Below are 115343 nucleotides of genomic sequence, written 5' to 3'. Positions count from 1 at the left end.
TGCACTTGGATGGCGTGGCGGAATCTCTTCCGGGTCAATATCCCCGAAAGGAACCTTGTCAAAAGGATTTACAGAAATTAAAATATAATATTCTCCGTCTGCCTGCTCTTCATTCATGGATTTTGCCAAAGACTTCACGCTGATCCTTCTGTCTGTCAGTTCAATACGGTATCCTGCCATAGTCACAGCACTGCAACGCTTGATAACAAGCTGTACATCATTGGTTGCGGTATTATGAACGTCAAAAATCGTTCTGTCTGTAAATTCAGTAGAGATCGGCAGAAGCCCGTAGTTATATGTAGTAATCCCAAGTGAATTGGAATCTCTGATGGTATCAATTAAGAAATTATCCTGATCATTAAGGTGTCTTTGGGAAACTTTCATCCCATCCACCCAGTTGATTGCAAAATGTTTAATAGGTTGTATCATGTTAAAATACTTTTAAGTTTTTGTGATTATGCTTTTCTTGCGACTCCCTCCTCTTCATGCTGAATGACTCTTTTACAAATTACCACTTCATTTTCAGAAATGTTGTTTGTAGTGATGTCCTGGTCGAAATCTATATATTTTCTAAAACTGAAAAACGATTTTTTAGTATAAAAGATCCAGTAATATGGCTCATTTCCTTCATCTGAAAGGTGAATAACAGATCCCGGATTCTTATGGTTGTAATCATCCACTACCCTGTAAAACCAGTCTCCGAAAGTAACACCCGTTGGAAGGGTTTTTGCTTTAATTCTGAAACGGTTGGCATCTTCAAGCTTTTTGCTCAGCTCAACGTTCAGTACCATCAGTCTGTCAAAATCTGCTCCTTCAAAATCAGGAAGCTTCTGCTCAGGAGAATACCTCCATGTTTTATAAATATCAAAAGGAATACTGATAAACTGAATGTAGCAGTAATAAAATACCATAGGAACTACAAAAATCAGCATACTTGTGGCTGCCATTACCGCATTTCCCAGTCCATTACTCATCCATTTGAAAAGAAGGGTAAACAGGTAACCTCCCAAAACGATACACGTTAATGAAAGAATAGACTCGAACAAAATGCTCATCGCCAGAGAATCAAAATGCTTTTTGAAATATTTGTGTAATAAATTGACATGGATAATCCCGAAAATAAGGTAGATCACCTGTGCTACAAGATACCATTCCGGATTAAAAAGATTTCCGGCAAACCCGAAAACGCCAGGCAGAGCCAGACATAAACTGCACAGAAGAACGTATACAATAATTACTTTAATTTTTATCGCAGGTTTATTCCGCCTGATTATACCGAGTATAAACATCATAATAATTGCGATCAAAGGCATTAAGATATACCTTAAAAAAATACCTTTTACTGAAGAAATTTCCATTTGTTTCTTTTCGAATTTATATTGTGTTGGTCGTTGTAAATATAATAAAATAATTTAGAGGAATGTAGAGTATCCAAGGCGGCTTGCGTTTCTGTCATCATCCTCAAGACTGAATGAATATTCTACCTTTTCTGTGACAAAATTTTCTTCCACGTCTACAGTCACCGGAAGGAAATAGTCATACAAAGCCTGAAGCACTTTTCTGAACGGACTTCCCGGGATGTATTTTTTCATCTCCTCATAAGGGATAGGTCCTATATTCACAACCCAGTTCCGCTGCCCGTCCATATGCCTTCCGCTTGGGATGTAGGTAACGCCCAGCCTTGAATTCCCCAATAGCATAGAATCGTCATTCTTTTCAATTTCATCGATAACATTCGGAGAAAAAGTAACTTCTACCGGTACCTGCAGAAATGCAGTCATACATCTTTCAAACCATCTTTTATCTCCCCTGATCTGATGGAAAAACGGTAAGATATGCATAAAAATGTAAGCGCTCTGCTTATCGAGCATTCTGACCAGTGGCCATAGCTCACTCACCGTATCCAGCAACGCATCCGTATTGCTTGTAATATCAAACTCAGACTCTTTAAGTAAAGCACTGATCTCTGTAAAAAAAACTTCCAGCTCAAAAGGACGGAAAAACTTACGGGCATCTTCTTCTACCCTTTTCTGTTTCCGGATCTCCCTTACCACTGTATCTACATTCTTTCTTGAAGCGCCAAGAGAAGGCGGATGGAAAAGCCCCTCCGGAAGATAGTCGTAAATCCCCTCCCTGTAGCTTTCTATGGTAAATACTTCCTCGTCAAATCCTAAATAGCTGCTTGAAATACTCTTGATATCCTTCAGGTAAGCACGGTCGTTCACTCCAACCCTGTCAATAAAAATATTGCTTACCGTCCGGTGGTATTTCAAAAGATTAACAGCCACAGCTTCAGCCTTAAAGTCTGTCTGCAGCTTATTGTAATGCATATCTACAATATTATTCTCATACATAGTGTTTCCTCTGATTATGACTTGTAAAGATAATATATCTCGTAAGTTTGAAAAAATATTTTACTAATAATTTTATCCTAAAAATACTAATTTATTGACATTAAAAGGAATAATTTTAAGTAATTTCCGTAAAAATACGGTAATATATGATTTTGCTCAAGGTTTAAAATTTAAAGTTTCAGATTCAGTATCAGTATTTTATGAATTTAAGTTAAGAGTTAAGATTGGTGCGGAATCACTCCTTTTTATCTTAATTCTTGATTATATTATCTCTCTATCCGTAAGCCTTAGCCTGTATTTATCCCCCAAACCTAATACAATTCCTTTTTATCTGAATTAAATTTTATTAATATCATCTTTATGGAATAAATTCCGGATAATGTATGCTCATTCGGAAAGTGGGCCGTATCTTTGCAGACTGAAAATTGTTATTTAAAATGAAAAGTATTTATTCTAAAATTCTGATTTTAGCATTCATTTCCTCTTCACTTTATTCTTATGCGTGGGGACTGACGGGGCACAGAGTAATTGCAGATATTGCAGAAAACCACCTTTCCAGAAAGGCAAAGAGAGAAATCAAAAAAATAATGGGCAAGGAACGTCTTGCTTACTGGGCCAACTGGCCGGACTTCATCAAATCTGATACGACAGGAGTATGGAAGCAGGCATCATCATGGCATTATGTAAATATTGATCCACAGACGGATTTCAAGGCATTTGACCAAAACTTAAAAATGCAGGCAGGACCAAGTCTCTACACTCAGATCAATACGCTATCCAGCCAGATCAAGGACGAAAAAACCTCAGCAAAAGACAGAAAAATTGCACTCATCTTCCTGATCCACATTATGGGCGACCTTGCACAACCATTGCACGTGGGAAGAGCTGACGATTTAGGAGGAAACAAAATCAATGTTACTTATTTCGGGGAAAAAACCAATTTGCATTCGGTTTGGGATGGAAAACTTGTGGATTCTCAAAAATACAGCTATACGGAATATTCTCAACTTTTAGACATCAAATCTAAGGAAGAAGTTGCTCAGATTCAGTCCGGAACATTGGAAGACTGGTTGTATGATTCGCACAAAATCGCCAATAAGATCTATGCACAGACTCCTAACGATTCTAAATTATCTTACGATTACCAATATAAATTCAATGAAACGGTTGAAAGACAATTGTTGTACGGAGGATTAAGACTGGCTAAAGTATTGAATGAATTATTCTAATCACGGATTACAGCTTACAATATTACTTTAAATAAAAACGGAACTTCGGTTTCGTTTTTTTTTTGTTTGGAAAATAGGGATATGATTCATGCTAAACCACCCTGTCGAAAATTCTTTGAATTTTCGACACCCCTCCGAAGGAGGGGAATGATGGAAGTCATTGATACGAAAGTCTGTTCTTGGTACTGTTCTCCTTCTTTAGTGCTTCTTTTTTGGCCTTTCTTCTTATTCTAGCTTCTCCTGTTTACTTCCGGCAAATCATAAATTTCACAAAAAAATAAAATTGGTGTAACCTTTTTATGTTTTCAAACGTATATTATATAGTAACTCTTTTTTGAGGATAAAAATAAATGAGACAATTAAAAATCACTAAGCAGGTTACCAACAGGGAAACTGCTTCATTAGACAAGTATTTGCAGGAAATTGGTAAAGTAGAACTGATCACTGCGGACGAGGAAGTAGAATTGGCACAAAGAATACGTGCTGGCGACAGAGCCGCACTTGAGAAATTGATCAAGGCCAACCTTCGTTTCGTAGTTTCTGTATCTAAGCAATACCAAAATCAAGGTCTTTCTTTACCCGATTTGATCAATGAAGGTAACTTAGGCCTGATGAAAGCAGCAAAAAGGTACGATGAAACTAGAGGTTTCAAATTTATCTCTTATGCAGTATGGTGGATCCGTCAATCAATTTTACAGGCACTGGCTGAGCAATCAAGAATTGTAAGGCTTCCGTTGAACAAAATTGGTTCCATCAATAAAATCAATAAAGCATACGCTCACCTTGAGCAGGAAAATGAAAGACCACCTTCTCCGGAAGAATTGGCTGAAGTTCTTGATATGAGCGAGGAAGATATCAAGGAATCAATGAAAAACTCCGGAAGACACCTGTCTATGGATGCACCTTTAGTAGAAGGTGAAGATTCCAATCTTTATGATGTATTACGTTCAGGAGAATCACCTAGCCCGGATAAAGATCTGATGCTTGAATCTCTACAGATCGAGATCGAAAGAGCATTGAACACGCTTACTCCAAGAGAAGCTGACCTGGTAAGACTATACTTCGGACTGAACGGAAAACACCCAATGACTTTAGAAGAAATTGGTGAGACTTTCGATCTTACAAGAGAGAGAGTTCGTCAGATCAAAGAAAAAGCGATTAAGAGACTAAAACACAACACCAGAAGTAAGATCCTTAAATCTTATCTGGGTAAATAATTTTAGCGCAACAATTGTATAGGCGGGGTCTGTTTTCAGGCTCCGTTTTTTTATTTTTGTCTAATTTAAATTGACCACTTCAGCCCCTTACAACAAAACTGGTTTTAAATCAATTGTAACAAATTTTAAAATAATTTCAACTAATACCATTATAACAAATAAACATGACTACATTACCTACAGAAAATAAAATCTCAAAAGATAAAAACGTTCTTCTTGTTTTGCAGAATGCTCCGGATACCAATGCCGAACTTCAATATCTGACGGATCATTTTTGCGGATCAGTAATCAACAGTCCCGATGATCTTAGCACCAGCATCAATAAAAAAATTTATGTTTGCGGAGATCTGAACTTTCTTAAAGACAATACCCAAAAGGTACATATCATAAAAGAATTGTCCGTCAATTATGATCATCATCTGCAAAATTCAAAAGTTGTAAGCCTGGGAGAAGTTCCTGTGATCGTCAGTAATGCAGGAGTCTATTTCAGAAAACTGTTTACCGATGAACGCAACTTTGAGAAAATTAAATCTGAACATGATTTTCAGGAACTCACAGAATCCAATAAAGAAAGTAAAGCATTCAGAAAAGGAATTTATCTCAGTAAAATTACCAAAGAAACTACTGAAACTGGCTTAGAAGCTTTTCATTATCATCTTTTGAGATGTTCAAGTAATCTCACGGGTCCCACAGATAACTTCAGGGAGGTAGATACCCAGATCATCAATCTGCTGAACGAATGTGTGCAGGATACTTTTGAATACAACACAGATATGAACCATGCTCTGGTACAGATCTATGAAAACAAAAAGAAAACAGATGATTCTCCGAAGGAAGTAAAAGCCAAGATCAAAGCACATTCAGATAAAACCAAAGACATGCCTAAGGAAGCGCTCATAGCATTCTGTACATTCTATGATGATTCCAATGCAGATTTGCTGAAACCTTCAGATACAGACAGATTTGATGTATGCTATAAACAGACCAGTGCACTGACAAGGCTTCATTTTAAATTAAAGAAAACGGTTGAAGATGATGCTCTTGAAAAAGAGTTCAGTGTTACCCTGTATCCTGATTCTGCATTTCTGATTCCGCTTTCTACCAATAGGCTGTATACTCATGAAATCAGGCCGTCTGTTCTGGGAGTAGATCAGATTCCTGTTAGAATGGGTTATGTAGTCCGATGTTCTAACCTGGAAGCAATGCATACAGAAGGTCAGACCTACATCAAAGAAAACGGTCAGTATATCCAGCTTGAAGAAATGACTCCTGAGCTTCGTGAACAGTTGCGAAATTCTTATTATGAAGAAAACAGTACTGAACATATGATAGAATATGGAAAAGTTCATTTCAGCATGAATTCAGGGGATTACGAAAAACCAATTTTTTAATCATCTGAAAAACATGAGCCATACAGCATTTCACAAAATAGTTCTTCCTTTAGAAAGAAACCTTTTCGATGAACTGTTTCATTCCACTGAATTCGAATCTACCGGCAAAGGCAGACTTGGAAAACACCTCGTAAGATGGGATGGGCAGCATATTCCGGTGGTAAGAACCACTACCCGATATACAATTCCTGCAACTGCTTTTTCAGAAATTCATCAAAGCCTTATTGAGCTTATCAACGAAACTCTTTCCGTTGAAAAGAAAGATATATCTTTCCAGAATTTCAATAATGCACTGATTGAAGTTTATGATGCGGTGTATTCTAAAATGGGTTTTCACTCTGATCAGGCTTTAGATCTGGAAGACCATTCTTTTATAGCTCTTTTCAGCTGTTATGAAAAGCCGGATGAACTTAAAGATTTTCAGCTGAGAAAGCTTGTCATTAAAAATAAAACAACGGATGAAGAATCTGAAATAATATTGCATCACAATTCTGTTGTTTTGTTTTCGTTGGAAACCAATAAAAAATTTCAGCACAAAATAGTCCTGAACTCTATACCTGATCCGAAAATGAAGGCTGATGATAATAAATGGCTGGGTATCACTTTCAGAAAGTCCAAAACTTATATTCAGTTCAGGGATAATCTGCCCTGTTTTTCTACCGGAGAATTATTTAAATTAGCTGATAAGGAACAGGAATCAGAATTCTTTCAGCTCCGGGGCCAGGAAAACCGGTCGCTGGATTTTGTTTATCCGGATTTAAGTTATACGATAAGCCAGGCTGATCTGCTGATCCCAAAACACAAGCAATAATTTTCATCCACACTGATTTTACCAAATAAGGAAAATAAACTGATAGAAGAAATTAAAATTTTAAAATAACGCTTTACACCATACCTCATGAAATATACCACAAAATGGCTCACCGATAAAGCCCGGATCAAAGAACTCGTAGATTTCTTTATTACCCATAAAACGGACTCTTATATTTCCCATGGCGAAATGATGTCCGGCAGAGCACTGGATTCTCATCACTGGAATCCTGATCTGGAAGTGATTCTTACGGAGCAGCTGCTCACAGATTTCAATTCTGACGGGAGCTCAAAACTCAATATTTTAATTGCAGAAAATGAACATGGCGATATTGTGGGAATGATGGTTTTCAATGTGATCAACAGCCCTTTTAAAAAGTATGCTATTTTAGAGGATATGCTTCTGGACCAATCGGTAAGAGGTCAATCTCTGGGAAGTCAGCTTTTAGAAAAAGCCATTCAGGAATCTAAGAGCTGGAACATCAGTTTCATTCTACTGGAAAGTGGAGTCAATAATCATGGAGCTCATCATTTTTTCAGTAAATATGGTTTTAAAAAAGTATCGGAAAGTTATATTTTAACATTATAAAATGATTCTCATACTATAATTTCTCGCTGATTTTGCAGATTACGCAGATGTTTATGGAGAAAAATACCTGATTTGCGAGAAAATTTCATCACCACTTTTCATTCTTGTATTAGTGGCAATTATAAAAACATCAGTCAACTTTACCGGAGATAAATAAATTCTGGTACTTTTAAAATACAAACATAACAACCTCTGATGAACACCATTTCAATAATAGGAGCCGGAATTGGCGGTCTCACCCTTGGCAACATTCTGAAGCAACATGAATATGATTTCACGATCTACGAATCTGCCCCGGAAATAAAACCCGTGGGAGCCGGAATCATGATGGCCGTTAATGCTATGCAGGTTTTTGACCGGCTGGGCCTCAAAGAAAAAATTGAAAATGCAGGAAATAAAATTCACAGGATCAGTCTGGCCAATGAATCAATGCGGGTATTTTCAAAAACAGATCTGGATCTGGAAACCCAGTACAATTCCTGCAATGTTGCCATTCACCGGGCTGAACTTCAGAGAATTCTTGCTGAAAATCTGGATAAAAACTCCATTAAACTGGCGCATTCTTTACAAAAGATAGGAAAAAATGAAAATTATACTTTAGATTTTGAAAACGGGGCTCAAATTGAAAGTAATATCGTATTTGGTGCAGATGGTATAAAATCTGCCATCAGAAATCAGATCTTAAAAACAGGAATCATCAGGAGTTCAGGACAAAAATGCTGGCGTGGACTGGTAGATTTTGAACTTCCGGAACAGAATCATCATGAAGCTTTTGAAATGTGGGGAAAAGGAAAACGTTTCGGTTTTGTAAAGATTTCTGAGAGAAAAGTATACTGGTATGCCTGTATCAATGAAAAGAGCTTTGGCAGATACCTGAAACTTATTGATATTTTCAAAGATTTTGCCCCTCTGATCCTACAGCTGATTGAAGCTACAGCAGAAGAAAATATAATCTGTAATGACATTTCAGACCTCGCCCCTATTCCCAAATGGTATGCAGAAAATTTATGCCTGATTGGTGATGCAGCTCACGCCACTACTCCGAATATGGGCCAAGGCGCCTGTCAGGCTATTGAAGATGCCTATATTATCGGCAGATTGTTAGAAACAAACAGAGATTTTAATGCTGTATTTGAAGAATTTCAGAACATCAGACGAAAAAAAGTAGACTATATCGTCAATACAAGCCGTACCATCGGAAAAATATCACAATGGGAACATGGAAATGTATTCCGGAACTTCCTGATGGGCATGATTCCGGAAAGTATGAATCAGAAAATGGCAAAGAAGATTATAGAACTCGAAATGTAAAACACACTTTTATAAGATTTTAAGAATAATTATCTTTAAGTATAAAAAATATCCGAAATATTAATAACAACTAAAAATTAAAACATGAAAAAAATCTTTTATGCGCTGCTCCTGATGATAGGGATCAATACAGCGCAGGCACAGGAGGTCCCGTTACTGGACAGAGGATTGTTCTTCGGTAATCCTGAGATCTCAGGAGGACAGCTAAGTCCGGATGGAAAATGGATTTCTTTTACAAAAGAATACGGAGGAATTATGAATATATGGGTGAAAAAAATTGATGATCCTTTTGATAAAGCCCGTCCGTTAACTGATAGTAAACGTCCCCTGAATGGTTATTTCTGGTCAGAAGACGGAAAATATATCCTATATGTAAAAGATAATAACGGGGATGAAAACATGAATATTTTTGCTGTAGATCCTATGACCAAAGCAACAACCGGAGTTCCGGCATCAAGGAATATCACTCCTCTCAAAGAAGTTGCTGCCCAGATTTATATGGTGAGCAGAAAAGATCCCGATTTGCTGATGGTTGGTTTAAATAACAGAGATAAGGCCTGGCATGATCTCTATTCTTTGAAAATTTCAACAGGAGAAATGAAAAAGTTATATGAAAATACCGACCGTGTTACAGGATATGACTTCGACTGGGATGAAAAACTGAGAGTATTATCCAAAACCGATGATAAGGGAACTACCCAATTCCTTTACAAGGACGGAGATAAACTGACTCCTATCTACGAAACCCTGGTGACGGAAAATGCCTATATCTCAAACTGGAATGAAGATAATTCCAAATTTTATCTGGTTACCAATAAAGGAGACCTGGATAAGTCCGCTCTATTCCTGATGGATCCGAAAACAAAGCAAATCACAAAAGTTGAAGCAGACCCTAAAGGAAAAGTAGATTTCGGAGGACTGTCTATGGACAGAAATACCAGGAAGATCATTTCCACATCATATACGGGAGATAAAACAGAGTATTACTGGAAAGATAAAACCTGGGAAGATAACTATAAATTCCTTCAAAGTAAATTCCCGGGAAGAGAAGTTAATTTTGCCAGCTCTACAAAAGATTATTCTAAATTTCTGGTTTCGGTATGGGGTGATAAATATGCTTCTGAAGCGTATTTCTTTGATGCTAAAACCAGACAGCTGATCTTCCAGTACACACCAAGAGCAGAATTGAAAAAAGTGGAAAAGTATCTGGCAGCAATGACTCCTATTTCCTATAAAAGCAGTGACGGGCTTGAAATTCCGGCTTACCTGACTTTACCGGCAGGATCGAATGGAAAAAATGTTGCTGTAGTAGTTCTGGTGCATGGAGGTCCGAAAGGTCCCAGAGATTATTGGGGATACAATTCAACCGTACAGTTTTTAGCCAACAGAGGATATGCTGTACTACAGCCGAACTTCAGAGCCAGTGGCGGATATGGTAAAAAATTCCAGAATGGAGGAGATCTTCAATGGGGAAAACTGATGCAGGATGACATTACCTGGGGCGTAAAATACCTGATTGATCAGGGAATTGCAGATAAAAATAAAGTAGCCATTATGGGCGGAAGCTATGGCGGATATGCTACACTGGCAGGCTTGGCATTTACACCGGATGTATATGCTGCGGGAGTAGATATTGTAGGACCAAGTAATCTTTTTACGCTGCTGGATTCTGTACCTGCTTACTGGGAATCAGGCCGTGCTTTCCTCTATGGTATGGTAGGAGATCCTAGAACTGAAGAAGGTAAAAAAAGAATGCAGGAAGCAAGCCCGTTATTTAGTGTAGACAAAATCAACAAACCGTTATTGATTGTTCAGGGAGCCAATGACCCAAGGGTGAAACAGGCTGAAGCAGATCAGATTGTCATTGCATTACGTGACAAAGGTAAAAAGGTAAATTATATTCTGGCCGATGATGAAGGCCACGGATTCCGTAAACCTGTCAATAATATGGCCATGTATGCTGAAACAGAAAAATTCCTTTCTGAAGTTATTGGCGGAAGATACCAGAAAGACATGCCTGAGAACGTGGCAAAGCGTCTGAAGGAAATGACCGTAGACATCAAAAAAGTAACTTACAAACCCGCTGAAAAAGTAAAAACAGCGGAAGTTGCTAAATAAAATAGCTTATTAAACAAACAAAACCATCTCTACAATGAGATGGTTTTTGTTTTACTTATAGGTTTTCTGTACGAACTGATTCTACCCAGTCAACAATTTCTTTGATCTTTTCATCAGACAACTTTGCGCCCTGATGGAGATAAAGATATGAAGGAAGCGGCATTTTTCTCTGCATGATCTGATTCTCAACAGCGTCCAGTTTATGAGACCGTTTCCTTTTGCTGTAAAGCCCCCACACATTAAAATTCAGTTCTTTTTTCCCTTCTTTGATGTGATTTTCAAGAAAAAAACTGAATGGCTGAATGTATCCATAAACAGGGTAATCCGTTGAATTACTATGGCAATCGTAGCATGAGGTTCTTAAAATTGACTGTATATTTTCAGGGACCTTATACACTTTTGAAATATCAGAGGAAGGTACCTGTCCATAATCAATATTACGGACAGGCTGAATCACCTGAATGATTAAGAAGATAAGGATACCTCCTAAAAATATTCTTGTAAAAGAACGGTTCATTTTTCTACAAAACCTTTTTTACAGATCCGCAGTTGAGCATTTTTGTTCCTTCATAAGGATTTACAATTTCCTTTGTCTCACTGATCCAGGTTCCTCCTTTCCCATTATTGTACATAGGGCAGAAATCCTGATATAATTTTAAACCGCCGGTTCCCACTTCTCCAATCAGATCTGTAATATCATTATTCAACGAAAGTAAATGTTCTCTCTGGTGTGCTATATCTTCAGCATTGTCCCCAATATGTTCTGCATTTTCTGAAGCACTTTCCAGAATATCACGCAGTTCAGAATTGCTTTTGGCATCGGTCTTACTGATATCTATTTTCTTTAATACAGAAAACAGGTTTTTAGCAGCATCGGAAGCTTTTTTAGAATCATCCTGTGCCAGGGCATTTTTTAAAGGGAGATAGCCTTTAATAATCTGCTGAACCGGAAAAGCTGAAAGCTCAACTGTTTCTTTTTTATTTTCTTCCGGGCTTTCTTTTACCTCCTGGTTTGAAGTTTCAGCAGGTTCCGGGGCGTCTACAGTTTTGATTTCCTGCTCTGTTGCTTTATTTTCAGAGACTTTATTTTCGGGTTTATTACAGGAGTATAAAGTAGCTCCCGCCAATAATACGGTTATTATATTTTTCATTATTTTTTTTAATAATATGCTTAAAATTAATACGTTAAGGTAAGACCGGCTCCCCAGCCCATTTCATTATCATAATTTCCGGAAACGGATAACCATTTTTGCAGGATATATCTTACTCCCGTTGAAAACTCTCCATCGGAATTCACACTGAAATTCCCTCTCAGCCTTCTGGAAAGCGGGATATCTTCCCTGCTCAGTTCCAGTAAAACTTTACCATTCTGATCAATACTTGCATCAGCAGTAATAAGCATGGGCAGAACGTATTGCATACCCACCATGAAAGCCAGTTTGTTTTTGGAAGCTTTCTGCTGCCCAAACCAGGTTTTCTTGCCATGGAAATCCATGCCCATATCTTCTGCCATCTGTCTTTCCATGATCTCATGATTCTTCTGAACCCTTACTCCTGCATAAGGCAATGCCCATTGGAATTTTCCTAAAAATCGTCCTACTTTTGCACTTCCTTCAAAATGATCGAAGTTCCAGTTGGTATGAAATTCGTTCAGGTTCGCCCATCTTGGTCCGAACATTGTCATGGTTTCTGCATGTATTTTGTTGCTTGCTACATCCAGCATAGCCATAGAGCTTACCATTTTATTGTCTTTCAGGAAGTTTTTCCAGGCCAGTTTTCTGTTGGGAAGCTGTGGATTCGGTTTAGAGTTTTCATAACTGAAGATTCTGCCCATTCCCGCCATCATATGATACAGGATATGACAGTGGAAAAACCAGTCTCCGTCCTGATTGGCTGCAAATTCAATCGTAACCGTTTCCATCGGCATGATATCCACTACATTTTTCAGTGGTGAGTATTCTCCTTTTGAATTGATCAGTCTGAAATCATGCCCGTGAAGGTGCATCGGGTGACGCATCATGGAGTTGTTGTACAGTTTAATCCTAAGGATTTCTCCTTTTTTTACCAGGATTTTATCTGTCTCGGTCACCGTCTTGTTGTCAAGGGTCCACAGATAATGGTTCATATTTCCTTCCAGTGTAAATTTCATTTCACGAATGCTGTCTGTAGGAAGAATCGTTTTTTCAGGAGACTTTAAAATATTGTAAGATAATCTTTTGATGGTTTTCTCCTCCTTCATATCCATTCCGGCATGTTGAGAATGATCTTCAGTCTTTTTCTCCTCCTTCGTTTTTACTCCCATCATTTCGTTCATATGCTTCATGGTCTGCTTTCTCTGGCTTTCCGGAAGTTCAGGATACATCACTTCGTTCATATCCATCATCTGATTCCCCATCGTCATATTCATTGGCTTCATATTTCCGCTCATTTCCATCATCCCGTTCATCATTTTCATGCCTTCAAAAAGCATCAGTCTTGGCAGATTGGGAGCTTCTACTTTATCACCGGAACCCAGCCAGAGGGACGCATGCCCTATTCTGTCTTCCGAGGTAGCCCTGAATTCAAAGCTTTTATTTTCAGGAATCATAACTTCAATATCATAGGTTTCAGAAACCCCTACAATCAATCGGTCTACTTCTACAGGAACCACATCATTTCCGTCATTACCGACTACTTTTATTTTTCCGCCACCATAATTCAGCCAGAAATAAGTGGATGAACCTCCGTTGGCAACTCGCAGTCTTACTTTATCCCCTGCCTTCAGATTTGAATAATCCGAACTGGGCACTCCATTGATCAGGAATTTATCGTAATATACATCACTTACATCCATGGCTTCCATTCTTTTCCATTCATTCAGTGCCTTGGTACCGAAGTTTCCGGATTTAATCGCTTCCCAGTAACTCTGTACTGCATTTTTTTTCACAGCATACCAATCTGTATTGGCCATGTGAAGTCTGCGGGCAATCTGCATAGGATCATCATCACTCCAATCTCCTAATAAGACAGGAATTTCTGCATTATATCCGGTTTTTGACTCGCCTTCTCTCTTTTTAAATACCAGAATTCCGTTCATCCCGATCTGTTCCTGCAGCGCTTCATGAGAATGGTACCAGTAGGTTCCGTTTTGAGAGATTTTAAATTTATATAGGTGCGTTTCGCCCGGTTTTACAGGTTTTGTGGTAAGGTACGGAACACCGTCATGTTCATTGGGAAGAATCACCCCATGCCAGTGAAGGCCTGTATTTTCCTTAAGCATATTGTGCAGATAAATTTCAGCTGTATCTCCTTCTGTAAAATACAGTGTAGGAGCCTGAAGTTTACCGTTGATCGCAAGGGCTCTCCTGTTTTTTCCTGTAAAATTGACAATCGTATCCTTTACATACAGATCATAACGAACTGTTTTCCCGCCAAAAGTAACTTTCCCGTTTTCTGAATTTCTTTTTAAAACAGGCTTTTCTACTTTTGAATCTTCAACTGCATTATGCTGATGGCTTTCTTTTTCTACCAGCTCCATTCCGCATTTAGGACATTTTCCGGGTTTATCCGAAATTACTTCAGGGTGCATTGGACAAGTATAAGCTGATTCCGATTGAGCTGCTGTATTTACTTTCTTAGTTTCTTCAGCTTTTTTAATATCTGTTTTTGACTTATTTATTTTTGCTTCTACCGGTTTTGTTTTTGTCTCTGCTTTAGGTGTTGGTTTTACCACAGGCTTTGTTGCAACCGTTTTCTTTACCAATGTCATCTTGCACTTCGGGCATTCTCCAGGTTTTGAAGAAACTACTTCAGGGTGCATGGGACAGGTATAATAGGTCTTTGTAGCTTGTGCGAAGGTAAAAACAGAAAACAAAAGTACCAGAAACATCATTATTTTTTTCATAACATTCCGAACTTTTAGAAGTTGCAGAGCTTAAAGTTTAAAATGAATTAAACTCCACAACTCATTGTTTAAAAGATTAATGCAATACTTATTTAATTTCTGACTTTACACTTCCGCATGAAAGCATAGATTTTCCGTAGTACGGGTTCATGATCTGTTTTTCATCACTTAACCAATTCCCGTCGGCCATCGGACAATATTGTACATAAACCGGTTTTTCAGATAATTTGAATTCCTTTGTAAGGGCAATCATATTATCTGAAAGATTGAAGAAATTTTCTCTTTGAGCGGCCACATTTCTCGCTTCTGAAATGGCGGAAGCATCTTTTCTCAGAATATTAAGATTTCCTTCTGAAACCAATTTATAATCGATTGTAGAAGCAGTTTTAATGAATTCCGTAGCAGCTTTCGATGTCTTGTCTGCATCATCTGAAGCTAAAGCCGATTTGATGGCAATATAGTTCTGATACAGTTTTGAAACCTGAGCGTCTTTTTTAGACTGTGCTGAAAGTGAAATAATTGAAAATAAAGACAGGGCTGCTGTAATGATATACTTTTTCATTGTTTTAAATTTTAGAATTAATTTTTTATAAAGAATAAAGGTAACGCACAGGTAATGCGTTGAGACATGTCATTGGTAACGATGTTATCACAACACCGAAAACGACTGACGGATTCTAAATTCTAAAATTACAATGATTAATGTAGATAGGCACAGGCCTGTACTCCGGCGGTGCATTGATCTGAATTTGTGTAAACTTTGTGGCTGAAAACGATTTGTCGATAACGGCGAACTGATGCTTCACCGGAATTTCTGATACAGCGCTTAAAAAATCAATTTTAAGAAGATCAGATTTCTGGGAATCATCTACCTTTACGACTTTGATCTCTGTTTTGCAGCAGCTTTTTTTATCTTTAACCCCACATTTCCCACAGATATCATCTGTTTTCTGGCTTACGGAAACAAATTCCTGCATACAATAATGAACGCTGAAAGCTGCTCCGGAAGAAAATCCGAAGTAGAAAACAGAGAACAATATGGCAAGAATCTTTTTCATTGATAGCACAAAGATAGAAATATCCGGAAAACCATTGTTATAAAATTCGGTACTATTGTTATAAAATTAAGGTAAATAAAAACCTCTGAATTATTTTTCAGAGGTTTTTTTATTTTAATTGCTTCCGCAGATTATGCTCATTAAGCAGATTTTACAATTTAAATTCCAGTTTCACATTAAAGAAACGCCCTGTAAGACGTACCGGAACCGGATAAAGATTGGTGTTGGAAGAGTTATAATCTGTGATCCATTGGTTTGCAACCGTATTATTGATATTAAATGCATTGAAAACCTGAACACCCAACGTCAGTTCCTGGAAATTACCCCAGAATCCCGATCTGCTCTTTTTATCTTTAGGATCAATAAATACTTTGGTTAATCCGATATCTACCCTTTTATAAGCCGGAAGTGTTTTCTGGAACTTGTAAGCAGAATTAAAATCAGGCTGCCCGTTGCTGTCAAACATTACAGGAGCCCCTGTTGGCAGACCCATCGCATACACCAAAGTAAGGTTTACCCTCATAGACGGAAACTGCGGCATATAATCCTGATAGAACATGGCAAATCTGAATCTTTGGTCCGTAGGTCTCGGAATATCTCCTCTTCCGCCAATATTTTCATACACTCTCGCATAACTTGCAGAAAGCCATGAATCTACTCCAGGAACAAATTCACCGAACAATCTGGTATCAATACCATATGAATATCCTTTAGCATTATTGGCTCCGGAATAACGGATTCTTACATTATCCATATAATACGGGATCAGGTTATCCATTTTCTTATAATAAAGTTCCGTAGTCAGCTTAAACGGTCTGTCATACATCTGAAACTCATAGTCATTGGCAAGAATGACCTGAATGGAACGCTGTGATTTTATATTGGAGTTGAAATTTCCGTCAAGGTCTTTAATCTCTTTATAGAAAGGAGACTGATAATAGATTCCTGCCGAAAGTTTGAACAACATATCATTATCCCAATCCGGTTTGATAGCAAACTGGGCTCTTGGGGAGAATATGGTTTCTTTGTTGAAACTCCAGTTGGCCACTCTTACTCCTGCATTCACAAATACTTTACTGGCTCCCCAATAGAATTTCTGTGAATATTGAGCATATGCAGACAGTCTTGAAGGTTCAATATTATTTTGTCCCGCAATATAATAGGCCAGTTTAAGATCTCCGGTCGCTCCTGTTCTCGGATCGATATCAGGCCTTGGAATACTGTACCCTGCAGAATCTACCAATCTCCATTCGTTGGTATTATCTTTCAGGTTTTCTTTTTCATATTTAAAACCTACTTCAAAATCCGTATTTACGTTAGGAGAAAATTTTGCTCTGAACTGGGTTCCATAAGTTCTTACAAATAAATCATTTCTTGCATGATCTATCTGCCCACCGAGATCATAGGATGCAACAGGTTCCTGGGTTTTAGGATCAAAGGTCTGCAGCTCATATTGCGATTGTATGCTATAATATTCTTTTTCTCTGTTTTGGTAGGCAAAAGCATCCAGGGTAAACTTCCAGTTATCCGCCGGTTTATAATTCACAGAAAATGTCCCCATCATATTTTTATACTGGTCATTTTCTTTACCTCCATATCCTATATTTACAGTAATAGGCTGCTGAAGACTTCCGAATGTTACACTTTTCTGCCTTGGAATCATTTCATAATCATTCTTGGAATAATAACCGATGAATGACATAGAAAGCTTCTCATTAACATGATAGTTAAGGTAAGACTGGAAATCCCAATAGGTAGGGTTAAAATCTGTATCTTCCTTTAAGGTATTAAGAACAAGGTTCGTATTCCTGTATCTTCCTGAAAATAAAGCGGTAAACTTTTTATTTTTTGAAGCCAGACCTGTGGTAAGCCTTCCTCCTATCAGGCTCGCTTCTCCTGAAACTTCAAATTTTTCAGGTTCACGGTAATAGATATTTAAAGCGGAAGACATTTTATCACCATATTTGGCTTCAAATCCTCCTGCTGAGAAATTCACCGTAGAAACCATATCCGGATTGATGATACTCATACCTTCCTGCTGAGAATTTCTGATGAGGAAAGGTCTGTAGATTTCAATATCATTGATGTAGATAAGGTTTTCATCATAGTTTCCGCCACGAACCATATATTGGGAAGACAGCTCGGTATTGGAGTTTACGGAAGGAAGTGTTTTGAGCAATCCTTCAATTCCTCCACTTATGGTAGCAGCAGCTTTCGCATCTTTTGCTGAAATACGGACATTGGTAATGTCTTTTGTGCTTCCTACTGCTTTTTTCTGGAAGACTACTTCCTCTATATCGGTCACTTTAATGGTCGCTGTATCCTTTTTTCTGTGTTGCGAGAAAATCAGTACAGGGACCATAAGGCTTAGCGGTAAAACTAGTTTTTTCAAAAGAAATATTTTAGAATTTCTAAAATTAATGTTTTTTTAACAATTACAAAATCGATTCTCTAATTCTTGTTAATTTTTGTAACAAATCTTCTAATAAATCCAGTCTTAACATATTGGCTCCATCAGATAATGCTGTTTCCGGTGTAGGGTGTGTTTCAATGAAAATTCCATCTGCTCCTACTGCAATTCCTGCTTTAGCTATGGTTTCAATAAGATCCGGTCTCCCTCCTGTCACTCCTGAGCTTTGATTGGGCTGCTGCAGAGAATGGGTAACATCTAAAATTACCGGAGCATATTCTCTCATCGTAGGAATTCCTCTGTAATCCACAATCAGATCTGTGTATCCGAAAGAATTTCCTCTTTCAATGATCGCTACCTTCTGGTTATCGGAATCTGTAATTTTCTGAACAGCAAACTTCATTGATTCCGGTGAAAGGAACTGCCCTTTTTTCAAAGAAACGCATTTTCCTGTTTTTGCTGCAGCGACTAAAAGGTCAGTCTGACGTACCAAAAATGCAGGAATCTGTAATACATCCACATATTGTGCTGCTAATGCTGCGTGCTCGTTCTCATGAATATCCGTTGTTGTCGGAATATTGAAAGTCTCTCCTACTTTTTTAAGGATTTCAAGAGATTTCTCTTCTCCAATCGTCGTAAAAGAGTCTACACGGCTTCTGTTCGCCTTCTTGAAACTTCCTTTAAAAATATAAGGAATATTATATTTGTCTGTAATGTTGATTACTTTTTCAGCAATCCTAAGTGCCATATCTTCCCCTTCAATAATACATGGGCCTGCAATAAGGAAAAAGTTCTTTGAATCTTTGTGCTGAATGTTATCTAAATACTGAATCATTTTGTTGGTATTAAAAGTTCAGTAAAAATACTGAGAAAGTTTCAGACTTGGAAATTATTTGGGGAGAGAGTGAGATTTTAGAGTACTAGAGAAGATAATTGTCATATTTTGATTTGGATACCTTTTTATTGATTATGTTTTGATCAAATTTTTGAGGAAAATTCAATGATACAATGTTTTTGTGTCTCAACACCCGGTTTATCATTTTGAAAGATCTTTAACATCACATATAACTGAAGCTGGATTACTAATTGAATGACAAAGATTAAGGATGGTTTTAATAGAATCTGCGTGATCAGCAAGATCTGCGAGAGCAAAATACTTAATAAGAACAAAAGTTGAAATCATTTCTCCTCATACTTTTCATCATCCGGTTTGTTATTGTACAAGAACCTAAACATAATATAAATATAGAAGACAGCTCAGGTTTTGGCTGAAGCCAATGGCATTTTGTTTTATAAAAAAACGGGCTAAAGCCCGCTCCTATTAAATTTTGTATTGCAGACAAGAACTACTCCATCTTTCTCAACACCTTCTCAAACGTATTGACATTCCTGCTGGTCATTTGATCCTTAAGGCTTTTTTTTCCTAAAACCTTCCCGAAAGTAGAATCTAAGGTATTACCTTTCGGAACCTGCCAGTAAAATATATCATTAATAATTTCGGCCTTTTCATCTTCTGCCTGGGTTGCTTTTTGAAATTCTTCCATCAAAACCTTTTCCACTCCCGGCATTCCTACAAAACCATAGATATGAAGCCCGTCATTTTTTTCAAAGGGAATACTTTTCCAAAGAACCTCCGTTTCTTCCTGGGATCTGATGAACAAAAATGCTTCGTAAGAAAAATGTTCTGACATTGCTTTTTCCAGCAATACTTTCAAATCTTCAGCATTCTTATCTGAAGAAAAAACAATATTTCCGGAAGCAAGAACAGAACTTACCTCTGTCATTCCGGCATCTTTGAAGACCTGGCAGACATCGGCCATTTTCATATTGGTTCCTTTTACGTTGACGCCACGGAGAAAAGCACAGTATTTCATAGTTAGGTATAGATTTTAGTTATCAGGCTGCAGCGAATAATAAGGAAGTGCTGAATTCGCTGTTTCTGGTTCCAGGTTCTCTTTATTTAATCTTTTAATCAATCCTGATGTACAAATTATAATCTGTTCCCGAGGGCTTCAGATGATAGATTCTTTCAAGGATCTTATTATTGCTGTTCAGGTGATCTTTTACCCTGAATTCTTTCAAAAGTCTGTAATGGGTTTTATAGTAGTCCGCATTTTTTCCTTCTTCTAAATTCTGATAAGAAAGCAGGTATTTTGGTTTTCTGTTCTTTACCGTATTGATCCAGTAATTGGCTTTATCTTTTTTGATTTCTTCCTGAATTTGTTTGTCCACCAGCCCTACTTCATCTATCGTTTTCAACCCTGAAAAATAAGGCACATATCCGGCCGGTTCTAGTAAAATCCACTGTTTTTTATCTTTTTCATACTGATGTAAAAATAAGCCGATGGTTCTCCGGTAATTCCACTCCCCGTTTCCTGTAGCAATAGAATGAACGGTCTGAAATGCCAGCATCGGAAGGATATAAAATACAACCAGCAGAGACAGCCACAAATTTCTTTTCTCTTTCTGCTCCAAAATGAAAATAAGGACCGGAACAAAAAGTAAAAGTTGTGGTACCCAGTAATACCAGTCGAACAGACTTTTCTGAGAGATAAAAATAATCTGTTTTGTCCATCCGAAAATAAAGATAATCCACAGAAAGAAGTTTCTTGTACCTCTCTGTCTGATCAGGTAAATGAAACAAAGAAGTTCAAAGACCAGAACCACTACCGTAAGCGGATTAAAGTCTCCGGGAAATTTCAGCATTCCCCAGAAGTTTCCAAAGCTTTTAAAGAAATAACCGATATGCTGCTGAAAGGTAAAATGATCTTCATAAAGCAGCTTCTTTGCGGTAATGGTATTATTCACCACTTCTCCAAAATAGAACCAGTTGAATGCTAATGTTGATACAACACCCAGAATTCCGCCAAAAACATAATTCCATCTGATTTTTTTATTGCAGAATACATCCACAAGGAAGACAATACCTAAGAATATAACCGTATCAATTCTTGTAAACATAATGAAAACAGGCAACAAGGTAAGTACCCATTTTTTTCCTTTATTAAATCCATAATACAGCAATACCATTTCCAGGAAAAACAGGAGTCCGTATTCCATACCAAGGATTGAAATTTTAATGGATGGAGGCAGAATACCGATCAGAAAGATAAAAACAGCCTTATGCCAGGGATTTTTAAGAACCAGATGAGAGAGAAGTAATGTTCCTATTGTAAATAATATGGAATTAAATATCAAAAGAGGCTCAATAAAGTTTTCTTTACCAAAAATAAGGTTGAAAAGATAAGACACAAAAACGTACAGATGAGTGGTAGATGCAGAGATTTTGGTATCTCCGTTGAAACCGATCACTCCGTAATCCAATAAATTCTGGGCAACTCTCCAGGTAATAAAAGCATCTTCCTGAATATAATGCGTTAATAAAAAAAGAAGTTTAAAAAGAACCGTAATGATGACGGCATAAATTGGGAATTTGCTATTTTGTGCTTCAGCCATTATGTATTTTTAGTTTCACAAATATAACCTTAAAATTCAGGATTCCCAATAATAAAAAAACGGAACCGAAGTTCCGTTTTAAAAATATTTTATTGTGTTGCTTTGATAATCGCAGAAGTAATCTGATCTTCTTTTTCTTTCGAATAAGTAGAATCAAAAGGTTCCATGACATCAAATAAATACTGATAGAATGGCGTAATCTTTTGAACTTCTTCAGATTCTTTCATTGCTTTCTCTTTGCCCATCTGCTGAAGATCTTTTACAAAAGCATTGAATTTTTTATCAATCGGCTCAATGGATTTTACCAGATAAGCATACCCTTTTTCTTTCTGACCTATCTTTGTATAAGCATCGGTAACAGCAGCTACTATAAGAGAATACTCCATCGGTTTCGTTCTCATTTGTCTTCTCAGATAGCTTTGGTCTGCCTTGGAAAGACTTTGATAATAATCATATTCTTCAAAGATTCCTTTCTTAAGTACTTCCGCCAGTTGAAGACCTTTCTGCTCCTGTCCTGCAATAATATATCCAGATACAATTGAGCTTAATGAACGTGGATCATTGTACTTTTCAGCAGGAATTTCCTTAGCAGCAAGATCAAGAATTTCCAATGCCTTTGCTTTCTGTCCGCTCAATGCAAGGGCTGCCGCAGCTCTGCTTGCTGACATTCTGTAGCTGATGATATTGGAAGTAGCCGTTTCGTCAAAGTGAGTATTAAGATCTTTAAAGTTACCCCATCTGAAGTTTTTCACTACATTATAAAGATTGTTGGCATCTACTCTTCCCATATCACCATCAGCTGTAGGAGGCGTCTGGATAGGGATCAGCCTGTAGCTGAAACCGTCAAACTGAAGATAGTCATTCAGGTAGAAAATGTTTTCGCTGTCATAAATTCCTCCTGATGAGAAGTTGATCGGACGCTTCCAGTCGAAGTTCGCTAACAGGTCCATCAGAATCAGGTTGTTTTTATAAAGCGTATTTCCTTTATAGGTAATCATGATCTGATTGGCTACGTTAGGAAGATCTGCCTGGTTGATGATTCCTGCTTTCAATGCATTTTCCTTATTAACGGGAAGAATGAATTTGTTGACCGGAAGAATATTGTATTTCTCATATTTCTCTTCTCCGAAGTACATTTTCAGTAACTCATCTTTTTCAGGAGATTTGAATTTGATGAAATTAATCGCCTCTTTCAATGTTAAAGAATCCTGAGTAAGATATTTTCTGAAAGACTGGAATTCAGTATCAGGAGCTCCCTGCTCTTTCAGCATAGAGAATACTCCTTCCCAGTCTTCCTTCTTCATCATATAGATCTGGTCGTTTACCCCGTCTCTGTAATCATCGTGGGTTAACTGACTAGGAATTCCCATTGCGTTGTACGTTCTTCTTTTCACCTGATCAAGATTCCAGGGCGTGGAAGCAAGGGTAAAGTTCACTACTTTCACATCATCTCTGAATCTTTCCGTTTCCTGGATAGCCCAAACCGGATAAGTATCGTTATCACCATACACGAATAGGATATCATTTTTCGGTAATGATTTTAGCACGGAATACGCATAATCATATGCTGTATATCGGTTACTCCTGTCATGAACATTATAGTTCTGGAAGCCCATCATAAAAGGTACGCCCAATAAAACAACTCCTAATGCAATATTGGCACCGTTGGATTTAACCTTAGACTGTAAGAACCACAGAATGGCTCCGGCTCCCAACCCGATCCAGATAGAAAAAGCATAGAAAGAACCTACCATGGCATAATCTCTCTCTCTCGGTTCGAAAGGTTTTACTCCTGTATAGAAAATAATTCCTACACTGGTTATAATAAATAAGGATAATAAAGCATAGAATCTTCCGAAATCTCTGTTCAACTGGAAAAAGAATCCGATCAGTCCTAAAATTAACGGAAGGAAGAAGAATTTAACCGTACTTTCATTTTTAAATTTAGCAGGCATTTTATCCTGGTTTCCTACAATTACATTATCTACGAAAGGAATTCCGGAAATCCAGTTTCCTTTAGTGCTTTCCATATTACCTTCAAGGTCATTCTGTCTTCCCACAAAGTTCCACATCAGGTATCTTACGAAATAATATCCGTTCTGGAAAGAAATGAAATAATCCATATTCTGAAGCAATGAAGGTTTCTGAACATTGATCAGGTTATAAGGTTTCACTTTCAGGTAATCTGAAGCAGTGATCGACTTATCTTCATATTTCGTTCTCAATTCGTCAAAAATCTGCTTGGCCTGTGGGTTGTCTGCCACATCTTCATTAGCATAATTGAAGGTAAAATCAGGAGCTCCATACATTGAAATATAATTAGCCATTACATCTTTGTCCTCGTTGAACATTCTTGGCATTAAGCTTATCTGAGATTTGTTGAAAACATAGTTGAAACGGTCTCCTGTTTTTCTGTAAGTTCCGGTTTTTTCATCTTTCTCGTAGATTTCTCCGGTCTTTTTTGTTTTAAAGCTTCCGTCTTCGTTCTTTTCAATTCCGTTGGCATCAAGGAAAGCGGTGTAATTCTGCCCGTAGATCGTTGGCCAGTCACCGTACTGCTCTCTGTTGTAGTAATCCAGCATACCGATCGCAGTATCAGGATCGTTAAGGTTCATTGGCGGATTAGCATTTGCTCTGATCGGGATCACCATCCAGCAAGAGAAACCGATGATCATATACACCACAGATAAAGCAACGGTCTGATACAGATTTCTTTTTGTTTTTCTGGCAAATTTGATGATGAAATAACAGATCGCAGCCATCAGGATAAATGCTGCAATAGTTCCTGAGTGGAAAGGAAGTCCAAGACCGTTTACAAAGAAAATCTCCAGTCTTCCGAACATCGTCATGATCAACGGGAAAATAATCTTGAAAACTACAATCAGGATTCCCAGTGTTATAAGATTGGCCCAGATAAAGTTTTTCCAGGTAAACTTATAGTTTCTTGCATAGTATACCAGACATACCGCAGGTGTTGCCAGCATACACATCATGTGTACTCCCACAGACAGTCCTAAAATAAAGAAAATAAGGATAATCCATCTTTCACTGTCTGCTGCTTTGTACTCATTTTCCCATTTTGTGATCAACCAGACCAAAAGAGCGATAAACATTGAAGCCATTGAATACACCTCTCCTTCTACTGCAGAAAACCAGAATGTATCTGAGAATGTGAAGCACAGTGCGCCTATTGCTCCTGCAAATAAAATAGAAATTTCCTGGTGTTTGGTGATTTCCTCGAATTCTTTGTTTAAGAGTCTTCTCACAAAGTGCGTGATCGTCCAGAATAAAAATAAAATCGTCAGCGCACTGAACAATGCAGACATCGCATTGATTACGATGGAGTAATTTTCGCCTTTCCCTAATGCAAAAATGGCTGCCACGGCACCCACTATCTGGAATAAAGCCGCTCCGGGAGCGTGCGTTACTTCAAGTTTTACTGCAGAAGAAATGTACTCGCCACAATCCCAAAAACTGAAATTGGGTTCTATGGTGGACAAGTACGTGAAAAACGCAATGACGAAAATCACCCATCCTAAAACGGTGTTCCATTGCCTAAAAGTCCAATTTTTCATAGTATTAAATCAATTATGCGAAAATAAGGCTTTTATATTATTTTATGCGGGTTTTAACAAAATTTAAAAATTTTGGAATAGTATTTGCGACCATAGTCGTGATAAAACTATAAATACCAAAATAGATTTTTACTGAAACACGCCTAGAAATCAAACAAAAGTTTAGTAATTATTTATTTTTTTGTATTTTTGCAGTCAGATTTTTATTGAAAATAACAAATAATGAGTAATGTTTACGATAATATTCTTGGCCTGATAGGACATACTCCTATGGTGAAGCTAAATACTGTTACAAAAGATATTCCAGCAACCGTATATGCCAAGTTAGAATCATATAATCCTGGACATTCCACCAAAGATAGAATTGCACTTCATATTATTGAAAACGCAGAGAAGAAAGGTTTACTAAAGGAAGATTCTGTAGTTGTAGAAACTACTTCCGGAAATACGGGGTTTTCTATTGCGATGGTATGTATCATCAAAGGATATAAATGTATTCTTGCGGTAAGTGACAAAACCAAGCCTGAAAAAATTGCTTATCTGAAAGCATTGGGTGCAACGGTTTATATCTGCCCTGCCAATGTAGCAGCGGATGATCCAAGATCATACTATGAGGTAGCTAAAAGAATCGCTCAGGAAACTCCAAATTCTATTTACATCAATCAATATTTTAACGAACTGAATATTGATGCCCACTATCAAACCACAGGTCCTGAGATCTGGGAACAGACGGAAGGTAAGATCACTCACCTTTTTGCATGTACGGGAACCGGAGGTACCTTATCAGGTTCAGCGAAGTTTTTAAAGGAAAAAAATCCGGATATTAAAATTATCGGGGTTGATGCAGACGGATCGATACTGAAAAGCTATCACGAAACAGGAGAAATCCATAAAGAAGATGTACATCCTTACCAAATTGAAGGAATGGGTAAAAACCTTATCCCTTCTGCTCTTCTTTTTGACAAGGTAGATGAATTTGTAAGGGTGAATGATGAAATGTCAGCTTACAGAACCCGTGAAATTGCTTTGAAAGAGGCTATTATGGGAGGTTACACCACCGGAGCAGTGACTCAGGGACTGATACAATATGCACAGTCTCATGACCTGACAGAAAATGATGTGATCGTTTTAATCTATCCTGACCACGGCTCAAGATATATTACCAAAGTGTACAGCGATAAGTGGATGGCTGAACAGGGATTTGTCAACAACTGTGTTCACAACTACGACGAAGTTTTCAAAACGGAGTTTATCAAATAAGAACAAAATAAAATCACGATATAAATAAAGCCTTTTGCGTGTTCTACAAGAAAGGCTTTTTTACTTAAAAATTACGATACAATGTTGGATATTTTTGAAAGAATAAAAGAAAATCCAGGACCTCTTGGACAATTTGCAGATTACGGTGAAGGCTATTTTATTTTCCCAAGATTAGAGGGACCCATCGGCCCGAGGATGCAGTTCCAGGGTAGAGAAGTAATTTTCTGGAGTGCTAATGACTATTTAGGATTGTGTAATCATCCTGAAGTAAAACAAGCAGATGCACAAGCGGCTGCAGAATACGGAATGTTCTACCCAATGGGAGCAAGAGCAATGTCTGGTGAAACAGACCAGCACCTTCAGCTGGAAAGAGAATTGGCAGACTTCGTACAAAAAGAATCAGCATACTTATTGAACTTCGGTTACCAGGGAATGGTTTCTACCATTGACGCCCTTGTAAGCAGAAACGACGTTATTGTTTATGACATGGATTCTCATGCCTGCATCGTGGATGGGGTAAGACTTCATTCAGGTAAAAGATTTACCTACAAGCACAATGATATGGCAAGCCTTGAGAAAAACCTTCAGAGAGCAACTAAAGTAGCTGAAGAAAATGGTGGAGGTATACTAGTGATTACGGAAGGTGTTTTCGGAATGAGAGGACAGCAGGGAAAACTGAAAGAAATCTGTGACCTTAAATCAAAATATAACTTCAGACTTTTGGTAGACGATGCCCACGGTTTCGGAACGCTTGGTAAAACAGGTGCCGGAGCTGGTGAAGAGCAGGGATGCCAGGATCAGATTGATGTATATTTCTCCACATTTGCAAAATCTATGGCCGGTTTCGGAGCATTCCTTGCAGGTGACAAAGAAATCATCAGATACCTGAAATTCAACCTCAGATCACAGATCTTCGCAAAATCTCTGACTATGCCAATGGTAATCGGAGGATTGAAAAGACTGGAGCTATTGAGAACAAGACCAGAGATCAAAGCTAAACTTTGGGAGAATGTTTATAAACTGCAGAACGGATTAAGAGACAGAGGATTCAACATTGGTGATACCAATACCTGTGTGACTCCGGTCATGATGCAGGGAACTCCTGTAGAAGCAACTCTATTGGTAAAAGACCTGAGAGAGAATTACGGAATCTTTACTTCGGTGGTGGTATATCCGGTAATTCCGAAAGGGATGATTCTTTTAAGATTAATTCCTACCGCTTCCCACACAGATGCTGAGATCAATGAAACTCTCGCAGCATTTGAAGCAATTCATGATAAATTAGTAGGTGGTTACTATAAAGAGCAGGAACAACTGATACTGCAGGAACAGGGATTAAGTTTTAAACCGATTTAATCTTGAAAAAATAAAAAAAACCACTGATTCATTCAGTGGTTTTTTTGTTGAAAAAACTATTAAAAACTATATACAACAAATGAAACTCAGAGGCTATATATTGGGCGTTTTGTCGGCTGTTTCATATGGACTGATTCCGATTTTTATCCTGCCGATCAAGCAGGCTCATTTTTCAATGGATATCACCCTGTTTTACAGGTTTTTACTTTCAGCCATCATGGTGGGAGGATATCTGATATATTCCAGACAAAACTTTAAGATCAATAAAAAAGAAGCTTTGATATTGGCCATTCTTGGAATCTGCTATGCTCTTTCTTCAGAATTTCTGTTCCTCGGCTATGATTTTCTCACCCCGGGAATTGCTTCTACAGTTCTGTTCATTTACCCCGTCATTGTAGCGCTGATCATGTTTTTCTTTTATAAGGAAAGGCTTACCCGCCTGTCTGTATTTTCATTGCTTCTTGCCTTTGCCGGAGTTATCGTGTTGTGCTTAAAAGAAAACGGACTGGAGATTAATTTTAAAGGCCTTGGAATCGTGATGTTAAGCTCTCTTTTTTATGCGCTTTACATGGTGATCGTGAATAAGTCAAATCTTAAGGTATCGGGATTTAAGCTTACTTTTTTCTCGATGTTTTTTACCTCTATGTATTTCATGACGAAATCCATTATAGCTCATGAGTCATTTGCTATACCTTCAACGGAAATTTTTTTTAATTTTCTTGTTTTTGCTTTCCTTACCACGGTTATTTCCAGTTTGTGTCTGGTATACGCCATCAAGCATATCGGTTCTACACCGGTAGCCATTCTGGGAGCCCTTGAGCCGGTAGTTGCCGTAATGGTAAGTGTACTGATTTTCCATGAAAAATTTACCACCAATCTGCTGATAGGAATTACCCTGATTCTTTTAGGCGTTATTCTGAATGTCATCGGAGACCGAAAGAAAATAAACCATATATAATATTTTCCTATAAATTAGCAATGCCGGACTCAGTAATCCGGCATTCTTTTCTTTTTGAGACTTTCTTACAGACAAATATGACTGTCGGTAATAAAAGATTGATCTATAATTTCATAGTATGAGATCAAAAAATTTCATCCCTGTTTATAATCAGAACAAAAAATTTTTTTCTAAAAAAACTTTAGAATAACTTTGCAAAAAATTTCTGTTGAAAGACCTGCTTCTTATTACTCCGCCTTTTACCCAGCTCAATACCCCTTACCCTGCAACGGCTTATATTAAAGGATTTTTAAACACCAAAAATATTTCCGCTTATCAGGTAGATCTGGGTATTGATGTTATTCTGGAATTATTTTCAAAAAGTGGATTAGAGAAAGTTTTCGGCAAAAAAGCCGACCTTCAGAATGCATCTGAAAATTCCCAGCGAATTTTTGCACTGCGGGAAGAATATCTTAAAACGATTGATCAGGTTATTCCTTTTTTACAGGGAAAAACCCCTACTCTGGCCAGACAGATCTGCAGCATGAACTTTCTTCCGGAGGCTTCCCGTTTCAACCAATTGGATGATATGGAATTTGCTTTCGGGAATATGGGACTTCAGGATAAGGCAAAACATCTTGCCACCCTTTATTTAGAAGATATTTCAGATTATATTGTTGAAAATATTGATGCTGATTTCGGTTTCAGCAGGTATGCCGAACGTCTTGGGAAAAGTGCCAATTCTTTTGACGAATTATATTCAAAATTGTCCGATGAACCTACTTTTATCGATGAGTTTACTTTAAAAATTCTCCATGAAAAAATAAAAGAGGTACAGCCTAAACTCGTCTGCTTTTCAGTTCCCTTTCCGGGAAATTTATATTCCGGTTTCAGAGCTGCCCAGTTTATCAAAAAACATTATCCACACATTAAGATTGCTATGGGCGGAGGTTTCCCGAATACTGAACTTCGGGAAGTTAAAGATCACAGGGTATTTGAATTTTTTGATTTTATTACCCTGGACGATGGCGAGCTTCCTATTGAGCTTCTCTGTGACAATATTTGTCATTCCGGGCAAACCGGAGAACCCCAGTACAAAAGAACTTTTTTACTTGAAGATCAAAAAGTCGTTTATAAAAATAATTCCAAAAGACATGATTATAAACAGGCTGAAATAGGAACTCCGGATTACACAGATCTGAAACTGGACGAATATATTTCTGTAATTGAAATCGCTAATCCCATGCACAGCCTATGGAGTGACGGACGATGGAATAAACTGACAATGGCCCATGGTTGCTACTGGGGAAAATGCACCTTCTGCGATATTTCTTTAGACTATATTAAAATCTATGAACCTATTTCCGCAAAAATTCTGGTAGACAGGATTGAAGAATTGATCCGAACAACAGGCGAAACCGGATTTCATTTTGTAGATGAAGCAGCCCCTCCTGCCTTAATGCGGGAAGTTGCTTTAGAAATCCTTCGCAGAAATCTAGTTGTTACCTGGTGGACGAATATCCGTTTTGAAAAAAGCTTTACCCGGGATCTGTGCTATCTTCTGAAACTTTCAGGATGTGTTGCCGTTTCAGGAGGATTGGAAGTTGCCAGCGACAGATTGCTGAAACTAATCGATAAAGGAGTATCTGTTGAACAGGTTGCCAATGTAACAAGAAATTTCACAGAAGCAGGGATCATGGTGCATGCTTATCTGATGTATGGCTACCCTACCCAAACCGTTCAGGAAACAGTAGACTCTCTGGAAATGGTCCGTCAGATGTTTGAGATGGGAATCCTTCAAAGTGGATTCTGGCATCAGTTTGCTATGACTGCCCATTCACCTGTTGGAATGAGTCCTGAAGATTTTGGAGTAGTCCCGATAAAACAGGAAATACGGTTTGCCAACAACGATGTAGATTTTAAAGATAACACGGGGATTGATCATAACAAATTCAGTTTCGGATTAAAAAAATCTCTTTTCAATTATATGCATGGGATTAATTTTGAAATGCCTCTTCAGGAATGGTTCGATTTTAAAATCCCGAGAACAAAAATTCATCCGGACTATATTCACGACTGTCTTTTGGATGATGGTCAATTTAATCTTAAGCTTAATTCAAAAGTGGTGTTTTTAACCAAAAATGTAATCGCTGAGAATCGCATAAAAAATAAAAAGAAATATTCTGGTCCGTATACGCTTCTTACATTCCACTTAAAAACCAATATTGTGAAGGTTGAGCTGGAAGAAGACAAGGCAAAATGGCTAATGGAAATTTTGGATGAAAACGCAATACAAAACCAGAAAAAACCTACTATTCAACAACTTAAGAGCCAATTTGAAGAGAATTTTGAAGATTTTGAACTGTTCTGGTTCTCAAAACCCATGCAGCAATTGAAGGAAAATGGAGTGATTTTAAGTTTATAAAACTCTTCGTTTTTTTCTCAGAGATTTGATAAAAGAGAGTATATTTTCTGTGAGTTATCATTTTTCCTATAAACCGGCAGAAAATTCCCCTCCTATGGAGGGGTGGCGAAAATTCAAAGAATTTTTGACGGGGTGGTTAATAAAACCATCGAAGTTTCTATAAGTTTTAGCTAAAGCTAATGGATAGAAATCTTATATTTTAATAAACGGGCTAAAGCCCATTCCTATCGATAAAAAACATTCCTTTTGATAAATAAATCAATTAGGCGTTTCTTTTGATACAGTTCCTACAGATACCTTTTCCTGGATTTTAATAAAATTCGGATCCATGATTGCCATACGTTCTGCAAGGGCTTTATAAGTGGGAAACTTGAGAATAGATGCTCTTCCGGACATTTCCTTATAAATGGTAAAAGATTTTCCTCCTGCCGTTTTCAACTGTTTGGTGGTGGTAATATACCGTCCGATGAGTTTGCTTTTCGCATCATAAATCTCAATATCTATAGGTGTTTTATCCATTATTGTATCTTCCGAACCAAAACTTACCGGAAGATTGGTAAAATAGCCTACGGGAACTCCATTGCTTAGGATCTCGCCTACTTTATTCACTTCAAGATTCATTTTGTCAATCTTTTTTCTGATCGTATAGGCATCTTTGGTTTTAGTATCCAGCTTCCTTTTGGGAACATTTGAGAACAGCTCATCTAGTGTTTTTACATTGATTCCTTTATTATCAATGATCTTAAAATCCTTCACAGAAGTATATACTGCAGATTTTTCTTCTCCGGAAAATGCAGAAGGTGAAGAGTAATCCACTTCGATTGTTTTGTCCCTGTTATATACTCTATTGATCTGAATATAGCTGTCCCTGACAGAGTCTACAATACTTTTATCAATAAATTTTACCGTGTACATCGGGGTCTCTTTCAAATCCATGAAAGTATATTCGTTGGATTTATTCGAAATTTTAGCTACCGGAATTCCATCTAGATTAATGATTCCTCTTTTTGTTTTAATGTTCTGGGCATGGAGGAAGATTCCCAGCGCTGTAAAGAATATGATTATACTTTTCTTCATAGAACCAGACTTTTACATAAATAAAAAAAGTGTAACACAAAGTTACACTTTCTTGAAAATATATTTAGCTTTTCATTTAATTATTCACAAAGGATAATTCCTTTATTATGATTAAATTCTACAACACCGCTTTTAATAGAATAAGAAAAAACAGAGTCTTTATCGTTTTCTTTGGTTAGGTTTTTAGCATAAGCTTCATCTACAGAGTTTGTAAACAGCTTTACTTTCCCACCAACTAAAGAAGAAACAATTCCTGCGTGGTTTTTCATGATGTGGAATTCACCATTTTTTCCAGGCAATAATACAGAGTTTACTTCTCCTTCAAAAACTACATATTCTGGTGTTAATATTTTTATATTCATTTTAATTTAGATTTGAAGATTTCAGATTTCAGATTTCAGACAACCTTAAAGTCTCATGTCTGGTATCTGTTATCTTTATGTCTAATTATTAAGCGTTTTCAGCTAACATTTTTTGTCCAGCTTCGATAGCTTCTTCGATGGTTCCTTTCAGGTTGAAAGCTGCTTCTGGTAAGTGATCTAATTCACCATCCATAATCATGTTGAATCCTTTGATAGTATCTTTGATGTCTACCAATGATCCTGGGATACCTGTAAACTGCTCTGCTACGTGGAAAGGCTGAGATAAGAATCTCTGAACTTTTCTTGCACGGTAAACCACAGCTTTATCTTCTTCAGAAAGTTCTTCCATACCAAGGATTGCGATGATATCCTGAAGTGCTTTATATCTTTGAAGGATTTCTTTTACTCTTTGAGCACAGTTGTAGTGATCGTGACCGATAACTTCCGGAGCAAGGATTCTTGAAGTAGAAGCTAGTGGATCTACCGCTGGATAGATACCTAATGAAGCAATCTTTCTGTCAAGTACCGTAGTTGCATCAAGGTGAGCAAACGTAGTTGCAGGAGCCGGGTCAGTTAAGTCATCCGCAGGTACGTATACCGCCTGTACTGAAGTAATTGAACCGTTTTTAGTTGAAGTAATTCTTTCCTGCATCGCTCCCATTTCAGAAGCAAGAGTCGGTTGGTAACCTACCGCAGATGGCATACGACCAAGAAGTGCAGATACCTCAGAACCAGCCTGTGTAAAACGGAAGATGTTGTCTACGAAGAAAAGTACGTCTCTACCTTGTCCGCTTTCTCCACCGTCTCTGTAGTACTCAGCTAATGTAAGACCGGAAAGGGCTACTCTCGCTCTTGCACCTGGCGGCTCGTTCATCTGTCCGAAAACGAATGCAGCTTTAGAATCTTTCATAGCTTCTAAATCTACTTTAGAAAGATCCCAACCTCCGTTTTCCATAGAGTGCATGAAATCATCACCATACTTGATAATTCCTGATTCAAGCATCTCTCTCAAAAGGTCATTTCCTTCTCTCGTTCTTTCACCTACTCCGGCGAATACAGAAAGACCTCCGTGTCCTTTTGCAATATTGTTAATCAACTCCTGGATCAATACTGTTTTACCTACACCGGCACCACCGAACAAACCGATTTTACCTCCTTTTGCGTAAGGCTCAACCAGGTCGATTACTTTAATACCTGTAAATAAAACTTCTGCTGAAGTTGATAATTGATCAAATTTTGGAGCTGGTCTGTGAATTGGAAGACCACCATCCTTAGAAATATCTTGAAGTCCGTCGATAGCATCACCAACAACGTTGAATAGTCTTCCGTTTACTGCCTCACCGATTGGCATAGTAATAGGATTTCCGTATCCGATTACATCTTGACCTCTCTTAAGACCGTCAGTAGCGTCCATTGCAATACATCTTACTGTATCTTCGCCAATATGTTGTTCTACCTCTAAAACTACTTTTTCACCGTTTTCTTTTGTAATTTCTAACGCGTCATAGATTGCAGGAACTGCTTCCACATCTGTGAAGACAACGTCGATTACCGGACCAATAATTTGAGAAATTTTACCTTTAATTTGGTTTGCCATTGCTAAATTTTTTCTTGGTGCAAATATAGTGATTCTTCATAAACCCGCAATTGGTAAAAAAAAGATTTTTATCATGCTTTTTGTAAAGACAGCAGGCATTAGGATTTAGGGAATATAGAACAGAATCAAATACAGTTTTTATAACATTTATGCGTTTTAAGGCTATATTTTATTATTTACCCTGATATTTTTTCAGATTTTTTCATTTTTGAATTTTCAAATTCACTGATGTATCAATCGTCAGAATCAAAATAAAGGCTTTATATTTGCAATCAAAATTTTTCCGTTTTGAAAGTTTTCAAGAATTTTACAGATTATTCCTCTCAAAAGCCTCTAGCACTGTCTTTAGGTATGTTTGACGGAGTGCATCTCGGGCATAAAAGTATTATTGATGAGTTGATTAATGTAGGTACAGAAAATAATCTGGAGACTGCAATTCTTACTTTCTGGCCACATCCAAGGTTTGTTTTTAACCCTAATGAAGACCTGAAACTTCTGAATACTATTGAAGAAAAGAAGCAATTAATCCAAAAATATGGTATTGATAATCTTTTCCTTAAAGAATTTGATGAAGAATTCAGAAATCTTACCGGAGAAGAGTTTGTGCGGCAGATTTTAATTGAAAAACTTAACGTAAAGTATCTTATTATAGGATACGATCACTCTTTCGGAAAAAATAAAAGCGGAAATTTTGAACTTCTTCAAAAGTTGTCCAAAGAACTGGACTTTGAAGTAGAACAAATGGAGGCTATCAATATCCATGAAAATAATATCAGTTCAACTAAAGTTCGCAATGCCCTCCTAACCGGGAACATTAAAGATGCCAACGAAATGCTGGGGTATCCCTACTCAGTATCTGGCACGGTGGTTCACGGAAAGAAAATCGGAAGAACCATAGGATACCCTACCGCCAATATTGATACGGAACCGATTAAGCTTTTACCTAAAAAAGGTGCTTATATTGTGGAAGTATTGGTAAAGGGCCAGCAGTACAAAGGAATGCTGAGCATAGGGACCAACCCTACGGTAAATGGAGAAAAGCTAACTGTGGAAGTGTATATTCTGGATTTTAATGATGATATTTACGATGAAAAAATAACCGTCAGGTTCAGAGATTTCCTTCATGATGAAATTAAATTTGAAAGCCTAGAAAAGCTTATCGAAAGACTGGACCTGGATAAAAAACACACCCAGGCTTATGAATTCAAGGATCAACAACTTTGATTTTCTCAGATTTATTTTTGCAAGTTTTGTAATAATTTCCCACTCTTACGGCTTATCGGGGGCTGCTGAAGGTGATGTATTATCCCGTCTCACCAATGGCCAGATGGGGTTTTCATATGTTGGTGTCCATGGATTTTTTATTATTTCCGGATATCTGATTTTAAACAGTCTGATGCGATGTAAAGATCTTACTGATTATTACTGGAAAAGACTTTTGAGGCTTTACCCTGCATTGATTGTTGTATTGATTCTTACTGTCCTTTTAGCGCCTTTCGTCTATGAAAGCACTGTTCCTTATTGGAAAAACACTTCTGTATATACTTATATTCCACAAAATTTAACTTTGTTCTTCCGTCAGAAAGGAATTGATGGTGTTTTTGAAAATAATCCTTATAAAAGCAGTATCAATGGGAGCTTGTGGACAATATGCTATGAGTTTAGCATGTATGTAATGGTTTCTCTCTTATTTTTTATACGCACAAAATCTTTCGTAAAAATTATTGTTGCATTACTATTTGTCTCAAGCTATACTTTAAGTGTTTTTAATCCCGATTTTCTTTACGGATTGTTTGTGAGAGTGGGATTAGGAAGCGGAAGTTTTTATAATCTGATGTGTTTTTTTACAGCGGGAATGCTATTAACTTATCTTAAAACCGACAATAAAAAAATGGTCAATACCCTTATTACCCTTGCATTTATTGTTCTTGTTGCCAGCCTATATTTACAGGTATTCAGATATACCTGCTATCTTACTCTTCCTGTACTGGTCATTCTTATTGGTAGTAAATCTACGCTATATATCAATAAGTTAGGAGATGTTATAGGAGACATTTCTTATGGAATTTATATTTATTCTTTTCCAATACAGCAGGCTCTGATGTATTTCTTCAAACTGGACTCCATTCCGTTAATGATATTTTCTACGATATTATCATTTATCATGGGGTATATTTCATGGCATCTGATTGAGAAAAAAGCTTTAAAACATAAAGATCTCGTTTCTAAAAGAAGGGCTATTCATGCATAATGAATAGCCCTTTTCAGTTTATTTCAAAACCTTTAAATAGATCTTCTGAGTTTCATTAGTCAGCTTCACATTAGGAAATGCTTTATCGTGATCAATAAAGATATCTCCTTTTTCTCCAGTCTTTCCGTTACCGTCTGAATCCCAGGTTAGCGCAACATAGTACTTCGCAGGTCCCATAGGTTTAGGGGTAATTTTACTTACAGCATCTGCAGGTACCGGAAAATCAATAGTAAAAGGAATTGATTTCTGCTCGTACTCATGTTCAGCAATTAAAGTAGCAGGTGCATCAGCTAAATTTTCATCCACTCCGTACAGGCTTACCTTCAGTTTGGCATTTTTGATGGTAAAATTATCTGTTCCTGAAAATTCTAATTTGAGATTGTCAGGCACTGTTTCTGAAGTTGTATTTTCTGTGGCAGTTGTAGTAGTGCCGGATTCAGGTTCCGGCTGGCTTTTCTTTACCGGTTGGGTACAGCTTGATAACATCAGTGTACCTGCTGCCATTAATAATAAAAGGTGGTTTCGCATTTGTATTATATTTATTGGGTTAGATATTTCACTGATAATGGATAACAAATTCTGTACCTTATGGCATTTATAGAGAACCGTTCACTGCATTCTGCGCTTTTTTAGTCAAAGATTTAAAAACCAGATCATACGACTGATCAATGAGTTTAAAAATCAGTTCTCTTTTTAAGCCATCGGTCATTACAGAATTCCAATGGGTTTTATTCATATGGTAAGCTCCTGTGATCTGAGGATATTGCTCACGAAGCTCTGCACTCCATTCGGGATCTGTCTTTACATTGATGGATAAGGGCTGCTTCTCAAGAGCCATCAACAGAAACATCTTAGTATCTACCTTCAGTACAAGTGTTTCATTATCAAAGGGAAAGCTTTCCGTAACTGCTTTTTTGGCGAGACAATAATCTAATATTTCGTTTGCGTCCATATTTTTTTGAGTAAGGTAATGAGTGTATTTCAATCTAAAAGATGATATTCTGAAAGATATTGTTCATAAGTTTCAGGGGAAATTAACAAAGCAAAATCCGTTTCTTTTCCTTCTTCGTCAAACGTTCTGAACATAATAGAGTTCTGTAGGCTATACATGCATATTTTTTCCCTTTTCATGATTCCGTTGTCATAGTATTCGTTCACCCATCCCATAACAACTCCATTCCTAATTTCTTCTTCATACATAATCTTTCCATTAGGATGATAATCAAACACAAGATAACCGTTGAAATGTTCATTATTATAAAAAAATTCTTCTGCAGCTGTTTCTCCGTGTCCAATATCATCAAAAGAAACCCGGATTTTATGTGGTTGTTTTAATCCCATAAAATGTCTAAACTTTAAATCAAATTTAGTAAATTTAAGAAAGAAATCATCATCCCATCAAACCCTATTATTATGAAAGCTTTGGTAATCGGTGCTACAGGCGCTACAGGAAAGGATTTAGTAAATCAGCTGCTCAATGACAAAGATTTTGAGGAAGTGGATATTTTTGTGAGAAAACCGGTTGATATTCAGAATGACAGGCTTCATGTACACGTTGTCAATTTTGAAAAACCTGAAGAATGGAAAGGAATGGTGAAAGGAGATGTTGCGTTTTCATGCCTGGGAACCACTTTAAAGGATGCCGGAAGTAAGGAAGCCCAGCGCAAGGTAGATTTTGATTATCAGTATGAGTTTGCAAAAGCAGCCAGAGAAAATGAGGTGGAAGATTATATTCTGGTATCAGCCTATGGAGCAAGCCCGGATTCCAGGATTTTTTATTCCAGAATGAAGGGTGAGCTGGAAGAAGCTGTGAAACAATTGCATTTTAATAAAATCACGATTTTCAAACCCGGAATGCTTGAGCGGAAAAATTCTGAAAGAACCGGAGAAGTTCTGGGCAGTCGTATCATCAGATTTGCTAATAAACTAGGTCTTTTGGAAAGCCAGAAACCTCTGCCTACAGATGTTTTAGCTAAAGCTATGATTAATTCTTCCAAAATAAAAAGTAACGGCTATTCCAGCATTAAACTTGGGAATATATTTTGCTTTGCGGAAAAAAATAATGATTAAGTTTGAATTTTTCTTATAAGCTTTATAATCTTTTAAAATAAAAAAGTGGATTCCAGGGAATCCACTTCAAGTATATAAATTGTATTATTATATTATTTCAGATATTTTGTAATGGCCTCATCAGTAGGCTTTGTTGTACTCACAAAAGTATCGATCAGTTTTCCGTTCTCATCTACCAAAAACTTGGTAAAGTTCCATAAGATGGTTGTATTTTTTACTCCGTTCAGCTCCTGTTCTGTCAGGTATTTGAAAATCGGTGCCATATCATCTCCTTTTACAGAAACTTTTGCAGCCAATGGAAAAGTTACACCATAATTTTTCTGGCAGAACGCCCCGATTTCAGTATTGGTTCCCGGCTCCTGTCCTCCAAAATTATTTGCAGGGAAACCTACTACTACCAATTTATCTTTGTACTGCTCATATACTTTTTCAAGATCGGCATACTGAGGGGTAAACCCACATTCTGAAGCGGTATTGACGATCAGGATCTTTTTTCCTTTGAAATCAGCAAAATTGATTTCCTTACCGTCAAGGCTTTCTACTGTAAAATCATATATTGTTTTTCCCATAAGTTCTTTGGTTTTAGCTTTAGAAATTTCACTTTTTTGATTGGTGCAGCTTTGTAAAAACGCCATAAAGGAAAGCAGCAGTAAAAAAATATTTTTCATTTTTTATTAATTTTTGCAGCCTGTGCTGCAGTTGAATTAAAACTTAAAAATATTGGAAGGAAAGACTTTATTGACATCCACTTTATTGAGTAACATCACATAGTCTCCGTCCTTTTTAGGGCTTGAGGATTCAATTCTGAAAGGCATTACAAGGTTTCCTACTTTTTTATAATCGGAATAGATCAATGTTTCGTCTTTTTTTATTTCTTTCAGAAGCATATACGATTTAGTATCAAAATAGTATATATTCTTATTGACATTTTTAGTCAGTTCTACTTTGTGGCAGTAGATCTCGCCTACCTTTTCTTTTCCAAGATACTTTGCGTCAAAACCTTTGTTTTCCCAATCAATGAAATCATTATCAAAACTTTCCGGCACATATTCAGGATATACCTGCAGTTTGTTGGCAGCATAATTCATGGCATAGCCTTTCGTTCCGTCAAAACCTTCAATGGCAGTTTCTTTTCCGCCTGTAGTAATGAGTGTTTTGGTAAGATTCGGACGCTGCTGATAAATTTTTATCGGATATTCATCCTTAATTCCCAACACCACTTTTCCCTGAAGCAATACTGAATTTAAAAGCTTCCAGTTGGTCAGTCCACCGGATAATTCAATATTTTTATCAATAATTTCCTTTGCGGTCTGTGCAAATGTAAGGTGTGAAAATATCAGTCCGAATACTAATAATAACTTCTTCATTAATTTTATTTATAAATTCAAATATAAGGGGATTTGAGATAAAATGCAAAAGACAGACAAAGCCGAGAAGCCCAACGGGATGAATTTTGCTTAGTTTCTTCCCATTTCAAAACCGTCTTTAAATTAATTTTCTGGCTTTTTCCAGATCTTCAGGAGTATCAATCCCCACCCCGATGAAATTGGTTTCAATCATTTTAATCTTCATTCCATATTCAAGATAACGGATACATTCAATTTTTTCTGAAATTTCCAAAGGTTTCATCTCTAATTTTGAAAACTGTAATAATGCTTCTTTTCTGAAAGCATACACTCCGATATGTTTGAAATAACTGATATTATAGGAAATCTCTCTATGAAAAGGAATCACAGAACGGCTGAAATATAAGGCAAAACCATTGTTGTCAGTAATCACTTTAACATTATTTGGGTTTTCAATTTCCTCTTTTTCGGATAACCTGATCTTTAGAGAAGCCAATGAAATTTCCTGTGCGGTATCATGTCTGAAGACTTCTATCAACTGCTGTAAAGGTTCCAGCTTAAGAAAAGGCTCATCTCCCTGAACGTTGATCACAATATCACAGTCAATATTCTGTACCGCTTCTGCAATACGGTCGCTTCCTGTCTCATGCTGCCCGGTCATTACAGCTTTTCCTCCGTTTTTTACAATTTCATCAAGGATGATTTCTGAGTCTGTTGCAACAAAAACTTCATCAAAGAGCCCTGTCTCTACAACATTCTGATAGGTGGTGGTAATAACGGTTTTTTCTCCCAGGATCTGCATCAGTTTTCCCGGAAAGCGGCTTGCTTCATAACGTGCAGGGATGACAGCGATTATTTTCATTCAGTAAAAAATATTTAATTAAGTCTTTCGAAAGCCTTATCATCTTTAGACAGGTGATAGTGCTTATTCAGACCAAAAGTAGTGAAAACTATTTTAACGTGAACCCGGAATAAGTTTTTTAATCGCAAAGTTCGCAAAGAACATCTTTTCGAGCTGTGAATATTTTAGGATCGCAAAGGCACTTCGTTCAGCGAAAGTATATTGGTCTTTAAGCGTTAACGAATTTGTGTATTTATCGAACGTATTTTCAGGCTAAAAACCTTTACAGTTTAATATTTAACATTTTATTGAAACCGAGACTTATCTCACATCATTTCCGATCTTAAAAAAAGAAAAATTCCCACATCTTCAAATGAAAATGTGAGAATTGGATATAGATTTTTAAATGAGTCAATATTTAAAATGACAGTTTTACTCCTACCATATTGTATTCCCACTGACGGGATGCCATAAGGTCAAATTTGTATTTGGTTTTTCCAATGGTTCCTTCTGAAGAAGTATACCTGCTTTTTGAGATGGTTTTACCTATAAAATAGCCCATTAACAACGCTAACGGATAATCTGAAGCCCAGTGAACTTTACTCTGCATCATCTGAAAACATAATGCCCCTGCCAATGTATACCCTACCGGCCTGATCCAGCCTGCATCCGGATAATTATCTGCAATCACGGTAATACCTGCCATAAACGTTGTTAAGTGCCCTGATGGCATCGCATCATAATTCGAAGTGTTTTTACTGAATGCCGAAAAGCTCGGAAACGGATTCCATGCACCGCCTTTATGACCATATTCTTCTGCAATGAAGGGGCTTTCTCTTCCGGTAATTCTTTTAATGGTTTGGGTAAACACTCCGGAAAGGATTAAACTCTCCATCAATCCGCTTGCGGTAGCCTGTGCCCTGTAATCATTTTTGATGAGTCCATACGTCCCGAAACCAATCCCAAGCAATACCAATGTAGAGCCATTTCCAATCAGGTAGATTGCTGAACCGATATCTTTAGGAATTTTAAAAACACCTCCCACTTTGGTATAATTATTATCCTTATTCATTCCCCATCTTTCGCCCAGTTCTCTTGAGTTATCAATCAGTTTCTGATCAAAAGGAAGAAGAATCAGCGTACCGGCTACTGCACCTCCCAGATAGTAGGCATGATCTTTTGCTACAAAATCTTTATTGGTATCGATAAAGTTCCGGGGTAATTTGGTTACAAAATCGAGAAGTTTTGGTTTGGGATAAGTCCTGACCGAACCATCCTTTAAGATGTAAGTCTGTACTTTGGACGACACGGGTTCCTGTGGCAATCCACGGACTTTCAAAGTATCCACTTCCTGTGAACATACCAATACGGATACCGGCAGCAGCAGAAATCTCAGCCTTTTCATCGTTGTTGTTTTCAACTCTGTTATATTTGGGTGTATAGAAGTCCCAAAGGTAATTCCTTGTTATCCGTAGTACAAATGTTTGTGTTATTTTTAAGGTTTATTTAATTTTTTTGTAGAGAATCTGTTTTAATTTATAAAACCACAAAAGTCACAAAAATTTTATTTTAAACACTTTAGTCATTTAAGTAGGTTTAAAATGATACATGATCAATGCAAATATTGAATCAGAAAGATAATCCCATAGATCCAGGAAATATACATAAAAGAGTAAAAAAGCCCGAAACCAAAACTTTTTAAAAGATTTCCTCTGCATTTTCCCGAATTTTTAAAAACCAACCGCAATGCTCTGAAAAATAACCAATATAAAATAGCCCCAAGAAATAATACAGCTGACCAAAAGAAAAGTCCAAAGAAATAAGAAAGAAAGATAAGCAAAATGGAAAAGACAATCCATAAAAGAATAGAAAGTATAACTCCTCCTATTCCATCTCCTACTGCAGGGTCAAAATCGAAACCATTAAATTTCGGGGTTTTATCAGCATATTTTTGTAACCGTTCTTTGTTTAAAATATTTCCGACATTATCTTTTAATTTCAAACCAAAATATAAACCGGTAGTTATAAACAGAAAAAAACTTCCTGCCAAAACAGAGGTTGATACAATGGAATTCTGAAATAGTGAACGGTGATCTGTCTTTCCAGAAAGCCAAACACTTAGAATCACTATTATTATGATTGTCAATGTTGAAAAAAATAAAAATTTTGTCTCAAGAAAGTATTTCCGGGGAAGTTTCATGGGTGATTAGTTTATACAAAAAAGCTTCAACTCCGCTCAAAATGACAGTGTAGATACTATGTGTATATTTTACCAATGTCATGTTGAGCGAGGCCGAAGCATCTCTATTTATTTTATAATTATTTCAAATTATTCAAAGCATTTTCCAGCTTTGGAAGCATTACTTTGATTTCATCAATTGCCAGTCCACCTACTGAAGCACGGAACCAAGGCTCAGATTTCTCTTCACCAAACGCCGAGAACGGTACTAAAGCCACTCCTGCCTCATTGATCAGATAGAATACAAGATCTGAAGAGTTTTCAATAACCGCTCCGTCAGGTTTTGTTTTCCCGATATAGTCTAATTTGATGGTAAGATAAAGGGCTCCCATTGGCTCAATACTGTCAACAGTCAATCCTTTTCCTTTTAAATCCTGAATTCCTCCGTGAAGAACTTTTAAGCTTTCCTCCAGTTTTCCTTTGAAATCTTCTACGAAAACATTTACATTTTCAGGGTTTTCATAGAATTTTGCTGTTGCTTCCTGCTCTGGTTTTGGTGCCCAGGCTCCCACGTGCGTAAGAAGCGCTTTCATTTTATCAATGATATGAGCAGGTCCGAATCCCCATCCTACACGTACACCTGTTGCTGCCAGACACTTAGAAATACCATCAATGTATACAGTATATTCTTTCATTTCTGGGAAAAGAGAAACCGGATCTACGTGTTCTGCACCGAAAGTAAGATTAGAATAGATCTGGTCATACATTAAGTACAAAGGCTTTTCGTCTGCTCCTCTCTTTTTGTTTTCAGCAATAACCAGTTCACAGATTTCTGAAAGCTGCTCTCTTGTAAACATAGTTCCTGTAGGGTTCAATGGTGAGCAAAGTGCTAACAAAACGGCTCCGTCCAGATGCGGTTTTAAATCATCTGCTGTTGGAAGGAAGTTGGTTTCAGGTTTTGTCTTTACTTCTACTGCGTTGGCTGAAGTAAGGTAAGCATAATGGTTGTTGTTCCATGATGGTGTAGGATATACCACTTTATCGCCTTCATCTACAATTGTTTTGTATACAGCATAGATCAATGGTCTTGACCCTGCTGTGATCAAAATATCGTTGGGAGAGTAATCCAGGTTCCATCTGGTTTTTAGGTCTTTGGAAACTTCTTTTCTTAAAGATAAAAGTCCGTTGGCAGGTGGGTAGTTCGTCAGATTATTCTGATAGGCTTTCTGAATCTCCTCCTTCAGCAATGCCGGAATAGGATAGATATTAGAATTCAGGTCACCAATAGTAAGATTGGCAATTTCTGCTCCCTTTGCTTTTAGATCATTTACTTCGTTACCAATTTTTACAATTTCAGAACCGATCAGGTTCGCTGCTAATTTTGAAACTTTCACTTTATTTCTTATTTAAAATTTACTAATATTATCTACTCAAATGATTCTCTTTCCTATCTGGTCCACAGGGATGCGGGCATCATAGGCGGATATTAGTTCTTTGCTTTTTTAGTGGTACCAGTTGCAGACAGCAGACAAATTGTTATTATTTTTAATCATCTGCTGTTTTCCAGAAATTAATCCAGTTTTAAATCTGTTTTAACAGCTGCAATTTTCTCTTCCAATGATTTTAATTTATCTCTGAAATCCGCTTCTGATGTGATTGAATCTTTTACAGAAACATAGAATTTTATCTTTGGTTCTGTACCTGAAGGTCTTACACAGACTTTTGTACCATCCTGGGTATAATAGATCAGTACATTGGATTTCGGGATATCATTCATTACTTTTTTCTCATTCGAAGAAACGGTAAGGCTTGTCTGTTCTTTAAAATCCTTCACTTCTTCCACTAATGAACCTGCCAGTTCTTTCGGAGGATTTTCACGGAAATTTTTCATCATATTCTGAATTTCTTCAGCACCTTCTTTTCCTTTTCTTACGATATTGATCAGTCCTTCATAATACATTCCGAGATCCTGATAAATTTCTATCATGTATTGGTACATCGTTCTTCCATTGGCTTTACACCATGCTGCAATTTCACATGCCAAAAGAATACTTCCGCAAGAGTCTTTATCACGTACGAAATCTCCGGTCATAAAACCAAAACTTTCTTCACCGCCACAAACAAATTTCTGGGTTCCTTCTGCTTCACGGATCATTTTTCCTATCCATTTGAATCCCGTAAGACCCACTTTACATTCTACACCGAATTTCTGCGCTATATCAAAGAAGATATCTGAAGTTACGATGGTAGACCCAATGAATTCTTTTCCTGTAATTCTTTCCTGCTTTCTCCATTCATTCAGGATATAATACGTAAGGATCGTATTGGTCTGGTTACCGTTCAGCAGCTGCATTTCACCGTCAAGATTTCTTACAGCAATTCCCAGTCGGTCTCCATCCGGATCGGTTCCGATCACGATATCTGCATTGGTGATTCTTGCAAGATCCATAGCCATTTCCAGCGCTGCAGGCTCTTCCGGGTTTGGAGAATCTACAGTCGGGAAGTTTCCGCTTGGGATCATTTGCTCTTTAACAAGGTCTACTTTCTTGAACCCTGCTTTTGCCAAAGCCTTAGGAATAGTGGTATAAGTGGTTCCGTGGATCGAAGTAAATACAATATTCAGGTTTTCCTTACCTACATTCTGGTAAGTAGAGTTTTCGATACAAGCATCAATATACACATCATCCTGCTCTTCCCCGATCCACTCGATCAGGTCATCATTTCCATCGAATTTTATCTCATCGAATTTTACAGAATATACTTCATTGATGATTGCTTCATCATTGGGTGGAACAATCTGTGCTCCGTCATTCCAGTATACTTTGTAACCGTTATATTCAGGCGGGTTGTGAGAAGCCGTCAATACAATTCCTCCGTTACATTTTTTATCACGAACCGTGAAAGATAGTTCCGGCGTCGGTCTGTGATCTTTGAAAAGCAATACTTTAATTCCATTAGCCGTTAAAACATCTGCGACCAGCTTTCCAAATTCTTTTGAATTATTGCGGACATCATAAGCAATGGCCACTTTGATCTCTTCTCCTTTGAACTGCTGCAACATATAGTTCGCAAGCCCCTGAGTAGCCTGTCCCAATGTATATTTATTCAAGCGGTTGGTTCCTACTCCCATTATTCCACGCATTCCTCCTGTTCCGAATTCCAGTTCTCTGTAGAAAGCATCTTCCAGATCCGGAGAATTGCTGTCGATTAATAGCTGTACTGCATTTCTCGTTTCTTCATCGAAGGTCTCACTTAACCAAAGTTTCGCTTTTTCTAATGTATTCATATTTGTATGTTGTTCTTTTATAGTTTGTAAAGTTCCTAGTTTCTAGTTTAAATAATGCTGTTTTTTAATCCAGCTTTTTGTTTTCAACTTTCGTTGTTTTATCAATTTTAAACGCTCTGATCGGATCGTTATAATAGATGAATTTTGCCGTATTCTGAATATTTCCTTTCAAAGAGTCTTTTACGTTAACCTCTGCATAGTTTCCGTTTTTGGAATCGATATTCAGGTTGGTGATTTTCCAGTAAGGAGCAATTAAACTTGCTGTGTCTGAGATTTTTATCACGGCATCTTTTGTCAGTCCTAGGAAGTTGGCTCGGCTTCTGTTGTGCATTTCCACTTCTGCTCTTCTGGTATTGACAGATCCCATGAAGGTAGCATAATTTTTCAGATTAAGTCTGAAATTATCGGTTTTAATTTCGCTTGAAATATTCATTTCTACAGAATCTGAGACTGCCACTTTTTCAAGGTTATATTTTGAATAGATCGTTACATTGTAAAAATCTACCCCTTTTGTTCCTCTTTTTTCTTTGATGAAAAGTGTTTTGTCTTTTACGTCTACATCGAGGTTACCGGCAACATTCGGATAAGTTTCTATCTCTACAAAGTTTTTTGGTCCTCTGGCATAAAATACCCTGAATTTACCGCTCAGATCCAGATTTACAAATTCTGAAACATCCACATCTTTCTTTTCAATATTTCCTTTCGGAGAAACTTTTCCGCAGGAAACTACCGCTACCAGCATCAATGTGTACAATACTTTTTTCATATTTAATTTTAAATATTCTATTTCAATCATAATGATCCGGTACTGAAATTTCTGAAACGGTTTGTATTCCCGCCATAGAAAATTTCAATACTATTGTTTAACAAAAATAGGATTAAAATTTGTAAAAAACTTTGTCATTTGACAATAAAATACCTGATAATTTTCAATTTTTCAGTTTTCAGGAAAAGACTGTTTTTTATTATTTCTTTCCTTTACTTATTTATAAAATCAGGTTTTAGGACTTCCGGCAATTGAAAATAAAAGCAGGTATTCTTTATTTGCATGAGATATTTTCATTAAGATAATCTTCAGTATCGGCTGTATTTCATTTTTCAACAGATCATTATGAATATTTAAAATAAAAAAACACCTTAGAAAGCAAGACTTTCTAAGGTATGTTATTATAGAATGAAGTATATTTTGGGGAAAACCACCCCGTCAAAAATTCTTTGAATTTTTGCCACCCCTCCAGAGGAGGGGAATGAATGGTCACTGTATCGATGGGATGTTTACAATAAAAACTAATTTTCAATATGTTTCAACTGAAAATTAATCTCTTTTTATATCACTTCATCAATATTATAATTCTTATGCTCCCGGTTGGTTCTGATGATCATTTCTCCCAGGAATCCTGCCACAAACAGTAGTGTTCCCAGAATCATCATCGTCAGGGCGATGAAAAACCATGGGTTATTGGTGATCAGGTGTCCGTAGATTCCTCTGGCAACATCAATCAGTTTTGAGATTCCCAGCCAAAGTGCTGAAAGGAAACCGAAGATAAACATTAAAGTTCCCACGGCTCCGAAGAAATGCATTGGCCTTCCTCCAAAACGACTTACAAACCAAAGGGTTACCAAATCCAGAAAACCTCTGATAAATCTTTCTGTTCCGAATTTTGAAGTTCCGTAAGGCCTTGCCTGATGCTGTACTTCTTTTTCCGTGATTCTTCTGAAACCTGCATTGGCAGCCAGTACAGGAATATAACGGTGCATATCGCCGTATACATCTACAGATTTTACCACCTGCTTTTTATACGCTTTCAAACCACAATTGAAATCGTGAAGATAAACTCCTGAAACTTTTCTTGCTGCTGCATTGAATAGTTTTGACGGAATATTTTTGGTCATCACATTATCAAAACGCTTCTTCTTCCAGCCGGAAACGATATCGTAATTTTCATTGATTACCATATTATACAGCTCCGGAATTTCTTCAGGGAAATCCTGCAAATCGGCATCCATGGTGATGACAACATCTCCGTTTGTTCTTGAGAAGGCAGCATGAAGTGCCTGTGATTTTCCGTAATTTCTGGAAAATTTAATGCCGTGGATCTGAGGATGCTGTACTTTTAAGTTTTCAATAATGCTCCACGACAAGTCCGTACTACCATCGTCTACAAACCAGATTTCATAAGATAAATTGCTGATTTTGCAAACGTTGTCAATTCTTGAAAAAAGTTCTTCCAGAGAATCTTCTTCGTTCAGTAACGGAATAACTATAGATAAATTCATTTAATTTTAATAAAAATTAGGCTTGATTTGTTTCTTCGGGTTGATGAATGGTTCTTGTTCTGAAAAACGCTCCGAAAAACACCGACAAAACTACGTAAAATATAAGAATTGCTGCAAAATATCCTGAAAAATGACTTGCGGTAAGCATATCTTTTCCTTTTAAAGCCTCCGGAGTAAAGCTTTGAAGCCTTTCTTTATACTTCTGATCCAGTTCATCAATATCTTTTTGATGCTTCAGGATTTTTCTTGCACTGGTATACTCTGTATCCAATTCTGATTTTTGTCTTTGAACATATTGGTAGTTCAGCAGTTTTTTGGCATCAGTATCTGCAAAGTTTAAAAAGGCATAAATACTCAAAATGGAAAGAATTCCCCCGATAAACATCGGAATGAATGCTCTTTTGAAAGCTTCTTTAAAACTTACTACTCTATGGTTGTTCCAGTATGATTTTACAGACCAGAAAGCGGCTCCGGCATATAAAACAGGTAAGACGAACGCATTGGCTTTCAGAGAGATATCAAAATAATTGATCCCTGAGAAAAAAGTGTATACTACAAAGAAAACGATCATTGTAGCGATAAAAAGTATAATTCCTAGTGTTGATGGACTTTTCGTCATATTTAATTTTTTAGAAAAAAGTTGAAAAATTATTCCTCTAAATGTCAGCCGTTTAGCTCTACCACTGCATTTTTTCGACTAATTTTCTTTAATAAAGTTTTGAAGTTAACAAATATTTCCTACCTTTGCAACGGCAAGTCCTAAACAACCAGCTCCTGAGAATCCTCCAGGGTGGGAACGCAGCAAAGGTAATCGGTCGTAGCGGTGTGATTTAGGTAGCTTGCCATTTTTTTTTGGTTTAAAGTGAGAAGAGAGGTAATTTGATAATTATCTTTTTTTGTTTTTAATACCTTACGCATCATTTTCATTTTTTTTAATTTTCAGATTACCGACTCCCGTTATTGATTAAAATTCGAATGTCTCACCTAATTTTGGTAAAACAAGTTCTACATTTTTATCTACAAAATGCTTTAATGCACTTTCATGATTGATCTCAATGGCAGGGAAAGTATCAAAATGACATCCGATCACTTTGGGAGTTTTTAATAATTCTGCTGCAGCGAAAGATGCTTTTCTCGGGCACATTGTGTAGTGGCTCCCGATAGGAAGGATAGAAAGGTCAATATTCCCATATAACCTTGGAAACAGCTCCATATCTGCCATTACTCCCGTATCTCCTGCCAAATAGATGTTCTTACCTTCAGGAAGTCTGAAAATATAACCTACGGGAACGCCTCCATAGCTTCCATCCGGAAAAGAACTTGTATGATGAGCCGGAACCATGGAAATTTTAAGATCGTCGATTTTTGCCGATCCTCCTAAGTTCACATCATCTTTATTTTTTGCCTGTGTAAAATATCCGCATACTTCCGGTACTCCGATTACGGTTGCTTCCGGGTAATGCTGTAATACCTCCGCTACATCTGCAATATGATCTCCATGAGCATGGGTCAATAGAATGTAATCGATTTTTTGAGCGGTAATATCAAAACCTGATTCCGCTTTTTTGTAATTGTAAAAAGGGTCACTTAAAATTGTTTTGTCCTTGTACGTGAACAGAAAACAATTTTGCCCTAAGAATTGTATTTTCATTGTAAATTTAATTTCAATTATGATTAAACACAGATGACTCAAACAATTTCACAAACAGCCCAATATAGTGACATTCGTGAAAGCATTCGTGCCATCCGTATTTTCTTTAAACGCAACTGCGTTATTTATTTTAATCTATTATTTCGACGGGAATTTATCTTCGATAAGTCTCAGGTTGATCCCATGTTCCAGATAAGCCTTACAACCGTCTAAAACTGTCGTAAAGCCGCCTGTATTGTCATTAATTTCCTTCAGCAGATCTTTACCCGTCTGGCTGAATCCATAGCTTTTAATGACAACAAGAGTACCGTTTTCCATCGTTTTGAATTCATAGTCTACGTTTACAGAAGGCTCGCCCCATTCTGTCCTGATCAGCTGGTTCGGAATAATCTGGTGAACTTTCACTACGTTTTTTACGCCGTACATTTCCCATTCCCAGGTTACCGTAGTTCCTTCTTCTAATTTTCCGGTAGATTTTGTAAACCAGAAATTAGTAGTGACTTCAGGGTTGATGAATGCTTCAAAAACATCTTCAACCGGTTTTCTGATAAGCATCTGAGCTTCCACATAAACATTAGAATCCATGATATACTATTTTAGATTTAGTTAAATAAATTAAGTCCGGCTGCTGTAAGAATTGCCATTACAAACGTCATAATCCCAACCTGCTTTAAATACTGATCTAATTCTTTCGGCTCTTTTACTGACATGATATTCCTTCTCAGTTTTGCTAATGGGAACAAAAGGATCATTACAATGAAAACATAGTAGTTTTGCTGCTGTATAAACCCGTTTACTCCTAAAAAGATAAGGATCAGTACCAATGGAAGCTGTAACAGGATCATTTCATAGATCATTGCATTTTTGAATCCGATTCTTAATGCAAAACTGTTCTTTCCTGATAGTTTATCACTTTCAATATCTCTCATATTGTTCAGGTTCAAAACCGCCATACTCATCATTCCTACAGCAGTTCCCGGCAATAGCATATCCCAGCTGAATGTTTTTGTAAACAGGAAATAACTTCCGCATACGGAAACCAATCCGAAGAAGATAAATACAAAAATATCTCCCAATCCTATATAACCGTAAGGCTTCTTCCCTACTGTGTATCCGATTGCTGCTAAAATACTGGCAACTCCCAGTCCTATGAAAATATAGAACTCATTCATATACTCCGGAATGAAAGCTACATATAATAAAGCTATGGTAGCGATGAAAGACAATGCTGAAAAAAGAATTACTGCATTTTTCATCTGCTTCGCCGTAATTTTTCCTGATGCTACTGCTCTTGCTTCTGCTTCATTGATCCTTTTTGCATCGGTTCCTTTTACTCCATCGCCATAATCATTGGCATAGTTTGATAAAATCTGATACAAAAGCGTTACCAAAAGTGCGAGTGCAAAAATCTTCCAGTCCCATGTTCCACCTTCCCTGTACAGCCTCCATTTTGCAATGAAAGCTCCCATAATAATCCCGCTTAAAGACAGCGGTAAAGTTCTGAGCCTTGCGGCTTTTATCCAATCAGTCATAATTTATAAGTAATGAGCAATGAGTAATAAGCAATGAAGTACTCATTACTTATTACTCATCGCCAATGTTATGATATCCATTGATCGTCTCCGAAGTTCGGTTTTCTTTTTTCAAGGAAAGCATTTCTTCCTTCTTTAGCTTCTTCTGTCATATATGCCAGACGGGTTGCTTCTCCTGCAAATACCTGCTGACCAACCATTCCATCGTCTGTAAGGTTCATTGCGAACTTCAGCATTCTGATAGACGTTGGTGATTTTGCAAGGATTTCCTGAGCCCATTCGTAGGCTGTATCTTCCAGTTCCGCATGAGGAACAACTTTGTTTACCATACCCATTTCATAAGCTTCCTGAGCGGAATAGTTTCTTCCTAAAAAGAAGATCTCACGGGCTTTTTTCTGTCCTACCATTTTAGCAAGGTAAGCAGATCCGTAACCACCGTCAAAACTTGTCACATCAGCATCAGTTTGCTTGAAGATTGCATGTTCTTCACTAGCTAAAGTAAGGTCACACACTACGTGAAGAGAGTGTCCGCCACCAACGGCCCATCCCGGAACCACAGCAATCACTACTTTGGGCATGAAACGGATCAGACGCTGTACTTCAAGGATATTCAAACGGTGTCTTCCGTCTTCTCCTACATATCCCTGATGCCCTCTTGCTTTTTGGTCTCCTCCACTACAGAAAGCCCAGCCACCGTCTTTAGGGCTTGGTCCTTCTCCTGAAAGCAATACCACTCCTATGGAAGGGTCTTCATAGGCGTCATAAAAGGCATCGTATAATTCTGAAGTTGTTTTAGGTCTGAAAGCGTTACGCACTTCCGGTCTGTTGAAAGCAATTCTTGCTACTCCGTTAGATTTTTTATAGGTAATATCTTCGTATTCCTTAGCGGTTTTCCACTCGATCATCTTATAAAAATTTTTCTCAAAGATACGGAATTACAGAGAATTTCCGAGGGTGAAATTTAAGGTTCACGTCTATAAAAGAGAGAAATTTTGAATGAGGAATTCCGGTGTAAATATTTACACCAGAAATAGTATATCCGGTAGCTCATGGCTCAACCTAACAGGTTTTTGAAACCTGTTAGGTTTGTAGGAGTAAGCGCCTTTGCAGCCATTCCATTTTTAAATCAAAAAAAACCGGAACATTTCTGTTCCGGTCTTTTATTATTTGAGGTTATCAAAAATGATTATTTTGCTCCAGCTGCTGTCAGTTCAGCTTCTTTTGCTTTCATTTCTTTAACTTTATCCATGTTTTTGGTTACGATATAAATTTCTTTTAATGCAGTAACCGCATCAAGGCTTTTTGGTGCTGCCTTGTACCAACCTTCAGCATATGGTAGTGCTTTGTTGAATCTTTCTCTTCTCTCATCGATCAGTTTGGAAGCTTCGTCCGGCTTATCTTTTCTTAAAGCATTGATCTGCCCAACGATGGTAGCATCATCACCAATAGTAGTATAGACAAGGTTCTGGTGTGCATCAGCAAAATCAGGTTTAAGCTCGATTGCTTTTTTGAATGATTCCAAAGCATCGTTTACAGTTGCCGGAGTTTTAGCCTGCATTACCCCTAAGTTGTACCAATTTGTAGCATCATTAGGGTTCTTTGCTAACTGCTCCTTCAAACCTGAAACGAATTTATCTGTATTTCCTGACTGAAGGTATGCTGTAGTCTGAGCTTCTTTAAGCTTAGCATTGTTTGGGTATTTCGCCAGTCCTTTTTCAATGATTGTAAGTGCTTCAGCAGGTTTTTTAGCATTCAGAAGCAATGAAGATAGAGTTTCATATAACTCAGGCTCTACGCTTTTTGTCTGCTCTGTTTTGAAATCGGTATAATCCGGGTTTTTCTTCATAAGCTCCCATGTAGCTTTATCAAGATTCACCACCTGTCCGCTTTTCTTTTCTTTTGCAGTATACGTAGTTTCTACTCCTGTAAATCCAGAATTCACCAGGTCTGTATATATTTTGATAGATGCATCACTGTTATTCGCCAATGCGTGGCTAAGTCCTGCATAATACATATATATTTTATTATCCTGACCGGTAGATTTCAATAGGTCATATACCTCTATAAACTTAGGAGCTGCTGCTGCATAATTTTTTGCATTGTAAGCATCCATAGCTGTTTTGTTTGCCGCCTGAAGCTGCGCATTCAAAGCGTTTGCATCTTTATCTTTCTGCCCGAAAACGAAAGCAGATGCTACGATAGCCATTCCTAAAATCAGTTTCTTCATAATAACTATTTTATATTAATTGTACATTTATTCTTCAGAATCAGAGTTCTCAGTTTCCTCATCCTGAGGGGCTGCATTATCGTCTTCAAGGTTATCAAATAGTGTTCCTGTTCCTTCCTGAATTACATCTTCAGTGCCTTCAGCATCTTCAAGTTCTTCAGAATCATCCTCTACATCTTTATCCATTTCTACTTTTGCAATGGCTGCAATTTCGTCATTTTTCTTAAGGTTGATCAGTTTTACTCCCTGAGTATTTCTACCCATTACTCTCATTTCATCCATTCCCATTCTGATGGCAACACCGGATTTGTTGATAATCATCAATCCGTCTTCGTCTGTTACGTTTTGAATAGCAATCAGGTTTCCTGTTTTTTCAGTAATGTTCAGGGTAATTACTCCTTTTCCTCCTCTGTTGGTAATTCTATAGTCTTCTACTGCAGTTCTCTTTCCATATCCTTTTTCAGATACCACAAGTACTGTTTCGTTCTCTACGTCATTCACAACAATCATACCAATAACTTCATCATTATCTTCCATCGCTATACCACGCACCCCGATAGATCCTCTACCTACTTCTCTTACTTTTTCTTCAGGGAAACGGATACATTTACCGTTTTTGGTAGCAATCATAATCTGAGAAGTTCCGTTGGTAAGGTAAGCTCCTAGTAACTGGTCATTATCTCTGATCTCAATAGCATTCACACCGTTTACTCTTGGTCTGGAGTATGCTTCCAATGAAGTTTTCTTGATCGTACCGTTTTTGGTTACCATCACAACGCTCATCTGGTTTACATATTCTGAGTCTTTCAGGTTGTTGGTTCTGATATATGCTTTGATTTTATCATCCGGCTCAATATTGATAAGGTTTTGTACCGCTCTTCCTTTCGCCGTTTTGGATCCTTCAGGAATTTCAAATACTCTTAGCCAGTAACATCTTCCTTTTTCTGTAAAGAACAGCATATACTGGTGGTTGGTTGCAGAAACGATGTACTCAAGGAAGTCAGAATCCCTTGTTGTTGCCGCTTTGTTTCCTACACCTCCTCTGCTTTGAATTTTGTACTCAGAAAGGGATGTTCTCTTGATATATCCTGCGTGAGAAATGGTAAGAACTACAGATTCGTTCGGAATAATATCTTCAATAGACATTTCTCCTCCTGAGTAATCAATTTCCGTTCTTCTTTCGTCGCCGTATTTTTCTTTTACTTCAATAAGTTCTTCCTTAATGATCTGGAATCTTCTCGGCTCATTCGCTAAGATATCTTCCAAATTGGCAATTTCTTTCATGATTGCATCATACTCATCACGGATCTTATCAAGCTCCATTCCTGTAAGACGAGCCAATCTAAGATCAAGGATAGCCTGAGCCTGAATGTCTGAAAGCTCGAATGCTTCTATCAGTCCTTCTTTTGCAGCCTGAGGGTTTGCACTGTGACGGATAATGGAAATGGCTCTGTCTAAAGCGTCCTGAGTTCCGATCACTTTCATGAATCCTTCTAAGATATGCGCTCTTTCTTTTGCTTTTTTAAGCTCAAACTGAGTTCTTCTTACGATGACCTCATGTCTGTGTTCTACAAAGTGGTGAATGATATCTTTAAGGTTCAGCTGCTCCGGTCTTCCGTGTACCAATGCAATATTGTTGACACTGAAAGAGGTCTGAAGTGCTGTATATTTATATAAAAGGTTTAGAACAACATTTGGAATAGCATCGTTTTTCAGTTCATAAACAACACGCAATCCTTTTCTGTCTGATTCATCTCTGATCTCGTGGATACCAGGAATTTTTTCATCTTTTACAAGCTCTGCCGTTCTGGCGATCATCTCAGCTTTGTTTACCTGATAAGGAACTTCAGTTACGATAATAGCGTTTCTGTTTCCAATTTCTTCAAAGTTAACTTTCGCTCTCAGAACTACTCTTCCTCTACCTGTATGGAAAGCATCCCTTACACCGTCATACCCATAGATAATACCTCCTGTAGGGAAATCCGGTGCAACGATGTGCTGCATCAATTCATCGATGGTAACATCTTTGTTATCAATATAAGCACAGATGGCATCTACAGATTCTGAAAGGTTGTGTGGCGCCATATTGGTTGCCATCCCTACTGCAATACCTGAAGCTCCGTTTACCAAAAGGTTAGGGATTTTAGTAGGCATTACTGTTGGTTCCTGCAAACTGTCGTCGAAGTTATTCTGGAAATCAACTGTTTCTTTGTCTAAGTCCGAAAGAACCTCATCAGAGATTTTTTTCAATCTTGCCTCGGTATAACGCATTGCTGCCGGCGGGTCACCGTCCATAGATCCGAAGTTACCCTGCCCGTCTACCTGCGGATAACGCAAGCTCCAGTCCTGGGCCATCCTTACCATTGCATCATATACAGAGGAATCTCCGTGTGGATGATATTTACCCAAAACATCCCCAACAATTCTAGCAGATTTTAAATATTTTCTATTAGAAAAAACCCCTAATCCATACATACCATAAAGCACTCTTCTATGAACGGGTTTCAAGCCGTCTCTTACATCCGGTAACGCTCTTGAAACGATAACGGACATCGAATAATCGATATAAGACGACTTCATTTCATCAACAATGTTGATAGGAATCAGTCTTTCTCCTTCTTTTTGCATAAACAAATTTTATTATAATGATAGTCAGACCCTTAGCTGAAAGTCTGAAAATTATTTATTTTGAATTTTTATTAACGGGCTAATTTACGAAAAAAATGCCGATTTTTGTGCTAGAATTTATCCACAAAATCTTAAAAATTCATAAAATATGAGCGTATTGAGTATAACTTTCCACTGTACGAAAAATAATCTGGAAGAATGGGAAAATTATATTGACGAAACACTGATTTTAATGACTGAAAATCTGATGGATGTCAACAAATACATCTTATCTGAAGTTCACAGTGACTATATTGATGAAGGAAAAAATTATAATCTCCTATTGGTCTTTGATAATGATGAACTGAGAAATGATTTTCTTGAAAGCGAACTGAAAAATATAGCAGAGCGAATTGAAGCTAAGTTCGGGCAGGAAGTACTGATCTTCGATACACTTTTGAATCCGAAAAAATCTAAGCTGTAATATACAAGCAAAAAGCACTGAAATTTCAGTGCTTTTATTTTATCTGTGATGTCCATGACCACGGCCTCTGTGATGATGACCACGATCTTCATAGATGTATACTTTTTTTACATGTCCAGGTGCATAATATCTTGCACTTCCGCCATAATACCTTTTTGCATGTCCCGGTGGCATTCTTCTTCCATGAGGCTCATGCACTATGCATGATGACAACATAAACAGTACCACGCCTGCCCCAACAATTTTAAACATACTTTTCATTATTCTCACTTTTTCCATTTCGATAGCGAAATATATCAATGATAATGCCAAAAAATATTATCATACATATTGTGTGGGTAAATACCACTTTAAATTCTTATCCGGCTAATAACGGTGTCTTTTTTTTACCTGTCCGGGAGCGTAATCTTTTGCGCTGCCACCGAATACTTTTTTAGCCTGTCCCGGCGGAATTTTCTTAGGTCCTCTTCCATGATCATGAACAATACATGATGACAGCATAAACATTATGATAAGAACTCCTGTAATTTTAAACATATTTTTCATTATTTCACTTTTTCAAACTTAGTTATTCAATAAATCAAGCTTGATGCCAAACAGCATTAATCATTTAAATTGTGAATTTTCAAAATCCTAAGGTAGCGAATTATTCATCATTATATTCTTTCACTTCTCTTTTCCATCAGAACGAGATCTTTCCATTGTCCATTAAGATTTCCTATTTTCTTTCGAATGCCTACCATTCTAAAGCCATTTTTCTGATGCGATTTGATGGCCATTTCATTTTCAGAAAACAGATTGGTCTGTAAGGTCCAGAATCCATGATCTTCACTGTCCAGGATTATTTTTTTCAGTAATATGGAACCGAGTCCCTTTCCCTGGTATTCGTTATCAAAATAAATGCTTACTTCAGCTACTCCTTTAAAAGATTCTCTTTTGCTAACCGGTTTTAAGGCACACCATCCCACGACTGTATTGTTTTCATTTTCCAGTACCCAGCGGCAATCATTGAAATATTCCATACTCCAGGCTTCTGCAGTAGGAACTTCTGTTTCTAAAGTAGCGATCCCGCTATCCACTCCCTGTTTGAAAATTTCCAGTACTCTGGCTTCGTCATTGGGAAGCATTTCTCGTAATTCGTAATTCATCGTATTTAATGGTATTTTTTCTTGCTTTTTCTTTTAATTCTTGAATAGTGGGTCTGTTTACTCTTTTCATCTTCAGAAACAACACTGATATTGCCGTCAACTTCCAGGACGGATATTTTCACATTTTTTATGTCATCAATCCCGTGCTCCCTTATCGCTTCCTCCAATTCTCCCTGTGTAATTTTCACCCGGTTCAATGCCGACTGGTCTGTAACGCCATCCCGTATAAGCACTACCGGTTCATCTTCCATAAATCTCTCAAAGGAGCGGCTGGAAAACATGAATCTTTTCAAAAGAAAATTAGCTACAAACAAAACCAATGCCGCAACAATTCCTCCCTGCAAAGAGGTATCCGGCCCTACCATTGCATTTTGAACTGCATTAGAGATCAGAAGCAAGAGAACTACATCTCCTGCATTAAGCTGGGAAAGCTGATTTTTGCCAAATAATCGGATGGCGATCACCATAAACAGGTAAACGCAAAGGGAACGAACAGCAACGTTAAGAATAGGATCCACCATTTTTTTATCTACTCAAATGTATTGATTTTTTGCAATTGTATGAATGGATTCGTGAAAATGTATTGATGATAGAGTATAGAATTGTTATGATGTTTTAATTTTACTATTCCTTAGTATAGGTTTGGAAATAAGCCTGAAGAATATTTAGAATGATAAAGTCCCTATTTTTTCATTTATACAGCCTGTGGGGGAAACAGAACCTTCATCAGCAGCCAGAAAAGCCATTAATGAAAAAGTCAACCGTCTTTACATAAAAAAACCGCTTCCAGGAAACGGTTTATTTTTTTTATGGACATTGAACGATTGGAACTTCGCTGCAAAATACTTTATTTGCCCATTCGCAATATGTACAATACTGTTTAGGCTGTCCTCCGTACACTGACTTCAAATCTACTTTAGTCAGCTTCTTTAAATTTTTCATATAGTTTTAATTTATGGTCTACCAAAATTAAAACGAATATCTCTAAGACTTCTTATAATTTAATGATTTATGTTTTCATTATTCACACTTTTTTGATAAAATATCTATGGAAATTTCAGTCTAATTCAGTATTAAATACTATTTATTATCAATTCCTACAGTTACCGGCATCACATATGTGCAAGATATCATATTATCTGTCAGACTTTTATGATCATTCTAATTAGACAGTTCAAAATTACGCTTTTTAAAGACATGGCAGTCCCAGGAGATCCATTTCTGAACTCCACAGCATACTGACCTTGCCTTTCGAATCTGTTTCAAAAATAGCTCTTTCCGGGAACTGACAATTGGACCCGGAATTCCTGTTGTGCCATTTAAAGTCATCATAGTAAGTAAAATACAGGTTTTTATAGTTCCCGTAGACAATGGGATTGTAATTCCCGTGACCATAATTATTTTCTGTACTTTCTTTTGACGCTGATTTTTTTATAGACTGATTTATTTCTTTATAATTACGGCCATATTGTAATGGAATTTCATTTTCCGAGGCAATAAGAGGGTTTCCGATCTGTTTTTTATCAATATTCAGGATATAAGCAATATAATCATTCCCACATTCTGTAGATTGGAAAATAATTCTTTTTATTTCAGATTTCTGAGAACCTTTTGTACCGTATACAAAATAGCTGTCTTTCATTTCTTTTTTAAATGCATCTTCAAATCTCTTGTTATAAATCCACGGTCCTGCAGAGATTGTATCATAATACTGATAGTCTTTCATTTCCCTGCGGTAGATCCACGGAAGTGAATCTTTTACAAGAAACTTTTCATATTTTACGGATAAAGGGTCATCCTGATCATTAAACTGTACCGGAATACAAATAGCCATGTCTTTATCTGTAAGCTGATAGACTCCGAAAACACTACTTTTGTCCAGCTTATACTCTATTTTGCTGACTACCACACTATCATTTTCAGGAACCGGATTTCGTGTAGGTATGTTTTTTTCTTTTTTACAGGATAAAAGCAAAGCAAGTAATGCAAGGATGATATAATTTTTCATTCGTTTGGATTTAGTTTTCTTATAAAAATAAAAAAGAATCTGCTTTCGCAAATCCTTTTCTATGATTAAATTTATATTTTATCACTCCAATTCCCTTTTCAGGAACTTTCCTGTTAAACTCTTCTTAGATTTTACAATCTCCTCCGGAGTTCCCTGGGCTACGATCTGCCCGCCGTGTTTTCCTCCTTCGGGACCAACATCGATGATATGGTCTGCTAATTTGATTACGTCCATATTGTGTTCAATGATGATGAAAGAGTTACCCAGTTCTACCAATTGATTGATAGCATCCATCAGGATTTTTACATCTTCAAAGTGAAGTCCCGTTGTAGGCTCATCAAGGATATAAAGCGTATTTCCGGTTTGTCTTTTCGCAAGTTCGGTTGCAAGCTTGATACGTTGTGCTTCACCTCCTGAAAGGGTTGTTGACTGTTGCCCCAGGGTAATATATCCCAATCCTACATCCTGCAGTGTTTTTACTTTTGCAAAAATCTTTGGAATCGGCTGGAAGAAATCTACCGCTTCATCAATGGTCATATCCAGAACATCAGAGATAGATTTTCCTTTGTAACGAACCTCCAGAGTTTCTCTGTTGAAGCGTTTTCCGTTGCAGGTTTCACAGTGAACATATACATCCGGGAGGAAGTTCATTTCAATGACCTTCAACCCGCCTCCCTGACAGGTTTCGCATCTTCCGCCTTTTACGTTGAAAGAGAATCTTCCCGGTTTGTACCCACGAATCTTACTTTCCGGCAGTTCTGCGAAAAGGTTTCTGATATCAGTAAACATTCCGGTATAGGTTGCAGGATTGGAACGTGGCGTTCTTCCGATCGGGGTTTGGTCTACATCTACAATTTTATCAATATTTTCCAGTCCTTCAATTTTTTTATAGGGCAAAGGTTCCTGAACAGCTCTGTAGAAGTGTTTGTTAAGGATAGGATATAAAGTCCCGTTGATGAGTGAAGATTTTCCGCTTCCTGAAATTCCTGTTACCACAACAAGCTTTCCAAGAGGAATATCCAAGGTTACATTTTTAAGGTTATTTCCTGTAGCGCCTTTTAATATGATATTTTTTCCGCTTCCAGCTCTTCTTTCTGCGGGAATTTCAATTTTTCTTTTTCCATTAATATACTGGGCGGTGATGGTATCAGCTTTCAGGAGATCTTTCGGCTTCCCCTGCCAAAGGATTTCTCCACCGAATTTACCGGCTCTGGGGCCAATATCCAACACCTCATCGGCTTCCAGGATCATATCTTTATCATGCTCCACCACCAATACGGAATTCCCGATATCTCTCAGGTTTTTCAGGGAATGGATCAGCCTTTCATTATCTCTCTGGTGAAGCCCGATACTTGGCTCATCAAGGATGTATAATACATTCACCAGCTGAGAACCAATCTGCGTTGCCAGACGAATCCTCTGGGACTCTCCTCCTGAAAGGGTCCTGGAGCTTCTGCTCAAACTCAGATAATCCAGTCCGACATCCAGTAAGAACTGAAGTCTGGTTTCGATCTCTTTCAGAATTTCATGAGCTATGATTTTATTTTTTTCTGAGAATTTATCTTTTACATCAGTCAGCCATTCTTTTAAATCAGCTAAACTCAATCCGTTTACCTCAGCAATATTTTTTCCATCAATTTTAAAGCTCAGACTTGACGACTGAAGACGGGTTCCGTTACATTCCGGGCAAGTTTCTTCTGTTGTAAAGTGTCTCTCCAGTAAGATCGCTTCGTAAGATTCTCTTTCATCAATGATTTCCTCCATGAAAACGATTAATCCGTCAAAACTGATCTTTATTTTTTTGGTAATACCTGCATATTTCAGGTCTTTATTAAATTCTTTATGGCATCCGTTATAAATATAATCCAATGCTTCTTCCGGGATATCCTGAAGCGGAGTTGTCAGTCCCAAACCAAAGATTTCAAGAATGTTTTTGATTTGTGAGAGTATCCATTTATTGGATTTAATGTCTTCCAGTGGGAGTAAACCTCCCTGGTTTATGGAAAGTTTCGGGTTATCTATAAAATAATCTGTATTGATCTTTTTGATGGTTCCCAGTCCTTTACAATTCGGACAGCTTCCTTTGGGTGAGTTGAACGAAAAAGTATTAGGCTCAGGTAATGCTAATGAATGGCCGGTTTCAGCATCCATCAGGTTTTTTGAGAAATATTCTATATCTGTACTTCCTAATTTCTGAATTCCGATAATTCCCTCGCCCATTTCCATCGCTGTACGCAGGGATTTTTCCATTCTGCCTTCTGAAGCGCTTTCTCCAATAATCCAACGGTCGATCACGATGTCGATATCGTGGGTTTTATAACGGTCAAGTTTCAGATCATATTCAATGTCCTGCAATTCGCCGTCAATTCTTGCCTGTCCATACCCTTTTTTGGCCATCTGCACAAAAAGTTCATGGTAATGTCCTTTTCTGGAACGTACCACAGGGGCCAGCAACATGATCTTTTCTTTTTTATAGTTCTCTTTGATCGTTTCCAGAATCTGATCTTCGGTATAGCTTACCAATTTCTGACCTGTAGACAATGAGTACGCATCTGACACCCTTGCATACAAAAGACGTAAAAAGTCATATAATTCTGTAACGGTACCTACAGTAGAACGTGGATTTTTGTTGGTTGTCTTCTGTTCAATGGCGATAACCGGGGAAAGTCCTTCAATTTTATCTACATCGGGACGTTCCAATCCTCCTAAGAACTGACGGGCATATGCTGAGAATGTTTCGATATAACGGCGTTGCCCTTCTGCAAAAATAGTATCAAAAGCGAGTGACGATTTCCCACTTCCGGAAAGTCCGGTAATTACAACAAGTTCGTTGCGGGGAATCTTAACGTTAATGTTCTTCAAATTATGTTCACGTGCTCCGTAAACTTCTATATATTCTGTTGATTTGCTCATAATTCGGAGTGACTTTGTCTGAAAATCACGACGTGCAAAATTACGGATTTTTATGGAATTTTTTCGAATTTCGAAGGGTTAAAATTTTTATAATAAAGCTTTGTTTCTACCGGTTATGATTGTGTATTTTATACCAATGCGAATTATAGGTTTTGGCTAAAGCCGATGGATATGTTATTATTGAAAAAACGGGCTAAAGCCCGTTTCTATTGATGTGGTAATTATATTTTTATCATTTGTGGGTACAGTATTGCCAAACCTCACGGTTGACATCTGCAATGATCTTTTCCGTATCTGCCATTTCTTCATTATTATTTTTCAGATAAATAAGCCGATGGATATATCATATTGAAAAAACGGGCTAAAGCCCGTTTCTATTGATGTGATAATCATATTTTTTTCATTTGTGGTATAGTATTGCCAAACTTCACGGTTGGCATCTGCAATGATCTTTTCCGTATCTGCCGTTTCTTCATTAATATTCTTCAGATAAATAGGTTTTGGCTAAAGCCGATGGGTATATTATTAATGAAAAAAATGATTTTTTCAACTTTCATCGTAGATGTTTTTAGGGATAAAATATAAAAATGCCGCAGGAAATACGGCATTTTATATTGTAACGGATGCTAAATTTTCAAAGGAGTTTTACATATCCTGGAATTCAACATCTTCATTGGTTATCTTTACAAGATATTCAATTCCGTCTATTGCTTTTGCAATGATCTGGTTCCGGAGAATATTGGCCATATTTTCCCAGTAGGCTCTTCCATAAAAAGAGTAGTTTTGCGGAACAATTTCTACCTCAACAGTCCTTACGAAACCTTCTTTAGGTTTATTGCTGATCATGGTTCCTCTTCTTACCCTCACCTCTCTCAATTCATCTTTCAGGACCATTCTGCAGTAGTTTTTGACATCTTCAAGAGAAATAATTTTATCTCTTGTCGTAAGGGCATATTTATAAGCCTGAATACTGTCTGTCCCTTTCTGCTCTTCTGATCCGCCCAATGTTTCGGTAAGCAGTATAACTGTCTGCGATTTCAGCTGGTTTGAAAGTTCCGTGCCAGGACGCATATGATTGGCCAGTGTACAGTGAGTAACCCAGAAAGCAGCGTAGGTATGGTCTGTTTTTTCCACAGGCTCCATGATCACATAGTTAAGTTCCTGTCTGATATTTCTTTTGGCATTATTTACTTTCTGTACCATAGATTTCATCTTATCAGACATTTCACTGAGAACACCTTTTACATTATCCCTGTTGAGAAGGGAGAATGCTGCAATCTCATCTCTTGTAAGCTCCAGGACATTTGCAATCATATCTACTGCATTTCTGTTGGTGAAACGCTCCATTCCTCCTTTTCTTACCGTATATAATCCTTTCTTCAGGTCGTCTGCGGGAGTGAAGGGAATTTCCGTGTATTTTCTTCCATCACCATCCTGAACCTCATCTACATACAGAAAATGCTCGCCTTCATCTGTTACCAAAGGAATATTATTACCCATAATATCAAGGCTGTATTCTGTTTTCTTCCATCCCCGGTTATAGATTGGGAATGCGTTCAGTACAAATGAGAAGTTATCCAGAATCTCTGCAGAAAACTGTGGTGGAAATTCGAAAGTAAGCCATAAATACTTTTTGTTTTCTATATACTTACGAATTTCTTCTTTTCCAGCCAGGAATTCAAGATTTTGCGGAAGCTGGCCCGGCTCTGAAAAGAGACTCTGAGATAAGCCTGTAATTTCAATGAATTTATGACGGTAGATGCTCTTAATATCTTCAATCACTTTATTTCTGATCGACTGTTCTTTGAACATCTGCTCATATCCATCCGTATGATTTTCCGTAAGATAACTTAAGCCTTCTCTTACAAACAAAGGGTTTCCGTTGCTTGAAACAGTGATATAAGGCAATAGTTTATACACAAAGTCAAGGTGTTCGAAAGCCGGATTGGAACAGAATACACTCATGTATTTAGGAAAGTTCTCACTTACATATTTACTTACATCCACCCCTATTGTAATCTTTCTGTAATCTTCCGGTCTTCCCGGAAATCTTGCGATAGGAATTTTGTTGAACCTGTCATCAATGCTGTAACAGGTATTTCCTACAAACATGATGGAAGTATGTGTTTTATTGATTCTCACATTCCCTACCGGGGTAAAAGGAATATTAAGTTGTTTGTCCGATTCTGATTTTACGGTAGAAGTCATCTGCTTACGGAAGAAAAACTCCGTATGTTCCAACAAAACTTCTGAAGACTCATAAGGCTGTGTAAAAGCCACAGCATGAGACGGGATGGGATGGGTATAAATAGATGGTGTAAGCAGTTTTGCCAGTTTTTCTAAAATACGGGCATTCACCGTTTGTATTTCATTATTCGCTTTGAAAACTTCTGTACTGAATGCATCAATCAATAGCTTTACAAAAGGATCTAAAGATTGCGGGCTCTTCAGTCCCCATACTTTAGTTGCATTCTGAAGCATTCTTGCTTTTACAGATTCTTTGGAATAAATATTCTGATCTAAATTCATAATTTCTTTTCGCTGTTAAAAATATTAATCAATAGACATAGGACTCAGGAACAACTCTGTTGAAAAGCTGAAACGTTCTCCTGTTTCCTCCATCTTGGCATTGATGGCAATTCTTACTTTCTTTTTGATTTCTGTGTGTTCTTTGGTATCATAGCTGTGCTCTACAAATTGTATATGAGCATCAATCTGCGGCTGTACAATGCGGGGTTCATACTCCTGGATCTGTCTTCTGAGACTTTTGATAAAAACACTTTCCCAGATGGCACTGGTTACTCCATTATCAAATTCCAGGTTCCAGACATCGTTTCCATAGTTTTCGTCATACCTGTTCTCCCCTTTTTTGGTGGTGATCAGCAGCATGATATTGTGAGCAATACTTTCTCCCATATCGCAGGTATCGATACTTCCGCCTTCGGTCATTAAAGTAGACGGAACGAAAGGCATTCTGTAATTTGGTGTATCCATAACTTCTTAATTTTTTACTTCATGGTCTGTCGTTAAAAACGAAATACCAAAATACACATTTTCACTAAATAATTGTCATATTCCATTAAAATATTATTCAAAATTCAGGGCTTTCAACTGAATTGAAAGCCCTAAACTATTATATCTCTTAAATTTTTTATCACAGGTTAGCGATCTGTTTTTTTCCGGTTGATAAAATAATATACCGGAAGTCCCAGGAGTACCATTACAAACCCCGGCCATGTATATTGCTGCTTATAAATTAAAAGCAGGATACAGAAACATGTCCCGATCAGCAGATAAATAATGGGTGTTACGGGATAAAGCCATGTTTTATAAGGCCTTTCCAGTGCCGGCTGTTTCATTCTCAGGTAAATAACTCCAAAAACCGTTATCATATAAAACAACACGATGACAAAAGAAATCATATCCAACAGGTTGCCGTACTGACCGCTCAGACATAACAGTGAAGCCCAGACGCCCTGCATCCACAAAGCATTTTCCGGAACTTCATTTTTATTATTTTTTATGGCAGATGCAAAGAACATTCCGTCTTTGGCCATTGTCTGAAAAACTCTTGCCCCGGCTAAAATAAGTCCGTTATCACATCCGAATGTAGAGACCATTACCAGCAGTGCAATAATAACGGTACCTGCACTCCCGAAAATATTCTGTGAAGCTGCTACAGCAACCCTGTCATTGGTGGCAAATGCAATTCCATCCCTGTCCAGTGCATTCAGATAGACAAAATTAACAGCAATGTAAAGAAGCATTACGGCAGATGTGCCATAAATCATAGATTTTACTACATTTCGTTTCGGATTATCAATTTCTCCTGAAACAAACGTTACACTTTCCCAAGCTACCGAACTGAAAACCGAGCCCACCATCGCAGCAGCAATTCCTCCCAGCAAAGTCATTCCGCCAATCGGTTCCCAGCCTTCTTTAAGGAAGTTACCGCTAAGATCCTTTTTAAGGTTATTAAAAGAATCTGTTCCCAGACTGAAATTTTCAGACAGATGAGAGAAATCAACCAATATAAAGCCTAATGCGATCAGTCCTAATAATGCAATAATTTTAGATCCTGTAAATATATTCTGAAGAATTTTTCCACTTTGAACTCCCCTTGTATTGATATAAGTGAGCAAAAGAATAACTGCTATTGCCAGCACCTGAATCCAGGTAATCTTAAATTCCCCGCTTTGAAAAATAGGTGCTGCATCATTGAGAGAAGGTATCAGATAGGCTGTAAATTTACCAAAAGCCATTGCTACTGCCGCAATCGTTCCGGTTTGTATCACCGTAAACAATCCCCAGCCGTAAAGAAAGCCCATCTTCTTTCCGAAAATTTCTTTCAGATAGGTGTACTGCCCTCCGGCTTTCGGAAACAGTGCGGAAAGCTCACCATAGCTGATCGCTGCGGCTACAGTCATGATTCCTGTGATGATCCAGACTACAATTAGCCAGAATCCTGATCCCAGGTTCCGCATCATGTCAGCACTTACAATAAAGATCCCGCTTCCGATCATAGACCCCATCACCAGCATGATGGCATCCCATAGTTTCAGTTTTTTCTGCATAGTCAAGTATAGGGTTCAAATATAAACAAATCTCGCATTCGTTTTGAATTTTATTAAAGTTTTGCACAATCACTTGATTTTTGTCATTTTTTATTCTGTTATCATTCAATATTAATTAGTATTTTTGGAAAAATATTAACAATGAAATTTAAAACGATATTATTCGCTGCAGCTGTTACTGCTTCAAGTCTTGCATTTGCACAGCAAAGTGGTCCGCCACCAGGAAATGCTGTAGTAGGTGATACTTATGGAGGTGAAGTCTCTTCATCCGTTGAATCTAAAGCCATCACAGCAGATAAACTGGGCAAACAGCTTAAAAAAGACAACAAAAAAGTTGAAAATATTGCTGTTAAAGGAAAAGTAACAGATGTTTGTGATAAAAAAGGATGCTGGCTTACCATTCAGACAGAAGACAATTCTAAGTTTTTTGTAAAAATGAAAGACTATGCTTTTTTTGTACCTACAGCTTTAAAAGGTAAAAATGTTGTACTGGAGGGTAATGCGGAAAGAAAAGTAATTTCTGTCAATGAGCAGAAACATTATGCAGAAGATGCTAAGAAGCCTCAGTCTGAGATTGATGCCATTACACAGCCTAAGGAAGAGATCAGATTTGTAGCAAACGGAATTAAAGTGGTGAATTAACAATTCTCAAACTCATACTTTTACAAATTCTTCGGGAATAACAAAAATAATAGAGACTCTGGATTTTTTCCGGAGTTTTGTTTTTTTAAGTTTTGGCTAAAGTCCGGGCTAGGTATTTTATAATTTTGATAAGCAGACTAAAGTCTGCTCCTATTGAATGATATCTCTGGCGGATTTCGCAGATTTCCTGACTATAAAAACTGTCGTTCCAATGAAACAGATTTAAATTCTTAATTTTTCAGGAAAAACAATATATTAGGAAAAGGAATTCCTGATAAAAACAGTATCGGCAATCCTTTGGATTGCCGATACTGTTTAGTCTTCTATTTTAAAATCTACTACAGCATCCAGTTTCGGATATCTGGTAGCAGAGATGAATTTCTTTCCGGTACAGTCTATCTCCAGCCAGCCTTTTTTTCTCTTTACATCTCCGGCTTCCATCACAAAAGGAATAAAGGAGATCTCGTCCTTACCTTCTTCTTTCATTTCCCTATACTGAACGGCAATATCTAAAATGCATTCATGTTCCGTATTGAGTCTTACATTTCTGTAAACAATATCATAATGGGTCTCTTTATTTTCAGGAATCTCAAGGTAAGCTTCCCATCCTGTAATATCGGAATTCAGTTCGCTGATGGCTTTCAGTGCATAATATAGGGCAACAGTATAATATTTTCTGGTTCCTTTTCGGGTATAATCATCTACAAAATGTCCGCCTTCAAATAAAATAGTAGGCATACCGGCTTTGATAAAATTATCCCCGGTAGAAGTAGGATAAAATTCATCAGAATATCTTCCGATCTGGTTAGGGATCATTTCTTTAAGATGATTGTAAACACTTCCGATCACTGCCATACATTTTTTACGGTTCTCAGTAACGGTACGTTCCACATTTTCGGAAGGTGCCAGAAAGGAAAGAGTGGCAGGATGAACACCGTCTGTTGTAAAAATGGTTCTCTGCTCATGGAGATTTAAAGCATAATCATACTTCTTTGATGAAGCTGCTTTTTTAAGAAACTTAATTTCTTTACTTGCTTCATTATGAAAATCCCTGTTCAGATCAATGTCTGCAGCATTGAGTCTTGTCCATCTTTCAGATCCGTCCGGATTCAACATAAAGATAAAGTCCAGTTTTATTTTACTGAACAGATCCTGTTTCATTTCAGGAGCTTTATCAAGACTTATCAAAAGATCAAGCATGGCATGGGTGGCATTGGATTCATTTCCGTGCATTTGTGACCAGGCCAGTACATTGATATTTCCGGTTCCGATGCTTAACTGATAAATCGGTTTGTTTAAATATGAAGTTCCAATCTCCTGAATATAATCGCTGAGATTCGCCTGTAGGTAAGAAAATAATTTTTCAGGGGAAATATAGCGATTTGAGAAATCGGGGTTTTGAGAATAGATCTGTTCAAAGTTCATTGTTAGAAATAATTTACAAGAATCAAATTTAACCATTTTAAAGTAGAAAAACGAAATTAACATCTGTAAATAGCTTAAAAAACAGGAAGATTTTAGAATTTACATCAAAATTATTACTGTTTACAGAAGTTAAATATATGAGATTTTATACAAAAACATTAATTAACAAACGTAACATTGTTAAACGCTACAGTTTGACAAAATGTCTGTGGATAAAATTGTGAATTGCGAATAATTTAATTTAACATATTTAATTATTTATATATCAATTAGTTACAATCTTTAATTCAATAATATTTATAAGTTTACTTGAAGTAGTAAAACCCTCTATTTATGCCATATAGGCATTATTTTATTAAACATATAGAATGGAGATAATTCAGGTTATTTATGCATTTTAACAAATGTAAATCATCAAAATATTCAAAATTTGCCATAGCAATAACTTTAAATATCATTTTTATATACTTAAAGAGAAACCTAAGCCAAATTTGTTAAAAGAACGTTAGCTAATAATCAAAATACTCCAAAAAGAGCATTAAAAAAGTAATATTTACACCTGTAATTTAATTTTGTATACCCTTATAACATGCTTTATACGTGCATTTAAGAAATTATTAAAGGCTTTCCCGCTTATTGATGATACAATATTGCAAATTACCAATGTAAACTGTAAGAATAAGAGTTTTATCAGGAAAAAATTTGCCCTTTAAGGGTATTATTTACATTTCTAACCCTAAATTTAACATAAATAACAATTAAAGGCACCAGGGAAATTTAATAACAGAATCTGTTGTTTATCCTCCTAAATAATAGAAAACATTTGTCATTAATCCATAATATACTGTTTTATAATACCTTAATTTTAATTTACATCTGTATACACAATTAATTTTTATTTATTTACATTTGTATTTTGCATTTGTAAATTTATTGTTTTACATTTGTAACATAATTAAAGACTTATTTTTATGAGTTTAAACGAAAGAATTTCAAAAGTTATAGAGTACTCCAATCTTACACCTTCAGAATTTGCGGATGAAATAGATGTGCAGCGTTCTTCCATTTCGCATATTACTTCGGGAAGAAACAAACCTTCTCTGGAGTTTATCATAAAAATAAAATCCCGTTTCCCTGAACTTCTTTGGGACTGGCTGGTTACCGGTGAAGGCGAAATGCTGAAGCAGGAATTACCGGAAACAGAAATTCATGCAAAATCTGAAGAAGAAAAGGTACAGCCTACTCCTCTGCCTGATCTGTTTACGATGATCAATGAAGATCATGAATTTGGAGCTGATGAAAGAGAGGATGAAGCGCCTCAGACAGGTTCCGGAGAATCGTTTATACCGTCCCCAAGTAAAGCTACGGAACAAATATCCGATTCTCAGCGATTAGCAGATACTAATGAAAATATACTTATGCAAGCACTTGGAAATCAATCCGGTAAGATAAAACGTATTGTTCTGTTCTATGAAAACGGAAAATTCGAAAGTTTTGAACCATAAAAAACCTGACCAGAGAAGATTTGGTCAGGCTAAAAAATATTTGAAGAAGAAAACTAAAGCTATTGCTTTATTAATTTTGTAATTTTGGCAGGTCCGCCATCATTATTTATTTTGAGAATATAATTTCCTTTTGGTAAATCTGATACGCTGTATTCTTCCGAACCTTGCATCGATCTGATCACTTTACCGGAAACATCTATAATATCTACAGTACTTATTTTCATTCTCTCGGGATTATTGATTTTAAAATGATCTTTTACCGGATTCGGATATACCTGTACTCTGTTGTCATACTGCATCGTTTCTTTTGTTCCCAGTGAAACTGAAGTATAAGTAATCACAAAGGGCATATCTAATGGATAATCCGGAGCTGTAGCAGGCAATCCGTCATCTATAATGGAAACCCATGTTCCTGCCACTGCATTAAACTGTTTAGCATTAAAAGAAGGTAATCCACGTGTATCAGCAAGTGTAACAGGAGGAAAAAAGCCTCCACTTGCCGGCACTACATTTTGAAGCTGATATTTCACCCAATATGTTCCCGGACCTAATGTAACAGGTGTATTAGCCGTTATTTTCCATATTTTTCTGTTGGTAAGAGGGCTGACAACTGAAGTAGGAACACTGGAGTTTCCAATTCTGTACATACCTCCATCTACCCCTGCCGTGAACCGGTTGGTGGTATCATCTCCAAAAACGCTTACCGCACCAGCCACAGACGGATCTGAACTGTATATATTTACTCTTGCTGTATTAAAAGGCGCAGTGGTTCCTGCATAGCTTGTCTGATATGCAAAAAAATCAATCGAAGTGATTTGCCAGTTGCTACCGGCCGGGATTGTAAAATCATCAGCCAGAAAAAGACTGGATGCAGCTGAAATATAAGTTCCTCCCAATCCCAAGCTGGTGTTTGTTTCCGTAGTATTTCCAGTATTATTCTGTAATTCAGACCAGGTATAACCGGCAGGTGCAGCCGCACCACTTTTAGAAGTAGCTCCAGTACTTATACCTCCATTCATATAGGTTTGTGAGAGGGCAAAATTAGCCACCATACAGGCAGCGAGAAGTAAAGTTTTTTTCATGTCTTTAGTTTTTATTGTTTAATCAAATATAAAAAATTAAAATCAAATTAACAATAGAAATTAATTTATTTTATCAAATAAATAACAATATCAACAATTAGACTAATCATTGATAATATCAATTAAAGGATTACAAATTGCTTAATCCATAATAAACATTGCATTTTATTCAATTAACTCCAACAAAAAAGACCCGCAAATTCTGCAGGTCTTTTCATTTTTTATAACAATATTTATTGCTTTTTTCTTCTTTCCAGTTCTTTTTTGATAAGACCAAGCTCTCTCCCAGTCTGTCCGGCGACAGAGGTGTTTTCCTGGGCTCTTCTTGTAAGATAAGGCACAACATCTTTTACAGGTCCATATGGAAGATATTTGGCTACATTATAGCCTTTATCTGACAAATAGAAGGTAATATTATCACTCATTCCGTAAAGCTGCCCGAAATAGACGTGTGGATTATCATTTTCCAAGGTTTTTGCCTTCATTTTATCCATGATCAGCTCTGAAGAAATTTCATTATGCGTTCCAAAGAAAGCGGATACTTTATCCAGATGGTTCATCACAAAGTCAATTCCTGCATTGTAGTTTCTGTCAGATGCTTCTTTAGTAGGCTGTATCGGGTCTTCATATCCTTTTTCTGCTGCTCTGGCTCTTTCCTTCTCCATATAAGCACCACGAACGATTTTATATCCGATGAAATAGTTCTTTTCTCTCGCTCTCTGAAGATGTGCTTCCATATATTCCAGCCTTTTGGTTCTGTACATCTGGATGGTATTCCAAACAATAGGTTTCTGCTGGTTGTACTTCTCCATCATCTCTTCACAAAGGTGGTCTGCTGCATCCTGCATCCAGGTTTCTTCAGCATCTACCATTACTTTTTTATCATTTTCATGGCAAAGACTGCATACCTCATCAAATCTTTTTACTACTCTTTCCCATTCTTCTTTCTGGCTTGTCGTAAGCTCTGCTCCTTTCCCAACAGCTTCATACAGATCTATTCTTCCGAAAGCGGTAGGTTTAAATACAATAAAAGGAATCGCCGGATTTCCTACTGAAAACCTCACAATATCCTTGATCTCCTTACATACTGCATCAAAGGTTTCCTCATCTTCTTTCCCTTCAATGGAATAATCGAAAATGCTTCCAACTCCCCTTTTGAAAAGCTGTTTTACCACTTTCATACTTTCTTCACGGGTTTCACCACCACAGAACTGCTCAAATAAAGTTTTTTTCACAATTCCTGTAACGAACGGAAAATTGTTGTGTACAGTGAAATTAAGAACAGAGGTTCCAAGGCTGGTAAGAGCAGGCTGTTCAATCATTTTAAACATCCAGTAAGCCTTTCTCAATTGTGCATCAGACTTGTCTGCAAATGCAACTTTGGTATCATTAAAAATGGGCATTCCTATTTATTAAATTTAGTTATGCAAAGGTAATAATAACCTCAGTTTATTTAAAGAATTTTTTTTATAATTTATGCTCTATCCCGTTTAGAAGCATTGCAATAATTCCTACGAAAACCCAGAATCGTAACAGATTAAGAGTAAGGAAGTTGCTCTTTCTGGAAGCATTCAGAAAAAGATAGATGCAGAAGATCATAACAAACAGGCCTCCTGCAAAGTAATAGGCCATGAATCCGGAAACTCCGGTTTTGGTAATGATTTTCATCGAAACGGCCATCGTGATCAGTAAAAGGGAGATCAGAATGATCTTTGTATTCCTGCTTTTAAAATAATTGGGAATAGTAATGTATCCGAATGTTTTGTCAACACTTCTGGTAAGGGTATCTTTTACAATATCAATGCATAAAAGGATAAGAAAAAGGAAAACCGCCATCAGGAAAACTTTTTTGGAAAAGGTTTCATAGTAAACCATCATTCCAAAGAACGGATATAAGGTAAGGCTTACAAAGGTAAGATTGTTTAAAATCAGTATCCTGCTCAGCTTATGGCTGTAAAACCACATAAAGAACTGATACACCAGGAAAAAAACAAAAACATTATGGGAAATTGCCCATGCTACTCCCAAAGAAATGGCACTTAATCCCAGATAAGCATATAAAAAATATTTCTGCTTGATGAAACTCTGAACTCTTGTGCGGAAAGGTTTTACAATATGATCTTTCTCCAGGTCATAGAACTGGTTGATAATTCCGCCTGCCAGAATGGTAAGAACCGTACAAAAAATAATCCCGTGAACTTTGAAATCGAATACGAAATTTCTGAAAGATTCATCCTGATTAAAAAGGAAAAATGTAGAAACATATAAGGCAAATGTCAACAGAGCAGCTACAAAAAAACGTGCTCCGAGCAAAAAGCCCACGAATTGTGAAAATCTGTAAAATAGAGATTTTGAAATATAATTTTTAGATTGGAAAGTTTCCTTTTCAGAATTCATTCCAATCTGTTTAAAATCTGTAAATCACCTCTTTTTGGAAACCGTCAAGCATTTTTTCAGCTTTTTCATAGTCTTTGGTAAATCCCAGAATATATCCGCCACCTCCGCTTCCGCAAAGTTTCAGGTAATATGCATTGGAATCCAGACCTTTTTTCCAGATATTGAAAATACTTTCAGGGATCATAGGGCGGAAATGTTCATAGGCCCAATGGGAAAGCTTTTTCAGGTTTCTGAAAAACGGATTCATATCTTTTTTAAGGAATGCATCAATACATGCATTGTTATAACGAATAAACTCTTCTTTAAGGGTTTTACGGAAACCTTCGGTCTTCATTTTTTCAAAGAAGATCTGGATCATAGGCCCGGTTTCTCCGGTAATTCCGGAATCGATCAGGAATATAGCTCCTTTTCCTTCTTCTCCGTCAGGAATAGAAACCCTGTCTAAATTCTCTTTGTTTTCAATAAGAATCGGTAGGTTCATATAGCAGATCAAAGGATCCATACCTGAACTTTTACCATGGAAATAACTCTCCATTTCACCGAAAACGGCTTTTAATTTCTTAAGGTTATCTTTTGAAATGTTTTCAGGATTCAGTTTGCTGATAGAATATTTTTCAAAAATAGCGGCTACCAGAGCTCCTGAACTTCCTACTCCATATCCCTGGGGAATGTTGGAATCAAAGAAAAGTCCGTTTGAAATATCATCTTTGAAGCTTTCAATATCCAGTTTAAAATCATCAGAAAGATCAAGCGTCGTAAGAAAATCTGAATATTTCTGCAGATGTCTGTTGGAATTAAGCTCAAATTCAGAGCTTAGATCTGAAAATTTTAAAGTTCCCTTATAGAAGCTGTAAGGTACTACAAGCCCCTGGGAATCTTCAATCATTCCATATTCTCCAAACAGGATTATTTTTGCATAAAATAAAGGGTTGGTCATATTGACAATAAATCTTTTTGCAAAGTTAAAAATTATTCCGCTGAATATAAGCAAAACTCAGGCCGAATATCAGCTATTTTATTTTATAACTCTGGTTAATGCTCTAAAATAACAAAAAAGCCTGAGAATTTCAGGCTTTTTAATCATAATTATTGAGATTTACTGTTTGATGAGTTTCTTGTTGATGGTTTGCTTCTCCGTTTCAATCGTTATCACATAGTTTCCGGTCTGGATTGCTGAAAGATTGATATCCTGTTTGTTTCCTTTTAAAGAAGAATCTGCGGTCACCAGTCTTCCGGATTCATCATAGATTCTGTACGCTTTTAATGCTTCTTTTGAAGAAATAGTGATTGTATTTCTGGCAGGATTCGGATAGATACTTACTGTATTATTTTTCACATTTACATCTTCAACTCCTAAAACAGCACAAGAGAAACCTGCTTTCCATCCGGTACCATTTACTTCCGGATCGGACACAAATTTTACGGTAATTGCTCCTGAAGGATCTGTAGAGGTAAAAGGCCCTGGGATTGTATTTCCGGACAGTTTATTTCCATTGGGAAATAGCGGTGAAGCTGTGGAAGGTCCGTTGTACACATACATAAAATCATAATCCTGCTCTGTCCCGAATTCTGTAAATGTCATGGTCATGGATGAACCTGACGCCGGATAGAACGTTTTTACAATTTCCTGGTTATTTCCATAGTTTCCGCTGGCACCTCCTGTATCAAGGAACTGATCTCCTTCACACCAGGCTGCATCTGTCAGGAATAATCCAGATTTCTGATAATACGTTTCATTGGCGCATGGCCCCACCGCTTCTATTTTATAATAGGTTCCCGGCTGAAGGCTGGCAATATTGAAATTCGCAGTGTTTGTATTTCCTGTGGTCACAGTGGTTCCGTCCAATTTGGTCACTTTATATTTCCATGAGGAAGATATGGCGTCTGTGATCAGTATACTGGCTGAATTCTGCGTGGTAGAGGTAGCAAGAACAGAAGAAATACTAGGAATACATGATGTTGTGCAGTTGGTTCCTAAACAAGGTTTGGAATCAATTGTATTTCTGATCAAAGCAGCCGGCTGATCTCCAAAACCGTTGCTGAAGTTGATTCCGATTCCGGGCATCAGATGGCAGTAACTCATAATGGTACCTGAAGCCGGAAGTACATTGCTCGTACAGGTCAATCCTTCATTTGTTATGATGGATGGCATTGCTGTAGGCCCGCACCAGTCGATCGGGGTATTGTTTCCGTTCCATGCACAAGCGTGGGTATGCGGAGACCCTAAACTATGTCCCATTTCGTGAGTCATCGCCTGAATTGTCCATGAATATACCGGTACATTGTTATAGGTTTGGTTGATTCCTGAATAGGCATGTGCATAAGTTTTACACAGTGAATTCAGGTAAGCTACACTCGTTGTGCTCGGAGCATTGATCAAATGAGCAAGATCTCCGTTAAAAACCTGTCTGTTGGCAGAAAATTTGGCTAAGTTATTGCCTGGGGTTCCTGTATAAGGGTCTGCTGTGGTCCAGATGTAAACCTCATTCAGAGCGGTTCTTATATCGTCATTGGTATAAAGGGTAGCTATGTTATTATGAACAGCCGTAATCCAGTTGGTAACCGTTGTTGTATTGGAACCATTATTCTGATAAGGCTTATAGCAGATTTCATAATAAATCCTCACACAATTTTGTGTTAAAGTCTTTTTCTGGGCCAGACCAGGGTCATAGGAAATTTTCTGACCCTGATTTTCTTTCAGTTCATCAATGCCGCAGATAAAAGGGTTTGTTCCGGTCAGCTTTGAGTCTGAATAACTTACAAAGTCATCAGCATTTTTTGCTTTTCCAAGCACAATATTTCCCAGTTCAGGAGTAGAAGCCACTCCTGCCACATCATTATCAAAGAAGCTGAAAGCCACCACAGAGCTGTTGTTTCCTTTTACAATTCCCTGATAATATACTCCCGGCGTATAATTTACCGTTTTTCCTTTGTTGGTCACTACTTTGAAATTGTTTGTGAAAATCTGATTCTTATACATTTCAACAGTGATCTGCTGGTTTCCGTTAAAAGGAAAGGAAATTTCAATAAATTCAGGTTTTTCAGTGATCAGCCTTTTCAGTTCGGCAGATTTCAGAGAAATAACAGTGATATCTGTTGCAGCCCGTCTGTATTCTGTCAATTTATCTGAAGCCAGATTGACTTCAAACAAATCATATTTTTTTATTTCAGTTTTTCCGGTATGGTAGTCTGATACTTTTTGAGCTACCGGTCTCAATTTTTGAGAAAAACTGAGAATACAGCATTGCAGAAAGCAAAGCAATAGAATTTTTTTCATAGTCTTAATAATTAGGTTTACTTTTCACAAATAAACAAAAAAAATCAAAACATAGTGAAAAACAAATATTATTTAATAATATTCATAATAAACATTGTAACAAATAAAGCAAATAGATTAAATAATTGATTTTAATTCATTTAAAATAAAAAAGACGTTAAAAATAACGTCTTTCATTTTTATAAAGTTTCTCTGTCTTTTCGCATTTTTACTTTCAGAAATCTGATGAGTATCAATCCGGCTCCAAAGAATACTGTCATTGACAATGCTGCAATCCGCATATTATTAAAATGCTCAATGAGAGTTGCAAAAATAAATGTACCGATAATGATGGCAATCTTTTCCAGTACATCATAGAAGCTGAAATAGGTTGTATTTTCCATAGAATTTTCCGGAAGCAGCTTTGAGTAAGTGGATCTCGACATCGCCTGAAGACCTCCCATTACTAAACCTACAACGGCAGCTACTCCATAGAACTGGTATTCTACGGTAGGATTTTCTTTATTTAAGAAATAGGCCCATAGACAAGCTACAATCCATAGGAAAATTGCGATTGAAATCACATTCCTGTTTCCAATTTTTCTGGATAATCTTGAGAAAATCACCGCACCGATAATGGCTTCAATCTGAATGACCAGAAGGGTTCCGATCAGCTTATCCTGAGCAAGATTGATTTCACTTTTCCCAAATAAAGTGGCCATAAGGAAAATAGTCTGCATACCCACACTATAAAAGAAGAAACTTGAAAGGAAAAACTTGAGGTTTCTGTCTTTAAAGAGCTCACCTCCCACTTTGAACAGTTCATGGAAGCTTTCTTTTGCAATATCTTTATAGAAGCTCATATTGTCTTTCAATACTTCGAAGAAACCGCCCTGCTCTTCATGTTTTTTGAAGATGTTCTTGTAATTCAGCAGTACAAGATCTTTAGGAAGCTTGTCTTTCACGTCCCCAAACTGAGGAAGGTGCTTAAACGTATATTGAGAGAATCCGAACCACCATGCTCCGGTTAACAGGAAACTGATTCTTGTAAATAAAAGCTGCTGTGCCGCTCCTTTAGCAAAAACCTGGATCAGGACTAAACAAATCACCACCAATACTACAGAACCGATATATCCGTACACATATCCTCTCGCAGAAAGGGCGTCCTGACGGTCCGGAGTTGCAATATCCGGAAGGAATGAGTTGTAAAATACCAAACTTCCCCAGAACCCGACACTTGCTGTAATACTGAAGAGAAGTCCCAGAAACACATTATGCATTCCTGTAAACATAGCCAATCCCATACAGGATGTTGCTCCCAGATAACAGAAGAACTGCAGGAATGATTTTTTGTTTCCGATGGTATCTGCCAATGAAGATAAAAACGGAGATAATAATACTACGATAAAGAATGATATTGTAAGTGAATATCCGTATACGGCATCCGGCTGGTATTCTTCTCCAAAAATTTTGATCATATGCCTTACCGGAACATCGATCCATTTTTTGGTTTCCGCTACATATTCTTTCTTTTCATACGCTGTGGTAAGAATGGAATAATAAATAGGGAAAATGGTAGAGGTAATAACCAGGGAGTACACGGAGTTTGCCCAGTCATATACAGCCCAGGCCTTCATAATCTTCGGATTATTTTTTATGTTTTTAGGCTGTCGATTCTCAGTTTCAGACATTTCAAATATATATTAGTAGCACAAAAATAAAAAAACCATTAAGAAATGGATGATTTTTTAAAAAAATTATCGATTCCTTAATGGCAATATATTCTGAAACAGAATATTAGATATTTTCAATCACAATCGCAGAAGCACCTCCACCACCGTTACAGATCGCAGCAGCGCCATATTTTGCGTTGTTTTGTTTTAATACGTTGATCAGTGTAACGATGATTCTTGAACCTGAACTTCCCAGTGGATGTCCTAAAGCTACAGCACCTCCGTTTACATTTACTTTGGAAGCATCTAATCCTAAGATTTGATTGTTGGCCAATCCTACTACCGAGAAGGCTTCGTTAAATTCAAAGAAATCGATGTCTGATACTTCTAAACCAGCTTTTTTAAGAGCAATTGGTAATGCTTTAGCTGGAGCAGTCGTGAAGTTTTCAGGTTCCTGAGCTGCATCCGCATAAGAAACGATCTTTGCCAAAGGCTTAAGACCTAATTCTTCCATTTTTTCTTTAGAAACAAGAATCAATGCAGAGGCTCCATCGTTCAAAGTAGAAGCATTGGCAGCCGTTACTGTTCCTTCTTCTTTTTTGAATACGGTAGGAAGGGTTGAAATTCTGTCGAAGTTCACTGCTTTGTATTCTTCATCTTCAGCAAAGATTACAGGTTCACCTTTTCTCTGAGGAATAGAAACCGGTACAATTTCTTCGTTGAATTTTCCTTCACTCCATGCTTTTGCAGATCTTTTGTAAGATTCTACAGCGAAGTTATCCTGATCTTCTCTCGTAATGTTATAGTCAGTGGCACATTTTTCTGCACAAACACCCATATGTACTTTGTTGTATACGTCTGTAAGACCGTCAAGCACCATTCCATCCTGCATTTTGATATCACCTAGCTTTGTAGCCACTCTTGCGTTATAATAGTGTGGTACCAAAGACATATTTTCCATACCTCCTGCAACAATTACCTCTGCATCTCCGGCTTTGATTGCCTGAGCAGCCATCGTTACCGCTTTCATTCCTGAAGCACAAACTTTGTTGACTGTAGTAGAAGGGGTATTGATTGAAAGACCTGCTCCCAGAGCTACCTGACGAGCCGGCGCCTGTCCTTCTCCTGCCTGTAAAACATTCCCCATATAAATCTCCTGAACATTCGCAGGATCTAAACCGATTTTATCTAATGCTCCCTTTACAGCAGTAGCTCCTAATTTTGTAGCCGGAACTGTTGACAAACTTCCCATAAAACTTCCCATTGGTGTTCTTACTGCGGAAACGATGAATACTTCTTTCATGTATATAATTTTTATTTTTAGCTTAAACAGAACGGTTGTTCCGTTGTATAATTAAATTTATTTTACTTTTATGTATACCATGTCAAACTGAGATCCTTCAATCTTAGTATTGACCTTAATGAGGTTGTCCTGGGTGGCTACGACTTTATTATTGAAAACATCTCCTATCTGGGCAGGGTCATCCTTATCAGACTTTTCTACAACAACCGCTTTATAATTGCAGTCGTCCACAAAAACCAATGTAGACTTTATATAATCTTTGCCATTGTTGAAATACTCGGTTTGCACATTATCTTTAATGATCATGTGCCATATAGCTTCCGGGTAGTTGGCCCGTAAAAATTTACCCTCTTTGATATGGGCACATTTAGCAGGATTATCCGGCTTTTTCTCTTCTGTTTTCTGAGCCTGAACCTGTGCAGCTGTTATCAGAAGCAACATTCCTGCTGATACTATTTTTAAAAACTTCATATTCATATCTGCGTTCGTTTATTTACTGTTTTATTGCTTCCCGCAAGAACCATCATGAATGCTCCTAAAAATTCTATGATCCATCCCCATTTCAGCTTAACCACTCCGGAAAATGTTTCTCTCCAGGATTTGAAAGGTAAAAAACTGAAATACTGCAAAGACTGCACCTTCACTGCTACGAGGGTAAATGCAAATAACAGAATCAGAAGAATTCCGAAAAACCTCACGATTTTTGTATTGCTATTTACAATTCCGAAAACAGCGCAGGCAGCAAAGATCCAACAGGCAATAGCCAGATAGTGATCAAGTTTCCAGTAGTTCCAGTTTCCAATGACAGGAACATGCACCAAGGGTAAAAAACTCCCTATGATCACCAATAACAATCCTAATAACTGAATATTTTTCATATTTACTAAAGTGCCAAAATACAAAAAAAAACACACTTTTAAAGAGTGTGTCTTAAAAATAGGTTTTTACTGTACAAACGTTCGTTAGTTTTAAAAAAAACCGAATAAAATCATCTAATAACTAAAAATAAGCCATATTTATTATCAAATTAAAAATTAACATTTGCGATTTCTATCCCAATCTGAAGGCCATATTTTTTCTTCAGCAAAGCATTGTTATTAAACGCAGGGGTAAAGTCTTTCTGGATGAACAGATTAAAACCGTAATAGCTGATTCCCAATTTCCCGCCCACAATAAAATCATTCACTCCATGGGTTACTTTTTCTCTTTCAACGATTCTTCCTGAGTTTTCATTGGAATACTTTGAATAATTGACGGTCCCCATTCTTACACCGCCATACACGCCCAAAATGAGACACAGCTGATCCTTTCTGTTGTCTAGGTATTTAACGCCTTCATAGTCTTTATATTTAGGATTTAAAACAAATTTCAAATCTGCAGGAATGGTCAGGTAAGTATTATATAATGTACTTTTTTTAAGGTTTCCCCGGGTAAACTCCTGTATAAACAGCATATTATTTTCCTGCCTGAAAGACAGTCCGTACTTTGGAGTATAGAGATCTGACCTCATCCCCAATCCGAAACGATAAAAAAACGGGCTAGTATATCCTCCGATCTGGTTTCCGTACCATAATGCCAACTGCCAGGAGTCTATGATGGTATTTCTCATATCAGAACCTCTGTTGTAAAAGGCAAAGGGTTCATTTTTGGAAGTAAGCCCTGCTCCTCCCATACCAACAGATACCTCAATAGTTTCCAGATAATTTTTAGGGTTATTATTTTTCTTTTGCTCATTGAGCTTCATATTCAATCCATTCAACCCAAACCAGAACTGGTTCCTGCCTGATTTTGCAGAATCCCGGGACTTGAATACGGCATCTTTCACCAGTTCTTTGGTTACAGCTTCAAGATCCTGTTTTTCAGCTTCTACTTTTTCATTAATGATCTGTTCATATTTTGATGCAATGGCAGTGCGTTGTTGCTGTTTTTCGTCAGACGAAATCTTGTTTTCTTTGAAATTTTTATCAATTTTATCCAGTTCCACGTTCATTTTGGCTTTTTCAGCCATGACAATACTGTCAATTTTTTTAGAATACAGGTTCAGATTATTTTCCGGAGATTCCTGAGCAAAGCTATAGCTAAAAGCCATAGCAGCCGCTACACCTATAAGTTTTGTTTTCATATTATTGGTTTATTTTCAGACATATTTGTTCTCTGTCCCTGTTTTGGGGCAGTTTTTCATGATAAAAAAGTATTTGTTATTTACTTTCCAGAGAATCGGAATAAACGGTTACTCCAAATATCTTCAGGGTATTGGGACTTTTGATCTTAATCTTTGTCATATCCAGGGCTCCGAATTTTCTGATATCTGTCCTGTTTTCTTCCCGCTTCTTATCAAATTCTCTTCCGAGCAGCAATTCATCGGCTTTGATATACTCAGCTTTTTTAGCCATATTTTTGTTATCCGGAATGTTATTTAAATTCCTTTCCGGCAGCGGAACATTTATTTCAGAATGTTTAAGAATTATATTTTCTTTTTCAATCAATTCCGGTTCTTTATTTTCCCAGATATATTCCGGCTCTGAGGGTTTAGAATTAATACTTTTTGTGAAATGGTCCTTATTATTGTTATCCTGTATCTTTTTAACTTCGGTGATCTGTATTTTGGGTAGAGACAAAGAATTGCCGCCCGTTTCAATAACCTTCTTTACTGGATTCCTTTGCATGGTCTTACCTATTTTACCGGTATGACGGGTTTCATTGAAATAAAGCAACATACTGGATGAAAATAACAGAATCAGCACCGCAGCATACCTCAACCACTGAAAACGTTTTTCAGGGCGTACAACAGGGCTTTCCGGCCTTCCCTGCTCTATCCTGTCCCAAAGATCTGCAGAAGGCTTTATTTCAAGCGCTTCATAGTCAGATTTTAATTGTTTCAGTAGTTCTTTTTTCATTTTCTTTTGCTTTTAAAAATTCGATAAGCCATTTTTTCGCCTTGCTTAGCTGGCTTTTACTTGTGCCTTCAGAGATATTCAGAATTCCGGCAATCTCATTGTGTTTTTTTTCTTCAAAGACATACAGGTTAAAAATAAGTCTGTACCCTACCGGCATCTGAGTAAATATTTCTTCAATATTGATTTGTTCCGGACAGTCTTCATCTTCGTTTTCACTGTACTCATCTGCTGTTTCCATATCTGTATAGAGTATATTTTTATTTTTCCTGATAAAACTAATGGAGTCGTTCACGACAATTTTTCTGAGCCAGAACGGAAAACTGTTCCAGTCCCGGCATTCATCCAGTTTAATGAAACATTTCATAAATGCATTCAACAGGATATCTTCTGCATCATGAAGGTTGTTGACATAAGAATTCGCAATGGCCAGCATTTTTGCCGAAAACATATCGTAAAGAGCTTTTTGCCCTTTCCGGTCCTGCTTTTTTGCCAGTAAAAAATTCTCTTCGAGTCTCTTCATGTATGAGTTTCTATCTATAAGACGTTATCTTTTGTAAAAGGTTGCCTGAAAACAAAAAAATTGCACTTTTTTTCAAAAGTGCAATTTAATATTTTTAAGAATCGTGATTTTAAATTAATGTTTTACTGATGAAACATCTTCCGGATTATGTTTGTGTTTAAACAATAGCCCAAAGAATATTGCCAGTACTAGCGCATAGATGGCGAAAGAAAGCCATATCTGCTGCCAGTCTTTTACCATTACCACAGAGGAAAGAGTTCCGTCTGAATTAACAGCAGCATTGAAGCTTTTCTTCAGGATTCCAAGAAAGGTAGGATTATCCGGTGTTGTCTGTAAATAGGTAGATAAATCTGAAGCTGTCGTAAATTTATGGGTAAAGAACTTATCAATAGCCCATCCTGCGATATAGCTTCCAAAAACGGCTCCGAAACCATTGGTCATCATCATAAACAATCCCTGCGCTGAAGAACGGATTTTTTTATCGGTAGTTGTTTCTACGAAAAGTGATCCTGAGATATTAAAGAAATCGAAAGCCATTCCGTATACAATACATGAAAGGATGATCAATGAAAGTCCAAATCCATCCGGAACGCCATAAGCAAAGAATCCGAATCTTAAAACCCATGCCAGCATAGAGATCAGCATTACTTTTTTGATTCCGAATTTTTTCAGGAAGAAAGGAATTGCTAAAATAAACAGGGTTTCTGAAACCTGAGAAATTGACATGATAATCGTAGACCTCTTTACTACAAACGAATCAGCATATTTGGGGAAATGGGCAAATTCACTTAAGAAAACATCTCCATAGGCATTGGTAAGCTGAAGTGCAGCTCCCAACAGCATTGAAAATAAAAAGAACAATGCCATTTTATAGTTTCCAAAAAGCTTGAATGCATTTAATCCTAACTGCTCAGACAGAGGCGAATTTTTATCGATCAGCTTTTGTGGTGGACATTTTGGTAATGTAAGGGCATAAATACCTAAGAAAATGGCTACAGCCCCTCCAATATAGAATTGCCCTTCCGTATCTTTATTTCCACTCAGATTGGTGATCCACATGGCCACAATAAAGCCAATAGTACCCCATACACGAATGGGTGGGAAGTCTTTTACTACATCCAGATTATTGTTTTTCAGGATTGTATAAGAAATTGAGTTTGCGAGTGCGATAGTAGGCATGTAGAAACACATGGCCACGAGCATCACCGAAAAGAAAGAATTCGGATCTGCGGAATGAGGTAATATGAAAAGAATAACCCCGTAAAGAATATGCAGTACTGAGAAGATACGTTCCGCATTGATCCAGCGGTCAGCAATGATTCCAGTAATGGTTGGCATAAAGATGGAAGCGATTCCCATTGTTCCGAAAACAGCTCCAAACTGAGTTCCGTCCCAATGTTTTGTACCAAACCAGAAGTTTGCCATCGTAATCAGCCATGCTCCCCAGACAAAAAACTGGAGGAAACTGAGGATGGTCAGTCGTAATTTTAAATTCATAGTTTATATAAAAAGTATCTCTTTAGTCAATTTTCTTTTTCCTCCTCTTGATTTCTTCCTGAATTTCAAGGGCGGTATCGTAATCTTCTTCTTTCACGGCATCATCTAATAATTTCTGAAGTTCTTCCATAGAAAGAGATTTCAGATTTTCTTCTGTCTGTACAGTTTCTGAGAAACTTTGCTCTTCTTTTGAAACATCTTCCAGTTCCAATAAGATTCCTGCTTCATTCAGAACCTGCTGAGTAGTAAAGATAGGGGCATCAAATCTTACCGCCATCGCAACGGCATCGGAGGTTCTCGCATCAAGGATCAGCTCTTCTTCCGTCACTTTATTTTTAAAATTGATATTTGAAAAGAATACGCCATCTACAATCTGATAAATGATTACAGAAACCAACTCATAATTGGCTGAGACTATAAATTTTGTGAACAGGTCATGGGTAAGAGGACGCGGCGGATGAATGTCTTTCTCTAGTCCGAGAGAGATTGACTGAGCTTCGAAGTTTCCTATAACAACAGGTAATTTTATGTGTGTTTCTTCATGCTCCAGTAACAATGCGTACGCCCCCGATTGGGTCTGGCTGTACGATATTCCGCGAATAATTAGCTGTTTATAATCCATAGCTACAAATATAGATTAATTTTTTGTTGTGATTTCACTTTTTTACGCAAAAATAAAAGCCCGGAAAGCCGAGCTTTTATTGTATTGTTTATGATGTTCAATTGTCAATAATGAATTCACTTTGCAAATGAGTCATTTGAAACTGACCTGCGTAGTGATCTGACTGTTACCATCACTGTTTTTATCCTTTAATAGCTTTGATTTTTTCTGTCAGTGCAGGAATAATCTGGAAAGCATCTCCTACTACTCCGTAGTCTGCAGACTTGAAGAACGGTGCTTCAGCGTCGTTATTGATCACTACGATCGTTTTTGAAGAGTTTACCCCCGCAAGGTGCTGAATTGCTCCTGAAATACCTATAGCAATATAAAGGTTCGGTGCAATAGCCTTACCAGTCTGCCCTACGTGCTCAGTGTGAGGTCTCCAACCGATGTCTGAAACCGGCTTTGAACATGCTGTAGCAGCTCCTAATACATTGGCAAGATCTTCCACCATTCCCCAGTTCTCAGGACCTTTCATTCCTCTTCCTGCAGAAACAACGATTTCCGCTTCTTTAAGGTCTAATTTACCTGAACTCTGCTCATGAGAAATCACTTTAGTATCTTCATTGGCTACAGAAAGGTTTTTAACTTCTTCTGCACCTGATACTACATTTTCTTTAACACCGAAAGCATTTTGAGAAACAGTAACAATTACACCGTTTCCTTCAGCTTTTGCATGCATGAAACCTTTTCCTGAGAATGCTTTTCTCTTTACCTGGAAAGGGGAAAGGCTTTCCGGAGCTTCAAGGGCATTGGTAATTAAAGAATAGTTCTTCATTACTGCAAGCATGGGAGCAATTGATGAAGCGTCTGTAGTATGAGGGAAAACGATGATGTTTCCGTCTGCCACTTCATTTACAGCCTGAGCGTATGCTTTTGCTGAGAAGCTTTTAAGACCTTCGTCTTTGATGTTGATTACATTGGATGCTCCATATTTGTATAATAAATCTGAAGAATCTGTTGGGTTTACAGAGATTGCCGTTACGGTATCTCCTGCTTTATCTGCAACAGCTTTAGCATAAGAAACTGCCTCGAAAGCCGCTTTTTTGTAAACTCCGTTTATATTTTCTGCGTATACGAATACTGCCATTTTTTTAAATTTAAAGATTAAAAAATTAAAGAATTAAAAGATTAGATTACTTTTGCTTCTTCGTGAAGTAATCTTACCAATTCATCCAGGTTATCAGGAGAAACCATCTTCACAGCTGCTCTTGGTGGAACACTGTCATAAGATACTCCCTGAACTTTTACTTCAGAAGAAGTGGGTTCCACCACCTGCAAAGGTTTTGTTCTTGCAGACATAATTCCTCTCATATTCGGGATGATAAGGTCTTTTTCATCTACCAATCCTTTCTGACCAGCAATAATTGCCGGTAATTTTACAGAAATAGTTTCTTTTCCTCCTTCAATTTCTCTTACTGCAGTAGCTTCGCTTCCGTTTACGTCTAATCCTACAGAAGCGTTTACGAAAGGCTGATTCAATAACTGAGCTACCATTCCCGGAACTGATCCACCATTATAATCAATAGATTCTTTACCGCAAAGGATAAGGTCATAACCGCCATTTTGTGCAACAGCAGCAATTTCTTTTGCTGTAGAATAGCTGTCTTTCGGATCAAGGTTTACTCTTACAGCATCGTTTGCGCCGATTGCCAGAGCTTTTCTGATTACCGGTTCTGTAGCTGCATCTCCTACGTTGATTACAGTTACAGTTGCTCCCTGAGATTCCTGAAGTTTAACCGCTTTTGTCAATGCGAATTCATCCAGCGGATTAATTACCCACTGAATTCCGTTCTTGTCGAAAGCAGATTTATCTGCTGTAAAGTTAATTTTGGAAGTAGTATCCGGAACACTACTAATGCAAACTAATATTTTCATATGTTGTTCTTAATTTTTTTTATTGGTCATAGGTAACCTTAAGGTTTCAAGTGTACTATTTATTTTTTCTCTTCGGGCACAAAATCACGACCGTTGATGCAGAGATTTTGTGTGAATTAATTTTTGCTAATATAAATAAAAAATATATTATGCATGCATAATACTTATTAAATTATTATTCAATACATTAAATGTACTTATTTGGCTGGCTGTGTTGCCCTAAACTCTATTTTACTCGGTAAAACCCTTGGGTTCATCTTTAAAATATCCAACACCAGATTCCCCATATCTTCAGGCTGAATCTTCCAGCTGTCTTTTTCAGAAGGTACATTTCCATTAAAATGAGTGGCTACAGATCCCGGCATGATCACTGTAGATTTAATGTTATATTTTCTCAGATCAATCATGGCAGCCTGAGTAAAGCCTACCACTCCGAATTTTGAAGCATTGTACCCGGTTCCGTTTTCAAAGAAATTGGCTCCTGCCAGACTGGAAATGGTAATATAATACCCTTCAGTTTTTTTCAGTTCTTCCACAGAGGCTTTAAGGGTGTAAAAAACGCCTGTAAGATTGGTTTCAATCATATCATTCCATTCTTCGGCAGTGAGTTCATCTACGGGTTTAAATATCCCCAATCCTGCATTAGCAATGATATAATCCAGTCTTCCGAACTTTTCAACGGTATATTTTACTGCTTCCTGCTCACTTTCCAGACTTCTTACATCGGAAACAATTCCCAAAACATTTTCTGAATATTGTTTAAGCTCTTCTTCCGCTTTTTCCACATCATCTCTTTTACGTCCTGAAAACGCAACCGAAATGCCATTTTCCAGCAATATCCTGGCTATTCCAAAACCAATTCCTTTGGTTCCTCCGGTTATATAAGCTACTTTATTTCCTGACATATTGTTGAATTTTAATTTCTCTAAAATAACAAAAACGCCCCAATTGGAGCGTTTTATATGGACTAAGATTTATCAGTTATTTACTTTTTAATGAATCTCTTCGAAGTTTTACCTTCTTTAGTTTCAATATTAATAATATAGTTTCCGGAGCTCAGATGAGTAACATCTACTTTATCTCCATTCAATATACCGTTCATTTTTCTTCCTGCCAGGTCATAAACTTCTATTTTATTCACTTTAGAATCAGATTTAACCGTTAAATAATCAACTGCAGGATTTGGATAGATTGACAATCCTTCTCTGGATGCTACCATTTCATTTGTACCTAAAGTGGCAGCATTTACAAATGACAAATTAATATTATCAGCAGCAGTCTGATTAGCAACCGTATTACCGGCAGCAGTTGAAGAAATAACATAAAATCTCGCAGGTACTAAGCCCGAAACAAATGTATAGCCGGGATTTGAAAATGTAAATGTACCTTCAGGGTAAGTCCAGGAATAGGCACCTGTAGTTTTATTATATGTAAAAGAAACTGAAATCCAGGTATTGGCGGGATAAGTAGCATTTCCCAAAGAAATAGTATAAGAGTTAGCAGCTCCACTAGCGACATCCTTCAACCTTCCCAAACCACTAATTTTTTTAGTAGCATAATCATAGATCATTCCAACGACTCCAGCACCGGTAGCATCATATATAGCAAGCTGAATTCCTCCAGCACCGGTAGCTGCTCCTGTATAAAACTCCACTGAACCTTTCAAAATGTCATTTCCGGCTGTTGCTGTGGTCAAAATTTGTTTGTATACAAATCTATTGTATGTATTTGCTGTAGAGCTATATCCTGCCCCACTCGTTATTTTTAATGAATTTCCGTGTGCTGCATCTATCGTTGTAATCTGAAAATCAGCAGCGGTTCCGCTATAAATATAATAACCTCCCTGACCTGCGATTGTCCCTGTGGTATCAGAGCCCATATTACCCGCTGTGAATGAATTAAAATTTTCTGACACAATCGTCTGTCCAAAGGCACCTGAAAATAGAGTACCTGCTAATAAAAATAAAATTTTTCTCATAATGTTTTTTTTAATGTTTAATTGTCTATTTGTAAATATATATACAAAAACAATAAATAAATTACAAAATCATTAAAAATAAATTATAAAAAATTAAATTTCTATATTTTCATCAATTTAAAAAACACAACTAATAATTCCAATTATTTTATAGAAATTAAATAATATTTAATGTTGATTTAAAGAATAGAAAGTATTATAACAAAAAAATAAAACCTGCAACCTGATTTTAGCTCATAAAATGTCATTTAACATCATGTATTCAGAAATATTTCCGTTATTTTTTTTCAGAAGATCTTTCAACTGGCAAAAGTTTTTATGATTAATCTATATAATTTATAAAAAAACGCCCCAATTGGAGCGTTTTTATCTATCCTAAATGATCAGGAATTATTTTTTGATGAATTTCTCGGTAGTTTTACCGTCTTTCGTTTCGATGCTGATGATATAGCTTCCTGCATTAAGGTTTTTAACGTTGATTCTGTTTCCTTCAAGATTAGCGTCTATCTTTCTTCCACTCATATCAAAAATCTCTGCTTTATTGATTTTCAGATCTGTTGCAACATTAAGATATTCTGTTGTAGGATTAGGAGAAATCGTCATTTTCTTAACATTGCTGTATATTTCTTTAGTCCCCAATGTGGCATCCTGTCCTTCAATTGAGAATGCAAGACCATCAAATGCAGGTTCTTGTGTAAGCTCTGAAATATCTGTCCAGGTAGTTGCCCCTGCACCAAAAGCATCAGCAGGATCTACAAGTTTTGCTGCATTTCCAACAATCTGACCTGTAAACCAATTGAATCTGTTGGCATTATTATTAGTAGTATAACTTGTCTGATTTAATTTTGCTGCGAAAACTACCCAATATGTAGTATTGGCAGATAAAATTACAGGATTACTTAGGGCTGCGGTAACATCAATTTCAAAGGTATAATTAGTAGCTGTTTTTGTCAGAGTGTACCCAGGAGCACCTTTAGCAACATTAATGGCAGCAATCGGAGTACCGGCACCATTAGGAATTCCTGCAGGAGCACCTGCAAGATCAGCATAAATATAAAGCATTGCTCCACTTGCTATGGTTGTTTCCAAAGTTTGTGCATTTTGAAAGCCCAATATTTTCACTTTTGTGATTTTACTCTGACTTGTAAGTTTAAAATCGTCAGCAGATGCAACAAAGTTTCCATTTGACAAGGCATCAGCAATGATACCATTTTGACCTGTAACCGGTTGATTGTAGATTGTCGTTTGTGCATTTAAAGAAGTTAATCCTAAAAAAGCACCTAATAGTAAAGTTTTCTTCATGGTGAAATAATTTTATAATTCCGTAAAAATAGAACATTTAGTCTAAATAACAAAATAAAAACACGAATAAAATGAATAAAATTCAATAAAATAACAATTTAATTAATCAATTTAACATAATAAAACAATAATTTAAATAGTAAAATTTAAATTGAAATATAATTTTAAGTTGATTTTATCAATAAATCAAACACAGTTTAGCTTCTGGCAAGCCTTATATATTATAAGTTTTTCAGTAATTATTCTCTCCCCAGCTTTAATTTTACAAAATAAACACCTGATACATAGATCCCTACATCAACCATATCTTTATTTACTCTAATATACATTCTCTATCTTCTAATATATCCGTTGCAGTTACTTTTATAAAATCTTTAACCGGGTGGGTAATGTTATTATTTTATTTATTGTATCAGAATCTTTTACATAACTTAATAAGTCCGCTGTCGATCAGAATATTATCAATAAAAGCTATTCCAAGGCATTATTATGCACAGAACGAAGCTGGTCAACCCTTCATTCACAATCATTAATAAAAAAACAAGGCGCTTCATAAGAAACGCCTTGCTTTAATATATTATAAAAATTCAATTATTTTGAATAGTTTTCAAAAAACAACGGAATACTTTCAATTCCCTTATAGAAATTAAATAACCCATAATGTTCGTTTGGAGAGTGGATGGCATCAGAATCCAGCCCGAAGCCCATCAATACTGACTTAGCTCCTAATACCTTCTCAAACATTGCTGTAATCGGAATACTTCCACCGCTTCTGTATGGCAGTACTTCTTTACCAAATGCAGTTTCCATAGCTTTTTTAGCGGCTAAAAACTCTTTGGTATCACTTTGTAAAACGTAAGGCATTCCACCATGGTGAGGGGTTACTTTTACTTTTACCGTATCCGGAGCAATTTTCTCGAAATATGTAGTAAATTTCTCAGTGATCTCTTCCGGAGTCTGATAAGGAACCAGACGCATTGAGATTTTAGCAAAAGCTTTTGAAGGAATTACGGTTTTAGCACCTTCTCCTGTGTATCCTCCCCAGATACCGTTACAGTCTAAAGTAGGACGGATAGAGGCTCTTTCAAGGGTTGTATATCCTTTTTCACCTTCTATATTACTCAGTCCGATTGATTTTTTATATTCTTCAGGATTATCCTTCAGCTTGTTCATTTCAGTTCTGTCTGCATCTGAAACAACTTCAACATTATCATAGAACCCGTCAATGGTAATATGTCCGTTTTCATCAATCAGATTAGCAATCATTCTTGAAAGTACGTGAATCGGGTTGGGAACCGCTCCTCCGTAAAGTCCTGAATGCAGGTCTCTGTTAGGCCCTTCTACCTCTACTTCTACGTAGCTTAAGCCTCTTAATCCTGTTGTAACAGTCGGCTGCTCATTGCTATAGATATGAGTGTCTGAAATCAGGATACAGTCACAAGACAGCTTTTCTTTGTTTTCATTCACAAAGTCACCTAGGCTTACGGATCCTACTTCTTCTTCTCCTTCCAGAATAAATTTCACATTACAAGGAAGAGTATTGGTTCTCATCATTGCTTCGAAAGCTTTTAAATGCATAAAGAACTGTCCTTTATCATCTGCTGACCCTCTGGCAAAAATAGCTCCTTCAGGGTGAAGTTCAGTTTTCTCAATATAAGGCTCAAAAGGCGGCTTTGTCCATAGTTCCAACGGATCTGCAGGCTGAACGTCATAGTGTCCGTATACCAATACTGTCGGCAGGTTTGTATCTATAATTTTTTCTCCAAAAACGATAGGATAGCCCTTTGTTTCACATATTTCCACATTGTCTGCCCCTGCATTTCTAAGGTGCTCTGCACATACAGCCGCACACTTCAATACGTCATCTTTATACGCCGGATCTGCAGAAATAGAAGGAATTCTCAATAACTCAAATAATTCATCCACGAAACGCTGTTTGTTTTCGTTAATGTAATTTAATGTCTCTTGCATTGTAAAATTTTATTTTGTTAAAATTAAAAAAAATGAGCCGCTGGGCCAAGCAAAAAGCCAGGATTTTCTGAAGAAACCTATTATTTCCCGATAATCAACTCTTCAGCCATTTCTTTTAAATAAAAATGCCCTGTTTTTCACAGGGCATTCTATATCTTATACTACTAATTAGTGTCCAGCTTTTGGAGCTTCTTCTGCTTTTTCAGCAGGCTTTGCAGCAGCAGTGCTGTCCGTTTTAGGAGCTGTAGCTTCAGGCTTTGCAGTTTCTTCTTTGTGTTCAGCAGCAGCTTCATGCCCACCGTGAGCTTCCCCTCCCTGATGGTCATCAGAATACCTCTCTACTCCTTCTTCAAGTTTCAAAGTAGCTTTGTTTCCACCTTGCGGAACTTTTTTACAGCTTACCGCTACGGTTGCAATCGCTAAACATATAACTAATTTTTTCATATGTAAAATTTATTTTTATAAGATCATATGAAACCGCAACTTTAGTCTATTCTGATGATCTAAACAGTCAGCGATTTCATGCTTAAATTTTTAATTGCCCAAAAGTAAGAAATCCTGCTTTTTTCGGCAACATTTTTATACTGATTTTAATATAATTTTTCCTTTTTTGGATTGTGTAAAAATAAGGTACTGATCTCCCCCATCCTTTAATCCGTATTTCTTTTTGATTTCTTCAGGTTTTAAAGGATAGTTTTTTGAAATAATATTGAACTGCCCCTTCTTTTTAATACTTTTAGAATCAACCACATCCATTTCAAAAATTCTTCCGGGAAAGTTTTCCAGTCTTACAGAGGAAGTGTACAGATGGGTATTGGGATGAAGTTTTTTCAATCCGAATCGTTTTGAAATAAGATTAAAGGCTCCTGCTTTCAGAATAGTATTATCAGGGATATAAATGAACTTTTCAGGCTCAGAATACTCTGCTTCGGCATTTTCTTCTTCCCCAAAACGATAAGTAAAAGCTGATTCTCCACTATCCAGGTTCACACAGTGGTAGATAATCTCTTCTTTTTTTTCTTTGGATAAAAAGATTACAATTTCTTTAACATCATTTTTAAGGGCAATAATATCGATTCTGTACGTCTGAGGTAAAACAGAAATCAGGTATTTCAGATCAATCAGAGGAGAAAGCTTGATCACTACCTGACCTGAAATTGACAGTAATGTTTCCTGAATGGCCAGAATATCCGGTGACAGATCTTCTAAAAGAAAGACTTTATTCTTATTCTGGTCTCTTCTGGCCGGATCGAGATAAACCGTATCGAATTTTTCCTGGTTTTCCTTTAAAAAATCTTCCAGTTTCCGGTTGATCAGCCTTGCTTTCCTGCCCAGAATGTCCCAGTTATGCCCTACAATCTCTAAAAGCTCTGTATTCTGCTCTACCAGAGTGATTTCTTCAAAATTCCGGGACAAATAATAAGCATCAATCCCAAAACCACTGGTGAGATCTATAAACGTCTTTCCTTTTAAAATTTCTGATTTGTAAAGTGCCGTTTTCTCTGATGAAGACTGCTCAAGGTTCAATTGTGGAGGAAAAACAATCCCTTCTTTCAGTAAAAAAGGGAATTTCTTTTCTGCAACCTGCTTTCCTTTAATCTGCTGGACAATTTCCTGCATAAAAACTTCGGGAAACGGGGATTTTTTTAAGAGTAATGCATGCAGATCCGTCCGGAGATTTGCATTGATATAGTTTTGAACTTCTTTATTTAATATTTTAACCACAGATAATACAGATTTACACAGATTGCCAGCTCAGCATTCCTGATTTCAGGTTGAATCATTTTAATTTTTTTGAAGAATGATTAATCAAAAAGCTATCTCTTATAAAAAATATAGTCCGTCATTACTGGCTGTATATTATTTTGTTTAAGCAAAGAGTTGATCTGCCCTCTGTGATAGGTAGAATGATTAACAGCATGAAAAAGCATATCAAAAATACTGTTCTCAAATTTTGTTCCTCTTGAATTCCGGTATTCTACCCGCTCATCAAGATCAGAATTTTGAACAATATCAATGCTTTTCAGAAAATTCTGATGATTGATCTCTTCCAGGGATTCAAAAGGATTGATCTGCCAGACTTCAAAGGTTGTTTGCCCTGATATTCTTGCATTCCAGATCTGCTGCGCATTAAGGGTATGATTGATCAAACTGACGGTTCTCTCATCAAGAACATCCTTATGTTTTGAAATAATTTTGATCATCTCATTATTGAAATGATAAGTATATTCAAATAAGTCAATCAGTTTTTCTTTCATTATTCAAACATTTCTGCCCAGCGCACGGCTTTTATTTCTTTTTCGTTGTACAGGTCTGCAATTGACTTTTTAACGTCTAATTTAGGGTATAAATTAACTCCGATCAGCTTAATTTTTCCTTCTTCGATCCACTGCTGCTCTTCAACAGCATGATCATAGATCTTTTTCTGAACCACTCCCTGTTTCAAAAGCTCCAGATAACCTCCTGCTTCTTCCATCTCAACAAATAAAGCCCAGGATTTACCGGCGATCTGCTGGGTGATATCTTCTACATAATAGCTTCCGTTGGCAGCGTCTTCGAATACATTGATAATACTTTCGTACGCCAAAACGATCTGTTGTTTAAAAGAAATCTCTTCAGAGTTATCCGTACTTCTGTCTACAAGATAATTACTGGAAAAAACAGCATCTGCTCCTCCTATCATGGCAGAGGCAAGTTCCAGTGTGGAGCGGATCAGGTTATTTTCATTGTCAGAAACAGCCTTATTTCTAAGGGAAGTTTCTGCAAAGATATAAGGAACTTCATCCAGCCCATATTCCTTGGAAAGCTGGTTGAAGACCATTTTGAATGCTCTCAGTTTGGCCATTTCAAAGAAATAATTTCCTCCAACGGCAATTCTGAAGATCAGCTTGTTTAAGATTTCCGCTCCGTATACTTCTGCCAGTTCTTTGGTTTTTGCCAAAGCAATACCCAGCTGCTGATCAATAGCTGCTCCGGCATTCTGATGAAGGGAAATATCTATACAAATACTTCTTTTGAATTCTTTTGCCAATAATTCTTTTGCCAGCTGATCATCAATAATAGCTTCTTTTTCGTTAAAAACATCAATCAAAGAGAAATACTGGTCTTCTTCCTGAGGACTGATGTGTCCTGCAAGTTCTTTATTATTAACAAAAATGGTCTTCCCGCTCAGGTTTTCCACATTCTGATCAAGCAAAAATGCAAATACTTCATCTTCCAGGCTTTCATGATACCTGGAAACCAAATGGGTGCTTTCTTCCACTCTCGGCAGATTGGCCAAAGGCTTGTGAACTTCTGTATAAAAAGGCTTTACTTCGATTCCTTCAAGGTTTTCTTTTTGTAAAACCGGATAAATATCGTCCGTTTTAAGCTGCTTTTTTACTAAATTTTCCCAGTTTGAAAATGTATCTGTATTTGACATTAGTTTTTTATTTGTGAATTGTCAATAGTGAATTTAACTTTACAGGTGAATTTTTAAAATTAAAATATATTTCAGATTGAAATTCTATTCAACTTTATTATTTCTTAGTGACTGTTGTGCTGTCAACCACCAGGATGAAGATTTCTTCATTCGGTTTTTTCATAAAATAATTCTCTCTTGCGTATTTTTCTTTTTCTGACTTGTTGTTCATCAGTTTTTTATAAAAAGCATCATTCTTTTGGTATTCTTTTTTGTAATACTCAAGCTGCTCTTCATATTTGTGAATCTCCCCATTGAGTTCGTTGATAACAAGAAATGAAGTTTTGTCGAAGAAAATCATCCATACCAGGAACAGACAGATCGTAATGGTATATTTATTCAAAACATATTTCTGGATAAGTTTGAATGTTTCAGATTTCGGCTGAATGTCTTTGATAAGTTTGTTTTCTTCCATTTTCTTAATGTTTTCTCAACGAGTTTTTAATAACAGTAGTTAAAAAATCAATTGCTACGGAATTCTGCTTCATATTCGGGATGATAAGATCCGCTTCATTTTTAGACGGCTCGATGAATTCCTGGTGCATAGGTTTCAGGGTAGTCTGGTAACGGTGCAGTACTTCTCCCAGATCTCTTCCTCTTTCCTGTGTATCTCTTCTGATCCTCCTGATCAGCCTTTCATCTGAATCTGCATGAACGAAAACCTTCAGGTCAAATTCTTTCAGCAATTCTTTATTGGTAAGTACCAGAATTCCTTCCACCACCAATACGTTTTTAGGTTCTACAGTGACATGATCTCCTGTTCTGGAATGAGTGACAAAGCTGTAAATCGGCTGCTCAATCGGCTGATTATTCTTTAAAGCCTTCACATGTTTTATCAGTAATTCAAAATCTATAGACTTCGGATGGTCATAATTTAAAGCCTCTCTTTCCGTCAACGTAAGACCTTGGTTATCATGATAATAATTATCCTGAGAAAGGATATTCATTCCTTCGATATCAAGCTGCTGAAGTATCTTATCAACAACTGTAGTTTTGCCGGATCCTGTTCCACCGGCAATTCCTATTACAAGCATTGTTTTTTTGTTTCTTTATAGTTGGTACAAATATACTATTTTAGATAAGATATAACAATGTAAGAATATTGAGAAATTAAAAGATTAAAGGACTTAAAAATTAAAAAACTCTTTGCAATGGTATCTCTATTTATCATTTATGTCTATAAACTGTCTTTTAAGCCTGAAATCCACAAAAAAACCCGATGCTGAAACACCGGGTTTAAAATTTTAATGACTATTTTTTAATAAATTTTGTGGATATTTCCAGGCTTTTTATGGTTAAGATATAATCACCTGTCTGAAGACCTGAAATATTGATCTGGTTTCTTCCGTTTCCTACTGTTGCATCAATTACTTTTCTTCCTTCCATATTGTAAATTTCCACTTTTTCTTCTTTGTTTCCTTTCAACGATATGTTTAAGAAGTCCGAAGCCGGATTAGGATAAATGGAAACCGGCTGTTCTTTTTTAATTTCTTTTGTGCTAAGAGCCTGACAAGCATACTCCGGAAGTACATAGCCTGAAGTGGTAAACTCTTCAGTCATGATGTTAATATCATTACATGTAAACCCAAACTGCCCCAGCATATCAATCGCCGCCTGTCTTACGGCAATAGCAGCATTCTGCTGGTTAGTTGTTGAAGTTGTTAAATCCAAACCTTCCAAAAACGCCCTGTCTGTTTTTTCTTTTCCGATTCTGTCATAAATTCTCATCAGGCAGGTAGACCAGATTTGCGCTTTATCATAGAATGATCCGGAGCCTGGATAGATCATAGTTGTATTGGTAATTCTGCCGTCCCATATGGTGTTATGCCCATCCCAGCTAAACACCCAGTTGTACTGAGGGGTAGACGAAGCCCATTGGTTCAGGCTTCTGCTATAGGATTGTGCCCAGTAATCACCGGAACCTTCACTCAGACCGTCAGCATTGGACACTCCACCGGATAGCCAGTGATGAATTCCGTGTCCTAATTCGTGCAGGATCACATCAGCATCTTCTGCATCGTCTACTCCTCCCTGGCCAAATTCCAAAGAACCTGCAGTGCTATATCTTGAGTTATCTTGTCCGTTAAGTGCATGGGGGTCATAAATAACAGCCCCACCATTTGTAGTCGGTTTACAGCTGATTCCTAATGTCTCATTGATGTATCTTAAACTCTTATCTATATGCCAGAAAGCATTTACAGCCTCAAACCCCAACTCACTTCTGTTAAACAAAAACTGATTGGTATCCTGTGTGAATAAACCGGTATTGGGTGCGGTGATATTTCTGATTTCTACATAAGAATTCTTCAGTTTGTATACATTATTGGCAAATTCTATATCTGATAATGTGACAAGGCTTCTTGCATTGTCTAAACTGGCATTCGTGACATCATTACCATCTACATAACTGCCTCCATATGTTGATCCCGTTCTTGACAGCGGATCCGGGTCATATACATAACCGGAGCCTGAAGCTTTAAAACTAACTGTTTTATTGAGCTGCTTTGTTTTCTTCTTAGGAGATTCAGAGGTTTCATCTTTATGTTTATGATATACGGCAATGTCTTTAACACTGATAATCTCTCCTGTTTTAGCATCAACAATTGTCTCCCAGCTTCCGGAATTGTCATAAGAATTAATAACTACTCTGTATACAAGCTTTGTATTTCCCTTTTCTGTAATATAAACGAACAATTTATTTTCCTGATAAGTGATTTCTCCTTGCGATTTAGAAGCAATATATGCCTTTTTAAAAGCTTCGGATGAGGAAATAGCAGGTGTAATGTCTATTTCTTTGAGGTTTTTCTTTAAGCTTTCAGAAGAAGTATAACTTATTTTACCTTCTTTATTGAAATGGACCAGAATTTCAGACTGAAAAACCGGCACTTCCTTGATAAACTGCTGGTAACGCAATGTTTCTCCGGTATGCCCTTTACGTACAGAATACAAGGTAAGCTTACTAAAATTCTGAATTCCCAGATTTCTGGAATTCTCTTTAATCCATCGGTTTGCAGGTGCTTCAAAAGATGATTCCTGAGCCATTAAGCTGCTACAGCACAGCACGCTGCCTAAAATCAGCGAAGTAATTTTTAATGTCATATAATGTTTTTTTTGTGGTTCTGTTTTAAAAATAATAAATATTTTTAAATTTTAAATCTTTTTAACAAAAAAAACTTAAAAAATATGACATCTATCTTATAAAATAAAAAACAGTCTATTGCAGCACAATTTTTAAAATGTTAAGAATATACAAATAAGCTATAAAGTTGTATGGATATTTTTCACCTGAAAGAGTATTTTTCGGTAATACATCAACAATAATACGCCTGAAGCTCCCGTCTTCATAACGATGGAGAATCATTTAATGAAGGTTTTCAGTAAAAAAGATATCTACATTGACAAAATTGAAAAGAGGCTGACCTTTTTGGACAACCTCTTTATTTTATACGATTTCACTTGTTAATTCGCGTGAAAGTAATTTTTCGTGCATGGGCTTTAAAACATCCATTGAGCCTGTTTTCACGGTACATTTGCCCTTATAATGAACAAGAATGGTACATTGCTCAGCCTGTTCAAGTGTGTGTTTGCATATTTCGATCAGACAATCGATCACATAGTCAAATGTATGAACGTCATCATTATGAAGCACCAGTTTATAAACTTCATCCGTATCATCAAGTACGAGAACTTCTTCTTCGTATTGACGTTTCGGGTTTTCGTAGTCTTTTATTGTATTATAAAAATTCATTCTAATGTTTTAAACTTCACCAATTTTATCTGCCAGGTTATCAATAGCATTGGGCTCATGATATACCAGCTCGACAAGCTCCACGCTCTTATTATTCATCTTCAGAATTTTGAAATGATAATTATCCAGGTCAAACTCCTGATTCTCTTCCGGAATTTCTTCCAGTTCGTACAAAATAAATCCTGCTAATGAGTTATATTCACTTTCTTCGGAAAGAGGGAGTTTTTTAGGTAAAAATTCATTGATTTCATCCAGAGGCTGTGTTGCCTGTACCCAGTAGGTATTATCGGCAATTTTATCAACGATTTTTTCTTCTTCGTCTTCTTCATCCTGGATCTCTCCTACCAATTCTTCCAGAATATCTTCAAGGGTAATGATCCCTTCAGTTCCTCCGAATTCATCAATAACAATCGCTATATGCTGCTTTTTAAGCTGGAAAGTTTTTAATAAGTCAGATACTTTCTTGCTTTCAACCACGAAAAAGGCATCACGCATTAGTTCTTTAAGATCATCATGATCCAGCTGCCCTTTTCTTTTAACAAATTCTCTTATAATCTCTTTGGTATAGAAAATCCCGATAACGTTATCAATAGAGTCAATATACACCGGAATACGGGAATATCCGCTATCCATAATCTTATTGATAATATCATTGACATCTTCTTCAAAATCAATGGAAGTAATATTTTGTCTCGGTACCATAATCTGCTTGGCAGAATGATCCGTAAAATCAAATGCATTTTTGATGATCTCGTAGTTCTCTTCTTCAATCTCACCGCTATCTGCACTCTGCTTTACCAAAAGCTGAAGCTCTTCTGTAGAGTGAATTTCCTGTTCTGAAGCAGGATGAATTTTAATTAATCTTAAAAATCCGTTGGACATGAGATTCATCAACCATATAAACGGTTTAAAGACAGTATAAAAAACCCTCAGAGGTACTGCAGTTGCCATCGTTGTGGATTCTGACTTTCTGATGGCAATTGATTTCGGGATAAGCTCACCAAATACAATATGCATAACGGTGATCAGTACAAAACTGGTTGCTACTGAAATTGTAGTAATCGTGGTCTGAGTCAAATCAATGCTCAAAGATGTAAAAATATTTTCTACAATATGATGCAGGGCACTTTCTCCTACCCAACCCAGGGCAAGGGATGCCAATGTAATTCCTAACTGTGTAGCAGAAAGGTACTCATCCAGATGTTTGATGATATGTTCTGCCTGTTTTGCCATAGAATTGCCTTCTGCGGCTTTTAGTTGGATTTGAGAATAACGAACTTTAACAATTGAAAATTCTGCGGCTACGAAGAAGCCATTTAGTAAAACAAGAAATAAGGCCAGCAAAAGCCTGACTATGTCCGAGTCCATTTAGAAGTTGTATATATTTTATTAGGTACAAAGATATACAAAATAAAAATAATGTGAGAAAGATAAAATTATTTCAGTGCAGGATTTTTAGAAAGGAAAATATGACGTTATAAAACCCCTTTATTTTCCACTAACAAAAATAATTGAGGTACTGATGTCTTTTTTACCTCAAAATAAGATTTTTGCGTACTAAATTTCAGTTTTAGACTTTCTGAAACAAAAAAAGCACCGACAATATCGATGCTTTTGATGGTATGTTAAAATAATTCTTTACGAATTTTTTAAAGCTTCTGCTCCGGAAACAATTTCCAGGATTTCGTTGGTAATTGCAGCCTGTCTTGCTTTGTTGTAGAAGATCACAAGATCATTCTTTAAAGCCTGAGCGTTATCTGTTGCTTTGTGCATTGCAGTCATTCTCGCTCCGTGCTCAGATGCTACTGAATCCAAGATTGCTTTGAAAACCTGAGTTTTGATTGATTTTGGAATCAGATTATCCAGGATCTCAGCTCTGTTAGGTTCGAAAATATAATCTGTTTCAACCTGTGGTTCTGTAGTTTCAGGCATTGAGATCGGAAGAAGTTGTTCTGTAGTTACTTCCTGAGTAGCAGCATTAACGAATTTGTTATAAATAACGTAAACTTCGTCAAATTTACCTTCTTTGAAGCTGGTCATTACTCCTTCTGTGATATGAGCCACTGTATCAAAGTTCAGGTTATCATATACAGAACTTCCATTAGTATATACTGAACGATTTCTTCTTACAGCATCATATACTTTTTTACCTACAGGAAGAACTTCAATCTCATATTGAGATTTGTCCTGAAACTGAAGGTTAAGCTCTTTTACGATTGAAGAGTTAAAAGCTCCCGCAAGACCTCTGTTTGAAGTAACAGCGATGAAAAGTATTCTTTTAACCTCTCTTTTCTGAGCATATACAGAAACCTGGTCAGGATCAGAGCTAGAATTTACATTCTGGATAAGCTCCTGTAATTTTTCAGAATAAGGTCTTAACATTACAATTGCATCCTGTGCTTTTTTAAGTTTCGCAGCGGAAACCATTTTCATAGCACGGGTAATCTGCATCGTAGATGAAATTGACGTGATTCTGCCTCGTATTTCTTTTAAGTTTGCCATTAATTTGGGTTCAAAGTTTAAGGTCTAAAGTTTAAGGCTTAAAACTTACATTTTAAACCTTAAACATTGAATTTTTTTAGTTGTATTTAGAAGCTAAATCGTTAGCTGCCTGCTTAAGAACACCTGTAATATCGTTATCGATTTTTCCAGATTTGATAGCAGCCATTGTATCAGGGTGCTTAGATCTCAGGAACTCGATATACTCGTGTTGGAATTCTTTAATCTTGTTCAATGGAACATTTCTCAATAAGTTCTCAGTACCAGCATAGATCATAGCTACCTGGCTATCTACCGGAAGAGGAGAGTTAACCGGCTGCTTAAGAAGCTCTACGTTTCTTTCTCCTTTAGAGATTACTGCTAAAGTAGAAGCATCAAGGTCAGATCCGAACTTAGCGAACGCTTCCAATTCTTTATATTGTGCCTGATCTAGTTTTAATGTACCAGATACTTTTTTCATTGATTTGATCTGAGCGTTACCTCCTACCCTTGATACAGAGATCCCTACGTTGATCGCAGGACGCACCCCTGAGTTGAATAGATCAGACTCCAGGAAGATCTGTCCGTCTGTAATAGAGATTACGTTAGTTGGGATATACGCAGAAACGTCACCTGCCTGAGTTTCGATGATTGGAAGAGCAGTTAATGAACCACCACCTTTCACGATAGGCTTAAGAGACTCTGGTAAGTCATTCATCTGCTTAGCAATTTCGTCATCAGCAATTACTTTTGCAGCTCTTTCCAATAGTCTTGAGTGAAGATAGAAAACGTCTCCAGGGTATGCTTCACGGCCCGGTGGTCTTCTTAATAGTAGAGAAAGCTCACGGTAAGCAACAGCTTGTTTAGATAAATCATCATAAACGATAAGCGCCGGTCTACCTGTATCTCTGAAGAACTCACCGATAGCAGCACCTGCCATCGCAGAGTATACCTGCATTGGAACAGGATCTGAAGCGTTAGCCGCAACGATTACAGTATATGCCAAAGCTCCTTTATCAGAAAGGGTTTTAACGATTTGTGCTACAGTAGAAGCTTTCTGACCGATCGCAACATATATACAATATACTGGCTTACCAGCATCAAAGAATTCTTTTTGGTTGATGATCGTATCGATCGCAACAGTAGTTTTACCTGTTTGTCTGTCACCGATGATAAGCTCTCTCTGTCCTCTTCCTACAGGGATCATAGAGTCGATCGCAACGATACCTGACTGTAATGGTTCAGTTACCGGTTGTCTGTAGATTACTCCAGGAGCTTTTCTTTCTAGTGGCATTTCATATAAATCCCCAGTAATAGGACCTTTACCGTCGATAGGGTTACCAAGAGTATCTACTACTCTTCCTAACATACCTTCTCCTACTTTGATTGAAGAGATTCTGTTAGTTCTTCTTACTGTATCACCTTCTTTTACTAATTTACTTTCACCAAGTAGAGCAACACCTACGTTGTCTTCTTCAAGGTTAAGTACAATACCTTCTACATCACTAGAAAATTTCACCAACTCTCCGTATTGTACGTTTTCTAACCCGTATACACGAGCAATACCATCACCGATGGTTAAAACTGTACCTACTTCCTCAACGTTTGATTGAGTATCGAAGTTGGCCAATTGCTGTTTTAAGATCGCAGATACTTCTGCCGGATTTATTTCTGCCATTGTATGGTTGTTTTTCTTAATTTAATTGGAAATCTTTTTTAACTTGGTTCAATTTGGTCTTCACAGATGCGTCTACCTGCTGGTCTCCTACTCTTAGGATATATCCACCTAAAATATCCTGGTTGATGATCAGTTTCAAATCGAAGTTTGAGTTGGTATTCACCAGGTTGGTAGATCTTAGAATCTGATCAATATTCTCTTTGGAAAGCTGAGTAGCTGTGGTAAGCGTTACTCTCTGTACTCCGTTGATGTCTTCAACTTTGTTGATGAATTCCTGAGCGATATTTTTCAATTGGTTCTCTCGTCCGTGTTTAATAACCAATCTGATCAAATTCTGGGAAGATGCTGATAAACCTTTGAAAATTTCGTTTGCTACCTCTATTTTCTTTTTTGCATCAATGTAAGGTGTAAGGAAGAATTTGTTCAAATCCTTAGATTCAGCCATGATCTTCACTACATCTTTCATTTCAGAAAATACAGCAGCTGTCTGACCTGATTCATTAGTGAAGTCAAGTAAGCCCTGTGCGTATCTTTTCGCTACTTTAGATGTAAGCATTCTTAGTTAAGGTTAGATTTGTTGATATAATTTTGAACTAATTCGTTTTGAGCTTCAGTGTTATCCAGCTTTTGTTTCAAGATAGATTCTGCAATGTTTACAGATAAAGCACCGATCTGAGTTTTGATGTCTGCCATTGCAGCATTTTTCTCAGCGTTGATCGTTTGCTTAGCAGCTTCGATAAGTTTGTCTCCTTCCGCTTTAGCAACATCTTTAGCTTCACCTACGATTCTGTCTTTAATTTCTCTGGCTTCTTTAAGGATAGCATCTCTTTCGATTTTAGCTTCACGAATGATTCTTTCGTTGTCAGCTTTAAGATCTTCCATCTCTTTTTTAGCCAATTTAGCTTGGTTCAATGCATCAACGATAGAAGTTTCTCTTTCATTAACAGCATTTACGATTGGTTTCCAAGCGAATTTAGCTAGAAGAAACAATAGGATAACAAAAGTAAGGGTCATCCAAAACAAAAGTCCAATTCCAGGTTCAATAATTCCCATATCTGTAAATTCTTTTTTTAAATGTTATTTTATGGATTGTTTTTTAAAATTCTTAGCAGCAGCCAACCGCTTTACTGCTAAGAATGTTTTTTGAGGATAGATTACTTGATGAAAGCACCAAAGATGATCGCGATAAGACCAGCACCTTCAATAAGACCAGCAGCGATAAGCATTGCTCCTTGAATCTTACCAGCTTGTTCTGGTTGTCTAGCGATAGCGTCCATTGCGTGACCACCGATTTTACCGATACCTAGACCTACACCTAGTACTGCTAAACCGATACCTACGTAAATTAATCCTGCTCCTGTTGATAAATCCATAATAAATAAATTATATTAGTTAAAAAATTATTTTTTCTTTTAATTAGTGAGCATGCTCTTCGTGACCGTGCTCATGGTCGTGTTCTGCAACTGCAATTCCGATAAATAGTGCGGATAATACAGTGAAGATATAAGCCTGCAATGCTGCTACCAATAATTCCAATACTGAAACGAATAATGCTAATGGTACAGATGCAAATCCTAATAATGGAGTTTTGAAAATGAAGATCAGTGAAACGATCGCCAAAATCATAATGTGTCCCGCTGTAACGTTAGCAAAAAGTCGCATCATTAAAGCGAAAGGTTTTGTAAAGATCCCGATAATCTCGATTGGAACCATAATTGGGTACAATAAGATTGGAACCGGCGGCATAAAGATGTGTTTCCAGTAATCTTTATTCGCACTGAATAATGTAATTAATAATGTAATGATAGCTAATACTGCTGTAATTGCAATGTTACCTGTAAGGTTTGCTCCGAAAGGGAAGAAAGGAATTAATCCAAATAAGTTGTTAATCCAGATAAAGAAAAATGCTGTTAATAAATAAGGCATATATCTTTTATATTTAACAGACCCAATGTTTGGAATAGCTACTTCGTCTCTGATAAATACAATCACTGGCTCCATTAATTTTCCGATACCTTTTGGAAGTTGTGACTTTTTATAGTTTCTTGCCATTCCTATGAATACTACTGCCATAAAAATTACTGACAAGAACATTGAAGCTGCATTTTTTGTTACTGAAAGATCAAAAAACACTTCGTTTGATTTTTGCTTTCCACTGATGATTGAAAATAATGTAGCTTTTTCAACACCTTTAGTAGAAACTACTTGTCCGTGTTCTAAAGTATACCCATCATGTTCGTGTCCGTGAGCAATACTACTAGAAAGAAAAGTATGCCAGCCTTCATTATCTTTGATGATAACAGGCAAAGGGATAGAAACGTGATGTTCTTCACCACTGTCATCTTTTGTAGTCCATAAATGCCATTCATTAGAATCACCAATGTGCTCCATGATCATCGTGGTCGCATTGAAGCCTTCTTTCGCTTCTTTGTTCTCTACTTTTTCCGCTGATTTCTCTCCTTCAGATTCGTGCTGAGCAGAAGCTAAACTGCTTATAAACACAAATAAAAATGCGAAAAATAATGAAGAAATTTTTCTGTTCATATCTCTTTTTTAATCGTGTGCAAATATATCGATTTTATTAAACTTTACCAATACTAAAAATTGATTTTTATCATCAAAAAAGTCAAGACTTATTAATGAGTTTTATTATGGGTAAATAAATAAGGAATGATGCAATAAGAAAACAGATCACTATAAAGAGAAAATTAGCTTTGGTCTTCTCTATTATTATTAAGGAAACTATAAGCCAGATCAGATCTTTAGAAAGATTAATAACAAGAAATTTCATTCCTGCATCCTGTTTACCGTATAAATACTTTTTAAATATTATATATACTATTATATTAAGCAGTAATATTAATAATACAATAATAAAACTATCAAGAAAATTCATGCTGCAAAAATAGGATTATAATTTTTGAAACAAAAGAATTATGACTTCTTCTATATTCTTAAGGATGGAAGCCGGAAGCCGGATGGTAAAAGTTACTATTCTACAAAACCGTAATTCAACACGCTTTATTAAATATGATCTACAGTTCTTATTTTAAGAAGATAGTCTATCAAGAATCTTATTTACTTTTATCAACCTCAAAAGACTTCCCTCTCCCCGCTCCCAGCTTCCAACTTTAATCAAATCCTTATAATATTAAGTCTATCATACTCAGGTTTCTTAAAAATTCCTTATTTTTGCAAACCTATAATTTACAATAAATATGTTTAATAGTTTACAGGATAAATTAGACAAGGCATTACATAATATTTCCGGACGTGGAAAAATTACCGAAATCAATGTGGCGGAAACCGTAAAGGAGATCCGTAGAGCATTAGTGGATGCCGACGTTAACTATAAAGTTGCAAAGGATCTTACAAAAAGAGTTCAGGATAAGGCATTAGGCGAAAACGTTCTTACTTCCCTTACTCCGGGACAGCTGATGACGAAAATCGTTCATGACGAATTAGTAGACCTTATGGGAGGCTCTCAGGAAGGTATCAATCTTTCAGGAAAGCCATCTGTGATCCTTATTGCCGGTCTTCAGGGTTCGGGTAAAACGACTTTCTCCGGAAAGCTTGCTAATTATTTACAGACAAAAAGAAATAAAAAACCATTATTGGTAGCCTGTGACGTTTACCGTCCTGCTGCAATCGATCAGCTGAAAGTGTTGGGAGGACAGATCAAAGTTCCTGTCTATACTGAAGAAGGTGCAACCAACCCTTCTACTATTGCTGAAAATGCAATCAATTTTGCAAAAGCAAACGGTCATGATGTCGTAATTGTGGATACTGCAGGTCGTTTGGCAATTGATGAGCAGATGATGAACGAGATCAAATCTGTACATTACTTCATCAAGCCACAGGAAACCCTTTTCGTTGTGGATTCCATGACAGGTCAGGATGCGGTGAATACTGCCAAAGCGTTCAACGATGCTTTGAACTTTGACGGGGTTGTTTTAACCAAATTAGATGGTGATACAAGAGGGGGTGCTGCTTTAACGATCCGTTCTGTTGTTGAAAAGCCGATCAAATTTATCTCTACAGGAGAAAAAATGGAAGCTCTTGATCTTTTCTACCCTGAAAGGATGGCAGACAGAATCCTGGGAATGGGAGACGTTGTTTCCTTGGTAGAAAGAGCTCAGGAGCAATTTGATGAAGAGGAAGCTAAAAAGCTTCACAAGAAAATTGCTAAAAACGAGTTTGGTTTTGATGATTTCCTAAAGCAGATCAACCAGATCAAGAAGATGGGTAACATGAAGGATTTGATGGGTATGATTCCTGGAGTTGGTAAAGCGATTAAAGATGTAGAGATCAGTGATGATGCTTTCAAGCATATTGAAGCGATTATCTACTCTATGACGCCTGAAGAAAGAAGAAAACCTTCTATCATCAATACACAGAGAAAAAACAGAATTGCCAGAGGTGCAGGAAGAAAGATTGAAGACGTTAATCAACTGATGAAACAATTCGACCAGATGGGTAAAATGATGAAAATGATGCAAGGGCCTCAAGGAAAGCAGATGATGCAGATGATGAGCAAGATGCCGAATATGCCTGGAATGGGCGGAATGTTCGGAAAATAATCTAAGAGCAATCTGATCAAAATATAAAATCCGACTCAAAATTGAGCCGGATTTTTTTGTTTTTTATCTTTTTATGAACTGATTATTTATCAGTTTTCTGAGATTTTCCTTTAATGAAATAAGAGAAACCAACGTTAACTCCGAAAGTCTTAACATTCGTTTTAACATCTGTGTTCATGATCGTTTCTTTATTTGAAAACTGATCATAAGAAACCCCAAGATTGATTCCTAAAGACGAAGTAGCCATATAAGTTACTCCCCCTTTTACTTTCCATGCCAAACCATCTGTAGTGTTCTCGGTATTCTGTGCTAACAAAGGATCAAATCCTTCATTATTGATATTCCCGTTAAAAGTATATTTTGTCTTATCGGAAGCATATCCAATCCCCGCTCCTAAGAATGGCACAAGCTTACTGGAATTAGTAAAGTAATAAGTAGCTGTAGGCATTACGGAGAATGTAGAGTTTGCAATTTTCACCCCCTGGTATTTAGTGGTAGTACTCATATATCCCAAGTCGATACCCACTGCTAATTTATCAATAACGAAGTACCCTACGGAAGGAATAATTGAAAAGCTATTTACTTTTGGACCATCAACAGAATTACTACCTACTTTCACTGTCGTTGTAGTGTTATTGAAGCCCATTCCTGTGTTTCCGCTGATCACCCAGTCTCCTTTAGTCATTTGGGCATTAGAAAGCCCGAAAAGTGCCACAGCACCTGCTAATAATAGTTTTTTCATGATTATTATTTAAAAAAATGTTTCCAAAAATACAAAAAAACCCTGAGAAAATCTCAGGGTCCTATTGTTATATGCTTTGTTTATTATTTTGCAAATACATATTTAACTCCGAAAGTTACAGAAGCTAAGTTCAAACCGAAGTTATAGTTGTTTGTAGCATCACCATCTTTTGGTTTGAAGTTGCTATAACCAAATTCACCGATAGTAGCTTCGATAGTCCAGTTTTTGTTTAGGAAGTAATCTAAACCTGGCTTCACAGTAACACCGATTTTAGTGTATTTAGCTTCAGTAGAAGTAGAGTTAGTAACTACAGAGTTACCTGAAGTAGCTACAGTACTGTTTTCATCTTCAGTTTTACCGAATCTCATTGGAACAGCTAATTGTCCGAAGAAATATAACTTGTCAGATAAAGTCCAGTATTTTCTTACGAAAGGCTCAACTACAAATGCAGGAGTTTTGTTTACATTCTCAGTTACAATTGTTGTGTTACCTAATGTAGTTGTAGTAGTTTTAGTTGTTTTTTCAGTTTCGTATCCAAGACCTAAACCAACAGCTAAGTTTGTGTTAACGAAATAACCAACTCTAGGTAATACGTTGAAGTTTTCTTTTTTATCGTTACCGTTGTTAGATTCTACTTGAGAATAACCAACAGATCCTGATAAATATGTAGTTCCTTTAGCAATCTGAGCGTTTGATAATCCAAAAAGTGCAACAGCACCCGCTAATAATATTTTTTTCATTTTAAAAAAATTTAATACTTTCTGAGGGCAAATTTACAGTCGTCCACACTAATATTAAAATTTGTTAATGTGATTAATATCATTGTTAAAATTATTGGGTTTATAAAAATAATTCATATTAAAGAGAAGTCTTTGAGTTTTTCACAATATTATGAATAAAAAAACTACAAATCATTAACCAGAGCGCAATTTACTTGGTTTTTCAAATTTTTATTTTTTCTGAAAATCTGATGAAATCTATTGGATATGCTAAAATAGCCTAATTTAAAATGTTAATTTTTAAGTTATTAAGTCTTAAAATTTAAACACCTGTTTATAATTCAGGGCATTTTTTCGTTTCTCAAGGTTTAAAATTGCTGTAAATGGAAGAGTTTTACAAAAAGTTTCTCAGTTTTTCTCTCCTTATATCAACAAAAAAACTCCGGCCTTCGGCCGGAGTCCTGCTATTTTTTAACTATCCTTATTTGATAAAGAAGTTATATCCTAAGTTTACAGCTCCTACGTTCCAGCTGTCTCTGTACCAGCCATAGTCACGTCTGTTGCTTACAGACTGATATCCTATATACAACTCTCCTTTAGACATCTGATATCCGAATTTAGGCTGTGCATAGAATCCTCCGTCTACTCCATCTTTGGTAGAAATACCATATCCAAGGTCTAATCCTACAAAGATAGGAGCTCCCTTAAACTTATATTTACCGGAAACAGCTACAGGAATAAATCCGAAATCATCAAAGTGATCTTTCCCGAAAAAGTGAGAATATCCAGTTGTTACCCCAAGGTCAAGACCTTTAGCAATATTCCACATATAAGCAGCATCCACTCCTAAGGTAAATGAAGATACATTACTTGCATCAGATACCGGAACACCGATATGTCCACCAATTTTAAAACCTTCCTGTGCCTGAACAGCACCTCCTAAAAGTGCAAAAGCACCTAGTAATAATAGTTTTTTCATTTTTTTAGTAGCTTTAAATTAAGCGGCAAAGGTACTAATTATTTTTCATCGTAAAAGCAAAATACAGGAATCAGGTTCCCGGCAACAAAAAAGCAGAACAAATTGTTCTGCTTTCTTACTATTTTCGATCCTGTTTTCAGAATTAGTTTCCTCCGAATTTGAAACCTACACCTACCTGAATGAAACTATTTTTAAGGGTTCCATTTTCGCCATCTTGTTTTTTCATCAGGTTAGATACACCCAAGTTATATCTTGCATCAAAGAACAAACCGTTCTCAAGGGTATATTCAGCACCTACAAACGGGGCTAAATTCAGTTTGTTCATGTGATCTTTCACATCCTCTGTTTCGCTTGTAGAATCAGAAACTGTCTGACCTCCTGCTGATCCTGTTAAATCAGCTGTCACTTTTATTTTTGCTGAAGTAATAATTCCCACATTAAGACCAGCTGCAAATGCTAGGTTTTCTGTAGCATAATATTTCGCACTCACAGGGATTTGTACAGTTCCTATCTTCCAGTCAGATTTTTCAGTACCTGTAACAGTAGCTCCCATCATACTATAAGAAACAGTTTCCTCTTGTTTACCTCCTATTGGAGAGTATAATACTTCTCCTTGCACAGCAAACTTATCACTGAATTTATATTCAGCCATTGCCCCCACATAAAAGGTAGATTTTGCATCAAAGTTGTAAGTATGTCCCTCACCAGTTGCTTTAAGCATTGATAAAGAATATCCTGCTTTAGGTCCAAATTTAAATTCCTGAGCGTTTGCAGAAATTCCCAGTACAGCGATCGCTGCAGTAAGTAAAAGTTTTTTCATTAGTATTAGTTCTAAGTTTAAGGACTGCAAAACTAACTATTTTTTTTAAAACACCAAATTTTGTCTTAAAATTCAAGGTTAATAAAAGGTTAACAAAAAACTTTTACCTGTTACGGATTAGTCATTCCTAAGTCTCTTCTCCTCATCATTGTAGGCAAGAATAATCTTTCTTACTACAGGATGTCTCACTACGTCCTCCTCTGTAAGATGTACAAAACCTATCTCCTTCACTCCATTTAAAATTCTCATGGCTTCTTTCAATCCGGACTGCTGGTTTTTCGGAAGGTCAATCTGGCTTGGGTCTCCTGTAATGATAAATTTCGCATTCATACCCATTCTTGTCAGGAACATTTTCATCTGAGCATGGGTAGTATTCTGTGCTTCATCAAGAATTACAAAAGCATCATCAAGGGTACGCCCTCTCATGAATGCCAAAGGAGCTACTTCAATAACCTTTTTCTCCATAAAGCCTTCCAGCTTCTCATGAGGAATCATATCACGAAGCGCATCGTATAACGGCTGTAAATACGGATCCAGCTTTTCCTTAAGATCTCCCGGTAAAAAACCAAGGCTCTCTCCGGCCTCTACAGCAGGTCGTGTAAGAATAATCCTTTTCACTTCCTTATCTCTCAAAGCTCTTGCTGCCAAAGCAACGCTGGTATAGGTTTTTCCTGTTCCCGCTGGGCCAATAGCAAATACCATGTCTTTTTTCTCCGTTTCCTTTACCAGTTTTTTAAGATTGGTGGTTTTGGCTTTAATGACTTTTCCGTTGACTCCTTTTACAATAATATCCTGATCGAAAATCAGCTGTTTCTCATTTTCGTCCTTGATATTCAGAATATTTTCTACATCTTTCAGCCCTATTGAGTTGTTTTTAGAGATAAATTTTACAATATCATCCAGTTTTTGCTTCAGTATATCTAAGGCTTCCTGATTTCCCATCGCAAAGATGAAATGATCTCTTCCTGTAATTTTAAGAGTGGGAAAGGTTGATTTTATTAAGTTGAAATATTGGTTATTAACTCCATAGAAGATTTTCGCATCAATATCTTCCAAATCATATGTTAATTCAAACATGCAGTATTTTTATTTTAGATTTTAAAATTAAAGCTTTTTTTCAAATTTATATCAAATTCTTTTCAACAATCTTTCGGGCATTCTTTTTATTTTAAATAACTTTGCAATACTACACTATTCTATACATTGCTCATGTCAATTATTACCCTTACTTCGGATTTCGGAAATTTAGATTACAGAGTTGCTGCTGTAAAGGGCAAAATCCTGTCTCTAAATCCTGAGGTTAATATTATTGATATAACCCACGATATCCAGGCATTCAACCTTATACAGACTTCGTATATCGTAAGAAATGCATACAAATATTTCCCGAAAGGCAGCATTCATATTCTTTCGGTAGACAGTTTTTATAATAAATCAAGAAAAAATATTCTTTATAAAGCAGACGGGTCCTACTTCCTGGCGGCAGACAACGGACTTCTGAGCCTTATCTTTTTCGATATTAAACCTGAAGCAATCTATGAGCTCACACTGAATAACCGATTTGATGATGTCATCAATTTTACGTCTACGGATATTTTTGTTCCTGCTGCGGTGCATCTTGCCAACGGCGGGCTCCCGGAAGTGATCGGAAGAAAAATAGATACAGCAAAGCAGTTGATGTTCCCGAGAGCCGTATATAACGAATCTGAAGGAATGATCATTGGTGAAGTGACTTACATTGATAATTTCGGAAATATAATCTCAAATATCAATAAAGATTTTTTTGAAAATATCAGCAAAGGATACAACAGTTTCACGATAAAATTCCGGAACCTGAGTCTTTCAAGGATCTTTTCCAGCCATACGGAAGTAGTTTCGGATTGGGAAAGGGAAACGGAATTCCATGGTCAGTCTGCGGCGATTTTCAATGACAGTCAGCTATTGGAGCTTACCATCTACAAAGGAAGCAAGAAAAACGGTGCTAAAAGCCTGTTTGGGTTGAATGTAGGTGAAAATATCTATATTGAATTCAGCTAAAATTATATATTTCATAAAAAAACCGATTTTTTTTATATATTTGTCAAAATCTAAAAATCAAAAATGGCAGAATACAAACTATTGCTTCCTTCCATGGGAGAAGGTGTTATGGAAGCGACTATTATCACTTGGTTATTCAATGAAGGTGATAACGTAAAAGAGGATGACTCCGTAGTAGAAATTGCAACAGATAAAGTAGATTCAGACGTACCGACACCGGTTTCGGGGAAAATTGTAAAAATTTTAAAGCAAAAAGATGAAGTTGCAAAAGTAGGCGAAGCCATTGCGATTTTAGAAATTGAAGGC

At 36.9% G+C, this 115343-nt stretch carries 105 protein-coding genes and 1 other RNA gene (2 of these 106 only partly in view); 21 read left to right on the top strand and 85 right to left on the bottom strand.

The window, feature by feature from the left end; all coding sequences use genetic code 11:
• The 3 genes in view from ACTJJF_RS04615 to ACTJJF_RS04605 are tightly spaced (at most 54 nt apart) and all read right to left on the bottom strand, a layout consistent with a single transcriptional unit that may run on beyond the window.
• On the bottom strand, nucleotides 1–429 hold the start of the coding sequence (locus tag ACTJJF_RS04615) for a hypothetical protein (protein ID WP_440698836.1). It extends 711 nt beyond the left edge of the window; 429 of the gene's 1140 nt are visible here — the first part of the coding sequence; the start codon lies at nucleotides 427–429; its stop codon lies beyond the left edge, outside the window.
• Between the two features lie 26 nt (nucleotides 430–455).
• Nucleotides 456–1358 (bottom strand): TssN family type VI secretion system protein, encoded by a 903-nt coding sequence (locus ACTJJF_RS04610; RefSeq protein ID WP_312305941.1) that lies wholly within the window; start codon nucleotides 1356–1358, stop codon nucleotides 456–458.
• Between the two features lie 54 nt (nucleotides 1359–1412).
• On the bottom strand, nucleotides 1413–2354 hold the full coding sequence (locus ACTJJF_RS04605; protein WP_312305938.1) for a type VI secretion system baseplate subunit TssG: 942 nt from the start codon (nucleotides 2352–2354) through the stop codon (nucleotides 1413–1415).
• Between the two features lie 437 nt (nucleotides 2355–2791).
• Between ACTJJF_RS04605 and ACTJJF_RS04600 the strand changes: the two genes are divergently transcribed.
• The 7 genes from ACTJJF_RS04600 to ACTJJF_RS04570 all read left to right on the top strand — a co-directional run bounded on the left by ACTJJF_RS04600 (nucleotide 2792) and on the right by ACTJJF_RS04570 (nucleotide 11019).
• Nucleotides 2792–3583, top strand: a complete 792-nt coding sequence (locus ACTJJF_RS04600) for a S1/P1 nuclease (RefSeq protein ID WP_440698835.1) — start codon at nucleotides 2792–2794, stop codon at nucleotides 3581–3583.
• Nucleotides 3584–3933: 350 nt separating this feature from the next.
• Nucleotides 3934–4800: a sigma-70 family RNA polymerase sigma factor gene (locus ACTJJF_RS04595; RefSeq protein WP_002979276.1), complete on the top strand. Its 867-nt coding sequence runs from the start codon at nucleotides 3934–3936 to the stop codon at nucleotides 4798–4800.
• Nucleotides 4801–4964: 164 nt separating this feature from the next.
• Nucleotides 4965–6191, top strand: coding sequence for a hypothetical protein (locus ACTJJF_RS04590; protein ID WP_440698834.1), 1227 nt, complete (start codon nucleotides 4965–4967; stop codon nucleotides 6189–6191).
• A 13-nt stretch (nucleotides 6192–6204) separates the two neighbouring features.
• The gene (locus ACTJJF_RS04585; protein ID WP_440698833.1) at nucleotides 6205–7002 is read left to right on the top strand and encodes an alpha-ketoglutarate-dependent dioxygenase AlkB; all 798 of its coding nucleotides are present in this window, start codon (nucleotides 6205–6207) and stop codon (nucleotides 7000–7002) included.
• Between the two features lie 87 nt (nucleotides 7003–7089).
• Nucleotides 7090–7590 carry a GNAT family N-acetyltransferase gene (locus ACTJJF_RS04580; protein ID WP_440698832.1) on the top strand — a complete coding sequence of 167 codons (501 nt, stop codon included), beginning with the start codon at nucleotides 7090–7092 and terminating at the stop codon, nucleotides 7588–7590.
• 195 nt (nucleotides 7591–7785) lie between these two features.
• The gene (locus tag ACTJJF_RS04575) at nucleotides 7786–8901 is read left to right on the top strand and encodes an FAD-dependent monooxygenase (RefSeq protein WP_440698831.1); all 1116 of its coding nucleotides are present in this window, start codon (nucleotides 7786–7788) and stop codon (nucleotides 8899–8901) included.
• Nucleotides 8902–8985: 84 nt separating this feature from the next.
• Nucleotides 8986–11019 (top strand): S9 family peptidase, encoded by a 2034-nt coding sequence (locus tag ACTJJF_RS04570; protein WP_440698830.1) that lies wholly within the window; start codon nucleotides 8986–8988, stop codon nucleotides 11017–11019.
• Between the two features lie 55 nt (nucleotides 11020–11074).
• Here ACTJJF_RS04570 and ACTJJF_RS04565 read toward each other — a convergent pair whose 3' ends face one another.
• From ACTJJF_RS04565 to ACTJJF_RS04520, 10 genes are all read right to left on the bottom strand, one after another.
• Nucleotides 11075–11536: a heme-binding domain-containing protein gene (locus ACTJJF_RS04565; RefSeq protein WP_440698829.1), complete on the bottom strand. Its 462-nt coding sequence runs from the start codon at nucleotides 11534–11536 to the stop codon at nucleotides 11075–11077.
• A gap of 4 nt (nucleotides 11537–11540) precedes the next feature.
• On the bottom strand, nucleotides 11541–12170 hold the full coding sequence (locus ACTJJF_RS04560; RefSeq protein WP_440698828.1) for a DUF3347 domain-containing protein: 630 nt from the start codon (nucleotides 12168–12170) through the stop codon (nucleotides 11541–11543).
• A 26-nt stretch (nucleotides 12171–12196) separates the two neighbouring features.
• A complete protein-coding gene (locus tag ACTJJF_RS04555; RefSeq protein WP_440699230.1) occupies nucleotides 12197–14887 on the bottom strand; it encodes a multicopper oxidase domain-containing protein in 2691 nt (896 codons plus the stop codon).
• A 103-nt stretch (nucleotides 14888–14990) separates the two neighbouring features.
• On the bottom strand, nucleotides 14991–15464 hold the full coding sequence (locus ACTJJF_RS04550) for a DUF3347 domain-containing protein (RefSeq protein WP_440698827.1): 474 nt from the start codon (nucleotides 15462–15464) through the stop codon (nucleotides 14991–14993).
• Nucleotides 15465–15579: 115 nt separating this feature from the next.
• Nucleotides 15580–15960 (bottom strand): HYC_CC_PP family protein, encoded by a 381-nt coding sequence (locus tag ACTJJF_RS04545; protein ID WP_312305915.1) that lies wholly within the window; start codon nucleotides 15958–15960, stop codon nucleotides 15580–15582.
• Nucleotides 15961–16111: 151 nt separating this feature from the next.
• The gene (locus ACTJJF_RS04540) at nucleotides 16112–18352 is read right to left on the bottom strand and encodes a TonB-dependent receptor plug domain-containing protein (protein ID WP_312305914.1); all 2241 of its coding nucleotides are present in this window, start codon (nucleotides 18350–18352) and stop codon (nucleotides 16112–16114) included.
• Between the two features lie 43 nt (nucleotides 18353–18395).
• Nucleotides 18396–19205, bottom strand: coding sequence for a 3-deoxy-8-phosphooctulonate synthase (gene kdsA, locus ACTJJF_RS04535; RefSeq protein ID WP_065397984.1), 810 nt, complete (start codon nucleotides 19203–19205; stop codon nucleotides 18396–18398).
• Nucleotides 19206–19716: 511 nt separating this feature from the next.
• Complete coding sequence (locus ACTJJF_RS04530) at nucleotides 19717–20244, bottom strand: DUF1697 domain-containing protein (RefSeq protein WP_440698826.1); 528 nt, start codon at nucleotides 20242–20244, stop codon at nucleotides 19717–19719.
• A 94-nt stretch (nucleotides 20245–20338) separates the two neighbouring features.
• Nucleotides 20339–21826: a hypothetical protein gene (locus tag ACTJJF_RS04525; RefSeq protein WP_440698825.1), complete on the bottom strand. Its 1488-nt coding sequence runs from the start codon at nucleotides 21824–21826 to the stop codon at nucleotides 20339–20341.
• Between the two features lie 89 nt (nucleotides 21827–21915).
• Entirely contained in the window at nucleotides 21916–25401 is a 3486-nt protein-coding gene (locus ACTJJF_RS04520) for a glycosyltransferase family 117 protein (protein ID WP_440698824.1), read from the bottom strand.
• Nucleotides 25402–25623: 222 nt separating this feature from the next.
• On the opposite strand from ACTJJF_RS04520, the gene ACTJJF_RS04515 reads away from it, so the two are divergent.
• From ACTJJF_RS04515 to ACTJJF_RS04500, 4 genes are all read left to right on the top strand, one after another.
• On the top strand, nucleotides 25624–26661 hold the full coding sequence (locus tag ACTJJF_RS04515; protein ID WP_312305904.1) for a PLP-dependent cysteine synthase family protein: 1038 nt from the start codon (nucleotides 25624–25626) through the stop codon (nucleotides 26659–26661).
• Nucleotides 26662–26745: 84 nt separating this feature from the next.
• Complete coding sequence (locus tag ACTJJF_RS04510) at nucleotides 26746–28017, top strand: aminotransferase class I/II-fold pyridoxal phosphate-dependent enzyme (protein ID WP_174715432.1); 1272 nt, start codon at nucleotides 26746–26748, stop codon at nucleotides 28015–28017.
• A gap of 79 nt (nucleotides 28018–28096) precedes the next feature.
• Nucleotides 28097–28975, top strand: coding sequence for a DMT family transporter (locus tag ACTJJF_RS04505; RefSeq protein WP_440698823.1), 879 nt, complete (start codon nucleotides 28097–28099; stop codon nucleotides 28973–28975).
• Nucleotides 28976–29183: 208 nt separating this feature from the next.
• Nucleotides 29184–31379: a B12-binding domain-containing radical SAM protein gene (locus ACTJJF_RS04500; RefSeq protein WP_440698822.1), complete on the top strand. Its 2196-nt coding sequence runs from the start codon at nucleotides 29184–29186 to the stop codon at nucleotides 31377–31379.
• A gap of 258 nt (nucleotides 31380–31637) precedes the next feature.
• Here ACTJJF_RS04500 and ACTJJF_RS04495 read toward each other — a convergent pair whose 3' ends face one another.
• The 3 genes from ACTJJF_RS04495 to atpD form a co-directional block, all read right to left on the bottom strand.
• Nucleotides 31638–32456 carry a hypothetical protein gene (locus ACTJJF_RS04495; RefSeq protein ID WP_440698821.1) on the bottom strand — a complete coding sequence of 273 codons (819 nt, stop codon included), beginning with the start codon at nucleotides 32454–32456 and terminating at the stop codon, nucleotides 31638–31640.
• Between the two features lie 80 nt (nucleotides 32457–32536).
• The gene (locus tag ACTJJF_RS04490; RefSeq protein ID WP_065399649.1) at nucleotides 32537–32818 is read right to left on the bottom strand and encodes a FoF1 ATP synthase subunit delta/epsilon; all 282 of its coding nucleotides are present in this window, start codon (nucleotides 32816–32818) and stop codon (nucleotides 32537–32539) included.
• A gap of 88 nt (nucleotides 32819–32906) precedes the next feature.
• Nucleotides 32907–34415, bottom strand: coding sequence for a F0F1 ATP synthase subunit beta (atpD, locus tag ACTJJF_RS04485; protein WP_065397992.1), 1509 nt, complete (start codon nucleotides 34413–34415; stop codon nucleotides 32907–32909).
• A gap of 288 nt (nucleotides 34416–34703) precedes the next feature.
• On the opposite strand from atpD, the gene ACTJJF_RS04480 reads away from it, so the two are divergent.
• Together ACTJJF_RS04480 and ACTJJF_RS04475 are read left to right on the top strand one after the other, a co-directional pair.
• Complete coding sequence (locus tag ACTJJF_RS04480; protein WP_440698820.1) at nucleotides 34704–35639, top strand: bifunctional riboflavin kinase/FAD synthetase; 936 nt, start codon at nucleotides 34704–34706, stop codon at nucleotides 35637–35639.
• A complete protein-coding gene (locus tag ACTJJF_RS04475) occupies nucleotides 35614–36666 on the top strand; it encodes an acyltransferase family protein (RefSeq protein ID WP_440698819.1) in 1053 nt (350 codons plus the stop codon). The genes ACTJJF_RS04480 and ACTJJF_RS04475 overlap by 26 nt, the downstream gene beginning before the upstream one ends.
• Before the next feature lie 18 nt (nucleotides 36667–36684).
• Here the strand turns inward: ACTJJF_RS04475 and ACTJJF_RS04470 are convergent, their stop codons facing one another.
• The 3 genes from ACTJJF_RS04470 to ACTJJF_RS04460 all read right to left on the bottom strand — a co-directional run bounded on the left by ACTJJF_RS04470 (nucleotide 36685) and on the right by ACTJJF_RS04460 (nucleotide 38007).
• Nucleotides 36685–37194 (bottom strand): hypothetical protein, encoded by a 510-nt coding sequence (locus ACTJJF_RS04470; RefSeq protein WP_440698818.1) that lies wholly within the window; start codon nucleotides 37192–37194, stop codon nucleotides 36685–36687.
• A gap of 67 nt (nucleotides 37195–37261) precedes the next feature.
• Complete coding sequence (locus ACTJJF_RS04465) at nucleotides 37262–37618, bottom strand: MmcQ/YjbR family DNA-binding protein (protein WP_440698817.1); 357 nt, start codon at nucleotides 37616–37618, stop codon at nucleotides 37262–37264.
• A gap of 29 nt (nucleotides 37619–37647) precedes the next feature.
• Nucleotides 37648–38007, bottom strand: a complete 360-nt coding sequence (locus ACTJJF_RS04460; RefSeq protein ID WP_440698816.1) for a hypothetical protein — start codon at nucleotides 38005–38007, stop codon at nucleotides 37648–37650.
• A gap of 72 nt (nucleotides 38008–38079) precedes the next feature.
• Between ACTJJF_RS04460 and ACTJJF_RS04455 the strand changes: the two genes are divergently transcribed.
• Nucleotides 38080–38736, top strand: coding sequence for an NAD(P)H-binding protein (locus ACTJJF_RS04455; protein WP_312303159.1), 657 nt, complete (start codon nucleotides 38080–38082; stop codon nucleotides 38734–38736).
• Nucleotides 38737–38828: 92 nt separating this feature from the next.
• On the opposite strand, the gene ACTJJF_RS04450 is transcribed toward ACTJJF_RS04455, so the two are convergent.
• The 9 genes from ACTJJF_RS04450 to ACTJJF_RS04410 all read right to left on the bottom strand — a co-directional run bounded on the left by ACTJJF_RS04450 (nucleotide 38829) and on the right by ACTJJF_RS04410 (nucleotide 49284).
• Nucleotides 38829–39404, bottom strand: a complete 576-nt coding sequence (locus ACTJJF_RS04450; RefSeq protein ID WP_440698815.1) for a glutathione peroxidase — start codon at nucleotides 39402–39404, stop codon at nucleotides 38829–38831.
• Nucleotides 39405–39440: 36 nt separating this feature from the next.
• Nucleotides 39441–40103, bottom strand: coding sequence for a histidine kinase (locus ACTJJF_RS04445; protein WP_312303153.1), 663 nt, complete (start codon nucleotides 40101–40103; stop codon nucleotides 39441–39443).
• A gap of 118 nt (nucleotides 40104–40221) precedes the next feature.
• Complete coding sequence (gene kdsB / locus ACTJJF_RS04440; protein WP_440698814.1) at nucleotides 40222–40944, bottom strand: 3-deoxy-manno-octulosonate cytidylyltransferase; 723 nt, start codon at nucleotides 40942–40944, stop codon at nucleotides 40222–40224.
• Nucleotides 40945–41341: 397 nt separating this feature from the next.
• On the bottom strand, nucleotides 41342–42328 hold the full coding sequence (locus ACTJJF_RS04435) for a phosphatase PAP2 family protein (RefSeq protein WP_440698813.1): 987 nt from the start codon (nucleotides 42326–42328) through the stop codon (nucleotides 41342–41344).
• A gap of 914 nt (nucleotides 42329–43242) precedes the next feature.
• Entirely contained in the window at nucleotides 43243–44496 is a 1254-nt protein-coding gene (locus ACTJJF_RS04430) for a pyridoxal phosphate-dependent aminotransferase (RefSeq protein WP_312303147.1), read from the bottom strand.
• Nucleotides 44497–44672: 176 nt separating this feature from the next.
• Nucleotides 44673–46388, bottom strand: coding sequence for a phospho-sugar mutase (locus ACTJJF_RS04425; protein ID WP_440698812.1), 1716 nt, complete (start codon nucleotides 46386–46388; stop codon nucleotides 44673–44675).
• A 64-nt stretch (nucleotides 46389–46452) separates the two neighbouring features.
• Nucleotides 46453–47154, bottom strand: a complete 702-nt coding sequence (locus ACTJJF_RS04420) for a GIN domain-containing protein (protein WP_440698811.1) — start codon at nucleotides 47152–47154, stop codon at nucleotides 46453–46455.
• Between the two features lie 560 nt (nucleotides 47155–47714).
• Entirely contained in the window at nucleotides 47715–48665 is a 951-nt protein-coding gene (locus tag ACTJJF_RS04415) for a glycosyltransferase family 2 protein (RefSeq protein ID WP_312303139.1), read from the bottom strand.
• A 16-nt stretch (nucleotides 48666–48681) separates the two neighbouring features.
• A complete protein-coding gene (locus ACTJJF_RS04410; RefSeq protein WP_440698810.1) occupies nucleotides 48682–49284 on the bottom strand; it encodes a DUF4199 domain-containing protein in 603 nt (200 codons plus the stop codon).
• A gap of 131 nt (nucleotides 49285–49415) precedes the next feature.
• Here ACTJJF_RS04410 and ffs point away from each other — a divergent pair.
• Nucleotides 49416–49513: signal recognition particle sRNA small type (gene ffs, locus ACTJJF_RS04405), an RNA gene on the top strand.
• A 116-nt stretch (nucleotides 49514–49629) separates the two neighbouring features.
• Here the strand turns inward: ffs and ACTJJF_RS04400 are convergent.
• The 6 genes from ACTJJF_RS04400 to gyrA all read right to left on the bottom strand — a co-directional run bounded on the left by ACTJJF_RS04400 (nucleotide 49630) and on the right by gyrA (nucleotide 56703).
• Nucleotides 49630–50316 carry a metal-dependent hydrolase gene (locus ACTJJF_RS04400; protein ID WP_440698809.1) on the bottom strand — a complete coding sequence of 229 codons (687 nt, stop codon included), beginning with the start codon at nucleotides 50314–50316 and terminating at the stop codon, nucleotides 49630–49632.
• 138 nt (nucleotides 50317–50454) lie between these two features.
• On the bottom strand, nucleotides 50455–50901 hold the full coding sequence (locus tag ACTJJF_RS04395) for an SRPBCC family protein (RefSeq protein WP_440698808.1): 447 nt from the start codon (nucleotides 50899–50901) through the stop codon (nucleotides 50455–50457).
• A gap of 17 nt (nucleotides 50902–50918) precedes the next feature.
• On the bottom strand, nucleotides 50919–51848 hold the full coding sequence (gene menA / locus ACTJJF_RS04390; protein ID WP_440698807.1) for a 1,4-dihydroxy-2-naphthoate octaprenyltransferase: 930 nt from the start codon (nucleotides 51846–51848) through the stop codon (nucleotides 50919–50921).
• Nucleotides 51849–51916: 68 nt separating this feature from the next.
• Nucleotides 51917–52753: a 1,4-dihydroxy-2-naphthoyl-CoA synthase gene (locus ACTJJF_RS04385; protein WP_123842346.1), complete on the bottom strand. Its 837-nt coding sequence runs from the start codon at nucleotides 52751–52753 to the stop codon at nucleotides 51917–51919.
• A gap of 281 nt (nucleotides 52754–53034) precedes the next feature.
• Nucleotides 53035–54075, bottom strand: a complete 1041-nt coding sequence (locus tag ACTJJF_RS04380) for a tetratricopeptide repeat protein (protein ID WP_312303125.1) — start codon at nucleotides 54073–54075, stop codon at nucleotides 53035–53037.
• 27 nt (nucleotides 54076–54102) lie between these two features.
• Complete coding sequence (gene gyrA / locus ACTJJF_RS04375; protein WP_440698806.1) at nucleotides 54103–56703, bottom strand: DNA gyrase subunit A; 2601 nt, start codon at nucleotides 56701–56703, stop codon at nucleotides 54103–54105.
• Nucleotides 56704–56851: 148 nt separating this feature from the next.
• Here gyrA and ACTJJF_RS04370 point away from each other — a divergent pair, with 148 nt between their 5' ends.
• Nucleotides 56852–57166 carry a DUF4286 family protein gene (locus ACTJJF_RS04370; RefSeq protein ID WP_312303121.1) on the top strand — a complete coding sequence of 105 codons (315 nt, stop codon included), beginning with the start codon at nucleotides 56852–56854 and terminating at the stop codon, nucleotides 57164–57166.
• A 39-nt stretch (nucleotides 57167–57205) separates the two neighbouring features.
• Here the strand turns inward: ACTJJF_RS04370 and ACTJJF_RS04365 are convergent, their stop codons facing one another.
• The 10 genes from ACTJJF_RS04365 to ACTJJF_RS04320 all read right to left on the bottom strand — a co-directional run bounded on the left by ACTJJF_RS04365 (nucleotide 57206) and on the right by ACTJJF_RS04320 (nucleotide 67809).
• Nucleotides 57206–57418, bottom strand: coding sequence for a hypothetical protein (locus ACTJJF_RS04365; RefSeq protein WP_312303119.1), 213 nt, complete (start codon nucleotides 57416–57418; stop codon nucleotides 57206–57208).
• Between the two features lie 114 nt (nucleotides 57419–57532).
• A complete protein-coding gene (locus ACTJJF_RS04360; RefSeq protein WP_440699234.1) occupies nucleotides 57533–57712 on the bottom strand; it encodes a quinol oxidase subunit 4 in 180 nt (59 codons plus the stop codon).
• A 110-nt stretch (nucleotides 57713–57822) separates the two neighbouring features.
• Entirely contained in the window at nucleotides 57823–58314 is a 492-nt protein-coding gene (locus ACTJJF_RS04355) for a GNAT family N-acetyltransferase (protein WP_312303115.1), read from the bottom strand.
• 5 nt (nucleotides 58315–58319) lie between these two features.
• Nucleotides 58320–58832 carry a DUF421 domain-containing protein gene (locus ACTJJF_RS04350; protein WP_440699229.1) on the bottom strand — a complete coding sequence of 171 codons (513 nt, stop codon included), beginning with the start codon at nucleotides 58830–58832 and terminating at the stop codon, nucleotides 58320–58322.
• 289 nt (nucleotides 58833–59121) lie between these two features.
• A complete protein-coding gene (locus ACTJJF_RS04345) occupies nucleotides 59122–59256 on the bottom strand; it encodes a bacteriocin-like protein (RefSeq protein WP_083988440.1) in 135 nt (44 codons plus the stop codon).
• A gap of 247 nt (nucleotides 59257–59503) precedes the next feature.
• Complete coding sequence (locus ACTJJF_RS04340; protein ID WP_440698805.1) at nucleotides 59504–60322, bottom strand: hypothetical protein; 819 nt, start codon at nucleotides 60320–60322, stop codon at nucleotides 59504–59506.
• An 81-nt stretch (nucleotides 60323–60403) separates the two neighbouring features.
• Nucleotides 60404–63235, bottom strand: coding sequence for an excinuclease ABC subunit UvrA (uvrA, locus tag ACTJJF_RS04335; RefSeq protein WP_440698804.1), 2832 nt, complete (start codon nucleotides 63233–63235; stop codon nucleotides 60404–60406).
• Nucleotides 63236–63880: 645 nt separating this feature from the next.
• Nucleotides 63881–65764 (bottom strand): type VI secretion system baseplate subunit TssF, encoded by a 1884-nt coding sequence (locus ACTJJF_RS04330; RefSeq protein WP_440698803.1) that lies wholly within the window; start codon nucleotides 65762–65764, stop codon nucleotides 63881–63883.
• A gap of 24 nt (nucleotides 65765–65788) precedes the next feature.
• Entirely contained in the window at nucleotides 65789–66229 is a 441-nt protein-coding gene (locus ACTJJF_RS04325; RefSeq protein WP_066692510.1) for a GPW/gp25 family protein, read from the bottom strand.
• Nucleotides 66230–66396: 167 nt separating this feature from the next.
• The gene (locus tag ACTJJF_RS04320) at nucleotides 66397–67809 is read right to left on the bottom strand and encodes an APC family permease (RefSeq protein ID WP_312303104.1); all 1413 of its coding nucleotides are present in this window, start codon (nucleotides 67807–67809) and stop codon (nucleotides 66397–66399) included.
• A 141-nt stretch (nucleotides 67810–67950) separates the two neighbouring features.
• On the opposite strand from ACTJJF_RS04320, the gene ACTJJF_RS04315 reads away from it, so the two are divergent.
• On the top strand, nucleotides 67951–68451 hold the full coding sequence (locus ACTJJF_RS04315) for a DUF4920 domain-containing protein (protein WP_440698802.1): 501 nt from the start codon (nucleotides 67951–67953) through the stop codon (nucleotides 68449–68451).
• A 315-nt stretch (nucleotides 68452–68766) separates the two neighbouring features.
• On the opposite strand, the gene ACTJJF_RS04310 is transcribed toward ACTJJF_RS04315, so the two are convergent.
• Nucleotides 68767–69876, bottom strand: coding sequence for a M14 family zinc carboxypeptidase (locus tag ACTJJF_RS04310; RefSeq protein ID WP_312303098.1), 1110 nt, complete (start codon nucleotides 69874–69876; stop codon nucleotides 68767–68769).
• 971 nt (nucleotides 69877–70847) lie between these two features.
• On the opposite strand from ACTJJF_RS04310, the gene ACTJJF_RS04305 reads away from it, so the two are divergent.
• Nucleotides 70848–71381, top strand: coding sequence for a helix-turn-helix domain-containing protein (locus tag ACTJJF_RS04305; RefSeq protein ID WP_440698801.1), 534 nt, complete (start codon nucleotides 70848–70850; stop codon nucleotides 71379–71381).
• A gap of 59 nt (nucleotides 71382–71440) precedes the next feature.
• Here the strand turns inward: ACTJJF_RS04305 and ACTJJF_RS04300 are convergent, their stop codons facing one another.
• The 35 genes from ACTJJF_RS04300 to atpB form a co-directional block, all read right to left on the bottom strand.
• A complete protein-coding gene (locus ACTJJF_RS04300; protein ID WP_440698800.1) occupies nucleotides 71441–72463 on the bottom strand; it encodes a T9SS type A sorting domain-containing protein in 1023 nt (340 codons plus the stop codon).
• A 233-nt stretch (nucleotides 72464–72696) separates the two neighbouring features.
• Nucleotides 72697–73866 (bottom strand): proline dehydrogenase family protein, encoded by a 1170-nt coding sequence (locus tag ACTJJF_RS04295; protein WP_312303092.1) that lies wholly within the window; start codon nucleotides 73864–73866, stop codon nucleotides 72697–72699.
• Between the two features lie 64 nt (nucleotides 73867–73930).
• Entirely contained in the window at nucleotides 73931–74860 is a 930-nt protein-coding gene (locus tag ACTJJF_RS04290) for a UbiA family prenyltransferase (RefSeq protein ID WP_312303090.1), read from the bottom strand.
• A 10-nt stretch (nucleotides 74861–74870) separates the two neighbouring features.
• Nucleotides 74871–75797 carry a mevalonate kinase family protein gene (locus ACTJJF_RS04285; protein WP_312303088.1) on the bottom strand — a complete coding sequence of 309 codons (927 nt, stop codon included), beginning with the start codon at nucleotides 75795–75797 and terminating at the stop codon, nucleotides 74871–74873.
• Between the two features lie 159 nt (nucleotides 75798–75956).
• Nucleotides 75957–78137, bottom strand: coding sequence for a T9SS type A sorting domain-containing protein (locus tag ACTJJF_RS04280; protein WP_440698799.1), 2181 nt, complete (start codon nucleotides 78135–78137; stop codon nucleotides 75957–75959).
• Nucleotides 78138–78316: 179 nt separating this feature from the next.
• Complete coding sequence (locus tag ACTJJF_RS04275) at nucleotides 78317–79807, bottom strand: MFS transporter (RefSeq protein WP_312303082.1); 1491 nt, start codon at nucleotides 79805–79807, stop codon at nucleotides 78317–78319.
• A gap of 106 nt (nucleotides 79808–79913) precedes the next feature.
• Nucleotides 79914–81092 carry an acetyl-CoA C-acyltransferase gene (locus tag ACTJJF_RS04270; RefSeq protein ID WP_440698798.1) on the bottom strand — a complete coding sequence of 393 codons (1179 nt, stop codon included), beginning with the start codon at nucleotides 81090–81092 and terminating at the stop codon, nucleotides 79914–79916.
• Nucleotides 81093–81149: 57 nt separating this feature from the next.
• Nucleotides 81150–81533, bottom strand: a complete 384-nt coding sequence (locus ACTJJF_RS04265; protein ID WP_440698797.1) for a hypothetical protein — start codon at nucleotides 81531–81533, stop codon at nucleotides 81150–81152.
• Nucleotides 81534–81565: 32 nt separating this feature from the next.
• A complete protein-coding gene (locus ACTJJF_RS04260) occupies nucleotides 81566–81970 on the bottom strand; it encodes a hypothetical protein (protein WP_312303074.1) in 405 nt (134 codons plus the stop codon).
• A 149-nt stretch (nucleotides 81971–82119) separates the two neighbouring features.
• Nucleotides 82120–83214 carry a hypothetical protein gene (locus tag ACTJJF_RS04255; RefSeq protein ID WP_312303073.1) on the bottom strand — a complete coding sequence of 365 codons (1095 nt, stop codon included), beginning with the start codon at nucleotides 83212–83214 and terminating at the stop codon, nucleotides 82120–82122.
• Between the two features lie 76 nt (nucleotides 83215–83290).
• Nucleotides 83291–83989, bottom strand: a complete 699-nt coding sequence (locus ACTJJF_RS04250) for a hypothetical protein (protein ID WP_312303071.1) — start codon at nucleotides 83987–83989, stop codon at nucleotides 83291–83293.
• Nucleotides 83955–84509 (bottom strand): RNA polymerase sigma factor, encoded by a 555-nt coding sequence (locus ACTJJF_RS04245; protein ID WP_312303068.1) that lies wholly within the window; start codon nucleotides 84507–84509, stop codon nucleotides 83955–83957. Before ACTJJF_RS04245 ends, ACTJJF_RS04250 begins: the two co-directional genes overlap by 35 nt.
• Nucleotides 84510–84623: 114 nt before the next feature.
• Nucleotides 84624–86006, bottom strand: coding sequence for a nucleoside permease (locus ACTJJF_RS04240; protein WP_312303065.1), 1383 nt, complete (start codon nucleotides 86004–86006; stop codon nucleotides 84624–84626).
• 22 nt (nucleotides 86007–86028) lie between these two features.
• Nucleotides 86029–86628, bottom strand: coding sequence for a bifunctional nuclease family protein (locus ACTJJF_RS04235; RefSeq protein ID WP_065398043.1), 600 nt, complete (start codon nucleotides 86626–86628; stop codon nucleotides 86029–86031).
• 181 nt (nucleotides 86629–86809) lie between these two features.
• A complete protein-coding gene (locus tag ACTJJF_RS04230) occupies nucleotides 86810–87757 on the bottom strand; it encodes an electron transfer flavoprotein subunit alpha/FixB family protein (RefSeq protein WP_440698796.1) in 948 nt (315 codons plus the stop codon).
• A 41-nt stretch (nucleotides 87758–87798) separates the two neighbouring features.
• Complete coding sequence (locus ACTJJF_RS04225; RefSeq protein WP_065398045.1) at nucleotides 87799–88545, bottom strand: electron transfer flavoprotein subunit beta/FixA family protein; 747 nt, start codon at nucleotides 88543–88545, stop codon at nucleotides 87799–87801.
• A 197-nt stretch (nucleotides 88546–88742) separates the two neighbouring features.
• The gene (locus tag ACTJJF_RS04220) at nucleotides 88743–89450 is read right to left on the bottom strand and encodes an SDR family oxidoreductase (RefSeq protein ID WP_312303060.1); all 708 of its coding nucleotides are present in this window, start codon (nucleotides 89448–89450) and stop codon (nucleotides 88743–88745) included.
• Nucleotides 89451–89530: 80 nt separating this feature from the next.
• Entirely contained in the window at nucleotides 89531–90523 is a 993-nt protein-coding gene (locus ACTJJF_RS04215) for a T9SS type A sorting domain-containing protein (RefSeq protein ID WP_440698795.1), read from the bottom strand.
• A 390-nt stretch (nucleotides 90524–90913) separates the two neighbouring features.
• Nucleotides 90914–91825, bottom strand: coding sequence for a T9SS type A sorting domain-containing protein (locus tag ACTJJF_RS04210; RefSeq protein ID WP_212651662.1), 912 nt, complete (start codon nucleotides 91823–91825; stop codon nucleotides 90914–90916).
• 591 nt (nucleotides 91826–92416) lie between these two features.
• Nucleotides 92417–93796: a dipeptidase gene (locus ACTJJF_RS04205; protein WP_440698794.1), complete on the bottom strand. Its 1380-nt coding sequence runs from the start codon at nucleotides 93794–93796 to the stop codon at nucleotides 92417–92419.
• A gap of 168 nt (nucleotides 93797–93964) precedes the next feature.
• On the bottom strand, nucleotides 93965–94240 hold the full coding sequence (locus ACTJJF_RS04200) for a hypothetical protein (RefSeq protein ID WP_440698793.1): 276 nt from the start codon (nucleotides 94238–94240) through the stop codon (nucleotides 93965–93967).
• A 135-nt stretch (nucleotides 94241–94375) separates the two neighbouring features.
• On the bottom strand, nucleotides 94376–95521 hold the full coding sequence (locus ACTJJF_RS04195; RefSeq protein WP_440698792.1) for a class I SAM-dependent methyltransferase: 1146 nt from the start codon (nucleotides 95519–95521) through the stop codon (nucleotides 94376–94378).
• A 92-nt stretch (nucleotides 95522–95613) separates the two neighbouring features.
• Entirely contained in the window at nucleotides 95614–96054 is a 441-nt protein-coding gene (locus ACTJJF_RS04190) for a DinB family protein (RefSeq protein WP_440698791.1), read from the bottom strand.
• Complete coding sequence (locus ACTJJF_RS04185; protein WP_440698790.1) at nucleotides 96054–97217, bottom strand: methylmalonyl-CoA mutase family protein; 1164 nt, start codon at nucleotides 97215–97217, stop codon at nucleotides 96054–96056. The genes ACTJJF_RS04190 and ACTJJF_RS04185 overlap by 1 nt, the downstream gene beginning before the upstream one ends.
• A 97-nt stretch (nucleotides 97218–97314) precedes the next feature.
• Complete coding sequence (locus ACTJJF_RS04180) at nucleotides 97315–97671, bottom strand: FtsB family cell division protein (RefSeq protein WP_440698789.1); 357 nt, start codon at nucleotides 97669–97671, stop codon at nucleotides 97315–97317.
• Nucleotides 97672–97675: 4 nt separating this feature from the next.
• Nucleotides 97676–98290: a uridine kinase gene (gene udk, locus ACTJJF_RS04175; protein ID WP_065398055.1), complete on the bottom strand. Its 615-nt coding sequence runs from the start codon at nucleotides 98288–98290 to the stop codon at nucleotides 97676–97678.
• 217 nt (nucleotides 98291–98507) lie between these two features.
• Nucleotides 98508–100355, bottom strand: a complete 1848-nt coding sequence (locus tag ACTJJF_RS04170) for a T9SS type A sorting domain-containing protein (RefSeq protein ID WP_440698788.1) — start codon at nucleotides 100353–100355, stop codon at nucleotides 98508–98510.
• A gap of 343 nt (nucleotides 100356–100698) precedes the next feature.
• Nucleotides 100699–101004 carry an ATP-dependent Clp protease adaptor ClpS gene (locus tag ACTJJF_RS04165; RefSeq protein ID WP_123842374.1) on the bottom strand — a complete coding sequence of 102 codons (306 nt, stop codon included), beginning with the start codon at nucleotides 101002–101004 and terminating at the stop codon, nucleotides 100699–100701.
• Between the two features lie 9 nt (nucleotides 101005–101013).
• Complete coding sequence (locus tag ACTJJF_RS04160) at nucleotides 101014–102372, bottom strand: hemolysin family protein (RefSeq protein ID WP_212651667.1); 1359 nt, start codon at nucleotides 102370–102372, stop codon at nucleotides 101014–101016.
• Between the two features lie 270 nt (nucleotides 102373–102642).
• Complete coding sequence (gene atpG, locus ACTJJF_RS04155; protein ID WP_440698787.1) at nucleotides 102643–103506, bottom strand: ATP synthase F1 subunit gamma; 864 nt, start codon at nucleotides 103504–103506, stop codon at nucleotides 102643–102645.
• A gap of 76 nt (nucleotides 103507–103582) precedes the next feature.
• Nucleotides 103583–105160 carry a F0F1 ATP synthase subunit alpha gene (gene atpA / locus ACTJJF_RS04150; protein WP_312303023.1) on the bottom strand — a complete coding sequence of 526 codons (1578 nt, stop codon included), beginning with the start codon at nucleotides 105158–105160 and terminating at the stop codon, nucleotides 103583–103585.
• 16 nt (nucleotides 105161–105176) lie between these two features.
• Nucleotides 105177–105716, bottom strand: a complete 540-nt coding sequence (gene atpH, locus ACTJJF_RS04145; protein ID WP_312303020.1) for an ATP synthase F1 subunit delta — start codon at nucleotides 105714–105716, stop codon at nucleotides 105177–105179.
• A gap of 2 nt (nucleotides 105717–105718) precedes the next feature.
• Nucleotides 105719–106213 carry a F0F1 ATP synthase subunit B gene (locus ACTJJF_RS04140; protein ID WP_045497327.1) on the bottom strand — a complete coding sequence of 165 codons (495 nt, stop codon included), beginning with the start codon at nucleotides 106211–106213 and terminating at the stop codon, nucleotides 105719–105721.
• Nucleotides 106214–106314: 101 nt separating this feature from the next.
• Nucleotides 106315–106533: an ATP synthase F0 subunit C gene (locus tag ACTJJF_RS04135; RefSeq protein WP_007844726.1), complete on the bottom strand. Its 219-nt coding sequence runs from the start codon at nucleotides 106531–106533 to the stop codon at nucleotides 106315–106317.
• A gap of 43 nt (nucleotides 106534–106576) precedes the next feature.
• Complete coding sequence (atpB, locus tag ACTJJF_RS04130) at nucleotides 106577–107704, bottom strand: F0F1 ATP synthase subunit A (protein WP_276162333.1); 1128 nt, start codon at nucleotides 107702–107704, stop codon at nucleotides 106577–106579.
• 674 nt (nucleotides 107705–108378) lie between these two features.
• Between atpB and ffh the strand changes: the two genes are divergently transcribed.
• Nucleotides 108379–109740 (top strand): signal recognition particle protein, encoded by a 1362-nt coding sequence (ffh, locus tag ACTJJF_RS04125; protein WP_312303012.1) that lies wholly within the window; start codon nucleotides 108379–108381, stop codon nucleotides 109738–109740.
• An 82-nt stretch (nucleotides 109741–109822) separates the two neighbouring features.
• On the opposite strand, the gene ACTJJF_RS04120 is transcribed toward ffh, so the two are convergent.
• From ACTJJF_RS04120 to ACTJJF_RS04100, 5 genes are all read right to left on the bottom strand, one after another.
• Complete coding sequence (locus ACTJJF_RS04120; RefSeq protein WP_312303009.1) at nucleotides 109823–110482, bottom strand: OmpW family outer membrane protein; 660 nt, start codon at nucleotides 110480–110482, stop codon at nucleotides 109823–109825.
• An 83-nt stretch (nucleotides 110483–110565) separates the two neighbouring features.
• Complete coding sequence (locus tag ACTJJF_RS04115; RefSeq protein WP_276162335.1) at nucleotides 110566–111222, bottom strand: outer membrane beta-barrel protein; 657 nt, start codon at nucleotides 111220–111222, stop codon at nucleotides 110566–110568.
• Nucleotides 111223–111682: 460 nt separating this feature from the next.
• A complete protein-coding gene (locus ACTJJF_RS04110; RefSeq protein ID WP_312303005.1) occupies nucleotides 111683–112180 on the bottom strand; it encodes a hypothetical protein in 498 nt (165 codons plus the stop codon).
• Between the two features lie 142 nt (nucleotides 112181–112322).
• Complete coding sequence (locus tag ACTJJF_RS04105; RefSeq protein WP_312303002.1) at nucleotides 112323–113000, bottom strand: porin family protein; 678 nt, start codon at nucleotides 112998–113000, stop codon at nucleotides 112323–112325.
• Between the two features lie 117 nt (nucleotides 113001–113117).
• Nucleotides 113118–114077, bottom strand: a complete 960-nt coding sequence (locus ACTJJF_RS04100) for a PhoH family protein (RefSeq protein WP_312302999.1) — start codon at nucleotides 114075–114077, stop codon at nucleotides 113118–113120.
• A 132-nt stretch (nucleotides 114078–114209) separates the two neighbouring features.
• Between ACTJJF_RS04100 and ACTJJF_RS04095 the strand changes: the two genes are divergently transcribed.
• Together ACTJJF_RS04095 and ACTJJF_RS04090 are read left to right on the top strand one after the other, a co-directional pair.
• Nucleotides 114210–115037 carry an SAM hydrolase/SAM-dependent halogenase family protein gene (locus ACTJJF_RS04095; protein ID WP_065398073.1) on the top strand — a complete coding sequence of 276 codons (828 nt, stop codon included), beginning with the start codon at nucleotides 114210–114212 and terminating at the stop codon, nucleotides 115035–115037.
• 63 nt (nucleotides 115038–115100) lie between these two features.
• Nucleotides 115101–115343: the beginning of a dihydrolipoamide acetyltransferase family protein gene (locus ACTJJF_RS04090; protein ID WP_312302993.1), read on the top strand. 1065 nt of this gene lie beyond the right edge of the window; the window shows 243 of its 1308 coding nt (coding positions 1–243); it begins with the start codon at nucleotides 115101–115103; the stop codon falls past the right edge of the window.

The organism is Chryseobacterium sp. 22458 (assembly GCF_052044975.1).
In the GTDB taxonomy this organism is placed as follows: domain Bacteria; phylum Bacteroidota; class Bacteroidia; order Flavobacteriales; family Weeksellaceae; genus Chryseobacterium.
The sequence above is the reverse complement of the archived record's forward strand: the minus strand, read 5'-3'. Positions and strand labels throughout refer to the sequence as shown.

Bases quoted from the DNA above. Each gene is read 5' to 3' on its own strand.
- kdsB (WP_440698814.1), bottom strand. From the start codon at position 40,944: ATGAAAATAATCGCTGTCATCCCTGCACGTTATGAAGCAAGCCGCTTT.
- atpB (WP_276162333.1), bottom strand. From the start codon at position 107,704: ATGAACAGAAAAATTTCTTCATTATTTTTCGCATTTTTATTTGTGTTT.
- ACTJJF_RS04225 (WP_065398045.1), bottom strand. From the start codon at position 88,545: ATGAAAATATTAGTTTGCATTAGTAGTGTTCCGGATACTACTTCCAAA.
- udk (WP_065398055.1), bottom strand. From the start codon at position 98,290: ATGCTTGTAATAGGAATTGCCGGTGGAACAGGATCCGGCAAAACTACA.
- ACTJJF_RS04465 (WP_440698817.1), bottom strand. From the start codon at position 37,618: ATGGACGCAAACGAAATATTAGATTATTGTCTCGCCAAAAAAGCAGTT.
- ACTJJF_RS04445 (WP_312303153.1), bottom strand. From the start codon at position 40,103: ATGAAGAAGTTATTATTAGTATTCGGACTGATATTTTCACACCTTACA.
- ACTJJF_RS04320 (WP_312303104.1), bottom strand. From the start codon at position 67,809: ATGCAGAAAAAACTGAAACTATGGGATGCCATCATGCTGGTGATGGGG.
- ACTJJF_RS04385 (WP_123842346.1), bottom strand. From the start codon at position 52,753: ATGATCGAGTGGAAAACCGCTAAGGAATACGAAGATATTACCTATAAA.
- ACTJJF_RS04230 (WP_440698796.1), bottom strand. From the start codon at position 87,757: ATGGCAGTATTCGTATACGCAGAAAATATAAACGGAGTTTACAAAAAA.
- kdsA (WP_065397984.1), bottom strand. From the start codon at position 19,205: ATGATTCAGTATTTAGATAACATTCAGCACAAAGATTCAAAGAACTTT.
- ACTJJF_RS04365 (WP_312303119.1), bottom strand. From the start codon at position 57,418: ATGTTTAAAATTGTTGGGGCAGGCGTGGTACTGTTTATGTTGTCATCA.
- ACTJJF_RS04370 (WP_312303121.1), top strand. From the start codon at position 56,852: ATGAGCGTATTGAGTATAACTTTCCACTGTACGAAAAATAATCTGGAA.
- ACTJJF_RS04550 (WP_440698827.1), bottom strand. From the start codon at position 15,464: ATGAAAAAGTATATCATTACAGCAGCCCTGTCTTTATTTTCAATTATT.
- ACTJJF_RS04435 (WP_440698813.1), bottom strand. From the start codon at position 42,328: ATGAAAAGGCTGAGATTTCTGCTGCTGCCGGTATCCGTATTGGTATGT.
- ACTJJF_RS04425 (WP_440698812.1), bottom strand. From the start codon at position 46,388: ATGAATACATTAGAAAAAGCGAAACTTTGGTTAAGTGAGACCTTCGAT.
- ACTJJF_RS04525 (WP_440698825.1), bottom strand. From the start codon at position 21,826: ATGGCTGAAGCACAAAATAGCAAATTCCCAATTTATGCCGTCATCATT.
- gyrA (WP_440698806.1), bottom strand. From the start codon at position 56,703: ATGCAAAAAGAAGGAGAAAGACTGATTCCTATCAACATTGTTGATGAA.
- ACTJJF_RS04215 (WP_440698795.1), bottom strand. From the start codon at position 90,523: ATGAGAAAAATTTTATTTTTATTAGCAGGTACTCTATTTTCAGGTGCC.
- ACTJJF_RS04415 (WP_312303139.1), bottom strand. From the start codon at position 48,665: ATGAATTTATCTATAGTTATTCCGTTACTGAACGAAGAAGATTCTCTG.
- ACTJJF_RS04180 (WP_440698789.1), bottom strand. From the start codon at position 97,671: ATGGAAGAAAACAAACTTATCAAAGACATTCAGCCGAAATCTGAAACA.
- ACTJJF_RS04270 (WP_440698798.1), bottom strand. From the start codon at position 81,092: ATGAAAGAAGTATTCATCGTTTCCGCAGTAAGAACACCAATGGGAAGT.
- ACTJJF_RS04160 (WP_212651667.1), bottom strand. From the start codon at position 102,372: ATGGACTCGGACATAGTCAGGCTTTTGCTGGCCTTATTTCTTGTTTTA.
- ACTJJF_RS04570 (WP_440698830.1), top strand. From the start codon at position 8,986: ATGAAAAAAATCTTTTATGCGCTGCTCCTGATGATAGGGATCAATACA.
- ACTJJF_RS04410 (WP_440698810.1), bottom strand. From the start codon at position 49,284: ATGACGAAAAGTCCATCAACACTAGGAATTATACTTTTTATCGCTACA.
- ACTJJF_RS04295 (WP_312303092.1), bottom strand. From the start codon at position 73,866: ATGCCCATTTTTAATGATACCAAAGTTGCATTTGCAGACAAGTCTGAT.
- ACTJJF_RS04105 (WP_312303002.1), bottom strand. From the start codon at position 113,000: ATGAAAAAACTTTTACTTACTGCAGCGATCGCTGTACTGGGAATTTCT.
- ACTJJF_RS04135 (WP_007844726.1), bottom strand. From the start codon at position 106,533: ATGGATTTATCAACAGGAGCAGGATTAATTTACGTAGGTATCGGTTTA.
- ACTJJF_RS04475 (WP_440698819.1), top strand. From the start codon at position 35,614: ATGAATTCAAGGATCAACAACTTTGATTTTCTCAGATTTATTTTTGCA.
- ACTJJF_RS04120 (WP_312303009.1), bottom strand. From the start codon at position 110,482: ATGAAAAAACTATTATTAGCAGGTGCTGTGGCACTTTTCGGGCTTTCT.
- ACTJJF_RS04265 (WP_440698797.1), bottom strand. From the start codon at position 81,533: ATGTTGCTTCTGATAACAGCTGCACAGGTTCAGGCTCAGAAAACAGAA.
- ACTJJF_RS04260 (WP_312303074.1), bottom strand. From the start codon at position 81,970: ATGAAAAATATTCAGTTATTAGGATTGTTATTGGTGATCATAGGGAGT.
- ACTJJF_RS04380 (WP_312303125.1), bottom strand. From the start codon at position 54,075: ATGAAGAAACTGATTTTAGGAATGGCTATCGTAGCATCTGCTTTCGTT.
- ACTJJF_RS04580 (WP_440698832.1), top strand. From the start codon at position 7,090: ATGAAATATACCACAAAATGGCTCACCGATAAAGCCCGGATCAAAGAA.
- ffh (WP_312303012.1), top strand. From the start codon at position 108,379: ATGTTTAATAGTTTACAGGATAAATTAGACAAGGCATTACATAATATT.
- ACTJJF_RS04530 (WP_440698826.1), bottom strand. From the start codon at position 20,244: ATGAAATACTGTGCTTTTCTCCGTGGCGTCAACGTAAAAGGAACCAAT.
- ACTJJF_RS04240 (WP_312303065.1), bottom strand. From the start codon at position 86,006: ATGAATTTAAAATTACGACTGACCATCCTCAGTTTCCTCCAGTTTTTT.
- ACTJJF_RS04285 (WP_312303088.1), bottom strand. From the start codon at position 75,797: ATGACCAACCCTTTATTTTATGCAAAAATAATCCTGTTTGGAGAATAT.
- atpG (WP_440698787.1), bottom strand. From the start codon at position 103,506: ATGGCAAACTTAAAAGAAATACGAGGCAGAATCACGTCAATTTCATCT.
- ACTJJF_RS04505 (WP_440698823.1), top strand. From the start codon at position 28,097: ATGAAACTCAGAGGCTATATATTGGGCGTTTTGTCGGCTGTTTCATAT.
- ACTJJF_RS04345 (WP_083988440.1), bottom strand. From the start codon at position 59,256: ATGAAAAATTTAAAGAAGCTGACTAAAGTAGATTTGAAGTCAGTGTAC.
- ACTJJF_RS04515 (WP_312305904.1), top strand. From the start codon at position 25,624: ATGAGTAATGTTTACGATAATATTCTTGGCCTGATAGGACATACTCCT.
- ACTJJF_RS04220 (WP_312303060.1), bottom strand. From the start codon at position 89,450: ATGTCAGGAAATAAAGTAGCTTATATAACCGGAGGAACCAAAGGAATT.
- ACTJJF_RS04235 (WP_065398043.1), bottom strand. From the start codon at position 86,628: ATGGATTATAAACAGCTAATTATTCGCGGAATATCGTACAGCCAGACC.
- ACTJJF_RS04280 (WP_440698799.1), bottom strand. From the start codon at position 78,137: ATGAAAAAAATTCTATTGCTTTGCTTTCTGCAATGCTGTATTCTCAGT.
- ACTJJF_RS04595 (WP_002979276.1), top strand. From the start codon at position 3,934: ATGAGACAATTAAAAATCACTAAGCAGGTTACCAACAGGGAAACTGCT.
- menA (WP_440698807.1), bottom strand. From the start codon at position 51,848: ATGACTGATTGGATAAAAGCCGCAAGGCTCAGAACTTTACCGCTGTCT.
- ACTJJF_RS04095 (WP_065398073.1), top strand. From the start codon at position 114,210: ATGTCAATTATTACCCTTACTTCGGATTTCGGAAATTTAGATTACAGA.
- ACTJJF_RS04585 (WP_440698833.1), top strand. From the start codon at position 6,205: ATGAGCCATACAGCATTTCACAAAATAGTTCTTCCTTTAGAAAGAAAC.
- ACTJJF_RS04210 (WP_212651662.1), bottom strand. From the start codon at position 91,825: ATGAAGAAAACTTTACTATTAGGTGCTTTTTTAGGATTAACTTCTTTA.
- ACTJJF_RS04590 (WP_440698834.1), top strand. From the start codon at position 4,965: ATGACTACATTACCTACAGAAAATAAAATCTCAAAAGATAAAAACGTT.
- ACTJJF_RS04245 (WP_312303068.1), bottom strand. From the start codon at position 84,509: ATGAAGAGACTCGAAGAGAATTTTTTACTGGCAAAAAAGCAGGACCGG.
- ACTJJF_RS04395 (WP_440698808.1), bottom strand. From the start codon at position 50,901: ATGGATTCTAATGTTTATGTGGAAGCTCAGATGCTTATCAGAAAACCG.
- ACTJJF_RS04455 (WP_312303159.1), top strand. From the start codon at position 38,080: ATGAAAGCTTTGGTAATCGGTGCTACAGGCGCTACAGGAAAGGATTTA.
- ACTJJF_RS04100 (WP_312302999.1), bottom strand. From the start codon at position 114,077: ATGTTTGAATTAACATATGATTTGGAAGATATTGATGCGAAAATCTTC.
- ACTJJF_RS04115 (WP_276162335.1), bottom strand. From the start codon at position 111,222: ATGAAAAAAATATTATTAGCGGGTGCTGTTGCACTTTTTGGATTATCA.
- ACTJJF_RS04545 (WP_312305915.1), bottom strand. From the start codon at position 15,960: ATGAAAAAGATTCTTGCCATATTGTTCTCTGTTTTCTACTTCGGATTT.
- ACTJJF_RS04315 (WP_440698802.1), top strand. From the start codon at position 67,951: ATGAAATTTAAAACGATATTATTCGCTGCAGCTGTTACTGCTTCAAGT.
- ACTJJF_RS04400 (WP_440698809.1), bottom strand. From the start codon at position 50,316: ATGAAAATACAATTCTTAGGGCAAAATTGTTTTCTGTTCACGTACAAG.
- ACTJJF_RS04560 (WP_440698828.1), bottom strand. From the start codon at position 12,170: ATGAAAAATATAATAACCGTATTATTGGCGGGAGCTACTTTATACTCC.
- ACTJJF_RS04205 (WP_440698794.1), bottom strand. From the start codon at position 93,796: ATGCAAGAGACATTAAATTACATTAACGAAAACAAACAGCGTTTCGTG.
- atpA (WP_312303023.1), bottom strand. From the start codon at position 105,160: ATGGCAGAAATAAATCCGGCAGAAGTATCTGCGATCTTAAAACAGCAA.
- ACTJJF_RS04355 (WP_312303115.1), bottom strand. From the start codon at position 58,314: ATGAATTACGAATTACGAGAAATGCTTCCCAATGACGAAGCCAGAGTA.
- ACTJJF_RS04360 (WP_440699234.1), bottom strand. From the start codon at position 57,712: ATGAAAAATATGTTTAAAATTACAGGAGTTCTTATCATAATGTTTATG.
- ACTJJF_RS04290 (WP_312303090.1), bottom strand. From the start codon at position 74,860: ATGAATTCTGAAAAGGAAACTTTCCAATCTAAAAATTATATTTCAAAA.
- ACTJJF_RS04170 (WP_440698788.1), bottom strand. From the start codon at position 100,355: ATGACATTAAAAATTACTTCGCTGATTTTAGGCAGCGTGCTGTGCTGT.
- ACTJJF_RS04520 (WP_440698824.1), bottom strand. From the start codon at position 25,401: ATGAAAAATTGGACTTTTAGGCAATGGAACACCGTTTTAGGATGGGTG.
- ACTJJF_RS04555 (WP_440699230.1), bottom strand. From the start codon at position 14,887: ATGTTTCTGGTACTTTTGTTTTCTGTTTTTACCTTCGCACAAGCTACA.
- ACTJJF_RS04325 (WP_066692510.1), bottom strand. From the start codon at position 66,229: ATGGATACACCAAATTACAGAATGCCTTTCGTTCCGTCTACTTTAATG.
- uvrA (WP_440698804.1), bottom strand. From the start codon at position 63,235: ATGAGCAAATCAACAGAATATATAGAAGTTTACGGAGCACGTGAACAT.
- atpD (WP_065397992.1), bottom strand. From the start codon at position 34,415: ATGGCAAACCAAATTAAAGGTAAAATTTCTCAAATTATTGGTCCGGTA.
- ACTJJF_RS04470 (WP_440698818.1), bottom strand. From the start codon at position 37,194: ATGCGAAACCACCTTTTATTATTAATGGCAGCAGGTACACTGATGTTA.
- ACTJJF_RS04420 (WP_440698811.1), bottom strand. From the start codon at position 47,154: ATGAAAAAAGTATTGTACACATTGATGCTGGTAGCGGTAGTTTCCTGC.
- ACTJJF_RS04190 (WP_440698791.1), bottom strand. From the start codon at position 96,054: ATGAAAGAAAAACTGATTGACTTATTTGAATATACTTATCATTTCAAT.
- ACTJJF_RS04140 (WP_045497327.1), bottom strand. From the start codon at position 106,213: ATGGGAATTATTGAACCTGGAATTGGACTTTTGTTTTGGATGACCCTT.
- ACTJJF_RS04200 (WP_440698793.1), bottom strand. From the start codon at position 94,240: ATGAAAAAATTAGTTATATGTTTAGCGATTGCAACCGTAGCGGTAAGC.
- ACTJJF_RS04605 (WP_312305938.1), bottom strand. From the start codon at position 2,354: ATGTATGAGAATAATATTGTAGATATGCATTACAATAAGCTGCAGACA.
- ACTJJF_RS04255 (WP_312303073.1), bottom strand. From the start codon at position 83,214: ATGAAAACAAAACTTATAGGTGTAGCGGCTGCTATGGCTTTTAGCTAT.
- ACTJJF_RS04495 (WP_440698821.1), bottom strand. From the start codon at position 32,456: ATGAAGAAAAGTATAATCATATTCTTTACAGCGCTGGGAATCTTCCTC.
- ACTJJF_RS04275 (WP_312303082.1), bottom strand. From the start codon at position 79,807: ATGTCTGAAACTGAGAATCGACAGCCTAAAAACATAAAAAATAATCCG.
- ACTJJF_RS04300 (WP_440698800.1), bottom strand. From the start codon at position 72,463: ATGAAAAAAACTTTACTTCTCGCTGCCTGTATGGTGGCTAATTTTGCC.
- ACTJJF_RS04340 (WP_440698805.1), bottom strand. From the start codon at position 60,322: ATGAAAAATTATATCATCCTTGCATTACTTGCTTTGCTTTTATCCTGT.
- ACTJJF_RS04310 (WP_312303098.1), bottom strand. From the start codon at position 69,876: ATGAACTTTGAACAGATCTATTCTCAAAACCCCGATTTCTCAAATCGC.
- ACTJJF_RS04165 (WP_123842374.1), bottom strand. From the start codon at position 101,004: ATGAATTTTTATAATACAATAAAAGACTACGAAAACCCGAAACGTCAA.
- ACTJJF_RS04490 (WP_065399649.1), bottom strand. From the start codon at position 32,818: ATGAATATAAAAATATTAACACCAGAATATGTAGTTTTTGAAGGAGAA.
- ACTJJF_RS04330 (WP_440698803.1), bottom strand. From the start codon at position 65,764: ATGAATTTAGATCAGAATATTTATTCCAAAGAATCTGTAAAAGCAAGA.
- ACTJJF_RS04610 (WP_312305941.1), bottom strand. From the start codon at position 1,358: ATGGAAATTTCTTCAGTAAAAGGTATTTTTTTAAGGTATATCTTAATG.
- ACTJJF_RS04110 (WP_312303005.1), bottom strand. From the start codon at position 112,180: ATGAAAAAACTATTATTACTAGGTGCTTTTGCACTTTTAGGAGGTGCT.
- ACTJJF_RS04600 (WP_440698835.1), top strand. From the start codon at position 2,792: ATGAAAAGTATTTATTCTAAAATTCTGATTTTAGCATTCATTTCCTCT.
- ACTJJF_RS04565 (WP_440698829.1), bottom strand. From the start codon at position 11,536: ATGAACCGTTCTTTTACAAGAATATTTTTAGGAGGTATCCTTATCTTC.
- ACTJJF_RS04450 (WP_440698815.1), bottom strand. From the start codon at position 39,404: ATGAAAAATATTTTTTTACTGCTGCTTTCCTTTATGGCGTTTTTACAA.
- ACTJJF_RS04305 (WP_440698801.1), top strand. From the start codon at position 70,848: ATGAGTTTAAACGAAAGAATTTCAAAAGTTATAGAGTACTCCAATCTT.
- ACTJJF_RS04185 (WP_440698790.1), bottom strand. From the start codon at position 97,217: ATGTCAAATACAGATACATTTTCAAACTGGGAAAATTTAGTAAAAAAG.
- ACTJJF_RS04250 (WP_312303071.1), bottom strand. From the start codon at position 83,989: ATGAAAAAAGAACTACTGAAACAATTAAAATCTGACTATGAAGCGCTT.
- ACTJJF_RS04575 (WP_440698831.1), top strand. From the start codon at position 7,786: ATGAACACCATTTCAATAATAGGAGCCGGAATTGGCGGTCTCACCCTT.
- ACTJJF_RS04460 (WP_440698816.1), bottom strand. From the start codon at position 38,007: ATGGGATTAAAACAACCACATAAAATCCGGGTTTCTTTTGATGATATT.
- atpH (WP_312303020.1), bottom strand. From the start codon at position 105,716: ATGCTTACATCTAAAGTAGCGAAAAGATACGCACAGGGCTTACTTGAC.